Origin of the sequence: Actinoplanes flavus, from assembly GCF_017592555.1 — a bacterium.
GTDB classification, from domain to species: Bacteria; Actinomycetota; Actinomycetes; order Mycobacteriales; family Micromonosporaceae; genus Actinoplanes; species Actinoplanes flavus.
Window position 1 is genome coordinate 184,103 of the sequence record NZ_JAGFNS010000006.1, and the last position, 115,343, is coordinate 299,445.

Consider the following 115,343-nt stretch of genomic DNA (forward strand, 5'->3'; position numbering starts at 1 on the left):
TGGCCGCCCCGAAGTTCGCGTAGTCGCCGTAGTTCCAGTCGTGGATCAGCACCTTCGTGGTGATGCCGGCCGCGCGGAACGCCGGGTAGACGTGGTTCTTCGTGAACTCGACCAGGCCGGACGGGTTCCAGCTCATGCCCGGGTAGTTCATCGCCGTCGGGTTCGCGGCCTGGCAGCAGTTCGGCTCGTTCTGCACCGAGATGTAGTTGACCGGCACTCCGGCCGCCTGGTAGCTCTGGATGTACTTGACCAGGTACTGGGCGTACGTGGGGTAGTACTCCCACTTGAGCCAGCCCATCTGGTCCATCCGGCCGTTGTCCTTCATCCAGCCGGGCGCGCTCCACGGGACGCCCTTGACGCGCAGTGCCGGGTTCAGTTGCTTCGCCTGCTGCGTGAGCAGGCGGACGTTCGTGTCGTACCCGTTGGTGTTGAAGTCGTTGAGGTCGCAGCAGGTGTCGTCGAGGGAGACGTTGCCGGGCCGGGACAGGTCGGAGGCGCCGATCGGGTTGCGGACGAAGGAGAGCCCGATGCCCTGGGTCGGGCTGAACAGCTTCGTCATCACGGCGTCCCGGGTGGCCGCGCTGACCGGGCCGCCGCGCAGCAGGTAGGCGGTGGTGTCGGTGATCGACGCGCCGCCGCCCTCGAAGGTCTGGTAGGTGGTGCCCTCGTCGATCGTGATGGTCTGGTTCGCGCTGCCGCCGGCCGGGCCGAACGCGATGGCGGCCTGCTGCTGGAGGCCGCGGGTGACGACGCGGCCGGCGCTGTCCGAGGTGGTGGTGAGGTAGACGTTCACCGTCTCGCCGGCGGCGTAGGCGGGGGTCGCGATCACCGTGGCGCCGAGAGCCGCGATGAGCAGCGCACTTCGCACGCGCATGAGGACTCCTGTTCCGTGGGGGAAGGTAACAGGAAGGAAACCTCTATTAATTCGGAAGGGTCAATGAGATGGGGTTCCGGATCGGGGTACGCCGGTTCCGGAACCATGAAACACGTCAGGAACCGGCCCGGTGGAGTCGCGGATCACGAGTTCGGTGGCCAGCTCCACGTGCAGCGCGTCCAGGCGGTGCCCACCCAACATCCGCAACAGCAGATGTACGGCCATCCGCCCCATCTCCTCGAGCGGCTGCCGGACCGTGGTCAGCATCGGCCGGCACGCCCGCCCCAGCTCGATGTCGTCGAACCCGGCCACCGACAGATCCGCCGGCACCCGCAACCCACGCTCGGCGGCCGCCCGCAGCGCCCCGATCGCGATCTTGTCGTTGAAGGCGAGCAGCGCCGTCGGCCGTTCCGGCAGGTCCAGCAGCTCGGCGGCGGCCCGGTGGCCCAGCTCGCTGGTGGGCTCGGCGACGAACCGGGTCAGCTCCGGCGCGGGCAGCACACCGGCGTCGGCCAGCGGGGACAGATAGCCGGCGAACCGGTTCTCGCCGGCCAGCCAGTCGCGGGGCCCGCCGATGATCCCGATCCGGCGGTGCCCGAGCCCGATCAGGTGGGCGGCGAGCTGCCGGGCGCCGGAGAAGTGCGCGGCCGAGACCGCGGCGAGATTCCGGGGCGGCGGGGTACGCGGATCCAGCACCACGAAGGGGAAGCCGCGATCCCGGAGCCGGGCCAGTTCGGCGCCCGGCTCGGGCGGCAGGATGAGCACGGCGCCGGCCACGTCACGCCGGCCGGTCAGAGCGGTGAGCACGTGGTCGCGCTGGGCCGCCACCCCCGCGTTCAGGATCACCTGGAGACCGTGCGGCTCCAGGGCCTCGGCCACCGCGGAGACGATCAGCCCGAAGTAGTCGGTGAGCACGTACGGGCAGCGGACGTAGATCCCGGTGGCACGTTCCCCACGCCGCCGGGGTGCGCCACGGCCCAGTTCGGCGATGGTCGCGAGCACCCTCTCCCGGGTGGCCGGGGCGACGTTGGCCCGCCCGTTCAGCACCCGCGAGACGGTGGCGATGGACAGGCCGGTGCGAGCGGCCACATCGCGTACGGTCGCTCTTGTTTCATCGCCCTGTTTCATGGCGGCGAGGATACGACCGGGCCACCGTTCCGTAGAGATACATCCCGGCCAGCACGCCGGCGCCGATGCGCAGGGCGAGCACGCCGACGAGGCTCGGGCCGCCCCAGTGACCGCTGTAGGTGGCCGGATCGGTCAGGTCGAGGACGAACGGCGTGGCCACCGCCTGCGCGACGAGCAACGTCGCGGCGATCACGCCGAGCATCTTGAACAGCAACTTCATGCCCTCGACGGTAGGAACGCCGAACTCCGGGCCGCATCGGGATGATCCCCGATACGGCCCGTAAGCCCTACGATCATCAGCCATGTCGATCATGCGCTTCCGGTTGGCGGCGCTCGGCGCCACCCTCGGCTTCCTGGCCGTCGCGCTGGCGATCCGGGCGGTGGCGCCCCTGGGCAGCTGGGTCGAGCAGTCGTCCGGCACCGCCCTCTACGCCTCGATGACGTACGCCGGTGTGCTCTTCCTCGCGCCCCGCCTGTCCCCGTTCACGGCCGGCGGGATCGCCCTCGGGTGGTGCTGGGGCGCCGAACTCTTCCAGCTCACCGGCGTCCCGGCGGCCCTCTCCGAGGAGAGCCTCGTGGCGCGGCTGGTGCTCGGCGCGGCCTTCGACCCGATCGACCTGATCTGGTACCCGATCGGCATCGTCCCGCTGGTGGCCGTACATCTGATGGTCCGCGGACGCGCGATCAGCGGATGACGGCGAGCTCTCGGCGCGGGGCCCGGGCCGACGCGATGACCTGGTCGGCGATCTCGCCGCCGCGGACCGCGATGTTCGAGAGCAGGCCCGAGCCCAGCCCGTGCCCGGACTCGGTGGCGCCCAGCACGAAGACCGGCAGCGCCGACCCGTCGGCCCGGTGCAGGCGGTAGTCGCGGGCCAGCCAGACGCCGGAGGTGTCGCCGAAGGAGCCGCCGAGCAGCTTCCGGGGCAGCGGCGAGGTGAACCCGGTGGCGCAGACGACCGCGTCGTACGTCTCCTCCGCGGTCGTCCCGGTCATCCGGCGCCGGACGCCCAGCGTGACCCGGCCGCCGGACGCGCGGGCGCCGGTGACGCGGGCCGCCCGGTGGAAGCGCAGCCGGTTCCCGCCGGCCACCTTCTCCTGGTACTCGAAGTCGTACAGCCAGGTGAGCAGGTCCGGGTCGACGCAGCTGTAGTTGGTGGCGCGGTGCCGGTCGAGCAGCTCGGCGCGGACGTTGGCGTCGGCGAAGTAGAAGTCGTCCACGGCGGAGGGATCGAAGACCCGGTTGGCGAACGGGCTGGAGTCGGCGGGCGTCATCCCGTACCCGGACAGGATGCAGTCGACCGACACACCCGGGTAGGTGTCGAGGACGTGCCGTACCGCCTCGGCGGCGCTCTGCCCCTGCCCGACGACGGCCACCCGGGCACCGTTGCCGAGGCCCGCGGACCGCAGGCCGCCGATGAGCCCGGTGTTGTGGAGGACGCCCGGCAGCGCGGTGGCCCAGTCCGGCATCCGGGGCGTCGAGCCGGCCCCGATCGCGACGTGCCGGGTCGTCGTGGTGTGCCGGCAGCCGTCCAGGTCCCAGGACACGACGCAGCCACCGGTGCGCTCGTCCAGGTCGACGGCGACCACCTCGGTGCCCCAGCACACCGGGACCTGGAGCCGTTCCACCGCCCACCGCAGGTAGTCGGTGAACTCCAGCCGGCTGGGGAAGAACGACTTGCGGTTGATGAAGTCGCTCATCCGGCCGCGCTCGTGCAGGTAGTTCACGAAGGTGTAGGCGCTGCGCGGGTCCCGCTGGGTGGCGAGGTCCTTGAGGTAGCTGATCTGCATGACGGAGGAGGGCAGCAGCATCTCCGGATGCCAGTCGAACCCGGGACGGCGGTCGAGGAACTGCGCCCGGACCGGGATCCCGGCCTCCTCCAGGGCGACCGCCAGACCCAGGTTCGCCGGGCCGAGCCCGACACCGACGAGATCACGATCGAACATGGTCCCCACCCTCGACGTCATTGCTGTACAGGGTCTGCGCGACGTCGTTGTCGCTCGCCGTCATCCGGTCGGCGATCCGTTCGCCCAGCGCGGGCGCGATCTTGAAACCGCCGCCGGAGAGGCCGGTCACGTACCAGAGGCCGTCGGTGGCCGTCGGCGCCGGCACGTCGCCGTGGTGTCCCGGTGTCGCGTACATGTCGGACGCGACGACGCTGCTCAGGTACTCGGCCCGGGACAGGGCCGGTATCCGCCGGGCCAGGGCCTCCGCCGCTCGCAGCCCGGCCCGCCGGTCGGTGACGTCCCGGCGGCCGGGCCGGTTCCACGGCATCGGGTCGGCCCGGCCGACCAGCAGGACACCCGGGCCCTGCTCGGGCGCGGGGCGCATCCAGGTGTCGGGTACGGCGTCCACGAGCGTGTGCGGCGCCGCACCGGTCTCGCCGAGGCGGACGAAGGAGTAGACGATCCGCCGTCGCTCCACCTCGGGGGCCGATCCGGGCGGCAGCAGCGCGGCGGTGCCCGGTCCGGCGGTCACGATCACCCGCCGGGCCCGTACCGCCGGGCCCGCGCCGGCCAGCGAGAAGCCGTCGCCGCCGGTGATCACCTGGCGGACCGGGCCGGTCAGCGTGATCGCGGCGTCGTCCCGGCAGCGGTCCGCGAGCCAGCGCAGCGCCTCGCCCGCATGGACGAAACCGCCGTGCGGCTCGACGACGGCGCAGTCGCCCCGCTCCAGCCGGACCGGGTGCCGGGACGGTCCGCCGATCACCCGGTACGGCACCCCGGCGGCCGCCATCTCGGACAGCACCGACCGGTCCAGCCCGGCCCGGGGCAGGACGTGCACCGAACCGGTCCGGCGGTAGGCCGGGCAGTTCAGCCACACCGAGGTCAGGCTGCGTGCCGCGAGCCTGGTCAGGACCGGATCGGCGGAGTAGGCGCGGACCAGTCCCCCGCTGAGGGCCGAGGCCGACGAGCCGGCGTCCTCCGGCACGCCACCGCTGAGACTCACCAGCAGTCCCCGCGCGGCGAGCGCGAGCGCGGTGAAGCGGCCGACCACGCCGTCGCCGATGACGGCACAGTCCACGGTGGTCACCGGAGCACCTCCACCGGGCGCGGCTCTTCCCAGACCGGTACGCCGTACCGCTCCGCCCACCGGGTGACCAGCTCCGGGCCGGTGAGGGCACGCTCGACGACCTCCAGCATGTGCCGGGTGCAGCGGTCGACGAGGACGGCCGGGTCGGGCCGGGAGGTGACGACCCGCGGCCGGTCACCCGCCGGCAGTTCGTCCCAGTCCGGTGAGCCGACCCAGCTGTCGTCGGTGAGTGCCACGCGTACCTCCCGGCCGTCCGCGGCGACGGCCCGCATCGCCTCCTCGGCGTCGGTCAGGGTGCCCAGCACCACCAGCGTGCCGGCGCCGGGCTGCCGGAGGACCTCCCGCACGCTGGGCCGGACCCGGCCGCCCATCAGCTCCCACGCGCCGGCGAGCCCGTCGGCCGAGGGCCCGGCCCACGCCTCCGCGGGCCGGTACGCCCGGAACAGCACGGCGGCCTGGGCCAGGTTGTCCGGCATGGGGGCGATCACCCCCGGATCCGGGTCCAGGTGTTCGCGGGTGATCTCCGGCGCCGAGGAGAGCGGGAAGGCCACCGGGATGCCGGCGCACCGGTAGGCGGTCAGCGCGCCACCGGCCGCCTCGCTGGAGAAGTGCCCCACCACGGCCGAGTAGCCGGCCGATCCGGCGATGCGCCGGGCGATGGCGACGGAGCGCTCCGGATCCGCGGCGTCGTCGAAGACCTCCACCGCCGGATGCTCCAGCAGCGACGGCGGGAAGAGCCTTCCCCAGCGGGCCCGCGGGCCGGTGCGGGGTGCGACGACCGCGAGACGGCCTGCGGTGCTCATCCCACGCCCAGCCCGAAGTACCTGGCCGGGCGCTCGGTGCCGGAGCACGCCTGCCGGAGGTACGCGCTGCCGTCCGGCACGATCGGGGCGGCGGCCTCGGCGAACGCGGCGGTCCAGGCCCGCAGGGCGGCGGCCGCGGCGGTCCCCTCGGGTCCCATGGCGCGCACCTCGTCGAGCGCCGACCCGATCACCCGGGCGGCGGCCATCAGCTGTTCGACGGCGGCCGGCGGGTCGAAGTCGTCCGGCCGGCAGAACCGGCGGGCCAGGTCCAGTTGCGCCCGTACGGCACGTCCGGAGCGCCGCAGGTCGGCCGGGAGAGCGGCCTCGTCCACGGTGGTCGCCGTGCCGTCCAGGGCGAACACCCCGCGGAAGGTGGCGTCCCAGACGTCGAGCACCTTTTCGGTACGGCTGAGGTCGTCCAGGGTGAAGTCGGTCCGGCTGGTCGCCGGCCGCCGGAGCAGGCAGTGCAGCCGCAGCAGATCCGCCCCGACGACCGGGAGCAGCTCGGACGCCCAGATGGCGTGCCGCCGGCTGGTGGAGAACTTGGAGCCGTTGAGCTGGAAGAACTCGTTGACGACGAACTTCTCCGGCAGCAGCTCCGTGCGGCCGAGCGCCAGGTTCACGGCCGGGAAGAGGACGGCGTGGAAGTAGCCGTTGTCGATGCCGAAGAACTGCACCAGCCGGTCGTGTCCGGCGGGCGGCGCCTCGGCGGCGTACCCCTCGGCCATCTCCAGCCACACGTAGGTGCGCAGCGCCGGGTCGGCCTCGGTGGGGATCCCCCAGTCCGACGGGTGCGAGACGAGGATGTCGGGCAGCCGCTCGGCCGCCATCGCCCGGCAGACGGCGCGCAGCCGCTCGGGCATGTCGCAGGACGCCCAGAACGCCACGAGCCGGTCCCGCAGCGGCTCCAGCGGCAGCACGTGCAGCTTGGTCTGCCGCGGTTCGGGGGTCGCGCCGCAGCGGATGCAGAACGGGTCGACGACGTCGGCGCAGACGTTCGGCCGGCAGCAGTCCTCACAGGCGTTGCCGTTGGTGCCGGCGCCGCAGTGCGGGCACTTCCCGCCCAGGTAGGCCTCGTACAGCCAGAGGTCGCAGGGCTCGCAGAACGGCAGCGGCCGCTCCTGCGCCACCACGTGACCGCCTTCGATCAACAGCGAGAACAGATTTCGTACGCGGGACTCGTACTCGATCCCGTGCGGTCGCACGATCGCGTCGAACCGCACGCCGGCCGCGGCCCAGGTGTCGACGATCGAGCGGGTGTACCGCTCGGCCGTCTCCTCGGGCGTGCCACCCTCGCCCCAGGATCGGCGCGGCACGTACGTCTGGTTGTCGTCGAGGCCGGTGGAGTACCAGGCGTCCTGCCCGTCCGCGGCCAGCGCCCGGGCCATCACGTCGCCGGCCAGGTACGGCCCGGAGATGTGCCCCACGTGCAGGTGCCCGTTCGGCGTCGGGGGCGTCGCCGTGATCCAGGTGGTCATCGGGTCTCCTTCAGGGGCCAGTAGACGGAGAACCAGGTGAGCGCCTCGTCGGTGCAGTGCACGACGTGCTCGTGGTTCTTCTCGATGAAGACGACGTCGCCGGCGCGCAGCGGGGTGGACTCGGCGCCCGAGACGAGGGTCCCGCGGCCGCCGGTGACGAACACCATCTCGCGCTGGTCGTGCTGGTCCGGCTCGGTCTGCCGGCCGGGCTCCAGCCAGCAACCCATCGCGCCGAGCGTCTCGTCGTCGATGAGGTCGAGGGGGAAGACCCGCTGGCACCGGGTTCCGAACTCGCCGTCCGCCGATTCCTCGGACAGCGTGGCCATATGGCGCAGGGCGGTCATTTCCGTACCTTTCCGGTGGCCAGCACCACCACGACGAGGACACCGACGAAGAGCAGTCCCGCGACGCCTCGCGATCCGAGGATCACCAGGCTGCTGAGCAGGACGACGACGGCCTGGACGCTCCACCTCCGCTGCAACCGCGCGAGGGCGACGCTGCACAGGGCGTAGACGGACATGAACAGCGCCGACGTCCAGGCGAGAAGATCGGAGTGGGTGACGATCCCGGCGCCGAAGAGGGCCAGCGTTCCGGCGTACGCCAGGGCCAGCACCGCCTTGGCCCGCGGCACCGAGGTCCGGCCCCGGACCGCGTGCACGTAGAGCCGGGTGGCGCCGAGCACCCACGCGTTGGTCGCCGCGATGATGGCGACGGCGGACGAGGCCAGCAGGACCAGGCGCAGCGGCGCCGGCAGACCGGCGGTCAGGGCGGACACCAGGGCGGTGGGCCCGCCCGGCGGCAGGGCCGCGTAGGCGACGGTGGCGGCCAGGTAGGTGAGGGCGACCAGCGGTACGGCCCGCCGGATCGCCTGGGGAAAGGTGTGGCGCGGGTCCCGTACCGAGCCGCCCAGCAGGGAGACGTTCTCCCAGCCCAGGTAGGCGTAGAAGGCGACGCCCGCGGCGGTCAGCACACCGGCCACCGACGTGGAGCCCTGCCGGCCGAGGTTGGCCGGGTCCATGCTGGGCACCGCGAGGACGATGCTGACCCCCAGGGCGACCAGCGCGACCTTGATGCTGACGTCCTGGATCCGGGCGATGGCGCGGTCATGGAGCCCGGCCAGCGCGAGGGACAGCAGCATCAGCGCCATGGCGGTGACCGGCACCGGGGGCAGCCGGTCCGTCAGCGCCTCCAGGTAGTGCGCGGTGGCGATGGCCATGGCCGGGTTCCCGACCGCGTAGACCACCAGCAGCAGACCCTGGGCGATGGTGGCGTTCGCCGAACCCATGCCGGCGCCGATGACGTCGGTGATGCCGGAGACCCGGGGGAACTCCATCGAGATGCGGGCGAACATCTGGGCGATACAGACGCAGATCCCGGCGAGCACCACCCACACCAGCGGGGCGGCCCAGCCGGCCTCCCGTACCGAGATTCCCGGCACCACCAGGATTCCCGCGCCGAGGACGCTGGAGACGTACATCTGTGTCAGTTGACGGACCGACCACTGTCGCTCGGCCAAAGCATTCTGCGCCATTCCGGTCAGCCCCAGATCAGGCCGTTGTCGGCCGCCGAGACCACGGTGAGCTGCTCGTATCCGGCTCCGGTCACCGGCCGGACGACGGCGGTGACCGCGAGAATGGAGAGGACAAGCGCGAAGCGAGCGACCGAAAAAGACATGACGATACCCCCGGCTGAATACCTGGATTGAATGTCCGCGTCATTTCTGGCCGTTCTCGGCCTGACATGGACAACTATCCCGGGCGCCGGGGTGGGCGGGAAGGTCTCCGGGCTGTCCCGAACCGGCCTGGCCGGTTCCGGACGAAACTAGATCCAGCCCTCGCGGGTGGCCAGCAGGCCCGCCTCGAAGCGGCTGCGCGCGCCGAGCCGCTCCATCAGCTCGGCCATGGCCCGGCGGCAGGTGCGCTCGGACAGGCCGAGACGGGTGGCCGCGGAACTGTCGGTGTGCCCCTGGGCGAGCAGTTGCAGCAGCTCACGCTGGGTCGGCGTGATGCCGTCGCGGTCCCGTGCGACGGTGCCGAGCGGGACCGCGGTCCGCCACACCTGCTCGTGCAGGGTGACCAGCGAGGCCACCACACCCAGGCCGGAGAGCTGGAGGACGCCCTGTGCGGTGTGACCGGGGTCGATGGGCACGATCGCGACCGCCCGGTCGAAGATCAGCATGCGCGGCGGGAGCAGTGGCGCGGTGCGCACCTCGGCGCCGGCATCGGTCAGGGACTTCGCGTACTCGGCGGCGACCGGGTCCCGGCGGGCCGCGTCCCGCAGCGTCGTCCGGATGGTGATCCCGCGGGCCACCAGCTCGGCGTTGTGCCGGCGGGCCGTCTCGGCGGCCGCCACCGACGGCACCGACGGCACGAAGCTGAGCAGTTCCTCGCGCAGCGTCTGGGCCAGCTCCTCCAGCCGGCTCTGGATCGCGTCCGGCCCGATCACGCGCTCCGCCTCGGGCGCCTCCTCGGCGGCCGTCTGGTCGCTGTACTCGGCGAGGATCGCGGCCACCGCGACCTGCCCGGCGGCGATCCGCCGGAGGCGGTGCTCGACGTCGGCCTGCTGGCGGGCCAGCAGCGACTGGAGGCCGACGGTGGGGCTGACCGCCCGCAGTTCACCCTCGTGTTCCGCGGACGGCCGCAGCAGCGCCAGATCGAAGAGCTGGTCGAGTGCCCCGCGGACGGTGTCCTCGTCGGCGGCCAGATGCTCGGCGAGGTCACGGACCCGCCATCGCGGGTGGGCCAGCAGAAGGCGGTAGACCGACTCGGCTTCTCTTCCCAGGCCCAGCACATCAAGCATGCTTCGAACCTAGGCAATCCCTCACGTATGTCCATGACCTGGGAAAAGACCCAGGGTTCCGGCGAGGCCGGGTAGGGGTGGACCGGGGAACCGGATCAATGACGCAGACTGTCGAGCGGGACGTCGGACCCGGCCACGATCCGCCACTGCCGCAGCATCGGCGAGTTGCCGAGCACCCGGCGCATCAGCGCGTCCGCGGTGGCCCGCCCGGCCGGCCCGTCGGCCGCCTGGAGGAACACCCCCACCTCGAAGCCCTCCGGGACCGCCCGGGCCACCACGTGCTCGACCTCGTCCCCGGCCCGCGCCGCCGCCCAGGTGGCGTCGACCAGCACCACCGCGTCGACGGTGGCCGGCGCGCCGTTGCGCGGCGCGAGGGAGATCCGAGCAAGCCGCATGGCCCTACGCCCCTCTTCCATCCGAGATTCGAGACTCGCTCCAGCCATCGGTCCGGCGAGGCCGCTGATTCACCTTGCCGTCCATCATCGAACTCGGACCCCCGACCGGAAAGGCTTTCGTCCAGGCCGGTTCCGGCCTGGACGAAAGCGGCCGCACGAAGCGCCGACCGGCGACACGAGCGTGCCGTCCCCGCCTCGACGGCGATCGTCTCCCCGGGGCAGGCGATCCGTCTCGTCATCCCTGACCAGAAGGCGTTAAAAATTTAACAATCCACTTCGGACCGCTGTAACAGATAGATCAAGGACACTCCGTAACGCTCGCATACCCCCAAGACGGACAAACTCCACCTAGCGTAGTTCCTAGGGTTGTCTTGCACGGCGGGCCTGTATATAGTCATTGATGATCATCAGAGACGGGGGAATGTCTTGAACGAGAAAGATCCGCTCGATGCTGCCCAAATCGAAGCTGAGGTCAACGACCCGGCCGCAGCATCCGGCACCGATGAAAAGATCTTCGACGACGACGCCGACATCGAGGACCTGGAGTTCTTGATCGACGACATCGAGGATCAGATCGCTCCTCTCGGGTAAGAATCGGAGTTCTCCGCGCTTGGATCCGTGATGACGCTCGTACGCATTCGCGTGCGAGCGTGGATTTGCGTGCCTGATTCAATTTCGTTCTTGTCGAGGGAGAGCAGGGTCACATGTCCGACGGTCCACTGTCGCCTGCCGTGGATGCGCAGGTCACAGGAGGTTCTCAGCCAGCCCCGGCGGCAGCCGAGAAGCTCTCGATGTACAAGTTCTTTCCATCGTCGATATCGGTCATCACCTCGTGGGCCGAGGGTCAGCGCGAGAACGCGATGGCCTGTGAATGGACGATGAACATCTCCTATCAGCCATTCTTGATCCTGTCTCTTATCGAGACTGGTGACTACACTCACCAGTTGATCGGTGAAAGCGGGCAGTTCGGCGTCAACATCGCCTCCGCGGATCAGACCGAAATTGTCAATGCGGTCGGCCGGTCCAGTGGATGGAATGGCCCGAAAATGGAGAATCCCGCACTCACCGGGAAGACGTATCCGGGTCGGAAAATCAAAGCCCCGATGTTGCGTGGTTGCGTTCTCAACCTGGAATGTGTCGTCGAGAAGACGATTCCCATGGGGGACTACACCGGGTTCGTAGGCCGCGTCGTCGCTGGTCGCGCCAATTCTTCGGCGACTCCGCTGGTCTATTTCCAGGGCAAGTACTTCCGGATGGGCGATCTGATTCCGAAGCCGGGTTCCGAGGCACCCGTGACGCCGGCCGGGGGCGCCTGATGTCCGCGCACACGCAACGTTGGCCGTCCCGCATCAGCGACCTGGTCCGTACCGTTCACGAGGGTCTTCCCGGGCCTCGCAGCCTGGTGCTGACCAGCGACGCCGGCGATCTGACCGGCGCCTGCCGCGACGCCGCACAGCAGAGCGGCGGCATGTGTATCGAGATCCCCTGCGCGGACGGCGGCGGCGAGCCGTTCCGGCCACTGCGCGGAGTGATCGAGCGGATCCTGCCGATCGTGCACGCCGAGGCGATCGACCTCACCAGACAGCTGGGTGCGGAGATCGTGGCCGTACACCCGCGGCTTGCGGCTTCGTTCGAGATCACGCCCGTGCACACCCTCGACGAGATCGCCAACACGCCCAGCGAGCGGCGCTCGCATCGGGAGTCCGAGCGTTCGTTCCGGATCGTCAACGGCCTCGCCCGGCTGCTGCACGGCGCACTCGACCAGTGCCCCAGTCTCAAGTCCGGCCCGATCGTGCTCAGCTGGCCGAGTCTGCACACCGCCGACGTCGGCACATTGCTGGCCTTCCGCCGGCTGAGCCGGTGGGCCAACCAGGCCGGCAGCCGCCTCGTCCTGGTCGCGTCGGCCGACCCGCATCATGGCCCGGACGTTCCCGAGCCTGCCGTTCCGGCCGAACTCGCAGACTGTTTCAGCTGGCGCGAGCAGCACCGGCGGCTGCTCACCGGCGTGCTCCGACAGTCGCTGGCGGAGACGCTGCCGATCGAGGACGCCGCGCCATCGCCCGCGGAGCGGACGGTCCCGGCGAAAGCGGAGCCCGGTGACTTCCAGCTGGTCCGCCGATCCCTGGAAGCCTTCGCCGCCGGACGCGCTGAGGAGGGCTCGGCCCTGGCGATGCGCGCCATGGCCCCGGCCGCCTTCGCTCTCGACTACGCCACCGTGCTGCTCCTGTGTGCCCACGTCGTGGCGGTCGCCGACAACGGCGAACCGTTCGACCAGGGGGCTTTCGACGCCGCTTGGCAGGCGTCCGCGGAGGCGGCACACCACCCCGCGTTGGAGTTCGCGGTGCAGCAGCCACACACCCGCGAGGAACTCGCCGGGGCGGCATGGCGGGCCGCCGGCTTCGCGAACAGCTGCCTGGGCTCCCACGAGACCGCACTGCGCTGCTACCACCAGGCCGCCCGCCTGGCCCGCGGCCACCAGCAGCAGGCCCAGGCGCTGATGTACCTCGGCCTGATCACCGGTAAGCGCCTGCACCGTATCGACGAGGCCGAGGCCCACATCAGGGCCGGCATCGCCGAGGTGACCGGCGACGACGTGGACGTGGTGGGCGTACTCGAACGCTGTTGGCTGTTGAACGTGAACGCCTTGATGGCCTACTCCGGTGGGCGGTTCAAGGACGCCATGCGTATGGCCCGGGAGGCGTGGGCGACGGTTCGGCCGATCCAGTCCAGCGAGGCCACCCACCTCAAGGTCAATCTGGTCTCGAACATCTCGGTGCTCTACGAGAAGGCGGGCCAGCCGGCCGAGGCGGTCAAGGTGTGGGAGAAGTTCCGGGCGCTGCTCGGCCGTGCCAACGCGCTGTTCGCCAAGCACTACCACTTCCGGGAGGCCGGCCTGCGGCTCGCGGCCGGGCAGTTGGACGAGGCGCTGGAGGCCTACCAGGCCAGCTTCGACCAGTGCGAGGCGACCACGGATCCGTTCCACGCCCAGATCGTCGCCGAGGCCTGCGCCCACGTGGAGTTCAAGAAGGGCGCCGTGGCCGAGGCCATCTCCTGGTACGAGCGGGCCGTCGACGCCGCATGGACGGTCGGCGACCACGAACGGCTGCCCAGCATGCAGGCCACCTTGGCCGGACTCGTCGACGGCAGCGGGAGCCTGGACGCCGTACCCCCGACGAAGTTGAACCGGCCTTTCGATCTCGTCAACGTCGCCAACTGATGGCTGGAAGCTCATCGGAACCGAACTCGGAGACCTGGTCGGCGGTGCCGGCCGTGCTGTTGCGCAGCACCGGCCTGCCGTTCGAGATGCTGGCCGATCTGAGTACGCCCGGCCTGCACGACCGCTTCACCCGGCTGGCCGGGAAGCGAGCCCGGGTACGGCGACTGCAGGCCGAGTTCGCCACCACGGTGTTTCCCGCCGTGGTGGCGAACGAGGAGGCGTCCGGCGCCGACCGGGCCGTGTTCCGGGCCTGGTTCCGGGCCCGCCGTCAGGTCGAACGGGGCCGGCCGGCCGACGATGTCCCCTCCGGGCACCACTCACCGGAAGCAGTGCGCTGGCTGGCCGGGTGGGCGGAGCTGCTCGCCGAGGTCGCCGCCGGGCACGCCGAGCTGGTACGCGAGCACACCGCCGCGGTCGACACGGCCCTGAACGGGATCGGTCAGGTCGCGGGCGATGAGCGGTTCGCCGACGCCGTCTTCCTGTCCAGCCCCAGCATGTACCAGGCGCTGCGCCGCTATTCGAGGCGGACCGCGGTCCGCAAGGTCGATCTCCAGCTGTGGAGCTACCTCCAGCGGTTCACCACCAAGAACGACACGATGAGTCTGTACGGCCCGGTCGATCACGGCGTCGTCGATCCCGATCCGGCCGCCCCGCCACTGGTACTGACCACCGGGGAACGTCCACCGGTACGCCTGACCCGGACCGCCTACTGGGCCGCACAGGCGCTCGCCGAGACCATCGCCGCGGACCCGGAGATCCGCCCCCACCTGATTCCGCGTCTCGCCGACGGCCTGTCCTACGATCCGGTGACCGGAACACTGGACAACACCCTTTCCGGCCGCACGGTCCGGTTGAGCCCCACCGACTCTCGCATCTTCGCGGCCGTGCAGCAGAACCAGCGGCCCGGCCCGGAGACCACGGAACGTGTGGAGGCGCTGGTCGCGCGCCGCCGCCTGACGCTGGCTCCGCGGATCCCGACCGCCGAACCACATCCGATGGCGTGGCTGCACCGCTGGCTGACCGCGCTGCCGGTGCAAGCCGGCCGCTGGCGGAGGGTCATCGAGGAGCAGCTCGACATCGCGGCCCGGTTCGCGGACGTGCCCCCGGCGGAGAAGGCCGTCCTGCTCGACGCCGCGGAGAGGTCGTTCACCGCGGCGACGGGCCGGCCGGCCCGTCGTGCCGAGGGCGAGCTGTACGCCGATCGCACCCTCCTCTTCGACGAGGCCCACGGCGACATCACCTGCCGCATAGGCCCGGCCCTGATGGACGACCTGGGCCGGCGACTGGCGCCCGCACTGCGTCTGTGTGCCGCGTACAGCCTGGTCGTGCAGGACGTCTGCCGTCAGAGGGCTCGTGCGGTGCTGGCCGAACTCGGCGGGCGATCCCCCTACTTGCGCTTCGTCGACCGGCTGCGGCGTAGTACGGACATCGCGGAGTGCCTGGCCGCACCCGAGGTTCAGGGGTTCCTCTCCGCGCTCTACAAGGTGGTCGAGTCCCGTACCGAAGCTGGGGTCTCGGTCTTGAACGCCGACGACGTGGCCGCGCTGGCCGTGCCGGTTCCCGCCGGAACCGTGGTCTCCCCCGACCTGTTCCTGGCGGCGGAGAGCCTGGACGCGTTGCACGCCGGCGACTTCGACGTGATCATCGGCGAGGTCCACCAGGGCGTGCAGGTGTGGACGCATCTCACCGCGTTCTGGCCGGACCCGGACGGTCTGGCCGCGTCCCTGACGGACCTGCTGGGCGGGCCGGATCGGGTGGCGTTCGTGCACGCGCGGCGGCAGGGCAAGGCGTTTCCGCTGGAGCTGCCCGGTTACAGCGCCGAGTTCGGTGGCCGCTCCACCAAGGAGCCCTCGGAGGTTCTCGGTGTGGCCGATCTGGAGGTCACCGACGACGGCAGCGGACCGGTCCTGTGGTCGCGGAAGCTGGGCCGGATCGTCCAGCCGCACGCCGGTGATCCCCGCAGCATCGTGAACTGGATCTTCGGCCCGCCACCGGTGGGCGCGCCACCACCACCCGACGCCGCGAGCACACCCCGGCTGCGTGTCGGTCATGCGGTGCTGTGGCGGCGCGGCTGGACCGTTCCCGGCGCGGAGCTCGCCACCGCCCGGGCCGCGACCGTCCCCACCGACGCGCAGTTGCTCGTGACGGAGGTATGGCGTGATCGCGGCCTGCCGCAGCGCGGGTTCGCCCGGTTCCCCGGCGAGCGCAAGCCGGTCTACGTCGACATCGGCGATCCGCTGAGCACCGCTCAGCTGCTGGCCCGCACGACCGGGGCGTCATTCCTGCGAGTCAGCGAGATGCTGCCCGAGCCCGGACACTGGTGGCTGCCGGCGGCCGGGAGCGGGCGGCGGAGCTGCGAGTGGCGGACCACCTGGGTGGCCGGCCATGGGTGAGGACACGACCGTACGGTTGATGGACCGGTTCGTGCTGCGCGGCACCGGCTTCCCGGTCGACATGCTCGACCGGCTGCGGTCTCCCCGGACCGCCGGTGCCACCGCGGAACTGCTCGCCGCCCGGGCTGCTCTCGACGTACTGGCAGCCGATGTCGACAGGACGATGGCCGCCACCGGGCGGACCGCGAAGGACACCGGGGATCAGGCGACGGTCACGGCGGTACGCCGCATCCGTAAAGCGATCGCCGCCCGCCGCCCGGTTGACGGCGCGCCGCCGGAATGGGCCGCGGCCTGCACCCGGGTCGCCGCCGCCGAGGCGACGGTGGCGGCCGTCTATCAGGAGGAACTTCACCGGGGCCGGGCCGTGCTCCGCGAACTGTTCCGGCGCGACGACGTGCAGGAGGCGCTGTGGCTGTCGAACCCGGACATGGCCGACGCGCACTGGCCGTCCTACCTGAAGCACTGGCGGCCGGACCAGCGCGACAGCCGGATCAAACGCCTGGAACGGATCCTCTACACCTATCTCCAGCGGTTCGCCACGAAGAACGACACCACCAGCTTCTTCGGCCCACTCAACTACGGCGCGTTCCTGAAGAACACGCCGCCCGAGCTGCGGATCAGCTCGCAGCGGATTCGGGCGCGGCGTGGCTTCTTCGCGTTCTGGGCCGCCGAAGCGATCGCCGGCCACCACCTGGATCCCTCGTCCCTCACGCCGCTCGACGACATCGGCTCTCCCCGGGCCGACGGCCTGCGCCGGATGGTCGAGGAGTTCGCGACGGCTCCGCTGGCGCGGCGGCGTGAGCTGCTCGCCGCCGCGGAGACCGAATACGGCCGGATCACCGGTGATGCGGTACGGCGTGGCGGTGACGGGAAGATGTTCCGCGACCGGGCGCTGATCTACGAGGAGTGCCTCGGCGACGTCGAACGCCTGCACCTGACCGAAGTCGATCAGGACCGCATCGCCACCGCGCTGACCCCGGTGGCCCGGCTGTGTGCCGAATACTCCCGCCGCCGCACGAACGACCTACGCGCCGCCGGAAACGCCGTGCTCAGCACATTGAGCCCGAACGGCGCCCCGGTGCCGTTCCCGAGGTTCGCCGCGGCCTGGCAGCGCCGTCATCCGGACGCCCCGCCCACCCCGTCCGCCGATCGTCTGATCACCGATCTGACCGCTCTGGTCTCGATGCGCCGAACCGGTGCCGAGGCTCGCCTCACCGACGCCGACGTGGCCGCCCTGTGCGTCACGCCCGGCGATCCGGTGGTGATGTCCCCGGACCTGATGCTGGCCGCCGACGGATTCGACGCCCTGGCCAAGGGCGACTACCGCATCGTGGTCGGCGAGATCCACCACGGTGTTCAGCCGACCGGCTGGATGCTGACCTTCGCCGACGACCCGGACGGCTGGCGGCAGGCGACCGAGGCGATGCTGCCGCAGCCCGGCACGGTCCAGCCGGCCAACCTGGTCCTCGGGCGGCGGATGAAGGTGGCGCCGCCACGGTTCCCCGGCCCGAGCGTCCCGGCCCGGGACGGTCTGTCCCACCTGGTGGTGCTGCCCGGCCCGGAACTGCGTGCGCCCGGTGCCGACCGGCCGTTGCGCTTCCATCCGCCGTCGCATGGGGTGGGGCACCGCTACGGCGTGTTCGCCTGCTTCTCCTATCCGCTCGCTGATCTTCCTCGGGTCCGTACCGGCGAGAACACGCCCCGGATCGTCGCGGGTGACGTGGTCGTGCAGCGACGCCGCTGGGCGATCCCCGCCGACCGGCTGCCGTCCGGCTCGTCGCACCACCTGTTCGTCGCGTGCGCCGCGTTCCGGGCAGAGCACCGGCTCCCCGAGCGGGTGTTCGTGCGTTCCGCGAGCGAACCCAAGCCCGTCTTCGTCGATTTCAGCAGCGTCTTTTCCCTGGAAGTTCTCGCCCAGTTGGGTGCCGACGCCACCCGGCAGAACCTGGCGGAACTGCTGTTCGAGGAGGTCTTGCCGGACATGGAGGAGCTGTGGCTACGCCGCGGCGACGGACGCTACTGCACCGAGCTGCGGACCGTGTGCACCGTTCCCGGGGACGGTGTGGCGTGACGGCCGGATGGCGGATGCTGCCGCACTTCCTGCTGCGAAGCACCGGGTTCGCGTTCGAACTGCTGGACGTGCTCGGCTGCCCGGATTCGTCAGCCGGGGTGGATGAGCTGCTCGACGCCGACGCGGCCCTGGACGCCCGGATCGGGCGGGTCCAGCGGGCCCTGGCCGACGACAGCGATCCGGCGACCGGCAAGATTCGCCGCAAGGTCTTCAAGCGGGTCGAACGGCACGAGCCGTCCGGACTCGACGGCGGCCAGCGGGAACGGCTCGCCCCGGCCACCGCCGCCGAGCTGCTGGCCTGGGATGCGGCCGTCGCCGAACGTGCCGAGCTGGCCGAACGGTTGCGTGCCACCTTCGCGGCCGAACTGCGGGAACGGCGGCAAGCGCTGCGTGAGGTGGTCGCTGATCCACGGTTCGGGGAGGCGGTGTGGCTGTCCAGCCCGCAGATGTACCAGATCGGGCTGCGCGGCTATCTCGCGTCGACCGAACCGCGCAGTGACACCCGGCGAGCCGAGCGGCAGCTGGTCGCCTACCTGGAACGATTCTGTGCGAAGAACGACACGTCGTCGTTCTTCGGCCCGATCGACTACGGCCACACCGGCACCGAGCCGGGCGCGGCGCCGGTGGCCGGGCGGGTCACCGGACGGGCCGCGTTCCTGGCGCACTGGGCGGTGGCCGCGATCGCCGGTGCCGTCGCCGACGACGCGCGGATCAGGCCCTGGCTGCGGCCGGTGCTGAGTGCGACATGCACCGTGACGGACGCGGCGGAGCTGACCGTGAACGGACGGGTGGTCGCCGGTCGCGCCGCCGACGTGCTGAGGCTGGTCGACGGCAGCCGCACGGTCGGGGACATCGCGGCCCCGGCCGTCCTCGACAAGTTCGCCGCCGCCGGCGTCATCCGGTTGGTTCCCGAGGTGCCGGTGACCGTGCCACACCCCTCGCTGTGGCTGCGCGACTGGCTGACCGCGCTGCCGGCCGCGTGCCCGGGACGACAGCCCTGGCTGGATCGCCTCGAACCGCTGCTGGAGACCGAGCGGACCTTCGCGGACGCCGATTTCGCCACCAAGCGGGACCTGCTCACCGCCGCGGAACGGCACTTCGTCGAGATGACCGGAGTCGACCCGCGACGTGGGGGCGGCGAGTTGTACGCCGACCGGTCGCTCTACTACGAGGAGGCGGTGGGCGGGGCATCCCCGCTGGTCCTGGATCCGTCGGTGACCGGGCTGATCCTGGAACGGCTGAAGCCGGTGCTCGACCTCTACGCGGCCCATGCCCTCGCCGCCCAGCGTGCGGTCCGTGACGAGGGCACCGCCCGGCTCGCGAAACTGACCGCCGATCACGGCGCCCGGTCCCTGCCCCTGACGACGGTGGTGTCGGCGCTGCGCTCGGTTCCGATGCCCGAACCGCCGGACGACTGGGCCACCGCCGTCCGGTCACAGCTCGCCGGGCGGGAGGCCGAACACGCCGTCGAGCTCGACCTCGCCGCCCTGCCCCGGTCCACCGACCTGGCCGCCGAACCGCTGCTCACCTCGCTGGACCTGATGCTGGTCGCGGACAGCGCCGACGACGTCCGGGCCGGGCGGTTCGACGTCGTGGTCGGTGAATGCCACGACCAACTGCTCGTGTGGGGCTGGCCGTTGTATTTCCATCCCGATCCGGCGGCCGTCCACGAGTCGGGTGAGCAGGCGCTGCGCGACATCCAGGGCGACCGGGTCTACGGCAATGTGGTGCCGACCCGCCGGGTGAAGATCAGTCCGTTCCAGTACCCGGGCCCGGCCGTGGTCCTCGGCGGTGTCCGGCCCGCTCCCGGGAACGAGGTGCCGATCGCCGCGGTGACCGCCGAAGCCCGGGACGGACGGCCGGTGCTCAGCGCGCCCGGTGTGGACGCGTTCGGGCTGTACAACGCCGAGCAGCAGACCTTCGCGCACCGGATCTTCGCCCCGCCCCGGCTCGTTCCGCCGCCCCCGGTCGAGACCGGGGAGCACACGCCCCGGCTGTCCGTCGGCGCTGTGGTGGTGCAGCGGGAGCGGTGGCGGCTGCGCAAGACCGACCTGTTCGGCCCGGTCGCGCTCACCGGCGACGAGGTGGGGCTGCTCACCGCGTACCGTCGTTGTGCCCGTCGCTTGAACCTGCCCCGCCATGTCTTCGCCCGGGTGGCCGGCGACCGCAAGCCGATGCTGGTCGACGCCGAGAGCTGGTTCTCGCTGCAGGCGCTCTATCACCTGGTGCCGGCCGACCGCGACGTGGTGCTCACCGAGATGATGCCCGGCCCGGACGGTCTGTGGCTGCGCGGCGACGCCGGCCGGCACTGCGCCGAGCTACGGATGACGGCCTACTACCACCGCGGCGAGACGTCATGACCGGGCTCATCGATCCGGAGGCCGCCCGCCGGGCCGCGGTCCGGGCGCTGCGGCCGGGTGATCTGTTCGGTGAGTTGTTCGCCGAGGAGCGCACTCATGTCGCCCACGAGATCCGGGACGGGATGCCGATCACCAGCCGGACCCGGTACGAGCGAGGCATGGGCCTGCGGGCCGTGGACGACACCGGAACCAGGCTCGCTCATCACACCGGACTCGACGAGGACACGCTGCCCGCCCTGGTCAGCGCCCTCCGCAGCGGTGGACCGGTCACCGGAACACGCGATCGCGCGATCGGCCGGCCCTGGCCCGTGCTGGAGGGAGCCCACGCCGCGACGGTCGCGGCCGAGGCCGAGGCCGAGGCGCGCGCTGCCGGGAACGGCCACGACGTCCAGGTCACGGTCAAGGTGATCACGCTGCTGCAACAGGTCCTCGTGGCCCGCCCGGACCGGGTGGTGACCGAGCGCCGGGAGGCCGTCTCGCTGCACATCCGGGCCAAGGTACGGCTCGGCAAGCAGGTGCGCTGGGGTCGCCGGGTGACCGGTTGCGATCAACTCGCTGGGCTGGTCAAGGACGGCCGGCACCGGCTGCTGGCTCGCGCCGCGGTGGAGTCCGCGATCGAACGGCTCGACGCGGTCGACGCCCCGGCGGGCCGGATACCGGTGGTCCTCGGTCCGGGCAGTCCGGCGATGCTGCTGCACGAGGCGTGCGGGCACGCCCTCGAGGGCGACCTGGTGCGGCGGCCCGCGTCGGCCTTCCACGGCCGGTTCGGCAGCCGGGTCGCCGTCCCGCATCTGTCCCTGGTCGACGACCCGCGGCAACCCGGCGACGGACGGCAGTACGGCGTCGACGACGAGGGTGAACCGGCCGCCACCGCGGTCCTGATCGAGGGTGGTGTCCTCACCGGCCAACTGCTCGACCGCTGGCACGCCCACCAACTCGGAATACCGGGCAACGGCCACGGGCGGCGCCTGAGCTACGCCTACCCGCCGCTGCCGCGCATGGCCAGCACCGTCGTGGCGCCCGGCCCGCATGCGGCCGGGGAGATCGTGGCGGCGACACCGCGCGGGCTCTACGTGCGGTCGATCGGGGGTGGCGACACCGACATGGGTTCCGGCCGGTTCAACCTCCAGGTCGATGAGGGCTATCTGATCGAGAACGGACGGCTCGGCCCGCCGATCCGCGGTGCGGTGCTCTCCGGCACCGGCAGCGAGGTGCTGGCCGGAATCGACATGGTCGGCGACGACGTCGAGATGCTCTCCGGCGCCTACGTGTGCAACAAGCTCGACCAGTTCCCGGTCCTGGTCAACCTCGGCCAGCCCACACTTCGTGTCGCCGAACTGCACGTGTGGGGAGTGTGAGCGCCATGCGGGACACGCTGAGCTGGGCGCACGCGGCGGTCGAGGCCGCCGCCCGGGCCGGGGCCGAGCACGCCGAGGCCTATCTGGAGACCGGTCCGTCGACCCGGGTCACCGTGCACGGCGGCCGGGTCGGCGTCAGTAGGGGCGACCGGGCCGAGAGCGCGCTGCGGGTGTGGTGCGACGGGCGGTTCGGGCTGTATTCCGGCGAGGACCTGGACCCGGTGGAACTGGCCGCCCGCGCGGTCGCCGAAACCCGGCGGCAGGGTGTGCCGGGGACGGCGTTCCTGGCCGGCCCACAGGCCGAACCGACCGGCATCGCCGCTCCCAGCGTCCTCCCGGAGGACGACCGGACCTTCGTGACCCGGCTCGCCGACGCGGTCGCCGCTGATCCCGGCCTGGCCGGATGGCACCTCAGCGCCGGCCACGTGCGGACCGCTTTCCGTCGTACGCTGGTCAACTCCGCCGGACTCGCCGTCGAGCACCAGGCCACCGCCCACGACGTCTGGGCCTGGCTGGAGGGCTCGGCCGGCCACGTGAGGGTCGCCTGCTGGGCCGCGGATGCCGGCGAACTCGATGCCACCGGACTCGCCGCACAACTCGCGGACCAGGCCACCGACCTCACCGACGACGGTCCCGCCGCCGAGGTTCCGAGCGGCCCGTGCACGGCCGTGCTGTCTCCCGCCGCGGCCGTCGACGTGGTTCGCAGCGCCGGTTCGCTGCTCCGCGCCGACAACGTTCTCGGTGACCTGCGCCCGCTCGCGGATCGGATCGGCCGCCGGATCGCCGGCTCCGCCGTGTCACTCATCGACGACGGACGCCTGCCCGGCGGCAGCCGTAGCCGTCCGTTCGACGACGAGGGCACCCCGACGGGTCGCACCGTCCTGATCGAGGGCGGCGTGCTCACCGGTTTCCTGCACACCCTGGAGACCGCGCACCGGCTCGGCCTGCCCGCGAACGGCAAGGCGGCCCGCACCTCGACCGCCAGGCTGCCCCGGCCGATGCCGTCCAACCTGTACTGCGCCGCCGGCACCGAATCCGAGGCCGAGCTGCGCGAACGGGTCGGGACCGGGCTGTGGATCACCAAGTTCGCCCGGCCCGGGCGCCTGGTCAGCAACACCGGCCGGTTCACCGCACTCGCCAACGGCCACTGGGTGTCGCCGCACGCGCCGCCGCGACGGGTCCGGCGAGTCCCGGTGACGGCGAACATCTTCCAGCTGCTGCGCAACGTGGTGGCCTGCGGCACCGACGTGGTGTTCGCCCCGCTGGCCGGCGGTACCGGTGCCCCGGCCATGCTCGTCGACGATCTGGTGGTGGGTTGAGTTGTGGCAGACGATGGACCTGATCGCGGTCCGGGCGACCGGGTTCCCGATGGAACTGCTCGACGAGTTGCGTGCCCCCGAACTCGAACCGCACATGCGGGCGATCCTCGACGCCGACGCGAATCTCGACGCTCTCGCTGAGCGGCTTCGCCAGGACCTCGCGGACACGATCAACAACCTGCGCCGTACCGGTGACCGCGTTCTGCTCCGGGAAGCCTCCCGGGCCCTGCGCCGGGTCAAATCCGGGGAACCCGTTCCGGAGGCCACCGTCGCGGTCCTCCCCACGACGACCGTCTGGAACGACGCCCTGGCCGCCCGCGAGGAGCTGATCACCACTGCCCGGAAGGTGTTCGGCAGCCACCTCGAGCGGAGCCGGGGGGCCCTGCGCAAGGTGATGTCCCGGACCGACGTACAGGAGGCGTTGCTTCTCCTCAGTCCGGCCGCGTACGACGCCGCCCGGCGCTACCTCGACGCCCCGGCGACCGCGCCGCGCACCACCCGGACCCGGGAGATCGAGCGCCGGCTCGTCTCCTATCTCCAGCGACTGTGCGGCAAGAACGAGACGAACAGCTTCTTCGGCTCGATCAACTACGGCACCATCGACACCTCCGCCGAGACGAGCCTGCGCATCGAGCGGGGGCCACAGCGGATCGCGGACCGGCATGTGCTGCCGGCCCAGTGGATGGTCGAGACGCTGGCCCGGACCATGAGCGCCGACGAGTCACTGCGCCCGCATCTGCGGCCCCGGCGAACCTCCGGACGAGCGTCGGGGACCCTCGCCGTCGCTGTTCACGAACGGGCCGACGGGCGCCGTACCGTCGCGGACATCGCCGCGGAGATCGGAACCGACCCGGCGACCGTGTGGACCGCCGTCGAAGAACTGACCCGTCGCCGGGCCGTCGACGCCGGGCCGATCGTCCCGCCGGACCTCGCCGATCCCCTGGCCTGGCTGATCTCCTGGACCACCGCGCTGCCGAGCGACTGCACGGCACGGCGGGTGTGGCTGCCGATCCTGACCGGGATCGCCCAACTGCTGACCGCGTTCGCCCAGGCCGACGTGCGGGAACGGCGACGGCTGTTCGATGTCATCGAGGAACGGTTCACCGACGTGTGCGGCCGGCCCGGGCGTCGCGAGGGCGGCAAGATGTACGCCGACCGCGGTCTGTTCTTCGAGGAGTGCCGCGGTGACATGACCGATGTCGTGATCGGCGGCCGCCTGGCGCGTGACCTGACCGAACGCCTCGAACCGGTGCTCCACCTCGCGCAGACCCACGGCATGCTGCGCTGGCGGCGCGACCAGCGGCAGGCGACCGCGCTGTGGCGGCACCTGGCCGGCGACCGCGACGAGGTGCCGGTCCACACCTATCTGCAGGCTCTCGCCGACGCCCCGCGGCACGACGAGGCGGACGAGTTGTCGGCCTTCGAGGAGTCGCTGCGCGGTCTGGTCGCGGAACGCTCGGACGGCCACGTCGCCAACCTGACCGGTTCGGATCTCCCCCGCCCGGCCCTGCCGGACATCCCCGACACCATGCACCTGACCTCGCTCGACGTGATGCTCGGCGCGACCGGCGAGGACGCGGTCGCCGCCGGCGACTACCAGTTGGTGATCGGCGAGATGCACCCGCAGCCGCTGTTGTGGGCCTTCCCGACCGGCCACTTCCTCACCGGCGAGCAGCGGGCGTCGATGCGCCGCACCCTGTACGACGCGATCGCCGCCCAGCCCGGCGCGGCGACGGCCGCCACCATCGCGCACACCCGGTCCAGCAAGGTCTACCCGTACCCGCTGCCCGGCCACGAACTGGAACTGCGCCCCCGGCTGGCCACCGCCGACGCCACCCCGGTGACCTCGGTCCGGATCCGCCGCCGCGGTGACGGTGTGTCCTGGTGGGCACCCGAGCACGGCTGGCTGCGCCTCTACGCCCCGCTGCGCCGCCGCGAGGACCGGCTCGACCCGGTCGCCCCGTTCGCGTTCCCGGCGCTCACCCTCCCCACCATCGACCTGGGAGAGCACACACCTCGCATCGTGGTCGACGGCGTGATCCTGCAGCGCCGTCGGTGGAAGGTGCCTGCCGCCGAGTTCGCGCAGCACCACGGCCGCACCGCCGACGACTTCGGGCACTACCTGGCCGCCTGGCGGGCCAAGGAACGCCGTGGGCTGCCGGCCCGGATCTACGTCAAGGTGGCCCACGAGACCAAGCCGGTCCACGTGGACTTCGCCGACGTCCTGCTCGTCGAGTTGCTGGACTCGATGGCCCGCGCCAGCGAGGTGCTGGTGTGCACCGAAGCCCTGCCCGACCCCCGCGACCAGCTGTGGCTGAGCGGCCCGGAGGGCAGGCACTGCTGCGAATTCCGCACGATCGCGTGGAGGACCCCCGAATGAGCGGCCGCACCGGATACCTGGCGTTACTGCGCAACCGCGACTACACGCTGCTGTGGAGCGGACAGGTCACCTCGTCGATCGGTGATGCGATCTACGAGGTCGCGCTGATCTGGCTGGTGCTGGGCATCACTGATCAGAGCTATGCCGCGGTCGGGCTGGTGCTGGGCGTACGCCTGGGTGCCGGCCTGCTCTCCGGTCCGTTCGCCGGGGTCTACGCCGACCGCTGGCCCCGCAAGACCATCCTGGTGGCCGGTGATGTGGTCCGCGGCCTGCTGCTGCTGGTGCTACCGCTGTCGCACGTCACCGTGGGTCTGGAGGTGTGGCACGTCGCGGTGGTGGCCGGTGGGCTGACCATCGCCCGTACCTTCTTCAATCCGTCGTTGCAGGCCAGCATCCCGCAGTTGATCGCATCCGGTCAGCTCGCCTCGGCCAACGCGTTCCTGCATGCCGCCATGCAGACCATGTACGTGGTCGGCCCCGCCGCCGCCGGACTGGCCCTGGCCCACACCTCGGCGTTGTCCTTGCTGGTCGTGGACACGGTCACCTTCTTCGTGTCCGCCGCCACCATCGCCGCACTGCGGTTGCCGCACCACCGCCCGAAGGACGCGCCGCGCACCACGGTCCTGCACGACCTGGTCGACATGGTCCGCCAGGTGTACCGCATCCCGACCGTGTTCTGGTCGATCGTGCTGTTCGCGGTCGGCCTGCTCGCGGTGGCCGGCACCCAGCGGATCGGTATGCCGGCCCTGGCCGACGAGGTGCTCGGCGGCGGCGCCACCGAGTTCGGCCTGCTGATGAGCGCGGTCGGCGCCGGAACCGTGGCCGGGTCGCTGGTGATCGGCCGGATCAACTACCGCAGCGACGCCCGGATGATGTTTCTCGGCTGGGTGGCCTGGGGCCTCTGCTTCACCCTGCTCGGTCTCAGCGGCCACCTGTGGATCGCGATCGCGATCGCCGCGCTGGCCGGGGCCGCCGAAGGCGTCACCGACGTCTGCGTCACCACCCTTCTCCAGAAGTCGGTGCCGGATCACCAACTGGGCCGGGTCTTCAGCCTCTTCTCGCTCACCGCGGCCGCCGGTGACGCCGGATCCAGCATCATCATCGGCCAGTCGCTGCGCCGCTGGAACACGGTCGGCGTGTTCGTGGTCAGCGGTCTCGTCGCCGCCGGTGTGGGTCTCGCCGGTGTGATCGTCTCCCGGCGCTGGCCGAATCCCGAACCCGAACCGCCCGCTCTACGGGAACCCACCCCGCCCACCCCGGCCGTCAACAATTAGGAGCAGCCTCTCATGAATCAGGACGCCATCGTCCTCTGGATGCGCAACGGCCACGCCCGGACCGCCGCCCTGGTCGTGGCCACCCGGCTGGGCCTGCTCGAGCGCCTCTCCCGGGCCCCCGCCGACCGGGCCACCCTGGCCAGTGAACTCGGCATCACCCCGGCCGCGGCCCGCGTCCTCACCCAGTTCCTGCACGCCGGTGGCCTGCTGACCACCACAGCTCCGGGGACGTACGCCCTGACAGCCGGCGTGGATCTGGCCGCCCTGGACGAGGCCGGCCGGGACGTGGCGGAGAACTGGGCACTCGTCGGCGACGCCGCCGAACTGCTGCGCCACGGCAAGACCGACGACCTGGCCCGGCTCTGGGCGGACATCCCGCCGGCACCGGCCGACACCACCGGTCCGGTCTGGGCGCTCGACACGATTCGGTACGGCTACCTGCGCTGCCGTGCGCTGAGCGCGGCCGTCGAGCTGGGCCTGCTCACCGCCCTGCGGGACGGCCCGCGCGGCGCCTCCGCGTTCGACGTCAACACCGACGGCGCCCAACTCGCCCTGGACACCCTGCACCACCTCGGCATCTGCGAACGTGACGGCGCCGAATACCGGCTCGGCACCGCCGCCGCGACCCTGTTCGGGTCGCCCCGAGCCGCGTCCGCGTTCGAACTCGCGGCCGGCCTGGCCCACGACTTCTGGTCCGCGCTCGGCGCCATGGACGAGGTGGCCCGCACCGGCGAACTCACCTTCGACCTCCAGGACCCGGTCGCCGCGAGCCGCTACTACCTGCGCTTGGCCCGCTACAACAGCCTGGTCTTTCCCGGGTACCTGAGGCTGGCCGAGACGGTCGCGACCGCCGTCGCCGGCCAGATCGGCAAGCCGGACGCCACCATCGTGGACGTCGGCACCGGCAGCGCGGTGTGGGCGGCCGCGTTCGCACGGACCTGGCCGTCGAGCCGGGTGCACCTGCTGGACCGGGCCTCGGTGCTGGCCCAGGCAAAGGCGAACATGACCCGGCTCGGAGTCGCCGACCGGGCCACCTTCGCCGAGAGCGACCTGATCAGCGACGAATTCGGCGACGGAACCGCCGACGTGCTCATCCTCGGCCAGATCTGCCACACCCAGCCCGAGGCGACCCTGTCCGACCTGTTCCGCCGGTGCGCCGCCGCGCTCCGGCCGGGCGGGGTGTTGCTGATCGGCGACTCGGTGCTGGAGGACTCCGGAACCACCCCGGCCGGCTATCTCGACTTCGCCATCAAGGAACTCGTCGGCACCGGCGGCGGCATCCTCACCGACGCGGAGTACCGCGAGTTGCTCGCCCAGGCCGGATTCACCGACGTGACCCTGCGCCGATTCCCCGAACTCGACGTCTTCGTCGCCGTCGTCGGAGAGAAGACTCTGGAGGTGACCCGGTGACCTGGCATCCCCTGTCCCGGATCGTGCTGCGCCGAACCGGGTTCCCGTTCGAGATCCTGGAACGCCTGGCCGTGTCCGACGGTCACACCATCGATGCCGCGGGCCAGGCTGAACTGCTCGCCGAGCGGGCCACCGGCACCGCCCTGGCCGCCTTCCCGGGCGCGGTCTCCCGCGCTCGCGAGCAGGGCCGCGCGGACACCCTGCGGACGCTGTCCAAGCTGCGCCGAGTGGTGGCCACCGGCCGCCTCGACGCGCAGCGGCTGGCCTCCGCACGCCCCGCCCTTCCGGACGACCTCGCCGCCCTGCTCGACGACGTGGTCACGGCCCGGACCTCAGCCGCCGCGGCCGAAGCCCGGCTGCGCGGGACGGTCGGCGCCGCCGAGCCGGGACTTCGGGACGCGCTGCGCGCCGCCATGACCGACCGGCTGTTCGTGGAAGCGGTGTTCCTGTCCAACCCGGACATGTACGCGGCGACCATCGCTCCGCTGGTGGCCGACCCGGCCCGTACCCCGTCCACCGCTCTGCAACGCTCCGGCTGGTCGTACCTTCAGCGGTTCGCCGGCAAGAACGACACCGCGTCGTTCTTCGGCCCGCTCAATTACGCCTCGATCGTCGACGACGGCGATCCCGCCCGGGCTCCGCTGACCGTCGAGACCGAGCCCGGCCGGTGGCGGCGGCGTGAGGTGTTCGTCAGCTTCTGGGCGGTGCAGGCCCTGGCCGCGCGCATCACCCAGGACCCGCGGATCCGGCCGTGGCTCAAACCGCATCGCCACCCGATGGTCCGGTTCGAGCGCGCCGACGGCACCTTGACCGTGCACCGGGCAGGCACCGCGACCCCCCTGCCGGGCCGGCTGGCGGAGGTCGCCGCACTGATCGACGGGAGCCGCAGCGTCCAGGAGATCGCCACGAAGCTGGGGCAGCCCCTCGAACAGACGATGGTCGCGGTCGACAAGCTGGCCGCCGCCAACACGGTGATCCATGCGATCGAGATCCCATCCACCCGGTTCCATCCGCTCACCCAGCTGATCGAGCAGGTCACCCGGCTCGACCCGAACTGCTCCGGCCGCGACCCGTGGCTCGCCGACCTGCACGGACTCGACGAGGTACGGCGCAAGCTGCGGGATGCGCCGTTCGCCGAGCGTCCCGGCCACGTCGACGAGCTGGACCGGCGATTCAGTGAGCTGACCGGCCGGCCGCCCCGACGTGGGGCGGGGGCCACCTACGCCGACCGGACCCTGTTCTACGAGGAGTGCGAGGGCACCCATCCGCGGTTCGAGTTCTCCGGGCCGTTCGCCGGGGATCTGCTGCGACGACTCGCGCCGATCATCGACCTGTCGGCGGCGCACTCCGGGCTGCTCCAGAACCACTACCGCACCCTGGGCCGGGCCCGATTCGACGCGCTCTCCCCGGACGGTACGCCGGTGCCGTACACCCGTTTCGCGCAGGTGGTGATGGCCGACCAACTGGCCGGCGAGCTGCCCAGCACCGACGACGCCGTGGAACGGTTCCGCGACCGGTTCGCCGACCTGGTCCGGGAGCGGTCCGACGGGCATGTGGCCGTGCTGAGCCGAGCGGACGTGGACGCGCTCGTCGACGGCATGCCGACTCCGGCGAACTGCCACGTGTCACCGGACATCATGTTCGCGGCGCGGGATGCGGAGGCTCTCGCCGCGGGCGACTACACGCTCGTACTCGGCGAGGTGCACCAGGTCATCTACGCGTGGGGCTCGCAGCTCTACTTCGACGAGCAGCGCGCCGTCACCGAAGCCGAGGCCGCCGCCCACGTGGCCGGCATGGACGACTACCGGGGCATGGCCATCGTGCTCACCGAGCGCAAGCACAAGGGCCTGCTGCACGAGGTACTGCCCGGCACGTTCATCGAGGTCGCGGCGCCTGCCTCGGAGACTTCACCGGACCGGGTCGCGATCGCCGACCTGGACGTGATCCCGGACGACACGACCGGGATCGCGCTGCGGCACCGGGACACCGGCGAGAAGTACGTGCTCTACATGGCCGGGGACGAGCAACTCCACCTGTGGATGCTGGCCCTGCCGCGGGTGATGCCGATCGCCGTGCGCACCGACCCGGAACACACGCCGCGGATCACCCTTGGTGAGGCCGTTTACCAGCGGGAACGGTGGACCCTGCCGGTCGAGCGTCTGGGCGCTGACTTCGCCGATCTCGACGATGCGGGCCTGCTTCAGCGTGGTGCGAAGGTGCGGGCCGAACTCGGCCTTCCCCGGACGGTCTATCTGCACGTGGCCTCCGAGCCGAAGCCGTATTACGTCGATTTCCAGGCCCCGCTCGCCCTGCGCCTGCTCCAGCACCTGGTCCGGGCCAACACGTCGGTGACCTTCACCGAGATGCTCCCCGGACCGGACGGCCTGTGGCTGCAGGAGGACGGTGAACGGTTCTGCAGCGAGTTCCGGATGACGCTGTTCCGCTACCCGGACGGCTCCGAGTGACCGATCCACGCGGAATCCGGGGCTGGCTCACGGGTCACGTCGAGGCAGCCGTCTGGGCGGCCTCGACCACCGGCCACGACCCCTTCGCCACCGCGGCCGCCGAGGCGGCCGCGGTCCTCGGCCATCGTTCGGTGCCACCGGATGCCGGGTCGCCGGCTCTGGCGAGCTGGGACGAACTGCGCTCCGGCCGAGTCGACTGGGCGCGATTACTCGCCCATGACCTCGACCATCCGGCCCGGCGTCACATCGGAGCCGCGGCTCTGCTGCACGGTGCCGCCGACGGCCTGTTCGACCGATTCCTCGCGCCGGACGCCGCCGGGGTCTCCGCACTGTCCGCGGTCGGGTGGACATCCGAGGCCACCCGGGCGTTCGAGTCGTTCGGGATGGCCATGGGCTGGTTCGTACGGCGTGACGGCCGGCTGTACAGCGACGAGATCCGGGCGCTGGCCGGTCACGGCACGATCCGGGCGTCGAGGCAGTGGCTGCGGAGGCGGCTGCGGTTCGAGCTGGACTGGTTCTGGTCACCGATCGGGCGGCTGGGGTCCGCGGTCCAGACCGGTGAGGCGCCCGCCGTGTTCGCGGCGAGCTCCGGTGCCGGCCCGTTCCGTGGAGCCTCGGCGGAGATGAACCTCCCGGCCGCACCGTTGCGGGCTCCGTTGGCGGAGGCCGTGGCCGGAATGCTGGGCCTCGGCGATCGCGGGGTCCGGATCCTCGAACTGGGCACGGGTACGGCCGTGTGGAGCCGAGCGTTCGCCGGCCACCCCGATTCCGTGGTGACGACCGTCGACCACCCTGAGGTGGGTGCGGTCGTCGCCCCCGTCGTCGAGGAGCGGTTCGCCGGCCGTTACACCTGGGTGGCCGCCGACCCGTCCACGGTGCCCGGCGGCTGTTTCGACGTGGTGGTCGTCCCCGACCTGCTGCACACCCTGGCGCCTGACGCGGTGCCCGGCTTCCTCGGGTCGGCCGCCGCGGTGCTGGCCCCCGGCGGCGTCCTGGTGATCGCCGACCCACTGGTGAACCGGGCCCGGAACGCCCCGCCCGGCCACTTGCTGATGCAGGTCAAACTGGCCGTCACCGGTGGTGGACGAGTCTGGGATGTGACCGCCTTGCGGACCGCGCTCCTGGAGGCGGGACTGTCCCCGCAGCGCCCGAGGACCGTCGGCGGCACTCAGATCATGGCCGCCCCGCGCCGCTGAACCCCCACTTCGGTGGAACGCGGCACTGGTGGCCACGACCAGAAAACGGCCGGGCGTGACGCCCGGCCGTTTCGTCATTCGATTACCGGAGGGACCGTTTTCAGTCCTTCAGCAGCTGGCGGGCCATGACGATGCGCTGAACCTGGTTGGTGCCCTCGTAGATCTGGGTGATCTACGAACACACCCATCCTGAGCTGCGAAAACTCCACTTTTGAGTGCTCGGCCCAGGATTTACCCAGGACGCCAACGAGGCCACCAGAGCGTTTGGCTCGCCTCCGCGAAGATCCCCATCGACTAAGAGCGATATGAAAATATCCAGCAACGATCAACAGCAACCAGCACGATCACCGACGGCGGCACGGATGCGGGTGCGCGACCGGAAGACTGAGCGAAAGCTTGCACTCACTCTACGCAGCGGATCCGCCCGAAATGCCACTTCGCCGAACTGACCCCAGGACGCGCCAGCGGGCGAGCCGTCGCTGCCTTCACCCCTCGGCTCACCTCACGACGATCCGGCTGGAGCGGGCGTGATAAGTCCTCGTAATCCCGACGTCGACCCTTCGAACGTGATCTTGTGGTTCGGACGAGCGCCGCGGTCTGGTAGATCACGTTGGGTGCCTTCGGTGGCGTGCGCTCGCGAGGCGGCGCGTCCTCCTCTACGTCCCGCAGCCGGCTTCCCGTCGGCGACACCCGCACTCTTGAGCGGTCGCGGCGGTGATGCCGCACCGAAGGACTTGCTCATGGCGCGTGGATGGGTCATACCCTGCACCAAAGGAACCGGCTACACCTGCTATTGGATCGACCCCGACAAGAAGCAGCGGCAGAAGTCGTTCCGCCTCAAGGGTGACGCCGACAGCTTCCGGGCGAAGAAAGAACGCGCGCTCGACACCGGCACCTATCTGGAGGCCAACCGCGGCGCCGAGACGGTCGCCGCACTGTTCGAGCGGTGGGCGACCAGCCGCGGCGTGGAGAACTCCAGCGTCCGGCAGTACCTCAGCATGCTCAACCAGGCCATCCTGCCGTTCTTCAAGGCCAAGACGATCGGGGCGCTCAAGCTCGCTGACGTGCAGGCTTGGATCCTGTGGATGCGCGACGTCAAGAGGTATGCGCCGCAGACGCTGCAGACTCGGTTCGGCTATCTGTCCTCGGCGCTGCGGTGGGCGGTCGACAACGAACGAGTTCGGTCGCAACCCGGCTAAGCGCGCCAAGTTGCCCGGCAAACGCGCCAATGTGCGCCGCATGGTCAAGGGAAAGATCATCGTGCCGAGCCTCGGCGAGATCGATGCCCTGATCAGCGCGTTCGACCCGCGGTACGCCGCGATGGTCTGGGTGATGGCCGGTTGTGGGCTGCGGGTGGCCGAGGCGATGGGCCTGTGCCACGACCAGATCGATTTCCGGCGTGGACTGCTGCACATCAACCGGCAGGTCACCGAGGACCGCGAAACGGCAAGCGGCAAGAACGCCGGCCTGCAGCTGAAGATGTACACGAAGCATCGCGACGCCGAGGACCCCGGCCGCACCGTGCCGCTGCCGAAGATCATCGCCAATGTTCTGCGAGCGCACCTCGATCAGTTCGGCACCGTTACGTGGCAGTCGTCTGAGGGACCGGTACAGCTACTGTTCCCGAGCCATCGCCGCAGCGGGCTGCTCTACCAGTACTACTTCCGGAACGAGGTATGGCGGCCGGCGTTGACCGCGTCACGGGTGTCGTTCGACCGTACGCACGCCCTGCGGCACTTCTTCGCGTCGTCGCTGCTCGCCGACAGGGTCCCGATCACCGATGTCGCCGCCTGGCTTGGTCACGCCTCGCCGGAGATCACCTACGAGTATTACGGGCACCTGATGCACGACGCCCCGGACCGTGGACGCGCCGCGATCAACAACGCGATGGCGGCCCTGATCGGAGCCGAGCCAATCAGCGGGAAAGGTCGGCAACGCCGAGGCGCCCGGCGCCTGCCCGGCACCAATGCCGATAGCTCCCGTAATCGGCCTGTTGCGGCTTGAATGTGCACCATTCCGCGGCCCGAAAGAGCACTCACCTGATCAACGGAGGCGGGCCGGTGGGCGTTCAGGCCTTGACGAGGTCATGCAAGCCCGCAGGATCACCTGCCGCGACGTAGCGGAAGCTCTGCGGCGGCTGGAACGGCGCCTGCTCGCGAAGGTGACGCAGTGGCAGTGGCTCGTTGAGCCGGTTGACTGCCTTGACGTGCAGTAGGTGCGCGTTGGCTGCTCCGTCGAGGTAGGCGTCGTACTCCTCGCGGTTGATGCCGAATTCGTCGTGGAATCGGCGCCAGCCGTCGTCCGGTGGGCAGACGGTGACTTCGCCGAGTCGGGCGGTGCCGACAACGGCCATCTGGGGGGAGCTGGCGTAGAGGATGATCGGCGTGCCGGGCACCGCGTTCACTGGGCGGCGTCGGATTTCAATGGTCTTGGTGCCGGCCAGGATGGCAGCAGCGAAACGGGGGCGTAGCGAGAGCAGCAGTGTCCGCTGATGTGTCATCAGGATCGACCTTCCTGGTAAAGGGCAGCGAACAAGGCCGCGGGTATCCGGGTGGGTTGTTGTGGCGGGCTGACTGGTCCGCCGTGTTCGAGCGCGAGGCGGCGGATAGTCTGCCTCGGGATGAGTCGTGGGAAGATCTCGGTGTTGGTAAACCGCAAGGCCTGTGCGACGCCGTCGCGGCCAGCCTGATGCACGGTGCCGCGGTCCCAGACGCCGAGGTGCTGGAATCGGTCGTAAAGTTCGTCGGCCGGGGCAGTGATGACGGCATCGAGCTGCGAGCAGGCAATGATCGCCGCCGGCTGCTGCGCAGTCTGTCCGCCCTTGCTCATGTACCACAGCAACCGCGCGGGCGCCTGTGGCTTTGTGCCGCCAGGGCTGCGGTAGTAGACGTGTTCCCGGCTGATGCCCAAAACGTCCTGGCGAGGCAGGATGCTGGCGGGAACTCCGAGCAACTGCGACGAGTACGGCTGTTGGATGGGGATGAGGTACGTCGGCAGCTCGCTGTCGACGATCTTCGCCGGCCACCAGATGCGTTCGAGTTCAGCGGCAGCGACGGCGGGCATACCAGATCTTAACGGGGCGGGTCTGGGTAATCCGGCCACCCTGGCGGCTGAACTCGCTACCTGTTCAACGTCCGAGGCCGAGCCGACAGTGTCGATGACGTAGCAGTAGAGGGTGCCGTCGGCTTCCTGGAACCCGTCGTCGACGGCGGCAAGCCGTGCTTGCGGCGACAGGTGCGAGTCCGCGATCTCGATCATAGGGAGTGCGGCGTCGCGTGCCGACTGACGTAGCCGGAGCAGCAGCTGCCTGGCGAGGGTGTCCGCGAGCGGCCGGTTCGCGACTCGCAGCAGTGGAACCCGAAGGACGCCCGCGGTGCGGGTGGTGGCATAGGCGGCTACCAGTTCCCCGGTTGGCTGGAAGATGCCGAGCCGCTGGGCGCCGCTCACGGCAAGGTTGTTGAGTGTGCTTTGCAGGTCGCGCGGGCGTTCGCTGGTGGCGTGGCTGCGGAGCGGCTCTACCATCTGGTTCTCACCGCTACGGAGGCGCCGTTCGACGTAGCCGGTGTCTTGGAGGCTGGCGGGCCGATACGACTCGGCGTGCGCCAGTTCGTCAATGTGTGTGACCACGTCAGCAGGTCGCATGATACGTAAGCCGTACCGCTCGGCCGCGCCGCCGTAGATCCTGGTCAGTTCCCGGTCATTGGTGACGAGCACGTTGAGCCCGGCGGCGATTGCCTCGGCGACGTGCTGGAGGTCGAGCAGGTCCTGCTGATCTTTCGGATCCGAGGCGTCGAGGGGGCGGGTGTGCTGCCGTAGCTGGGCGATGACCTGGCTGCGGGCGTTCGGATCCGAACGTACCGTGGCGAATCCTTGCGCTCGTTCGGTGCAGCGGGTCCGTAGGTCGCTGTCCATTCGGTCGATCTCGGTGTTCAACGCCGCGGTGCGGACGATCTCCAGCAGCCCGACGAGATGGGGCGCGAGGAGCGCATACGACTCGTCGGCGTTGGTCCGTCCGGACTCGGTGAGGTCGCGCAGGATGTTCATATCGATGGCCGCGCGTACCAGGACCGTGTCGGCGTCCGCGGACAGCAGGTTGGGGTGGCCGTGATCACGCCACCAGTCGATCAGTGGCTCACCTTTGGCGCTGCGGCCCCGTCGCTCGCCTCGCTGCGCGAAGTCGAGCTTGATCCACATTTCGCCGAGGTCGTAATCGCGGCGGCACCGCGCTGAGACCCCGAGATGATCTCGGTGACGTTCACTGACGTCCTCGACGAGCAGCCGTGCGATGCCGTTGCCGCGCCACTCGGGATCGACGCAGAGATGACTGAGCCGCACGCGTCGTCGCGCCAGCGCGTATAGGGCGTATCCCACGACGAGGTCGCCGGCGTATGCGAGCAGCAGGGTGCGCTTGTCTGCCGCATCGCTGTAGGCGGAGAACGGCATGTGGCCCAGCGTGGATCGGGCAGCGTTTCCCAGCTGGATTGCGGCGTCGATGGCCTCGCTATCGCGTGGATCCGGTCTCGCCAATCTGATCGGTTCCGGCATCTCGGTGCCCCGCTTCGCCGACATGAACGCAGTGTGCACGATCGACTGTGCCGAGTGAAAGGCGTTCAGCTCCGGCCGTCTGCAGGATTTCGCCGACAAGCCGCATTGCCCAGTGCTGTGCCGAGTAGCGGTGGCTCCCTGACCGCAGCACGGCGAGGTCTGCGAACAGGACAGTTCGCCCTGCGCCGGATCTTCGACCTACTCCCGCTCGTTTTGCAGCTGCTGGGCGAGAGCTTGCCGCTGTTCCTTGGTCAGCCGCCGTCGCAGGTCTTTCGCCGCCTGTTCAACCGGATCCGGTGGTGCCGGAGTTGCTGGCTTCCGGGGACGCACTTTCCCCAGGTTGCCCAACCGTCGGACCCCATGCACCGCACGTTCGGCACAGGCGCCATCAGAACAATGAAGACCCTTCTGCCATGGGTTACGCGAGCGATAGGCACCCGGATCGTCAACATCCTCCACCGGGATACCGTGATCGGTGCCGGTATGCCCGCAGTTCAGTTCCACCGTCCAGTTCTGGACCATCAGATCAGGCAGTGGCTCGCCGAGCGCGATGATCTCGACATCGGCGTCCGGGTCGGCGCCCTCGCAGGTGCCACAGATCAGAAAGTCGCCGACGCGGGACTCCTCGCCCTCAGCACGCCATATGTCGCCCTCGTGTCCGCACGCGAGCTGAACCGACCAGCGCGTCAGACCGAAGCCGCCGAGCTTGGCTTCGGGTTCACCCGGCACGATATAGCGCGCCGCTGTTCGGTTGTCGCCGAGTTGGCACTTCCAGGAGATCGGGCAGGGTGAGCGCTCCAGTGCCGGCTTGGCATTGGTGTCATGCCTGAGAAGCCGGAGGCCCTCGTGGCCGCATTCGAGGCTCAGCGCGTAGACGACGATCTCGGTCGAAGACGGCAGCTTTGGAAGATAGAGGTCGACAAGAAGGTTGGCGACGGCCAGACCATGCTTTTCCTCGGCAGCGCGGCGGCCCCGTTCCCTGCGCTCATTGTGAGCGGCTTCCCACCGAGGCCATTCAGCTCGGGCCTGGGCGAGCGTCACCCGGAACGGCGGCGGACCAGCAAGATCCTTCTCAAGCTTACGCAGGAAGACCTGCCGCTCCTCGCGAATGCGCTGCCGCCGTTCGGCAACATTCTTAGATTTATCGATGGCGATCACATCGCTTCAACGATCGAGGCGGTAGGCCCGCTCTCCTCCGTTCGTCCAGGACTGGTATCACCAAACGGCCTGTCTGATCTCGCGGTGCTTGTTCAGCTCACCGGGTCCCGACGAATGCCAGAAGGCGACGAGCCTGAATGCTTCCGGGTACGAGACCGTCGGGCTGGTTGACGCCCACCCTCGGCTTGGATTTGATCGACCATCGTGGAGATAACTCCGGAACTGGTCGTCGAACGTGTCCGTGCCGCAGGTGGGCGTCTGGTCCTGACCAATCTCGAACCGGACGAGTTGGCGGCTTGGCGGCGCGCGTCGAAAGCTGCCTACCTACGGTTGCTACGGGCAGGGCACGAGCGTCTGGAGCGTTCCGGGCAGCCGGGCACGCTGCGTCTGGTCCTGAAGCGCCTCGATGAGAAGCCGACGCCGCCGGATCCCGCCCAACTGGCGGCGTTACGGAAGGCACCGGAGCCGGTCCTTCCGCGGACCGGGGAGTTCGTGGACCGGGTGGTGCCGGCGCCGTCGAAGGTCGCCAACCCGCATCCGATCGCCGAGGAGTTGGTCCAGTCTCTGGACCGTTTGGATCGGTTTCTCTACGGTGCGGACTTCAGCTGGCGGGCACCGCGTCCGGGGTATCCGCTAGTCAAGATGCGCCGGATCTGGCAGGCGTTGATCAAAGAAGCAGCCTTCCGTGGCTATACAGTCCGTTTCTCGTTGGACCATCGCGACCGCTACGACCGGGGTCAACTCGTCATTGAAATCGGCCGGGACGAGTTCCCGATCGTCCTCTACGGCGACCGCAAACATACGCTGACCTTGACCATCAAGCAGAGGCATCCGAACCGGCGGCGCGGCTACGACAGCTGGGCGGAGGCCCCCGATCGGCCGCTGCACACCCGACTCGGTGAGGTGTTCACCCATATCGAGCGCTGGGCTGACCTGCTGATCCAGCAACGCGAGAAGGAACGTCAACGAGAGCGGGATGCCCGGCGCCGTCGCGAGCAGATCGAGGCCGCTGCCCGCAGCCGGTATGTCGAAGAGGATCGCCGTACGGTGCTCGCAAGGCGGATCGCCGAGGCCGATTTCGCCGACGATGCCCGTGCCTACAGCGCCGCCCTCGCGGCCGCCGCCGATCGTCTCCCGCTGCCCCGCGCCGACGACGTACGCGCCTGGGCCCACTGGGTGGGCGAGCACGCCGACCGGATCGACCCACGCCGCAAGCTCAAGGGCATGCCAGCCGAGCCCAACCCTAGCCGTGATGACCTGAAGCCGTTCCTGCCCAACAACGGCCTCTGGTACTAACCGTGATACCAGCGTCGATTCGGATGCCACGATTTCTGGGGCACGAGTGCCGATGGCATCTCCGCTATGGGCTCGGCGGACGGGTCTTCTGCTGGCTCTGTCGGCGAGGGGTCCGGCGGTGCCACTGGCGGGTCACACAGCGGATCGACCTGCGCCGCGTACGTCCGCGCCCACACCAGCCAGGAATCGTCGGCCGGCATCCCGGATGCCAGCAGTTGGTCGCAATGGTCACGGATCTGGCGGGCGAGTTTCCACGCTGCGACCTGCTCCCGCAGCACCTTATCCCGGCGTTTGATGATCTTTCGCTGTCGTTTCTGCTCGAGGCGCCGTTGCTCGGCGCGCTGTCGGGCGTCCCGCTGAGCACGGAGGTCCGACGTGCGGCGTTCCATCTCCTTCAGCACCTCGGGAAGATCGGCTTCGACGTTGCGCTGGGCATAGTCCGCCCACCGCGACACACCCTCGCCGGGACCGTCAAGCTCAACGACCAGCCGCAAGTTCCACCGTTTTCCAGTCTCCTCTGCGATCCGGACTCCGTATCGCTGGTCGGCAACCTCCACGACGACGAGCGTGTCGCGCTCACCGGACGCCACCCTGTATCCCTTGCTTGATGCCGCGTCGGCAAGGGCCTGCACGATCATCAGAGTCCGCGACCGGTTCGCCGCCGATGCCGGCAGGCGGTCCGGCTGATCACACAATCGATCAACGACCGGATGGGGATCGACCACCTCTGCCGGTACCGGGACAGCCGATGCCGCTGCCGGGCGGCGGTATCGGGCAGCAGGGTGCTCTCCCGGCCGCAACTCGATGGTCAGGTCCCCCTCGTTACGCCCGCGGTGCAGCAGGTGCCAGCCCGCTGGAACCTCACCGTTCTGCTTGACCGCGTGCAACAACCGTCGCCACGCCGCCCGTACCTCCTCGGGCGGACTTTTCACTTGAACGGCGCCGCCGCCTTCCTCGAGCAGATCGAGCAGCCCGGCAGCGGTCGATGGCGGCTTACGCCCGGCAGGCAAACTCAACATGTCGACCATTTTCGATGACCGAGTTTCGGCAAGTCCACCGCGGCAGCGACATTTCCCCGAATCGGGAGTCAGCAACCAGCTGTAGGCCGGACGGTCGGGCAGCCTTACCGACCTCCCTCTGTAGGTCTCGGTCCTTGCCCGACTGCGCAGGGCGAAGGCCCTCCATGTTGCCCTCGTACAGGCTCTTGCTGGCGAACCGTTTCCAGACGTCATCCGCAGGAGCATTCCGATGACCATCCGCCTGCGAACTCCCGGCGCAGAGCCCGCTGCGTTGCCTCACGGCTCCGCAACTCGCGAACGGTGTCAACTACGCTGTACCGCCGGTCCTGCGACCTACGCTGGTCCGGTGACCTACCCAGCGCGGTCCGGCAGTTACCCGACAGATTATGGACCCCGGAATCGCATCCAGAATGAGGAGCACCTCCGACGGATCGCCGAAGCCTTGGAACGCATCGCCGACGCGGTCGCCGGCCCGGTGGCCCGCACCGAGGCTGACCCGTTGCCAAGCTACCCCGTCATCGCAGAGGACGGAACCGATCCGACGTGGGCTGGCAGGTCCGAGCCTCACATTGCCTGCTGGGACGGGTCGCTTTACCTCGCCGTGTGTACCCGCTGCCCAGCGAAACCGGGCCAGGTCGTCGATCCCAGTGATTCCTCCACCTGCTTGGAGTACGCAGATTCGTCCTATGACCTGGACGAGCAACGTGCCGCACTGACCCGCCACCTCGGCCACCATCTCAAGCTTGAGGACCCCACCGCTGCGTTACCGATCTGGACGTGGTCAGATCAGCCTTGCTCCCGCTGCCACGCGCCGATCGGACAGAAATGCCGCACCGCGGCGGGACGGCCAAGCACCGCCGTTCACGCCGCACGCTGGCAAGACCATAGTCCTCAATATTGGTGAATTTCTCAGCAACGATGCGTCAACCCGCTGATCGTGCCTTTCGTACCGCCTGTGACGTAACACCAGCCCTACGGCGATAGGCGCTTTCAGCACATGTCGGGAAGCCAGTCGTTCACGGTATCGGCGAGCACTCTCGCCGATACGGCCTCTTGGGGAATGCGAACACCGTCACGGAGCAGTCTTTCGACTGGAGCGGCAGAGTCGCCCAGCCAGGTTGCCAGCGTGAGGGCTCGGTCCGCCTCGACTGGAGTCTGCCCGGGTTGGGCAATGCCCCGCTCCAAGAGCAGGCGGTATAGGCCATCGGCAGGGCGTACCGACGGAAGCCCTTCGGCAAGGGCCGACAAGTCAGCCGACACGGGGATGCGCAGGCCATCAGCGTCAAGATCACCGAAATAGGCTATACTGCGCACCTCGGGCATTTCCGAAACGCTGAGCACGGAGGCCTCGAAAGCGCCTCCAGCACCCCAGGCCATGTGTCCGACGGCGCTGGGCACGGTGGCTAGCACCCGGCGTAGGGAGTCGAAGGTGTCCGCGTTCTCGACGACCAGCAGGATCGGGCCGTTGCCGATCCGACGGACCGGTAGCGGCGGGCGTGACCGAAATGTGCGCAGCAGCGGAAGGGTGAGTCGGGCCGGCCCGAAAAGAGATGTACCGAGCAGTGCGTCGAGGCGCTTTTCGTACCCGAAGATCTCCAGAGATCGTTCGCGTAGCGGGAGGATGTCGGGATCGCGTCCTCTGTCACGAAACCAGGCGTTGACAGCCTGCAACACACCTACTTGGCCGACGGTCAACCGCGCGGTGGCAGCCCAGGACAACTCCGGTCGCCACGGCACTGCCCGCGCCAGGACTCCGGCGGATGCGGTCGCGGTCGGTGGAGTCATGGTCAGCCGGGCCGGCAGCGCTGGCTGTGCCGTGCGGTCGACGTTCCGGGAGGTTGTCACCACGCCGGCGTCGACAAGTGCGGCGATGGTGGTGGCGAGGTCGGCGCGGCGGGTTGCCAGAGTGGCCGAGGCCGGGTCGGCGCGGGCAAACAGCGGCCACAGCTCTGCGAGTGTGATCGTGCGCCTTTCCCAAGCTTCGAGTTCGGCTACCAGGCGGGCAGCGCGCGGCGTCAGCGACGTCATTCGGGCCTGCGGTAGACACGCGTGGCGGTAACCGTTCCTGGGGCGGTTCCGGTCGAGGCTGCGTCGTCGGCCGTGAACGGTTCGGGCAGCTGTTGGCGGACTACCTCGGCGACACGGATGTGTTTCAGCCCGGCGCGCAGGTCGGCATCGTTGCGCATGCGGACCCACAAGGGAAACGCGGCCAGGGCCCGGTCGTCCGACAACCCGGTCGTGTAGACCAGCTGCACGCCAAGGGCTGCCGCGACACCCTGCTGCAATTCCAGAAGGTATTCAGCGCTGGCCTTGCCGATGGGGTTGTCCAGAAAAAGCACTCCGGAATGCCGGGCGCGCATTTTCCCTCGTTCGTTAGCTCGAAGGGCCGCCATCGTGCAATAGAGCACGATCGCGGCGGTGAGTTCCTGGCCGCCGGAGAAAACCTCGTTCATGTTCTCGATGGGTACGCGCTCGTCGCGCAGGACCGCGTCGGGCTTGAGGAGGTCCACGTGGAAGCCCTTCGGTACGGCTGTCTCGATGCTGCGGAGCAGGAGAGCGACGCCGTCGCGTTTCGGTGCGGTGCCGCCGGTCCCGGTGCGGGCGCTGATGGTGGTGGACAGCTCGTCGACTACTTCGCCGATACGGGCAGCGAGCAGGCTCGGGTCCGGTTCGGTGAAACGGATGCGCAGGAACTCCTTGCCTTCCCATTCGCCGAGCCCAGCCGGCAGCTTCGAGAGCCGAGAAGCGGTGCGCAGGGTCTTGAGCGCGCCGTCGACCAGCGCCGCCAGCCGGTCGACGATCAGTTTGCGGTGTCGGCTGGCTGAGTCCAGATCAGAGGTCAGGGTGGCGAGGCGCTGGTCGAGTTGTCCCGCGAACTCGCCCGCGCGGATCGCCAACTGATCTCGGTCGAGGCCGACGAGTGCCCGTCTAGCGACGTTGTTCATCGTTTCGAACCGGGGCTGGTTGGCCAGCCGTACGGCGATGTCGACAAGCCGGATGACTTCCCGTCCGCTGTCGCGTTCCTCGTCTCCCGTGCTGCGCAGCGTCTCCTGGATCCGGGTGGTCGCTGTGCGGGCGTCTTCAGCGGCGCCTGCGTAGAGCTCGGTGCTGTCGGTGCTGCCGGTGCTGTCGGCGTCAGGGTGTGCGAGCAGCACGGTCAGCGGGGCCAGGACTTCGCGGAAGGCTCGAGCTGCTTCACCCGCTTCGGTTGTCCGGCGGTTCAGGTCCGCCGCGTGCGTGACCGCGTCCTCATGGCGCTGCTGGGCCTCACGTTGGTCGGCGGTGGCCGCGGTCAGCAGCGTCCGGCCGTGGTCAACGCTTGTCGGGCGGCGGTCGTCGGTCAGCTGGATCCACACGTTGCGGTTATCGGAGGGGGTAGCCGCTTTCAGTTCGCTGCCGAGTCCCCCGACCCTGGTGTTCGTGGCATTGATGGCCGCGTCGTAGCGTTCACGTTCTCGTTTTGTCCGGGCGATGGCTGCTTGCCGGCTTGCCGCATCGCTGCCTTCCGGAGTCGCCAGAAGTTGCATACCATGTGCGACGTCTTCGGTGTCACGGCCGTTGACATCCGCTCGGACCCGGGCTGCCTCCTTTTCCGCTGCGGTCGCCGCGGCTCGGAGGTCTTGGCCCACTTCCACCGCAGCGTACGTGGCGGCAGCCGCCAGGTAGGTGGCACGGAGCACAGTGATGCTTTCTCCTGGCACCGTGTCGGAATGTCTCCCGGTGGAACTGACGATGTCGCCCATGTCGGTGTGGTGACGTTCTGCGCGGCCGGATGCGTTCTCCGCAGCACGGGCGGCTTCGGTCGCCAACGCCTGTTGACGGAGACGTTCCTGGGCGAACTCGTCCGCGGTTCGCCCGGCTAGCTTTATCGACTCGTCGAGCTCGGGAAGTCTCCTGCGCAAATGTTCAACGGCTTTCACCGACTCCGCCAGGCGGTCGAGTTCGCCTGCCCGGTCGGCGGCGGCGCGTTCAACATGGCGATACTCGGCGAGCTCGGCCTCAATACCCTGCTGTACGTCGTCCGCTTCTTCAGCTGCGTCGCGGGCCATACGATCGGTCTCGAGAGCAGTGGCAAGCGCCTCGTCGAGAGCGTCCATGGCTGCACGCAGTTCCGCCAGGCGACCGGGCGGACACGCGCGGGTCCAGCCCGCCAGATCCGCACGAACTGCCCGAAGATGTCGCAGCGTTTCGGTCTCCGCTGCGATTTCCGCGCCACGTGTCGCCATAGCCTCGCGGATTTGCTCACGGCGTAGCTCGGCCGCGTGGACGTCGAACAGTGCCGGGTTCGGCTCGACAACGAACTGGTCGGGCAGGTCCGGTTCGGTAGGCGACCCCGGCTCGGCGCTGTCTGCTGAATACAGCATCCGGGCGCTGGTCCCGACAGTGACCGCCGCAGCGGGGAGAAGCCGCGCGGCGGTCAGCGCCTTGCGTGCGTCGGACATCGACAGCGGGTCGACGACGACGACCCCATCCGCCAACTCGGGATGGGTTGCGATGATTGTGCTCCGTTCATCGGCGGCGACGCTCTCGGCCAGATATCGCCAGCCGGCATGTGCGACGACACCTGCGACATGCAGCACGCTCAGGCTGGCCTCGACCTCGGCCCGAGGGGGTAAGAGTCCGCCGTCACCCAATCCGTCGAGTAACCGCTGATCGTCGTTCTGTGCTGCCCGCACGGTGTCCAGGCGTCCCTCACGCAGCGTCTCCTCGGCTTCCAGAGCGGCGGTCAGGGCGCCGGTGTTGGCGTCGAGCATGTCGACGTCGAGCTCATCGCTGGACAGCGCGATCCGTACGAGATCGTCTGCAGTCAGCCGCGCGGCCTGATCAAGAACCGTCTGGAGAGCACGGTCTGCCTCCTGGTGCTGTCCACGAACCTCGCCCAGCGCGTCGCGGGTCCGTTTTTCAGCGCTCGCCGTGTCTCGGACAACACTTTGCGCATCTCTGAGCCTTTGCTCGAGCTGCTTGAGCTGCCTGCCGGTGAACTCCGCCGCCTCCCTGCCTTCATCTGCCGCCCGCGCCACATCCTGACCAGCCGTCAGCAGTCCGTCCGCTACTGCGGCATCCACCTGTGCTCGGTTTTCGGCGGTCTTGGCCAGGATCGTTTCCCGCTCGGTCTGCCATTTCCCTGCGTCGAGCAGCACTCGCGTACGTTCGTCGTTCAGCTCATTCGCGCGTTCGCCGTGCGTCCTCGCCGCCTCGTTGAGGCGGTCGCGCTCCTCACGCGCGGCGGCCGCTTCGGCATTCAGCTTGCTTAACAGAGCACCAGCGGCGTCGTCTCGCTTGTCGAGCGCCGGGCGCGCCTCTCGTTCCGCCTCCGTGATCTGCTGCGCCAGCTGCTCGGATTCTTGCTCCGCCCGGGTCTTGCGTTCCAGAAGCTCGGCAAGCGCCCAGCCGCGCAGGTCGGCATCTGCGGCATCGCGGCCATCCGTCGCTACTGCTTTTTCTTTCTGAGCCTGGGCATGCTCCAATACCAGCGTCAGGCGACGAATCTCATTGACGACGTCGCGTGCCCGGTCACGCTCGGTTTCGCGCGCGCTTGCGGTTTTTGTCGCCTCCTCCGCCAGCTCGCGCAACCGCTGCGTTGCCGCGGTCTCGGCCGCCTCGCGTGCCCGGATCCGGCGCAGCAACATGACGCCCTGGGACTCGACGGCTTCTCGAGCCACCCGGGCCGCGCTGTGCCGCCCGTGGGCAGCGGCCACCGGCCTCAGCGCCGACACAGCCCCCTCGGCGAAGTCGCGCTCCAGCAGCATCGCCTGACGATCACCGACGGTTCGGGCATAACTGTCGAAGTTTTCAGCGACGCTGACTGCATCCTCGGGATCGAGAACGATCTTGAGAAGCCATTCCACAAATTCTCTGCTGGACTTGAACTTGAACGCGCTCGCGGCATCCCCTTCATCGGCGTTCATCCGCCGCTGTATACCGAACATGTCCGGTTCGATGCCGATCGTGCGCAGATGATCCGCCCAGGCTCCGACCTCCGGGCCGGTCCAGGCCAGCTGCGTGACCGGGGCCGCGCGATCGATCTCCTGAAGTGCCTCACGGAAGCCCTCCAGTCGCAGCTTGCGGCCTTCGGCGGTAAACGGCAGATCATCCATCTCCACACCCTGGTGCGGGCGTAGCGACCACCAGTGCTCTGCCAGCCGGTCGGCCGCAACGCCGCCGCGCCGCCGCTGAAGCACCTTGCCGGTGATGACACGGTCGCCGGTGCGCACGTGCATCCACTCCAGGACGATGTGCGCTGCGTCATCGCCGATGACGAACTTCTCCATCACCGCCGCCGAACCACCGACAGCGTTGCGCTTTCCCGGCAATACGACTGAAAAGAGCAGCTTGAGCAGCACACTCTTGCCGCCGCCATTCTCCAGGAGCAGAAGACTGTACGGACTCGGGCGCCGGGTAGGGGCATCGAACAGGCTGCCCTGACTTCCCACGATCTTGCCGACACCGGACAGATCAAGGGTGACGTCGGTGTAGCGCGCGCCGCGTGGACCTACACCGAACAACCGGACGCGGTTGAGTTCGTACATCGCCCGTCCCTCTCTACAACTCGGTCAACGACTCGGCCGTCCAGCCGACCGCGATAGTGGCGCTGCCGTCGCTGATCTCGGTGATGCCGAGACGAAGCAGTTCGTCGAACATGACCACCCCTGCCTCACGGACCTGAACCCGGTAACGCGGGGTGGTCCGGAAGGTGCCACGGCGGTCGGTGCCAGTGCGCACGAGAAGCCCCTGGTCGGCGAGAAACGTCAGCGCCTTACCGACGATTCCAGTGGTACTGCTGGTCAGAGCACGCCCATCGCCGGTGCTGCCAGTCCGGGCACGGCGGGTATAGGCGTGCCATGCGCTCTCTAACCCGGGCTGATCCACGGCAGTGTCGCCCGAGTCGGATTCGGCGGCCCTTTCAGCCAGCCGGCTGGCTGCCTCGCGAACGAAAGCATCCACACCATCGACCGAAATGCGCCCCAGGTATGTCTCGTTGGCAAGGTCGGCGGGCCGGGGGAAGGCCAACGTGGCCGCTCCCAGATGCGCTAAGGCGTGCAGAACACGTTCCGCCGCCTTCCCCTCGCCACCGGTCCGCCGTGCGTAGTCGGTCATCTTGACCGCGAACACGCTGTCCTCGACCGACCCGACCACGATGCCACTGCGTTCGCTGATCTCCAACACGACGAGATCCAGCCCCGAGGCTACGGCCTGCACGGCTGCGATGAACTCGTCATCGGTGCGGGCGCGCAGCACCAGGCTGCGATACACGTCGTCGCGAGCGGGCACCAGCTTGGGACGTAATCCGTAGGCGATGAGGCGAGCGGCGTCGGCGGTGACCTGGACTGTCGTGGTCATGCGGCTTCGGCCTCCTGGTAGGAATCGACGGAAGCGGGTTCGATAGCGGCGCGGGCCACGATGAGATCCGCACCGCCGTACTCGGGATCATGCAAAGGGGTGCCGTCGTCGACGGCGATGAACACACTGGGCGCGCCGTGCCGCATCGCCGGGTTGATTTCCTGCGCAGCGAGCGCCACAACCCTGACGACCACGAGTCTGGCGAGCTCGGGATGCAGGCTCCGCGCCTCCGCCAGCAGCCCGGACAGTCGTCGTGGTGCTTCGACGTCCAGGTCGAGTAAGTCGTCGAGTAGCTCGTAGCATTCCGGAGGAAACGCCGGCTCCTCCTCCGTCTCGTCGAGGTCGGGTTCCTCGATCTCACCCCCGAGCAGCTCACGCTCGGCCGGCGGGGTCACGAGTGCCAGAAACAAGTCGGTCAGCCGCAATGCGGGCGGCACACTCACTCCGGCGCCCCGTCCGAAATACGCGGCCAGAACGTCATCGGCCTGCATCACCGTAAGGGCGAGCGCCGGTACGAGCAGCTGAGCATGTAGGTCCAGTGATGCCGCGACACTGCCCGGCGCGAACGTCTGCCGGTCCTGCTGCGCACGAAAACGCCGGCCCGCGCCCTGCAATGCCGCCTGCAACTGCTCGTGGCGGCGCAGACAGTCCCGGACGACCTCGACAAGCTGCGCGGCCTGGAGTTTGCGGGTCGGGATGTCGGCGGTGTCGCGTACCTGAGTGATATTGACGAGGATGGCATTCTCCGCCTTGTAGCGGGCCTCGATGTGTTCGATCGCCTCGGCGATGAACTGCGGCATCTCGTGCAACCAGTCCACGGTACGGACGTCGCGCTCGGTCGCTTCGAGGCGCTGGCGCAGCTTCTCGCCGTACTGGATGGTGCGGTAGCGGGCGGCCTGGGCGGCGGCTTGAGCATCCGACAGCCGGCCCCGTTTGATGAGGGTCTCCAAGCGCAGATCCGCAGCGATCTGCGCTGATTCGATGTCGATCTCCAGGGCGCCGACAAGGACGTTCACCGCCTCGTTCGTGGCACGGAGGAAGATGCCGCCGTCCGCCCCTGATACTTCCTCGATCAGCTTGAAATCGAACGCGTATCGGCTGTAGCTACCGTCACTCGTGGTCATGCCGTAGACCGCGCGAAAGCCCCGGTCGGCCGAGCCCACGTTCAGCAGGTTCTCCAGTACCCAACGTGCTACCCGGGAGTGCTCCGCGTCGTCGCGTCCAGGCATCTGCCGGGCAGCGAAGGCAGCAAGGTCAGCCAAGATCCGCTCGGGAGGAGCCCCAGCGTCGAAGTCCATCGCCAAGGTGACCAGGTCGATGGCATTAAGCGCCAGTTCGCTCATCTGATAGACAGCGAAGTCCGCCGACTGAACCTGTGCCTTCCGGCTGTCGAGGTCGTGCAACGGCGCCGTGCAGGCTAGCGCCTTGACTCGCTGAGCGAACCCGATATCACTCCCTGTTTGCGACACAGCCCGGACAGTAGTGCTTGGGTGCGACCCAGAACATAGCCCGATGGTCGTCGTCACGAAAGAATGTTCCGCCAGAGGTAGCCGGGCAGGAGGTCATATCCCATGGACGAGCCCCGCAAACGATCTCGCGGACGCTTGCGGCGGAAGGCGTCTCCTGCGCTGGTCAGCCCGGTGAAGTTTGCAGTTCGGCCCGCCAGGTCCGGAACCGTTCTCGCATCGCCGCAACCTGGTCGGGTTCGAGCCCGTAGTCGATGAAGTCCTGATCGTCGAAGCGGCTGATCGCGCCGAGCATCTGCGCGAAGAACTGCCGGTCGAATCCGGCGTCGGCCTCTGACGCCAGAATGCATAGCTGCTCTGCCGTATATCGGCCACGAGTTATAGCGGCGTCGATGTCGATGAAGTCCCGCGCGGCGGCCCGGTTGTACAAAGCGTCCATCTTGCCCGCCATCACGTCGTCAGGGTGCAGGACCAGACCGATCTGCATCTCAACGGGCGGTTGAGCGCGCCAGTTGGCGACGAGTTCGACCCGATGTTGCTGGTCCGGAGCGGAGGCCTGGCAGACGTGCAGGCGGGCGAATGTCTCCAATCTGAGATCGACCACAACATCGAATCCTTCGCTTTCGAAGGCAGCGATGACGGCATCCACAGCGGTAGGAAAGTCAGCGCGCCGTTGCCAGTCGGCGAACAGGTCGACGTCCTCGCTCGGCCTGTCGATGATGCCGTGCGCCGCGACGGCATGCCCTCCAGCCAAGGCGAAGCCGAACGGGCCGCCCGCGCGTAGACCGATCTCGGCAAGCACGAGGTGCAGTGGCTCCGCCTCGTGAGGCACTACGCGGCGGCCCTGCGGGATTCAGCAAGTACCGGGTGTTTCGACTCCCAGGCGAGTCGCACCTGCGGCGGAAGGACCAGGCCACCCCAAAGGCGTCGGAGTGTCGGCCCGTCCAGCCAGAGCTGCAGATCCTCGGTGATTGTCGCCTCGCGCAGGACGGTCTCGTACATGCTGGCGAGCCGGCGCGGGTTGTCGAGGTCGTATCGCGCACGCCCGGACCAGTCGAGCCGTCGGCTGAGCACGATTTGACCCGCGATCGGCCCGTTCAGCTCATCGAGTTGCTCGATGACGACATACGGCCGCTGATCTGCATACCGTGACCCGCGCGGCGCGCCAGGCCCCGACTCGGTCAGCTCAGCCACAGTCCTGTTCCTCTCATCGCATGTCCGGCAGGCGGGCAGGACCCGATACAGATCCTATCGCCGGTATCGGGGGCCGTGCGACCAGCACAAGGTCAGGAGTTGGTTCTTCACGCTCAAGGATGGGTCGCCGCTGGCTGGAGGTGGAACAGCGCCGGGAACTGCGCTGGATGACCTGTCTGACGGATTGCAGCCGGGGCACCGGGGCTCCCCACACGTTGCGCCATCGCCGGTCGCCACGGCCGCTGGACGTGGTCGGCAAGCAGCCCTCGTGATTACATAGAGTGACGGCCGCGACAACTCCCCCACCATCACGTACCGATTCCTCACCATCGTCATTCGCGGAGCCCTGACCGGCTCGTCAGAACGACGCGGAACGACAGCTCGCGGGGCAGTCCGACGTTGGGTCATCCATCGTTCCAGTTGAATCAAGCGATGAACTCGCCCAGGATTTAGCCATGATGCCAACCGAAAGTATCCCTAGTGGACTTCACCTCGTCCCGACGCCCACACGCAAAGTAACCAGCGCGTCAGCCGGCATAACGGCTCTGAGCTGGGAAAATGGCTCCCACAGCGCACCGGAGCGCCCTGCCGTGCAGACACGACCCATCGACAGCCATCTCGCACTCGTAAATCGCGGACATCTACGAGTTTTCGAAGAAAAATGCAGGGTCGACTATCGAAAGTCGACCCTGCATTGACCTGCAGAAACTTGCCTTTTCAGTCCTTCAGAAGCTGTCGCGCCATGACGATTCGCTGAACCTGGTTGGTGCCCTCGTAGATCTGGGTGATCTTGGCGTCGCGCATCATGCGCTCGACCGGGTAGTCGCGGGTGTAGCCGTATCCGCCGAGGATCTGGACCGCGTCGGTGGTGATCTCCATGGCGGCGTCCGAGGCGAAGCACTTCGCGGCCGCGCCGAAGTAGGTCAGGTCGGCGTCGCCGCGCTCGCTCTTGCCGGCGGCGGCGTAGGTGAGCTGGCGGGCCGCCTCCAGCTTCATGCCCATGTCGGCGAGCATGAACTGCAGGCCCTGGAAGTCGGCGATCGACCTGCCGAACTGCTTGCGCTCCTTGGCGTACGAGAGAGCGAAGTCGAGCGCGCCCTGCGCGATGCCGATGGCCTGCGCCGCGATGGTGACCCGGGTGTGGTCGAGGGTCTTCATGGCGGTGGCGAAGCCGGTGCCCTCGTCGCCGATCATCCGGTCGGCCGGGATGCGTACGTTGTCGAAGTAGACCTCGCGGGTGGGCGAGCCCTTGATGCCGAGCTTCTTCTCCGGCGCGCCGAAGCTGACGCCCTCGTCGGACTTCTCGACCACGAAGGCGGAGATGCCGCGGGAGCGGGCGGACGGGTCGGTGACCGCGAAGACGGTGTAGTACTCGGAGACGCCGGCGTTGGTGATCCACCGCTTCACGCCGTTGAGCACCCAGTGGTCGCCGTCGCGGACCGCGCGGGTGGTCATCGAGGCGGCGTCGGAGCCGGCCTCCGGCTCGGAGAGGCAGTACGAGAACATCGCCTCGCCGGACGCCACCTTCGACAGGTACTTGTGCTTGAGCTCCTCGGAGCCGGCGATCAGCAGCGGCATGGTGCCGAGCTTGTTGACCGCGGGGATCAGCGAGGAGGAGGCGCAGGCACGGGCCACCTCCTCGATCACGATGGCGGTGGCGAGGGCGTCGGCGCCGGCGCCGCCGTACTCCACCGGGATGTGTGGCGCGTGGAAGTCGGAGGAGCGGAGAGCGTCGTACGACGCCTTGGGGAACTCGCCGGTCTCGTCGGCCTCGGCGGCGTGCGGGGCGACCCGCGCGTCACAGATCTCGCGCACCGCGGCACGGATCGTCTCGTGGTCCTCCGGAAGCCGGTAGACGTCGAAGTCAGCCATGTCCTTAACCTTCCCTAAGCCGGTCCCGGGGCCATGTTACCGGCGCGTAGCGTGGCCCTGGCAACACCGCCTCCTGTGCCGAATATCGCCGCCCGTTCGGGGGCATGCTGGGAAACCGCCGGGTTCGGGGCCGTTTCCGCAGATCTCCACCCGCTTGAGACTGTTCTAATGAGGTGTCGGAACGGCATGCTCTAACTACAGAGAGCGGCCGGGTGGGTGCGAGGGGGTCCTGTGGCGCAGGCAGACGAGCCCGACTACGTAGACGAACTGGCTCGTATCGACGCGTCGATAGCGGATCTGAAGATCCGGGACATGCAGGCCGCCGCCGAACGCACCAAGATCGCCAGCAAGATCCAGGCCGCCCAGTTCCAGCGGGACATCCTGTCGCACGCCCAGAAGCAGAAGGGCGCCAAGAGCCGCCGCTCGACCCGGCGCCGCCCGCCCGAGGACTTTCCGCCGCCCCCGCCGCCCGGCGCCCCGCACGCCGCCGAGGAGCCGCCGCCCCGGCCGCGCCGTCGGCAGCCTCCGCCGCCGGACTGGGCCGAGCCGGGCACCGCGCACACCGGCCCGCCCGGTGCCGCCTCCGACGGGGTGACCGTGCTGGTCGACGATCCGCCGCCGACCGAGCGGGTGGCCCCGCCGCCGGGCTCGCGGCGGCCGCCGCTGGCCACCATGGAGCATCCGCCGGAGGCCTCCACCCAGTCGGTGCAGAACATCCTGCTCGTCCTCGGCGCCCTGCTGCTGGGGGTGGCGGCCGTGGTGTTCGCCGGGGTCGCGGTCTCCAACGCGTTCGCCCGGGCGCTGATCCTGGCCCTGGCCACCGGGATCGCCCTGTCCGCGGCGCCCGGCGTGGCCAAGCGGGGACTGACCTCGACCGGCGAGACGATCGCGGCGATCGGCCTGATCCTGCTGCCGATGACGCTGTACGCGCTGCACGACACCCCGCTGACCGGCGGCGACGTGCCGACCGCGCTGTACCTCGGGATCACCTTCGCGATCACCGCGGTGGCCGGGTTCCTCTACGCCGGGGTCACCCGGCTGACCGCTCCCCGGTACGCGACGGTCATCGCCACTCAACCGGTGGCGCCGCTTCTCGCGTACCCGTTGATCCAGAGCCCGGCCGGCTGGGGCCTCGCGCTGACCGCCGTGGCCGCGCTCGACCTGCTTCTTCTCACCCGGGTGATCCGCACCGGGCGGCTGGTGCCGCGCTGGCCGGTGGGCCGGCCGGTGCCCGCCGACCGCGTGTCGCTCGCGGAGGCGGACGCCGACGCCGGGCGGTTCACGCGGCGTGAGGACGAGCCCGATCCGGCGGACCCGTCGGCGTACTCGGCGGACGCCCCGCCGCGCCCGGAGTCCCAGCCGGAGGAACCGGATCTCATCATCAGCGGGCTGAACCGTCCCCGGCGCCGCTGGTCACCGAGCCGGATCTTCCCCGGCCCGCGACCGGCGGGCGCGCCGCCGGCCGGTTCGGTGCCGCTGGCCCCGCCGGCCGTCCCGCCGTCGGCGGACTGGCTCCGGGAACTCACCTTCGCCCTGCTCTGCCTCGCGTCCGCGGGCGCGCTGCTCTACTCCTCGGTGGCGCTGCTCCAGGCCGGTGTGGTCGGTGACGCGCTGCGGTCCGGCCTGATCCTGGTGGCCGCGGCCGGCACCGCGGTGGCCGCGGCCCGGCTGCTGCGGCACCCGCTGGCGCTGAACGTGGCGGGTGGCGTCCTGACGCTCGCGGTGATCGGCGCGATCGCCCGGATCGCCGGGGTGGCCTCCCCACCGTGGAGCGTGGTGGCCGCCGCCGGGACCGTCGCCCTCACCGGCGCCGTGATCGGGATGCTGCCCGAACCGGTGCGCCGCGGCCCGCAGTACGCGTCGACCGCCGCCCTCTCCCTGATCGGCCTGATCGTCGGGGTGGACGCGATCCGGGCGGCGATCGCCCCGGTCGCCGCGGCCCGGCCGGTCTGGGACGCCGACACCGCGGCGTACGCCCAGAGGCTGGCCGAAGCGGTCGGCCCGTCCGGCTGGCTGCTGGCGTTCAGCGCGCTGCTGATGACGATCGCCGCCGCCCTGGCCCTGCCGTCGAGCATCCGCCACGAGGGTGCGGTCGCCGGGATCGCGCTGACCGCCCTGTCCGTACCAGCCTCGCTGGGTCTGCCCTGGTCGGAGGCCCCCTGGCCGCTGGTGCTGGCGGCGATCGGCCTGGGCGCGGCCGGCCTGTGGGCGAGCACCTCCCGGATCGCGTACGCGCACGTCGCCGCGGCCGGGGTGGTCGGGCTGTTCGGGGCGTGCGCGGCGCTGAGCGCCTCCTGGCTGACCGCGGCCGTGCTGACCGCGCTGGCCGGCGCCGGGGTGATGGTCACCATCGCGGCCCGGCAGATCCCGGTCCGGCTGTTCGCCTGGGTGGTCGGCGACTGGGCGTCGGGCGCCGCGGCGCTGGCCGTTCCGGGCGCCGCGGTGACCGCCGCGCTGGCCGTCGCCGACCCGGGTGGCGGTCCGCCGCCGAACGCCGGGTCGACCGTTCCCGCGCTGGCCGCCGGGTTCCTCGCGGTGGCCGGCACGCTCAGCTACGCGGCCGTCTTCCAGGTGGCCCGCCGCGAGATCAGCCTGCCGCTGACCGTCGGCACCGGACTCGGCGCGGTGACGCTGGCGCTGGCGGCGCTGTTCGCCCCGGGCGCCACGGCACCCGACGTCTGGGTCGGCGCGCTGCTGCTCGGCGCGGCCGGGCTGCTGTTCTTCGCCAAGTCGATCGACAACCGCGGGCGTACCGACCGGCTGCTGGACGGCCCGGACATCGCCGCGGCGGCCGCCACCGTGGCGATCTGCGGCGCGCTCGCCCGGGTGGCCGCGCTCGGCTTCCCGGCCGCGCCGCTGGCCGTCGCCGGTGTGGTGGTGCTGCTCGTCGGGATGGGCGTCACCGTCCTGCCGGACGACTGGCGGCCCGGCCCGGCCCGCGGCCTGGGTATCGCCGCGCTGGTGGTCGGGGCGATCGCCGGCTGGCAGGCGCTGGTCGGCGGGCTCAAGGTGCTGTCGCTGCCGGGCGGGCTGTGGGAGGCCCAGCTGGACGCCTATCCGGCGACCGCTCCGGCGGGCGCCTGGCAGGCCCCGTTCGCCCTGGTGATGGTCGCGATCACGGCCGGCATCGCGATGCCCCGGCCGTGGTCGTCCTACGCGTCCGGGCTCGCCGCCGCGCTCGCCGCCATCGGCACCCCCTACGCGCTCGGCTTCCCCTGGTGGTCGCCGCTGATCATCGGTACCGCGGTGGCGGTCGGCTACGCGCTGGCCGCCGTCGCCGCCCTCGACCCGCACGCCGCCCGCGCCCGGGCCGGGGTCGCCGCCGTGGCGCTGCTGCACGCCGTCGCGGTGGGTCTGGCCCGCCCCTGGTCGACCGCGCTGGCGCTGCTCGCGGTGGTGCTGCTCGGCACGCTGGTGGCGGCGATGGCCCGGATCCCGGCGCGGCTGCCCGCGTCGGCGTTCGAGGACACCGCCGAGTTCGAGAGCGCCGATCCGGACCGTCCCCCGGTCCGGGTGCTGCCCCGGCACCGGGCGCAGATCGGCGGGGCGGCGACCGCCTCGGCGCTGCTGGCGCTGCCCGGCTTCCTGGCCGCCGTCGCCGCCGACCAGGGTCACGACCTCCAGGTGGTGCTGACCGCCGCGCTGGCCGGTTCCACGCTGGGTCTCGCGGTGCTGGCCGCGGCCGGCCGGTACCTGCCGCAGTACCTTCCCTGGGCGACGATCGGCGTGGTCCTGGGCGCCTCGGTCACCGCGGTCGCCTGCATCCCCACCGACTACCCGACCGCCCTGTACGCCGCGGCCGCCGCCCTGGTCGGGGTGCTGGCCGAGATGCTGCGCGGTTCGGTCCCGCCGCCGCCGGCCGACCCGGTGCCGCGGGTGGCCCCGTTCAACAACCCGGCGGTCGGCCGGTATTCACGGATCCGCCGGCCCGGCTGGGGTGAGCGCTGGCTCGCCGACCCGGCCACCGGCGCCGTCATGCTCGCCCTGCTGCCCACCGTGCTGGCACTGTTCTCGCTGGCCCCGGCCCTGCGGGCGGCCCTCGTCGACCCGTTGAAGCAGCTCGGCGCGATCTGGCAGGGCCCGGTCCCGGCGCTCGCCGACCCGGCCGTCGGCAACGTGGACGCCACCAGCGCCCTGGCCGCCGTGCTGCTCACCGGCGCGGCCGCGCTGGCCGCGATCGGGTTCGGCGGCAAGGCGTCCGAGGCGGTGCCGGTGATCCTGCCGGGGCTCGCGCTGACCCTGCTGATCACCCCGATCGCCCTGCACGCCGGCTATCCGGCGGCCACCGGGGCGGCCCTCGTGGTGTTCACCATCTCGATGCTGGGGCTGGCGCTCACCCCGCCGCCGCTCGCGACCCGGGCGCCGGTGCTGCGGACCACCCGGACAGCGGTGTTCGTGATCGGTCTGCTGGCCGGTGGCGCCGGGCTGGCCGGGAGCCTGGCCGAGGTGCCGCTGACGCTGTTCACGCTGGGCAGCGCGGTCGGTGTCGGGCTGGTCGCGGCGATCAACGGGCGTACCCAGATGGCCCGGCTGCTGGGCTGGCTGTTCGCCGCCCTGATGGGTCAGATGTTCGTGCTCGGCGTGTCGATCGCGGCCGGGCTGGAGCGGCAGTGGGCGGCGTTCGGCGTCCTGGCCGTGGGCGCGGTGCTGCTCACCCTGGAGGCGGCGCTGCCACGGCTGGGGCTGCCGCAGTACCGGGCCGAGGCGGTCACGATCGAGTGGAGCGGCTACACGTCGGCGGCGATCGCCGGGGCGCTGGCGTTCGACTCCCCCACCCACCTGGCGGCGCTGCTCGCGGCCTGGGGTGCGGTGCTGGGCCTGGCGGCGTCCCGGCCGGACCGCAGCCCGAGCCAGCGGCGCACGCTGTTCTGGGTGGCGGTCGGGTTCGAGATCGCCGGCTGGTGGCTGTTCATCTCGCTGGCGTCGGTGGGGCTGCCGGAGGCGTACACGCTGCCGTTCGCGGCGCTGGCCCTCGCCGTCGGTGTGGTCGAGGCCCATCACCGGCCGGATCTGAGCAGCTGGGCGGCGTACGGTCCGGCCCTGCTCGCGGCGTTCGTGCCGACCATCGGGATCGTGCTGACCGGTGACGGCGGCGACCTGCGGGCGGTGCTGCTGCTGCTCGGTGCGGTGCTCACGCTGATCGTCGGGTCGCGGACCCGGCAGCAGGCGCCGGTCGTGGTCGGCACCGCGGCCACGGTGATCGCCGCGCTGGCGTTCGCGTTCACCGTCGGTGGTCCGTGGCTGATGCTGGTGCCGGTCGGCGTGGTGCTGCTGTTCCTGGGCGCGTCGAGCGAGAACCGTCGCCGCACCCAGGAGTTCCGTGAGGTCCTCGCCAAAATGCGGTGAACCGGATCGTGAAACGCTGCGTCCTTACTCTGCATGGAGGACGACCTCTGCGGGGAGGACGACGCGGCGCTACGCCGGATCGCGGCCGGTGACCGGGCCGCGTTCCAGGCGTTCTACCGTGCGCACGCGCCCTGGCTGGCGGCCCGCCTGCGCCGCCGCTGCCCCGACCCGGAGTTGGCCGCCGAGCTGCTCCAGGAGACGTTCCTGGCGGTGTGGCGGGTGGCGGCCGGCTATCGGGGCGGAGCCGAGGCGGCCGGCTGGCTCTGGTCGATCGCGCTCAGCCGGCTGATCGACTCCCAGCGGCGGGCCGCGGTCCGGCCGCGTACCGTCGCCGCGCTCGCCGACGAGGAGCACGGCCGCCACCCGTCGGCCGAGGACGAGGCGCTCACCCGGGTCTGGGACGCCGCGGTGATCGACGCGCTGCGACGGCTCTCCCCCGAGTTGCGTGCGGTGTTGCGGGCGACGGTCCTGGACGGGTTGAGCGTCCGGGAGGCGGCCGTCCTGCTCGGCGTACCCGAGGGAACGGTGAAGACCCGCGCCATGCGGGCCCGGCGGCAGCTGCGGGAGGCACTCTCATGACCGATTTCCACGTCGCCGACGCCGATCTGCTGGCCTGGGCCGAGAACCGGCTGACCGAGCCGGCCGCCTGGTCGGTGGAGGCGCACCTGGACGACTGCGCGGCCTGCCGGTTCCGGGTGCCGGCCACGCCGGCGCTCCCACCCGCACCGATGGACCTGCCGCCGCGGGGACGGGTCCGCCGGCCCACCCGGGCACGCCGGATCCGGCTGCTCATCGGGGCCGGGCCGCAGGCGCGGGTCGCCTGGTTCTCGGCGGTGGCCGTGACGGTGCTGCTCACCCTCACCGTGGCGGCCCAGCCGGGCGACCGGGTGCCGCACTGGCTGCTGCTCCTGGTGGCGCCGCTGCTGCCGGTGCTGGGTACAGCGGCGTCCTACGGGCCGCGGTCGGATCCGATGGCCGAGATGGTGGCGTCGACGGCGTACGGCGGCCTGCGCATCGTGCTGTGGCGGACCCTGTCGGTGCTCGCGGTTTCGCTGCCGGTGGCGGCGGCCGGCGGGGTCGTCTCGGCCCTGGGTTCGCCGGCGGTCTGGCTGCTGCCGTGCTGTGCCCTGACCGCGCTGACCCTGGCGCTGGCCACGTTCACCGGCCCGGCGCTCGCCGCCTGGGTCGTCAGCGGTGGCTGGTTCGCGCTGGTCACCGCCGCGCACGGTCTCCCGGAGGACACCGCGCCGCTGGTGGACCCGCCGGCCACCCCGGTGTGGCTGGCCGTTCTCGCGGCGGCGGCCCTGATCATCACGCTTCGCCGGAACCACACCGGCGGGAACACGAGGAGGGCGTACCGGTGACGGTGGCTGTCGAGGAGCTGACGGTCCGGTACGGCCGCCGGGTCGTGCTGAACGGGCTGGACCTGGCCCTGGACACCGGCGTGCACGGTCTGCTCGGCCCGAACGGGGCGGGCAAGACGACGCTGATGCGGGTGCTGGCCACGGTGGCGCCGCCGAACGGCGGCGGGGTGCGGTTGCTGGGTTCGGCGATCACCGGCGAGAAGGAGTTGCGGGCGGTCCGCCGGCAGCTCGGCTACCTGCCGCAGACGTTCGGGTTCTACCCGCGGTTCACGGTGCGCGAGTTCGTCGAGTACTTCGCCTGGCTCAAGGAGATGCCGGCCGCCCGGATCCCGGTGGCGGTGGATCGGGCGCTGGAGCGGGTGGGACTGCTGGACCGGGCCGACGACCGGATGAAGACACTCTCCGGCGGCATGCAGCGCCGGGCCGGGATCGCCCAGGCGATCGTGAACGATCCGCGGCTGCTGCTGCTCGACGAGCCGACCGCGGGGCTGGACCCGGAGCAGCGGGTGGCGTTCCGGTCCCTGCTGCGGGAGCTCGGGGTGGACGCGTGTGTGCTGGTCAGCACGCATCTGGTGGAGGACGTCGCGGTGGCGTGCGAACGGGTCAGCCTGGTCGACGGGGGCAGGCTGGTCTTCTCCGGCACGCCGGCGCAGCTGGCCGCGGCCGGCGGCGACGGCGATGCCGGTGACTCCGCCATCGAGCGTGGCTACACGGCCGTGCTGCGGGCGGCCCGCGCATGATCGGGCGGATCCTGCGGATCGAACTGCGCCACGGCTCCGCGGCGCTGGCCGCGCTGGCCACGGCCGTCGGCCTGACCTGGGTGCTGGTGGCGAACCCGGCACAGTGGGTCGGCCAGTGGGGCGGCCTGGCCGTCTACCTGCGGATGTGCCTCCTGGTGCTGTGCCCGCTGTTCCTGGCGGCCGGCGCGTGGCAGGCCGGCCGGGACCGTCGCGCCCGGACGGTGGAGCTGCTCGGGACCGTTCCGCGCCCGGCGTGGCATCCGATGCTCACCGGCTGGGCGGCGGTGACGCTGGGCGGCCTGTGCGGCCTGGCGTTGCCGCTGCTGGTGGCCGCGGCCATGACCGCGCGGCTCGCCACCTATGCCGGTCCGGGCTGGTGGGGGCCGCTGCCGACGGTCCCGATCGGGCTGGCCGCGGCGTCGGCTCTCGGCGTCCTGATCGGCCGGCGGTTCCCGGGGCGGTTCACCGCGCCGGTCGCCGGGCTGGCGCTCTACGTCGGGCTCGCGCTGCCCGCCTACTTCCCGGACAGCCGGTGGGCGGTCCTGTCCCCGGCGACCGACGAGTTCCGGTCGTACGTGCTCTGGCCGGCGTCCTTCCACACCTGGCAGGCGGCCTGGCTCGGGTTGCTCGCCGCGGTGTTCCTGCTGCTGGCGACCCGCCGCTGGTGGGCGGCGGTCGTCCCGGCCGCGCTCGCCGGGACGCTGCTCGTGGCCCTTCCGCCGGACGAGCCGGCCGAGGATCCCGGCGCGCTCGCGCTGGTGTGCACCGAGCGGGCCCCGCGGGTCTGCGTCACCCGGATCAACGAGTTCCTGCTGCCCGACGTCGACGCGGTGCTGCGGCCCGGCCTGGAACGGCTGGCCGGCATTCCGGGGACACCGGTCGAGGCCGTCGAGGAGAACGCCCGCCGGCCGGGCGGGCACCGCCCCGGCACCGCCTGGTTCTCCCTCCTCGATCAGGCCACACTCACCGGTGGGGTGGCTCGCCGGGACTGGCTGGAGACGACGTTCCGGAGCAGCCTGGGCGACGACGGCTGCCCGCCGCCGCCGGATTCGACCGGTGACCCGGTCGAGGACGCCTCATGGCGGACCGAGCTGGCGGCCTTCCTCTGGATGGAGGGTGACCCGCCGCCCGAGCTGACGGCCCTGCCCGGGCAGCGGCAACGGGAGTGGATCGGGCGGGTGTTCGCCGCGAGCCGCGCCTGCGACCGCGCCGAACTGGCCCGGCTGGCGCTGTCGTGACCGCCCGCGCGTTACGGCTGCACCTGCGGGCCCGCGGTGTCCCCCGGTTCGGCGCCGGGCTGATCCTGGTCACCGTGTTCGCCGGGGTGGCCGCGCAGTGGCTGGCCACCCGGCCGTTCTTCGACGGACCGGGCGCCCGGGTGCCGGTCGTGGCGCTCGCGCCGCTGCTGGCCGCGCTGCTGCTGGCCGGCACCCTGGCCGGCGCCGACGAGTCGCTGGAGCGCGTCACCCCGGTCCGCTGGCGGCTGGTCCGGGCCGCCCATGTGGGTGCCGCGACCGTGCTGGTGGCGCTGCTGCTGGCGGCGACCGGTCTGCACGATCCGGCGGTCTACGGCTCGTACGCCCTGGTGCGCAACACCCTGGGCTGCACCGGCCTGGTCGCCGGGGCGGCGGTGCTGATCGGCGCCCGCCTGGCGTGGCTGCCCGCGTTCGCCTACGTCGTCACCGTCTACGGCGCGTCCCCGGCCCGCGACGGCGGCTGGGAGAACCTGTGGGCGTGGCCGTTGCAGCCGTCGACGGCCGGGTGGTCGTGGGCGCCGGCGCTGGCCGCCTGCGCGGCCGGCGCCGTCCTCTACGTCCGTTGGGGAGCGCGCGGCTAGCCCATCAGCTTCTCGCGCAGCGCCGCGTCCTTCTCGGCGACCATCTCCTCCAGGCCCTTCTGGAACGTCGCCATCCGCTGCCGCAGCACCGGATCGGACGCCCCGAGGATCCGGACCGCGAGCAGGCCGGCGTTGCGCGCCCCACCGATCGACACGGTCGCCACCGGCACACCGGCCGGCATCTGCACGATCGACAGCAGCGAGTCCATCCCGTCCAGGTGCTTGAGCGGCACCGGGACGCCGATCACCGGCAGCGGGGTGAGCGAGGCCACCATGCCCGGCAGGTGCGCGGCCCCGCCGGCCCCGGCGATGATCGCCTGGATGCCCCGGCTGGCCGCGGACTCGGCGTAGTCGACCATCTTGCGCACGGTCCGGTGCGCGGAGACCACGCCGACCTCGAACGGCACCTCGAACTCGGCGAGAGCGACGGCGGCCGCCTCCATGGTGGGCCAGTCCGAGTCGCTGCCCATGATGATGCCGACACGCGGGGCCATCTACACGCCTTCCTGGAGCCACTTGGCGGCGCGCGCGGCCCGCGCCCGCACCTCGGTCAGATCGTCGCCGAGCACGGTCACGTGGCCGATCTTGCGGCCGGGCCGGACCTGCTTGCCGTAGAGGTGCACCCGCGCGTCCGGAACCTCGGCGAACAGGTGGTGCAGCCGCTCGTCGATGGAGATGCCGCCGGGCTCACCACCCAGCACGTTCGCCATCACGACGACCGGGGCGGCCAGCGCCGTGGAGCCCATCGGGTAGTCCAGCACGGCCCGCAGGTGCTGCTCGAACTGTGAGGTCCGGGCGCCCTCGATGGTCCAGTGGCCGGAGTTGTGCGGGCGCATGGCCAGCTCGTTGACCACGATGCCGGCGTCGGTCTCGAACAGCTCGACGGCCAGCAGGCCCACCACACCCAGCTCGTTGGCCAGGTCGATGGCGAGCTGCTGAGCCTCCAGGGCACACTCGTCGGACAGGCCGGGCGCCGGCGCGATCACCTCGACACAGATCCCGTCCCGCTGCACGGTCTCCACCACCGGGTACGCCGCCACCTGCCCGAACGGCGACCGCGCCACGAGGGCGGCGAGCTCCCGCTTGAGGGCCACCTTCTCCTCGACGATCAGCGGGATACCGGTGGACACCAGGTCGGCGGCCGCCTCCGGGGAGCCGACCATCCAGACGCCGCGTCCGTCGTACCCCCCTCGGGTCGCCTTGGCCACCACCGGCCAGGAGCCGCCCGCGAAGGTCTCCACGTCGGAGGCGGTGGCGATCCGCGCCCAGCGCGGCACCGGCGCGCCCAGCTCGGCGAGGCGCTCCCGCATGAGCCCCTTGTCCTGGGCGAAGACCAGCGCCTTCGAGCCCGGGAAGATCTTCACGCCTTCCGACTCGAGCGCCTCGATGTGCTCGGTCGGCACATGCTCGTGGTCGAAGGTGACGGCGTCGCACCCCTTGGCGAACTCGCGCAGCGCCGCGAGATCGGTGTGCGTGCCGATCGGCACGTCGGCCGCGACGAGCGCGGCACTGTCATCGGGCTTCTCACTGAGCACGCGCAGTGACTGGCCGAGGGAAATGGCGGCCTGGTGGGTCATCCGGGCCAGCTGCCCGCCTCCCACCATGCCGACTACAGGCAGACCGGTTCGGGTATCCATCGCTCAGCCAGCCTAGCGACGCCCCAGATCAACCCCAAAATCAACCCCATTCCCCGGTACGGCGACAGCGCACCGCTTTCACTCTGCCGCGCTCCAGGAATCGCCGGGCATCGCCGTTAGCTGACCCCCGAAGGCGATTACGAGGTCAGCGCGAAGGTTCCGCTGGCATGGCTCCTCCGGACCTCACCCTCGGATCACCTTTCCGTCGAGGGCTGAAACAACCGGGTCGCCAGGTCGGCCGGTTCGGTGAGAGGCCGGTCGCAGACGAATCCCCGGCACACATAGGCGGTGGCGTGGCCGTCGAGCAACGGGCGGTCGGCCAGCAGCGGCACGCCGGGCCGGTCCGGTTCACCCACGACGACGACCGAACCGCCCGGGGCGTGCCGGAAAGCGGTCTCGGCCAGCGGGTCCGCCGGGTCGGTGGTGGCCACGGCGATCTCGTACGGCCCGGCGAGCGCCGCCTCGGCGACGGTGGCCGCATAGCCGGCGAAGCGCGGGTGCCCCTCGATCAGCGGCCCCAGGGTGGCCAGCGCCGCGTCGGCGGCCTCCCGGTAGGACGTCTCGGCGGTCAGCGCGGCGTAGGCGATCAGGGCCGCGCAGACCGACGACGCGCCGGACGGGGTGGCGTTGTCGGTCGGGTCGGCGGGGCGGGTGAGCAGCTTCTCGGCGTCGTCGGCGGTGTCGTAGAAGCCGCCCTGCCCGGTGCCGAAGTGGTTCAGGGCCACGTCGAGCAGCTGTTTCGCGAGCCCGAGCCAGCGCGGGTCGGCGGTGATCTGGTGGACGGTCAGGAACGCCTCGGCCACGCAGCCGTAGTCCTCCAGCACCCCGGCCGGTTCACCGGCCACGCCGTCCCGGGAGACCCGGCGCAGGCGGCCGTCGACCAGGTGCCGGACGGCCAGCACCCCGGCCAGGTCGATCGCCGCCGCACGGGAGGCCGCCGAGCCGGTGAGAACACCGTGCTCGGCGAGGGCGGTGACGGCCAGACCGTTCCAGGAGGCGACCACCTTGTCGTCGCGGGCCGGCTGCGGGCGGGCGGCCCGGGCGGTGAGCAGGCGCCGCCGGACGTCCTGCCAGCGGGCGATCAGTGTGGGGTCGGCCTCGTCGATGTCGCGGGCCAGGATCAGCACGCTCCTGCCGTGCTCGAACGTGCCGGCGGGGGTGACCCGGAACAGGTCGGCGGCCCAGCGGCCGTCCTCCTCGCCGAGCGCCCCGACCAACTCGGCGGGCGTCCACGCGTACGTCGAACCCTCCACCCCGGCGGCGTCGGCGTCCAGGGCGGAGGCCAGACCGCCGGGCCCGGTGCCGAGGTCACGCAGCAGGAAGGCGGCGGTCTCGTCGGCGACCCGGCGGGCGATCACGTCCCCGGTGAGCCGCCACAACTGGGTGTACACCCGGAGCAGCAGCGCGTTGTCGTACAGCATCTTCTCGAAATGCGGCACCGTCCACGTGGCGTCCACCGAGTACCGCGCGAAGCCACCGGCCAGCTGGTCGTAGAGGCCACCGCGGGCCATCTGCTCACACGTGTGGCGGACCGTCTCGAGCGCCTCCGCCGACCCGGTGCGCTCGTGGTGGCGGAGCAGGAAGAGCAGGTTCATGTGCGGCGGGAACTTGGGGGCGCCGCCGAATCCCCCGTACGTCTGATCGTGGTCCTTGAAGAGGCCGACCACCGCGGCGCCGAGCAGCTCCGCGGAGATCGGCGCCGTCGGGCCACCGACCAGCTGGGCCCCGCCGACGGCCTGGACCACCGCGGCGCCCTGGGTGAGCACCTCCTCGCGCTGCTCCCGCCAGGCGGTGGCGACCGAGCCGAGCAGGTGGGCGAAGCTCTGCTTCGGAAAGTAGGTGCCGCAGAAGAACGGATCGCCGTCGGGCGTGGCGAAGACCGTCATCGGCCAGCCGCCCTGGCCGGTCATCGCCTGCGTGGCGGTCATGTAGACGGCGTCGACGTCGGGCCGCTCCTCACGGTCCACCTTGATCGCCACGAACCCGTCGTTGAGCAGCGCGGCGATCGACTCGTCCTCGAAGGACTCGTGCGCCATCACGTGACACCAGTGGCAGGCCGCGTAGCCGACCGAGATCAGCACCGGCACGTCCCGCCGGCGCGCCTCGGCGAACGCCTCCGGGGACCAGGGCCACCAGTCGACCGGGTTGTCCCGGTGCTGGAGCAGGTAGGGGGACGTGGCGTCGGCGAGACGGTTGGCCATGCCCCCAGCCTCTCACGCGGTCGAGGCGTCGTCCGCGCGCAACGGGGTCACATTGCCACCGGAGGCCGACCGGGCCAGCTGCGACAACGCCTGAACGATCTTGTCGGCGGGCATCGGCTTGCAGAAGTGGTAGCCCTGCGCGGACGGGCAGCCGAGCGCGATGAGGGCGGCCCGCTGCTCGATCGTCTCGATGCCCTCGGCGACCACCCGCACGCCCAGCCGGGCGCCGAGCTCGACCGCGCCGCGGACCACGGCCCCGGCCGCCGCCGAGTCGATCATCTCGTCCACGAACGACCGGTCGATCTTGATCTCGTCGACCGGCATCCGGGTGACCGACGCCAGCGAGGAGAAGCCGGTGCCGAAGTCGTCGAGCGACACCTGGACGCCGGAGGACCGCAACCGGGCCAGCACCTCGTCGACGATCTCCTGCTCGCTGACCGCCACCGACTCGGTGATCTCCAGGACCAGCCGCGACGCGGGCGTACGGTGCCGGCGCAGCGCCTCGGTCACCTGGGCCGGGAAGGTCGGGTCGGTGAGGCTGCGGGCCGAGACGTTCACCGAGACCGGTACGTCGATGCCGTTCGCCGTCCAGTCTCCGGCCGCGGCCAGGGCCAGGTCGAGCACCCGCCGGGTGAACGGGATGAGCAGCTCGCTGCGTTCCACGGCGGGCAGGAACTCGGCCGGCGAGAGGTAGCCGCGCCGCGGGTGCCGCCAGCGGACCAGTGCCTCGACCCCGGTCGGCTCCGAGGTGACCAGGTCCACGGCGGGTTGCAGGTGCAGCATGATCTGGTCGTCGGCGGCGAACGCGTCCTGGAGGTCGGCGAGCAGTGCCAGCCGGTCGGTGCTGCTGGCGTCCTGCGCGCTGTCGTACGTCCCGACCGTGACGCCCAGCTCCTTGGCCCGCGCGGTCGCCAGCGACGCCCGGCGCAGCAGCTCGCCCACCTCGCACTGGCCGGCCCGTTCCACCGCCACGCCGACGGTCACCTCGATCGACAGCCGGACTCCGGCCACCTCCATCGGCACCCGGAGCTGTTCGACCAGCTCCCGGGCCCGGCGCAGGGCGGTCGGCAGCGGGCTGGGCTCGCCGTGTGCCGGGGCGGCCGAGTCGGCCAGCGTCGCGACCGGCGCCAGCAGGGCGAACTCGTCGTCCCCGGTGCGCCCGATGAGTTCGGTGTCCCGGATCAGGCCGCTGAGCCGGTCCGCGATCAGGCGCAGCACCTCGTCGCCGCCACCGTGCCCGAGCGTGCTGTTCACCTCGCCGAACCCGACCACGTCGAGCAGCAGCAGCGCGACCGGACGGTCCCGGTCGAGCGCGCGCACCAGCGGGTCGCCCTCGTCGCCGAGCGAGGCCCGGTTGATCAGGCCGGTGAGCGGGTCGTGCACCCGGTCGTGGGCGGCACGCGCCTCCACCTCGACGATCCGCTGGTGGGCGGCCGCGTCGTGCAGGGCCCCGGCCAGCGCCTCCCCGTACGCCGCGATCGCCGCCTCGTCACGGGGCACCGGCAGCCCGGGTTCGGCGAGCCAGACGGTGAGCTCGCCGACCGGACGGCCGGACAACGCCATGGTGCGGGTGATCGCCGGGCCGGAGCGGCCGCCGGTCGCGTCCAGCAGCCCGGGGAGGTCCTGGGCGTACCGCCGGCAGCCGTGCCCGGTGCGGACCTCCAGCTCGGCCCGTCGGGCGCCGAAGACGTCGAGGGCGCCGAGCAGCCCGGCCCGGGCCACCTCGGCCTCGCTGGTGCCGGGCAGCCGGGCGGTGGCCGCCGCGAAGGCCTCCCACATCCGGCGTTCCTCGGCGGCGCGCAGGTGGAACCGGTAGGTGCGGTGCAGCAGCCACAGCACCGGCCCGAAGGCGAGCAGCCAGAGCGGCTCCCGGATCAGGGCGTAGACCGCGCACAGGCCGACGATCAGGTTCCCCACGGTCATCGGCAGTTTGGCGTAGAGGACCCGGGTGGCGATCTGCCCGGGGTGCGCGTCCCGGTGCAGCATCAGGGTGAGCACCACCAGGCCGAACGTGATGAGCAGGTAGGTGCCGGCGCCGGCCATCAGGGCGAGCGGTAGCCGGGCGCTGTGCACCGGCACGTCGCCGGCCAGCATCGAGGTGACCAGGGCGGCCCCGGCCACGCCGAGGGTCATCGAGGCGATCAGGTGCACGATCTCGGTGACGTTGCGCAGGCCGGTGAACCAGGCGAGCACCAGCCACGCGGCGCCGGTGCCGGCCAGGGTGGCGGCGGGCAGCCAGCCGGCCGGGGCCAGCACGAAGCCGACCACCACGGCGGCCTCCGCCCAGCTGACCGACACGGCGTCCGGGCCGAGCCGGAACCGCAGTCCGGCGAGCTGGGCGATGGCGGCGAGCACCGCGGCCACGCAGACGCCGTAGACCGGGGCGAGCGGGCGGCCGTCGGCCGGTCGCACGGGCTGGAACGCGCCGAGGACGACGGCCGCGGCGGCGGCGATCACGACGACGGCGGTGAGGATCCGCACCGGGCGGGGGCGGCCGGTCAGGCCGACGGCGGCGAGCCGGGACCGCGGTGGGGGCTTCATGGCGACGCCCGCCGGCGCACGGCCGGATGCACGTGCAGCGCGGTTACCGAGAGTCGGCGCCGAACCGTGGTCATGTCGGCGCCCCCTTCCGCGCAGGGTCCGAGGGCCGTGCGGCCCCCGGGCGGAAGGCTAAATCAATCGCGATGAACGCAACAGGGCTTGACGTCGCCGGAAGGGCCACACTCGGCGCGGGACGGCCGGAACCACGCGGGCCGGCCGGCGGGCCGCTCGGTCAGGAGCGCTCCGGCCCGTCGCCGGGCGCGGTTCCACTTTGCTCCTCCGGCACGCCCGCCACCTCGGCTTCTGCTGGTCCGGCGGGCGTCGCCGATCGACCGGCCTCGACATCGGCGGCCGCCGCGGCGCCGGAACTCCCGGCGCCGGCGTCGTCACGGGCGATCTGCGCCACACGATCCCGCTCACCGGCGACCGGGAAACTGTCGGGAAGCCGACGAATGCGCTTGTTCATGTTGCGGATCAGCGCCACGGTGGCTATGCACATCAAAACGATGAGGAACAGCCCCATCGGGCCGGCCAGACCGCCCGATCGGGTGTCACCGAAGTTGTTGACCGCGAGAACGTCCACCCCGCCAGCCTACTGCTCAGTGGGCGCCGACCTTCTCCCGGATGCCCGCGAACAGGTCGGACTCCGGAATCGGGCTGTCGACGACCGAGCGGGCGAGCTCGAAGTCCTCGGTGGGCCACACCTTCTGCTGCATCTCGAGCGGGATGTGGAACCAGAACCCGTCCGGGTCGACCTGGGTGGCGTGGGCGCGCAGCGCGTCGTCGCGAACGCCGAAATACTCTCCGCACTCGACCCGGGTGGTGATCTTGTCGCCCCGGTCCTGCCGGTCCGACCATTTCTCCAGCCACTCCGTGTACGGCGACTCGAGCCCGGCCGCGAGCATGCCCTCGTGCAGCGCGAGCATCCGCGCGCGGGTCCAGCCGGAGTTGTAGTACAGCTTCGAGGGCTGCCACGGCTCGCCGAGTTCCGGGTACTTCTCCGGGTCGCCGGCCGCGTCGAAGGCCACCACCGAGATCTTGTGGCACATGATGTGGTCCGGGTGCGGGTAGCCGCCGTTCTCGTCGTACGTCGTCATGACGTGCGGCCGGAACTCGCGGATCAGCTTGATCAGCGGTTTCGCCGCCTCCTCCGGGTCCTGGAGGCCGAAGCAGCCCTCCGGCAGCGGCGGCAGCGGGTCGCCCTCGGGCAGGCCGGAGTCGACGAAGCCCAGCCAGGCCTGCTCGACGCCGAGGATCTCGCGCGCCTTGTCCATCTCGGCGCGGCGGATGTCGGCGATGTCGGCGAGCACCTCGGGCCGGTCCATCTTGGGGTTGAGGACGCTGCCCCGCTCCCCACCGGTACAGGTCGCGACCAGCACCTGGACACCCTCGGCGACATATTTCGCCATGGTGGCGGCACCCTTGCTCGACTCGTCGTCGGGGTGCGCGTGCACGGTCATCAGACGCAATTGCTCGGCCACGGTGTTGAAATCCTCTCGACCAGACCTGCCGCGGGCAGACCGGGATCGGCTGCGAAGATGGACTCTGCCATTCTGGCCGATCCCACCGACAACGAACGCACGAGAGGTCGACAGGTGAGCGAGACGCACGCCACAGCGCCGGTCTTCCCGCCCGGCCGGTACGGCCGTCGCCGTGAGGGCGGCCGCCGCCGGTGGCCGTTCGCGCTGGCCGTGGCGGTGTTCGCGCTGCTCCTGGGCGGCCTCACGTTCGCCTACTACGACAAGTACGGGCAGACCGACTACACCCCGGAGATCGTCGGCTGGAGCATCCCGTCGGACACCCGGATGGTGATCGAGTTCCGGGTGCGGGTGCCCGAGGGCGGCCGGGCGTACTGCATGTTGCGGGCCCGCGACTACGACGGCTTCGAGGTGGGCCGCCAGCCGGTGACCGTTCCGGCGCCGTCCGGCGGCGGCTCGGTCACGCTCCGCGAGCCGGTGCCCACCACGGCCCGGGCGGCGGTCGGTGACGTGATGGGCTGCCGCGCGGCCGGCTAGACGCCGAAACTTTCGACTTCCGGCCGGAGTGAGCACCGCTGGTAAGCTTGGTGATTCGCTGCGTTCCGGATCCGAGCAGTGACCCCTAGCAGTGACCCCCGAGCCGTGACATTGCCCAGTTCCAGCAAGGAGATCGACCGTGTCCAGTTCCGAGACGCCGAAGACCTGGCTCTCCCAGGACGCTCACGACCGGCTGCAGGCCGAGCTCGACGAGTTGATCGCCAACCGGCCGGCGATAGCTGCGGAGATCAACGCCCGGCGCGAGGAAGGCGACCTGCGGGAGAACGGCGGCTACCACGCCGCGCGCGAGGAGCAGAGCCGTCAGGAGGGCCGGATCCTGTACTTGAAGGAGTTCCTGCGCAACTCCGAGATCGGTGAGGTCCAGAAGAGCGACACGGTCACCCCCGGCTCGGTCGTGACGATCTACTTCGACGACGACCAGACCGACACCGAGACGTTCCTGCTCGGTTCGCGGGAGATCTCGTCCACCACCGCGCACACCGTCTACAGCCCCGAGTCGGCGCTGGGCCAGGCGATCCTCGGCGCCCGCCCCGGCCAGACGGTGACCTACACGGCCCCCAGCGGCGCCGACATCAAGGTCACCGTGGTCGAGTTCGGCCCGTTCGAGGGCTGATCCTCTCGAAACGGCCCGTGGCGCGTTCGCCGCGGGCCGTTTCGCGTTCTCAGGGCGTGGTGTCGGCCAGCAGCGCCACCCGGTAACCGGCGTCGCGCAGCGCCTTGATCAGCGCCGACGAGTGCGCCGGCCCCCGCGTCTCCACCGACAGCGCCACCTCGACCTCGCCGAAGCTGAGCCGCGGGCTCTGCCGCGAATGGTTCACGTCGACCACGTTGGCCCGCTGCTCGGCGATCTCGCGCAGCAGCCGGGCCAGCTGCCCGGGCCGGTCGGTGCAGCGCACCGCGAGCCGCAGGAACCGGCCCGCCGAGGCCAGCCCGTGCTCGATCACCCGCATCAGCAGCATCGGGTCGATGTTGCCGCCGGACAGGATCGCCACGACCGGGCCGTCGAGGGGGACGTACGCCCCGGTCAGCAGCGCCGCGACGGCCGCCGCCCCGGCCGGCTCGACCACCGTCTTGTGCCGTTCCAGCAGCACCAGCAGGGCCGCCGACAGGTCCTCGTCCTGCACCGTGACGATCTCGTCGACCAGCTTCGCGACATGCGCGAAGGGCAGATCACCGGGCCGCCGGACGGCGATGCCGTCGGCGATGGTGGCGCACGCGTCCAGCTTCCGGGGCGCTCCGGCTTCGAGCGAGACGGGGTACGCCGCCGCGCCGGCCGCCTGCACCCCGACCACCCTGATGTCCGGCCGCAGCGCCTTGGCCGCGACCGCCACTCCGGAGATCAGCCCGCCGCCGCCGACCGCCGTCACGATCGTGGTCGCCTCCGGCTGCTGCTCCAGAATCTCCAGCGCCACGGTGCCCTGACCGGCGATGACGTCCGCGTGGTCGAACGGGTGGATCAGGACCGCCCCGGTGGTGGCCGCGAAGTCGTGTGCCGCCTCCAGCGCGTCGTCGACACTGGTCCCGGCGTACTCGACGGCGGCGCCGTACCCCTTGGTGGCGCTGACCTTGGGCAGCGGCGCGCCCTCCGGCATGAAGACGGTGGCCCGGGTGCCGAGCAGGCCCGCCGCGAGCGCCACCCCCTGGGCGTGGTTGCCGGCACTGGCGGCGACCACGCCGCGGGCCCGGTCGGCCGGCGACAGGCGGGAGATCCGGGTGTACGCCCCCCGCACCTTGTACGACCCGGCCCGCTGCTGGTTCTCGCACTTGAGCCAGACCGGCACCCCGGTGATCTCGCCGAGCGGCCGGGACGGGATCAGCGGCGTCTTCTTGACGACCGGGGCGAGCAGGTCACGTGCGGCCTCGACGTCGGCGAGGGTGAGCAGGTCCATGGGCACCCATCGTGCCATCAGCTCACACCAGGGCGTGACGCTGCCAGGGGTTGAGCACCTCGAACTGGCCGGCCACCGCGAGCATCAGCAGCTCCGAGTCGGGCGGGCCGACCAGCTGCACGGCCAGCGGCAGACCGTCCGGCCGGAACCCGACCGGGACCACGATCGCGGGCAGGCCGGCGAAGTTCCACGGGGCGGCGTACGGCGCGTACGACGCGTTGGCCCACATGTTCTTGCGCCAGGCCGAGGCGGAGTACCGCACGGCGGGCGGTGGCGCGGTCGCCAGCGCCGGGGTGAGCAGCAGGTCGATCGAGCGGTCGGCGAAGAACTGGATGGACCGCTCCCGCCAGGCGTCGCGCTGCCGTTGCCGGACCAGCCCGGCCCTGGTGACCGCCTTACCGAGCTGGATGTGCCGCCGGGTGCGCGGCTGGAGCCGCTCCAGCGGGAGGCCTTCGGAGTTCTTGTACGCCCCGGCGAACCAGGTGGCGAGCACCCCGAGCGCCACCCCGGTCGGGTAGGTGGGGTCCGCGGTCACCGTGTCGTGCCCGGCGTCGACGAGCAGCTTCGACGCCTTCGTGACGGCCGAGACGTTCGGCTCGTCGGGTTTCACGCCGGCCGCCGGCGAGCGCAGTGAGACCCCGATCCGCAGCTTCGACGGCTCCACCAGCTTGCCCGGCACCTGCCCGGCGAGGACCGCGAAGCCGAGCGCGGCGTCGGCCACCGTGGTGGCCAGCATCCCGTTCTCCACCAGGCCGAACCAGTCCTTGTCACCGAAGTCGACCGGGACCGCGCCGCGGCCCGGCTTCAGCCCGACCAGGCCGCAGCAGGCCGCCGGGATCCGGATCGAGCCGAGACCGTCGTTGCCCTGCGCGAGCGGCACCAGCCCGGCCGCCACCGCCGCCGCCGACCCGCCGGACGAGCCGCCCGGGGTCCGCTCCAGGTCCCAGGGGTTGCGGGTGGGCCCGTCCTCGTCGTCGGTGACCGCCCAGAGGCCCATCTCCGGCATCCGGGTCACCCCGACCACGACGGCGCCGGCCCCGCGCAACCGGCGGACCACCTCGTGGTCCTCCTCGGCGACCTCGGGGGTACGCGCGGCGGCCGAGCCGTGCCAGGTGGGCAGCCCGGCGACCGGGGTGTTCTCCTTGACCGCGACCGGCACCCCGGCGAGCGGCAGGTTGGCCAGGTCCTCCTGGTCGTCGACCTTCTCCGCCTCGGTGATCGCCTCACCGCCGCGGACCACCCGGAACGCGCCGAGCGCCGGATCGGAGATGGCGATCTGTTCCAGATGGTCCGCCACGACCTGGGTGGCGCTCGCGTCGCCGCGGCGCACCGCGCGAGCGATCTGTTTAGCGGTTGCTCCCACCCAGGTCGTCGAGTCCATCGCGCAGAATCTCCAGCGTCGGTCAGTTATCCGAGAGCCTGCTCCAGGTCGGCGAGCAGATCGTCAACGGTTTCGATGCCGACAGACAGTCTCACGAGATCGGCGGGAACCTCAAGCGCTGAGCCCGCAGCCGACAGATGTGTCATCTGGCCCGGGTGCTCGATCAGCGACTCCACACCGCCCAGCGACTCGGCGAGCACGAAGAGCTTCGCCCGGTTGCAGACGGCCACCGCCTGCTCCGGGCCCCCGGCGGTACGGAACGAGACCATGCCGCCGAACCGGCTCATCTGCTTGGCCGCGACCTCGTGACCCCGGTGCGTCTCCAGGCCCGGGTAGAGGACCTCGGCCACGGCCCGGTGCTCGCTCAGGTAGGCGGCGATCCGCTCGGCGTTGTCACAGTGCCGGTCCATCCGTACGCCGAGGGTCTTGATCCCGCGCAGGGTGAGCCACGCGTCGAAGGGCCCGTTCACCGCGCCCATCGCGTTCTGGTGGAAGGCCAGCTCCTCGCCGAGCCCGGCGTCCGCGGTGACCAGGGCCCCGCCGACCACGTCCGAGTGGCCGCCCAGGTACTTGGTGGTCGAGTGGATCACCACGTCGGCGCCGAACGCGAGCGGCTGCTGGAGGTACGGCGACGCGAACGTGTTGTCCACCGCGAGCAGCGCGTCGTACTCGTGGGCGAGACCGGCCAGCAGCGCGATGTCGTTCACGTTGAGCAACGGGTTGGTCGGCGTCTCGGACCAGATCAGCCGGGTGTGCCCGGGGCGGAAGGCGGCCCGCACCGCGTCGATGTCGTCCAGCGGCACCGCCGTCCAGTCCAGGCCCCACCGCTCGGCCACCTTGCTGAACAGCCGGAACGTGCCGCCGTACGCGTCGTTCGGGATGACCACGTGGTCCCCGGGGCGGCACACCGTACGCAGCAGGGTGTCCTCGGCCGCGAGGCCGCTGGCGAAGGCCAGCCCGCGCCGCCCGTTCTCGATCGCCGCGAGGCACTCCTGCAGCGAGTCCCGGGTCGGGTTGCCGGACCGGCTGTACTCGTAACCCAGACGGGGAGCACCGACCGCGTCCTGGGCATAGGTGCTCGTCTGATAGATGGGTGGCACCACCGCGCCGGTCCGCGGGTCCGGCTCCTGGCCGGCGTGGATGGCGAGGGTGTCGAACCCATAGCTCTCAACGGTCATGTTGCGCAAGGCTAGTCTCACCTGATGGCAGACTGTGTGTTCTGCGGCATCGTGGCGGGGTCGGTCCCCGCGTTCCTGGTGGCCTCCGACCCGGCCGGGCTGGCGTTCCTCGACGTCCGCCCGGTGTTCAAGGGCCACGTCCTGGTGATCCCCCGCCCCCACGTCGTCACCCTTCCCGATCTGCCACCCGAGGATCTGCCGGACTATTTCGGGTTCGTACGCCGGATCGCCGCGGCCGTCCCCGCCGCGCTCGGCGCGCAGGGCACCTTCGTGGCGATGAACAACGTCGTCTCCCAGTCGGTGCCGCACCTGCACACGCACGTCGTACCCCGTACCAGAGGCGATGGTTTGAAGGGCTTCTTCTGGCCGCGCCGGAAATACGCCGACGACGACGAGGCGACCGGGATCGCCGCCGCCGTCGGTAAGGAATACACCCGCCTCAGCGTTGCAGAGACCGGACGAAGGGAGTGACCGTGTTCCTGCGGTACAAGAAGCTCGACCTGCCCACCGCCGAGACCGTCCTGCCCGGCCGCGACACCGAGATGCCGGTCGCGGAGAGGCACACCGTGCTGGGCACCCCGTTGAAGGGCCCGTGGCCCGAGGGGCTGGAGGTCGCGGTCTTCGGGATGGGCTGTTTCTGGGGCGCGGAGCGGATCTTCTGGCGGCTGCCCGGCGTGTACTCCACGTCGGTCGGCTACGCGGGTGGCTTCACCGCCAACCCGACGTACGAGGAGACCTGCTTCGGGACGACCGGGCACACCGAGGTGGTCCAGGTGGTCCACGACCCCGCCAAGATCAGCTATGCCGACCTGCTGAAGGCCTTCTGGGAGAACCACGACCCGACCCAGGGCATGCGCCAGGGCAACGACGTGGGCACCCAGTACCGGTCCGCGATCTACACGACCACGGACGCCCAGGCCGAGACGGCGGCGGCCGCGCGGGACGCCTTCCAGCCGGTGGTCACGGCCGCCGGCCACGGGACGATCACCACCGAGATCAAGCCGCTGACCGCGTACTACTACGCCGAGGACTACCACCAGCAGTACCTCGACAAGAACCCGGGCGGCTACTGCAACCACGGCCCGAACGGCATGACCTGCCCGATCGGCGTCGCCCGTACCGCCTGACGGCGACGGCCGGGCCGGTTCGCGCCGGTCCGGCCGCCGATGGTCAAGACGGGAACGTGGAATTCACGCGCGCGATCGAAAAAAATCGACATGTCCGGACATCCCGCTCACACTCGAAATCGAGTAACACGGGAGGTAAGGCCATGACGACGAGGTACCACAACGACGACGAACGGGCCAGCTGGGATCTCGCCGAGTTCCTCCTGCACCAGGCGCGGGAAATGATGCGCGAGGCCGAGGACGCCCTGGAGACCTGGAAGACCGGCAAGGAGATGAACCGCCTGCGCTGCGCGCGCCGCGGTATCAGCACCACCGACGCCGAGATCCGCTGGTCCGCCACGGCCAACGCGAAGAACGCGCTGACGGCGAACGGCTTCTACACCGGCCTGGCCACGATGTACTACAACGCGGCGACAGCGAACTACGCCCGTGCCATCTACCTGCACGCGCGCGACGACGCCCGGCTGCTCTAACTCTCCGGGGTCTCGTCGGCGGCCGCGTCCTGGGTGGCGGCCGGCGGGCGGGGCGGGTCGGCCTGGGCCGCTGACGCGGGCACCGCGAGAGCCAGGCCGAGAACCGCGCCGGCGCCGATGAGGCGCAGACCGGCGAGTGAGACGGTGAGTGGGACCGGACGGTGTTCGGGCTTCTCCATACAGCACTCCTTACGAGCCGGGTCACCACGGTGCCAGGCGAACCTGAGACACCGCTGTGCACGAGCCGCCGCGGCAGGCACCATGGACGAGTGGAGATCGCCACCGAGACCGAGCGCAAGTACGACGTCCCCGAGACCTTCGAACTTCCTGATCTGGTCGGCGCCGGAGATATCGCCGGAGTCGACGGCGCCGAGATCCACGATCTCGATGCCACCTACTTCGACACCGAAGATCTGATCTTGATGAGAAATCGCCGGACTCTCCGGCGGCGCTCCGGTGGCAACGACGCCGGGTGGCATCTCAAGACCCCCGGGGACGGCGCCGGCCGGACCGAGCACCGGCTGCCCGGCGACTCCGACGAGGTGCCGGCCGAGCTGGTCGGCGTGGTCCGGTCGATCGTCCGGCGGCGGCCGCTCGGCCCGGTGGCCCGGCTGCGCACCCACCGGGTGGAGACGCCGTTGCGGGATTCCGGCGGCCGCACTCTCGCGCTGATCGCACAGGATCAGGTGCGCGCCGAGTCGGACGGGACCGAACAGGCCTGGCAGGAGATCGAGGTCGAGCTGGTCGCCGGCGACCCGGCGGTGCTCGACGCGGTCGAGGGGGTGCTGTTCGCCGCCGGCGCGCGCCCGGCCGAGGGGCCCTCCAAGGTGGCACGCGCGCTGGCCGGCCGGCTCGCCGCGCACCAGCCGGCCACGACGACCAAGGCCGAGGTCGGCCCCGTTTCGGCGTACGCCCGTGAGCAGCGCGACGCCATCATCGGTTACGACCCGGCGGCCCGTCGTGGCGAGCCCCGGGCCGTGCACCAGATGCGGGTGGCCACCCGGCGGCTGCGCAGCACGCTGAAGACGTACAAGAGGTCGATCCCGGACACCGGCATCCGCGACGAGTTGCGCTGGCTGGCCGGGGTGCTGGGCGCGGTCCGCGACCCCCAGGTGCTGGAGGAGAAGCTGCTCGCCCTGGTCCAGGAGGCGGGGCCGGAGTTCGCCCCGGCCGCCGACCGGGTGCGCACCCATCTGGAGGACCAGATCGAGACCGGCCGCGCCGAGCTGGCCGGGGCTCTGGAGTCGGACCGCTACCTGGACCTGCTCGACCGGATCGACGAACTGGTCGACGGCGACCCGTTCCGCACCCCCGACCCGGTGAACCGCGCCCGGAAGGTGCTGGCCAAGGCGGACAAGCGACTGGACGCGGCGCTGGCCAGCGGGGTGGAGGAGGAGATCCACGAGTCCCGCAAGGGCTTCAAACAGGCCCGGTACGCCGTGGAGCTGCTCGTCCCGGAGCACGGTAAGGACGCGAAACGCCTGGTGAAGCGGCTCACCGCGCTCCAGGACGGCCTAGGGTCGTACCAGGATTCCAACGTCGCCCGGTCGGTGCTGCGCGAGCTGGGCGGGGACAGTTTCCACTTCGGCGTGCTGTACGGGCGTCAGGAGCAGGTCGGCCGGGAGGCGCTGGCCGAGGTGCCCGGTCTGGCGAAGGCGGCGCGCCGGCGCAGAGTTCGGCGACTGTTCTGATCTAGGACGTTGCGCTCGTGGCGGGTGGGGGTATCAAGTCGGGTCATGCGATCGGAGTACGAACTGGCGAGCACCCATCCCTACGACGGGCCGATCGCCGAACTGGCCGGCTACCGCGTGGTCGACGACGCGGACGACGACCCCCGCCTGCTCGACGCCGACGGGCAGCCGGTGGACACGTGGCGGGAGGACTACCCGTACGAGGAGCGCCTGTCCCGCACCGACTACGACCACGACAAGCGGCTGCTCCAGATCGAGCTGCTGAAGCTCCAGAACTGGTGCAAGGAGACCGGCGACCGTCTCCTGATCCTGTTCGAGGGCCGGGACGCGGCCGGCAAGGGCGGCACGATCAAGCGGTTCATGGAGCACCTGAACCCGCGCGGCGCCCGGGTGGTGGCCCTGGAGAAGCCGAACCAGCGGGAGAGCACCCAGTGGTATTACCAGCGCTACATCAAGCATCTGCCGGCGGCCGGTGAGATCGTGCTGTTCGACCGGTCCTGGTACAACAGGGCCGGCGTCGAGCGGGTGATGGGCTTCTGCGACCGCAAGGAGTATCTGGAGTTCCTCCGCCAGACCCCGGAACTGGAGCGGATGCTGGTCCGCTCCGGGATCCACCTGGTGAAGTTCTGGTTCTCGGTGACCAGCGGCGAGCAGCGGACCCGGTTCGCGATCCGGCAGGTGGACCCGGTCCGGCAGTGGAAACTCTCCCCCATGGACCTGGCCTCGCTGGACAAGTGGGACGACTACACCGAGGCCAAGGAGGCGATGTTCTTCTACACCGACACGGCGGACGCCCCGTGGACGGTGGTGAAGAGCAACGACAAGAAACGGGCCCGGCTGGAGGCGATGCGGCACGTGCTGCACCGCTTCGACTTCGAGGGCAAGGACGAGAAGGTCGTCGGCATCCCGGATCCGCTGATCGTGGGCTCCGCCAATCTCGTGGTGGAAAATCCCAATACGTCCCCCCAGGTATTCCCGCGGCTCTGAGTGATTCAAAACCGTTGGCGCTCCCGGCCCCTCGTGGATAACGTGGCCGTACACGTGAAGGGAGGTGGTCCAAAGTTGAGTAGCAACGGGACTCGTGAGGTGGCTGTCCGCTAGCCGCTGTCCTCGAAATTGGTTGTCGAGCGCTCTTCTCGATAACCAATTGAATTTGATCTTAAAAAGGATCAAAGAGTCGAGACCGTGTGGCAGCGGTCACGGCGAGTACCAGACAGCCACCCGACCCCTGGGGATCCGGCCTTGTCCGACCGGACCACCTCGTTCGCGAGTGTGGAAGTCCCCAGGGGTCGCTTCATATCCAGCGGAGGAGGGGCGATGCGCGAGCTTGTCGTGCTCGGCACGTCGAGCCAGGTGCCCACCCGGCACCGCAACCACAACGGCTACCTGCTGCGCTGGGACGACGAGGTGATCCTCTTCGACCCGGGTGAGGGCACCCAGCGCCAGCTGCTGCTGGCCGGCCTCCCGGTCACCCCGCTGCGGCGCGTCTGCATCACCCACTTCCACGGCGACCACAGTCTCGGCCTGCCCGGCATCCTCCAGCGGATCTCGCTGGACCGGGTGCCGCACCCGGTGCACGTCCACTACCCGGCCGGCGGCCAGGAGTTCTACGACCGCCTGCGGCACGCCACCAGTTACTGGGACAACGCCGACATCGTGCCCGCTCCGGTGGGCGCCGGCTTCGCGGTGGAGACCTCGGCGGGGCGCCTCACCGCGCTGCCGCTCCGGCATTCCATCGAGACGTACGGGTACCGCCTGGCCGAACCCGACTCCCGCCGGATGGTGCCCACGCTGCTGGCCGAGCGCGGCATCAGCGGCCCGGCGGTCGGTGAGCTGTTGCGGACCGGCCGGCTGGGTGACGTCGCGCTGGAGGAGGTGAGCGTGGTCCGCCCCGGCCAGAGTTTCGCCTTCGTGATGGACACCGGCCTGTGCGACAACGTGTTCGCGCTGGCCGACAGCGTGGACCTGCTGGTGATCGAATCCACCTTCCTGGCCGAGGACGCGGCACTGGCCGCCCAGGTGGGGCACCTGACGGCGGGGCAGGCCGCCGCGGTCGCGCGCGAGTCCGGCGTACAGAAACTGGTCTTGACGCATTTCTCCCAGCGCTACCCGGAGCCGAACCGCTTCCTGGAGGAGGCGCGCAAGGAGTTCGACGGCCCGATCGTGATCGCCGAGGATCTGATGCGGGTGCCCGTGCCGCCGCGGCGGCAGCCGCCGGCGCCGGGCTAACGTCGGCCCATGACCGTTTCGCTGCGTCCCGCGGAGGACGATGATCTGGCCGCGATCGGCGCGCTGCATCACCGTTCCCGGGCGACCGCCTACGCCCATCTGATCCCGGCCGAGACGTTCGCGGCCCGCGGGCCGGAGGCGATGAGCGCCTGGTGGATCGAGCGCTGGAGGTGGGAGCGGGAGACGCACCGGATGACCGTCGCCGAGGTGGACGGCGAGCTGGCCGGTTTCACCTACCTGGGCCCGAGCGAGACCGAGGGCGCCGCCGAGCTGTACGCGATCCATCTGGCCCCGGAGCGGGTCGGCACCGGCGTCGGACGGCGCCTGATGATCGACGCGCTGGAGCGGCTGGGTGGGTTCGGGGCCGCGCGTGCGGTGCTGTGGGTGCTGGAGGACAACGCGGTGGCCCGGCGCTTCTACGAGAAGGGCGGCTGGCTGCCGGACGGGGCGGTCCGGGTCGCCCCGGTCAACGACCGGGACCTGCCGCAGCTGCGGTACTCACATCCGTTGTAGACGTGGGGCGCTGGTCGGGCGGGAGCACGGGACCGAGTGAATGCGGGGGAACCTGTTGGTCTCGTGCTCCCGCCCACCGCCCCGCCCGAACCGGATGCGCCTGGCCGGAGGCGCTCGATCAGCGGAGGCGTGCCGATCTGGGATCCAGTTCAAGAGCGGGTCTGGGCGCGGGACACCGGAGCGCTGGCGGGGCGCACCGGTGTCACCGCCGGGCGACGTCGGCCGGGCCGGGAAGCCGCACTTGCCGGGGGACGGTCAAGCATGTCGGCGACGTCATGGTCCAAGGATCAGGCCAGGTACCTCCGGTTGTCGTCGTTGCGGTGGTACGGGCCGGCGCCGTAGCGGCCGATCTCGTCCACACCGGCTCGCTTGCCGGGCAGGGAACGCATGCTGTTCAGGTCGTGGCGCAGGGTCCAGGCCTCGCGCCACGGCCGTCGGGCGACCGCGGCGGCACGCTCGGCCAGACGGCGGGCCGAGCACGGCCACCGCCATCCGCACCAGTCGCAGGTGCCTTCCAGGCCATCCACGCCGGCCGCCACGTGGCGGCCGAGCATCCGTTGCGCGTCCCGCCACAGCAGGCGGTCCACGATGTCGGCGGGCGCCGCCTCGTCGACGTCGACCATCCCCTACCCCTCCGTCCGGGAGTGGCTCATAGCTCCGTCACGACACATACAACCGCAGCGGGCCATCGGCCGGTCGGACTGTCTGTGCGACTGCGGCGACTATCCGTAACAATCCATGAATCAGGCGGTTTCCCCGCGTACGAGCATCGATAGCCCCTACGCTCGCGAAAATGTCGGTCCCCGGCAGTACGGTGCGCCTGTGATCTTCAAAAGACGACGTCAGACGGAGCCGGACCCGGCAGCGGCCATCGAGCGGTTCTGGGCCTGGTGGGCGACCGCCCGGCCCCGGGTGGAGCGGCAGATCGCCGGGGAGCCCGACGACGCTCTCACCGCCGAGATGGGCGCCGCCGTCTCGGCGATCCATCCCGAGCTGGACTGGGAGTTCACCGCCGGCACGTCGTCGCGGCACCTGCTGGTGATCAGCGCGGTCGGCGACCCGCGGCTCCGGTCGCTGGCCGAGCGGTGGCGGCGGGCCGGCCCGCCCCCGGACGAGACGTTCGGCTACGCCACGGCCCGGCAGGGCAATCCCACAGCGCTGGCGGACGCCCACCTGGAGATCGCCGGGCACCGGCTCGACCTGGCCGAGCTGCGGTTCAGCGTGGAGGTCGACGAGGACCGCCCCCTGGCGCACGTCGAGGTGTGGCATCCGCGGTTCCCGGAGCTGCCCGAGGGTGCCCGCACCCAGATCACGTTCCTCTCGCTGGACTGGATCCTCGGGGAGGACGCCGTGGCGACCTGGGTGGGCGCGGTCGCGGCGGCATCCGGGCCCGGCCCCTCGCTGACCGGCCCGGAGCTCGCCGCGGTGGTGAGCGGGCTGACGCCGGCCGAGGGCCAGGAGCAGTGGCTGTCCATGTCCGGCACCCGGGACGGCAGGCCGGTGGTGGCCATCGCGCAGACGCCGCTGCGGCCGGCCCGCTGGCCGGGGCACGACCTGCACATCCGGGTCGACGTGCCGTACTCGCGGCGTGACGAGAACGGCTTCCCGGCCAAGGAGGCCTTTCCGGACCTCTACGCGCTGGAGGACCACATCGCCCGGCACGTGGACGGTGCGGTCCTCGTCGCGCACGAGACGTCGGACGGTGTCCGCACCACGCACCTCTACGCCGACCGCCCGGCAGCCGGCGAGGCCCTGAAACCGCTGACCGCCGCCTGGCCGGACGGGCGTGTCCGGATCACCGTCACGCCCGACCCGGCCTGGGAGCGGGTCGCCCACCTCGCCTAGCTGAGGTGGGCCAGCAGGTCCTGACGGGTGAGGACACCGGCCGGCTTGCCGTCGACCAGGACCATCGCGGCGTCGCCCTTCTCCAGGAGGGCGACCGCCTCGGCCACCGGCTCGCCGCCACCGATCATCGGCAGCGGGTGGCTCATGTGCCGCTCGATCGTGTCGTGCAGGTGGGCCTGGCCGGTGAAGAGGGCGTCCAGCAGCACCTTCTCCGAGACGGAGCCGGCCACCTCCCCGGTGACCACCGGCGGCTCGGCCTTGAGCACCGGGAGCTGGCTGACGCCGTACTCCCGCATGTAGTCGATGGCGTCGCGGACCGTCTCGGTGGGGTGCACGTGGATCAGCGGCGGGATCTCGGAACCCTTGCCGGCCAGGGCGTCGGCCACCGTGGGGGTGCCCTCCTGGGTACGCAGGAAGCCGTACCGGGCCATCCACCGGTCGTTGAAGATCTTGGACAGGTAACCGCGGCCACCGTCCGGCAGCAGGACCACGACCACGTCGTCCGGACCGGCCTTGCGGGCGACCTCGAGCGCGGCCACCACGGCCATCCCGCACGAGCCGCCGACCAGCAGGCCCTCCTCGCGGGCTAGGCGGCGGGTCATCTCGAAGGAGTCCGAGTCGCTCACCTCGATCACCTCGTCGGTGACCTGGCGGTCGTACGCGGTCGGCCAGAAGTCCTCACCGACACCCTCGACCAGGTACGGCCGCCCGGTCCCGCCCGAGTAGACGGAGCCCTCCGGGTCGGCGCCGACCACCCGGACCGGCCCCTGCTCCTTGAGGTAGCGCCCGACGCCGCTGATCGTGCCGCCGGTGCCGACGCCCGCCACGAAGTGGGTGATCTTCCCGCCGGTCTGTTCCCAGAGCTCGGGCCCGGTCTGCTCGTAGTGCGAGCGCGGGTTGGCCGGGTTGCTGTACTGGTCCGGCTTCCAGGCGCCCGGGATGTCCCGGGTCAGCTGGTCGGACACGTTGTAGTAGGAACGGGGGTCCTCCGGCGCGACGGCGGTCGGGCAGACCACCACCTCGGCGCCGTACGCCCGCAGAACGTTCTGCTTGTCCTCGCTGACCTTGTCGGGGCAGACGAAGACGCATTTGTAGCCCCGCTGCTGTGCCACCAGGGCCAGCCCGACCCCGGTGTTGCCGCTGGTCGGCTCGACGATCGTGCCGCCGGGTTTGAGGAGGCCCGCCTTCTCGGCGTCCTCCACCATCCGCAGCGCGATCCGGTCCTTGACCGAACCTCCGGGGTTCATGTACTCGACCTTGGCCAGCACGGTGGCACTGATGCCCTTGGTCACGCTGTTCAGGCGGACCAGCGGGGTGTTACCGATGATCTCGACCACGTTGTCGTAATAGCGCACGCTTCACTCTACGACCAGGGCGGACCGGGTCTGCTCCCACTCCAGGAACCGTTCCGTCTCACTGAGGATCGTGCCGGCCAGCCAGGTGACCGCGACCGCGTCGTCGACCAACCCGAAGAGGAAGACGAACATCTCCGGGACAGCGTCGACGGGCGACACCACATACGCTGTGGCGGCCGCCATCAACGCCAGCCGGAGGCCGCCGTCATACCGCCCCCGAACAGTCGCCGCGATCATGCGGGGCAGTGCGCCGAGCCTCTGGGCGAGTGTGGGACCGCCCCGGGTGCCCGCGGTGAGCGCCCGGGCGAGTGCGGTGAACGCCGCCGCACGTTTCAGCGTTTTGGCCATCTGTGTTCCCCTTTCGGCAACTCAAGCATGACGTGGGCGCGCCATGATTGCCTCTCGCCATCGCGAGTTAGCCTCGAATTCCGACAAGCAACGCCGATCATGGGCGAGCCGGATGGTTCCCTTCGAGCGACAGCGGGGGAGACTATGAGCACCATCGAAGCGACCAGCAGTGCCCACTGGCGATGGATCCGGGTGGCCGCCCGGGCCGTCGGCGCGGTCGCCGGACTGACGGCCCTCTCCGCCGGCCTGCTGATGCGCCAGGCCGCCGACGCCCGCCGGATCATCCCGATGGCCGAGGCGCCGCCGCCCCGCGGTGACGGCGTCTACGGCGCGAAATTCGGCGGCCGGCCGATCAACCTGGTGATTCTCGGCGACTCCTCGGCCGCGGGGTACGGCGTCCACCGTCCCCGTGAGACACCCGGCGCGCTCTTCGCCACCGGGGTGTCCCGCCGCCTGCGCCGCCCGGTCCGGCTGCACCGGCTGGCCGTGGTCGGCTCGGTCTCGGCCGGCCTGCCGTACCAGGTGGACGCCGCGTCCGAGTACGAACCGGATCTCGCGATCATCCTGATCGGGGGGAACGACGTCACCCACTTCTCGGCGCGTGACGCGGCCGTCCGCCACCTGGGTGACGCGGTGCGCCGGCTGCGGGCCTCCGGGTGCCGCGTGGTGGTCGGCACCTGCCCCGACCTCGGCGCGATCCAGCCGATCAAGCCGCCGTTGCGCTGGCTGGCCCGGCGCTGGAGCCGGCAGCTGGCGGCCGCGCAGACGATCGCCGTGGTCGAGGCCGGCGGCCGGACCGTGTCGCTGGGCAACCTGCTGGGCCCGATGTTCGAGGCGGACCCGGCGCGGATGTACAGCTCGGATCGTTTCCACCCGTCCGCCGAGGGGTACGCCAGGGCGGTCTCGGTGATGATGCCGACCGTGATGGCCGTGCTCGGCACGGAGGACCGGGTGGCCATCCCGGTCGCCGAGGACGTCCGGGCTCTTCCCGAGGCGGCCGACCAGGCGGTCCGGGCGCCCGGCACCGAGGTCGCGCCGGCCGGGCCGTGGGCGCGGATGCGCCGCTACCGCTGGTTCAGCGCGCGCCCGGCGGCCGCCGGCCCCGTTCCCAGCGGTGACTCCTCGACCGGGGCCGTAGGGTATACCCCAGAGGATCATCAGGTCGGCTGACGCAGGGAGGCGGGACATGGCGGGGCTGCCGGAACGACTCACCAGGGCCGCTGCCGCGAGTGTGCTGGCCGGGGCGGTGGGCGGTGTCGCACTGATCGCCGGGGAGATTCTGGCCGCCAAGGCCCGGCGCTACGCGAAACCCACCATGGGCCTGGCCCTGCGCACGTCGATGGGCCCGCAGAGCGCGCCGCCGCTGCGCCTGGTGCTGCTCGGTGACTCGGCCGCGGTGGGTGTCGGCGTGGAGTGGCTGTCCGACACGGTCGGCGGCCAGCTCGCCCGCCTGCTAGCCGACGGCTCGGCCGAGACGGGCCAGCGGCACGTGCTGCTGTCCAGCGTCGGCGTGGCCGGGTCCCGGTCCAGCGACCTGGCCACCCAGGTGGCCCGCTCGCTGCTCGGCGACCGGCCGGATGTGGCGGTGGTGCTGATCGGGGCCTTCGACGCGGCGTCCGGGCGCGGCCCTGAGGACGCGGCCGATCATCTGGGCCAGGCGGTGCGGCGGTTGCGCTCGGCCGGCGTCCAGGTGGTGGTCGGCACCTGCCCGGATCTGGGCGCCTCCCGGTCGATGGCCCCGCCGTTGCGGCAGATCGCCGGGCTGATCGGCCGCCGGATGGCCCGGGCTCAGGCCCGCGCGGTGACCGAGGCCGGCGGCGTGGTCGTCGACCTGGCCGCCGAGACGGGTGCGGTGTTCCGCGCCGACGCCGGGACACTCTGCTACGACGGCTTCCACCCGTCCGCCGACGGCTACCGGGTCTGGGCGCACGCGCTCTACCCGGCGGTGTCGAAAGCGGCGATGAGCAGCGTCTGAATTTTTTGCACGTCGTGTGACAAATTCGCGCTTCCGACCATGTTACCGATGAGTAAACTGAGCCCATGCCGGAAGCTGTCATCGTCGCCACTGCCCGCTCTCCCATCGGCCGCGCCCACAAGGGCTCGCTGAAGGATCTGCGCCCGGACGATCTCGCCACCACGATCGTCGACGCCGCCCTGAACAAGGTGCCGCAGCTGGACCGCACCCTCATCGAGGACCTCTACCTCGGTTGCGGTCTGCCCGGCGGCGAACAGGGCTTCAACATGGCCCGTGTGGTCGCCACCAAGCTGGGCCTGGACGGCCTGCCCGGTGCCACGGTCACCCGGTACTGCTCCTCGTCCCTCCAGACCACCCGGATGGCCTTCCACGCCATCAAGGCCGGCGAGGGCGACATCTTCATCTCGGCCGGTGTGGAGACCGTGTCCCGCTTCGCGCGCGGCTCCTCCGACGGCCTGCCCTCGGCCGCCCAGGAACTCGTCGGCCCGTGGACCAACCCCGCCTTCGCGGACGCCCAGGCCCGCACCTTCAACTCCGCCAAGACCGGCACCACCTGGCACGACCCGCGCGAGGACGGCCTGCTCCCGGACATCTACATCGGGATGGGCTACACCGCCGAAAACCTCGCCCAGGTCAAGAACGTCTCCCGCGAGGAGATGGACGAGTTCGGCGTCCGCAGCCAGAACCTCGCCGAGAAGGCCATCGCCAACGGCTTCTGGGACCGCGAGATCACCCCGGTGACCCTGCCCGACGGCACCGTCGTGTCGAAGGACGACGGCCCCCGCCCCGGCGTCACCCTCGACGCGGTGTCGCAGCTCAAGCCGGTCTTCCGCGAGGACGGCCGGGTCACCGCCGGCAACTGCTGCCCGCTCAACGACGGCGCCGCCGCGGTCGTGATCATGAGCGACACGAAGGCCCGCGAACTCGGCATCACCCCGCTCGCCCGGATCGTCTCCACCGGCGTCACCGCGCTCTCCCCGGAGATCATGGGCCTCGGCCCGGTCGAGGCGTCGAAGCAGGCCCTCAAGCGCGCCGGCATGACCATCGGCGACGTCGACCTCGTCGAGATCAACGAGGCGTTCGCGGCCCAGGTGATCCCGTCGTACAAGGACCTCGGCATCCCGCTGGAGAAGCTGAACGTCAACGGCGGCGCCATCGCCGTCGGCCACCCGTTCGGCATGACCGGCGCCCGCATCACCGGCACCCTGCTGAACTCCCTCGACTGGCACGACAAGTCCATCGGCCTCGAGACCATGTGCGTCGGCGGCGGCCAGGGCATGGCCCTCATCGTCGAACGCCTCAGCTGACCTCCCCCACCCCCGGCCCGGCACGCCCACCCCGCGTGCCGGGCCTTCTGCTGGTGCGGGGTACAGACCGCCGCTTCCGCCGAGTGCGTCGCCAAGGTCAAGATCAAAGACTTGATGTCGTAGCGGGGTGGCGGATACAGACCGTCGCTCCCGCCGAGGGCGCCGCCAAGATCAAGGTCAAAATCTTGATGTCGTAGCGGGGTGGCGGATACAGACCGTCGCTCCCGCCGAGGGCCGGGCGCGGGCGGCCAGTCGCCTGGCGGCTCCTGAACGGCCACCCCCACCCGGCGACGTCCGTGCGTGGTCACCCGCACACCCCGGTACGGTGCCCCCATGCCGCCCAACCTGGTCCGAGTCACCCCGGAGCACACCGGCTTCCCCGCCGCGGCCGCCCTCTTCGACGACTACCGGGTCCACTACGGCCACCCCTCCGACCCGTCGGCCACCGCCGCCTGGCTCGCCCGTCAGATCACCACCTACGGCCTGACCCTGACCGTGGCCCTCCGCAACGCCCGCCCCGCCGGCCTGATCACCACGCTGGTCCTCCCCGCCTCGCTGCGACTGGGGCAGGCCTGCTCCGTACGCGACCTCTTCGTCGACCCCACCCAGCGCCGCACCGGGGTCGCCCGCACCCTCATGGCACACGCCATCGCCGAAGCCCGCACCGCCGGCGCCCTGCGCGTCTCCCTGCAGACCGAGCCCGGCAACACCGCGGCCCAGGCCCTCTACACCGAACTCGGCTTCCACCCGGTCCCCGACCTCACCTCCCTGACCCTCACCCTCCCCTCCGTTCCCGACATCCCCGCCGCGTCCGCGGACAACAACCGATAGCCCCACCTCACCAACCCCAGCTGGCCGTGAGACCCCCTCGAAAGGGGTGACGAGCCGCTGAGCTGGGTGGGATGCCGTTCGCGTAGGGCGTCAGAGAGCGCGGCGGGTCTCGTCGACCGCGGTGGTGGCCTGTGTCAGCAGGGCGGCGGAGGGAGCGGCGGCCAGGAGATCGTCGGCCAGCACCCGGAGCTGATCGCGCAGGACCAGGTCGTGGATGTGCGGGACCTGGCGGGTGGGACGGGACTCGGCCTCGGCGCTCAGGTCGGCCAGGCGCTGCACCAGATCCCGCACCAGCTGGGAACGCGTGCCGGTGGTGGCGGTGGCTCGCCAGCGTGGCTCGTCCCAGTGGTGAACCTGCGTGAGTAGCCGCTCGATGGAGGTGGCGAAGTCGGGCACCCGGCGACCATACCCGGAAGGCCGGGGCGGCTCCGGCGGCTCGGGCGGCTCGGGGGCTTCGGAGGGAGGGACAGCGAAGCCCGCCCGGCACAGGGTGCGGGCGGGCTCGCGTCAAGCGGGGGACAACGCCCGGTTCGCGGGGAGACGAGCCGGGCGTTGCTCGGGACGACGGACGAACCGTCAGTCGTCGCCTTGGAGGAAGCTCAGCAACCGGAGAATCTCGATGTAGAGCCAGACGAGGCCCACCAGGATGCCGAACGCCGCGGTCCAGGAGTAGCGCTGCGGCAGACCCATCCGCACGCCCTCCTCGATCTCGTTGAAATTCAGGATGAAGCTCAACGCGGCGACCACGATGCAGACCAGGCTGAAGATGTAGCCGAGCGGACCGTTGTCGCGCAGGCCGGTGTTGACGTCGAACAGCGCCAGCACGAAGTTGATCAGCATGACCGCGAAGAGGCCGGCCATGACCGCGATCATCCCGCGGATGAACTTCGGCGTCGCCCGGATGACTCGGGCCTTGTAGAGCCCGGCCATCAGGAAGAACACACCGAAGGTGGCGACCACCGCCTGGAGGACGATGCCGTGGTAGCCGAGGATGTTCTCGAAGGCCTTGCTGACCATGCCGACGAAGACACCCTCGATGACCGCGTAGGTCAGCACGAGAGCGGGGTTGGCCATCCGCGAGAACGAGATGACCAGGCCGAGGACGAGGCCGACCAGCGCCGCGCCGATCCACGCGGGACCGATCAGGGCGTTGGGGATCAGGTTCCACGCGGCGACCGCGGAGATACCGGTGAGGCCGAGAAGCAGCACGGTCTTGACGACGACGTCGTCGAGGGTCATCGGCTGAACGGCCGGAGGAGCGGAAGGGTAGCCCGCCGCGGTGGGGTAGGGATCGCCGTACGCCGGCTGACCGTAACCCGGCTGCGGGGCCGGCCCATATGGCCCGTACCCGGCCGCTCGCTCCCGCTCGGCCGCCTGGCCGAGGCGCGAGAGCACCGGGTTCGATGTCTTCACTGTTTCCAGCCTCCCTTGAGGTTACGGCGCTGTGCCTGTCGTTCAAGGGTAAGCCGTGTGTCCACATCCCGCTGCGTCCACTGGCTGTGAGCCAGCTGAAAATGACCGACGTCAGTGCTGGTCAGCGGCCATGCAGTCAAGATCGCGGCCGCGGCGTCATGCCGCGGCCGCTTAGATGGTGCCCGGGGCGGGTCTCGAACCCGCACGCCTTTTCGGGCAGCCGCTTTTAAGGCGGCCGTGTCTGCCATTCCACCACCCGGGCGGCTTGCGAACACCGTAGCTGGTGCCGCCCAGGCGGCGGAAACGGCATTGGCCGGATCAGCGGGATCCGGCGCCCACCTTCTTCTCCTGCGGCAGCTCGACCGGCGGGGTCACCTCGGTGAACTCCTCACGCGGGCGGTGCAGCTGGCCCAGCGCCACGGTCTCCCGCTTGAGGAACAGCGCCAGCGTCCAGTCGGCGAGCACCCGGATCTTGCGGTTGAAGGACGGGATCCGGCTCACGTGGTAGGTCCGGTGCATGATCCACGCCGGGTAGCCCTTGACCTTGACGCCGTAGACGTGCGCGACACCCTTGTTCAGGCCGAGGCCGGCGACACCGCCGACGTGCTTGTGGCGGTACTCCTTCGGCGCGCCGCCGAGGATCACCTGAACGATGTTGTCGGCGAGCACCCGGGCCTGGCGGACCGCGTGCTGGGCGCTCGGCGAGCACCAGCCACCGGGGTTCGTCAGGTCGGGGACCTGCGCGCAGTCACCGGCGGACCAGGCGCCCTCGAGGACCTCGCCGGTCTCGGTGTCGGCGACCTGGAGGGTGGGCAAGCAGTTGACGTGCCCCTTCGGCCCCAGCGGCAGGTCGGTGTTGGCCAGCATCGGCGACGGCTTGACACCGGCCGTCCACACGAGGGTCTCGGCGCGGAACGAGTCGCCGTCGGAGAGCTCGATCCGGCCGCCGGCGCACGACTTCAGGAAGGTGCCCAGGCGCAGGTCCACGCCACGGGCGGCGAGCTGGCGAGCGGTGTACGCACCCATCTCGGGACCGACCTCGGGCAGGATCCGGTTGGTGGCCTCCACCAGGATGAAGTGGACCTCCTTGGGGTCCAGCTCCGGGTAGTATTTCAGCGCGTCGGAGACCACGTCCTGCATCTCGGCGAGCGCCTCGATGCCGGCGAAGCCGCCACCGACGAACACGAAGTTCAGCGAAGCCTTGCGCACCTCTTCGTCGGGCGTCACAGCCGCGACGTCCAGCCGGTCGAGGATGTGGTTGCGCAGGTAGATGGCCTCGCCGATGGTCTTGAGGCCGATGCCCATGTCACTGAGGCCGGGGATCGGCAGGGTCCGCGAGACCGAGCCCGGCGCCACGATGATGTGGTCGTACTCCATCTCGTAGGCGGGACCGTCGATCGGCTGGACGCTCACGGTCTTGCGCGCGTGCTCGACCCGGGTCACTTCACCGGAGACGATGCGGCACTTCTTCAACTCCCGGCGCAGCGGCACCACAGCGTGTCGCGGCGAAATGTTACCGGCCGCCGCCTCAGGCAGGAACGGCTGGTAAGTCATGTGCGGAACAGGGTCGATGACGACAACCTCGGCCCGATTGCGGTTCAGCTTCTTGGACAGGCGGAGGGCGGCGTAAAGCCCGACGTGACCTGCTCCTACGACGACGATGCGCGGCGGATTCACGCCTCCATTGTCGCGCGGGGGAAGCATTTGATGCGTGGTTCTGTGACGATCACAACGGCGTAAGTCAAGTGACCTGACACTCAGATTTCACTGGCGGCGGACCATACGTGCTAGGACCATCGTCACGGCGACAGCGGCGGCCAGACCGATGAGCGTGGCCAACTGGAAGGCGTCGCCGCCCAGGTCGGCGGTCAGGCCGAGAGCCAGGACGATGACCACCGCGGAGATCAACACGACGATCAGGGCACGGCCCAGCCAGAGCGCCGGCACGTCGAAGTTCACCATGGCGTCGTAGGGCAGGACGGCCGCCAGCGCGGTCAGCGTGTGTCCCAGGTAGAGCAGGGTGGCCAGGGTCAGCACCCGCCACAGGCTGATCGGGGCGCCGAAGCCGGCGGTGTTGACCAGCCATCCGCCGATCACGGTGAGCGCCGCGGCGGTGCCACCACGGCCCCGGGGAGCCAGCGCCGCCCAGATCACGGCCGCCACCGGGAAGACCATGAACCGGGGGTTGGACAGCAGCTCCAGCGGCCAGGCGACAGCGGTCGCCAGCAGGCCGGTGAGCAGGACGCCGCACCGGACCAGGAACGGCACCGTGGTGGCCCGTCCCGCGGCGGTACGCCACCGGTCCATCCGCCGGGTCAGGTCGTTGCGCACGTCAGCGCCCCCTCGGAACCGAGGCCAACCGGGCCACGTCACGCAGCACCAGATCCAGACTGCCGGCGCCGGCCCAGGCCACCACCGGTACGCCGTGCTCGCGCAGCCGCCCCAGCACGTTCTCCCGTTCCAGCCGCCACAGCCGGGTGGCCAGGGCGGTCCACTGGTTCTTCACCGGCGGGGCGGCCTGGGCGGGCAGGGTGTCCACCGCCACCACGTACCGGCCGGACTGGGTGAGCTGGGCCAGCATGTCGGCGGCCCGCGGGTCGACCAGCGGGGTCAGCACCACGACCAGCGCGGACGAGGAGACGTGGTGGGCGCCGAAGACGTTCTCGTTCTGCTCGGCGTCGACCGGGTCGGCCCGTACGTCGAGCAGCCACTCCAGCACCGTCAGGTACTGCCGGCGGCCGGAGGCGGGGCGCAGCCGGCGGGCGGTCGCGCCGTACTCCAGCAGCGAGACCCGGTCGCCCCGGTGCAGGTAGTGCTCGGCGATCGCGGCCGCCGCCCGGACCGTGGTGTCCAGCACCGACGAGCCGCCCCGGACCCCGCCGGAGAGGCCGATCTCGCCGAGCACGTCGAGCAGCAGCAGCACTTCGGCGTCCCGGTCCGACAGGGTGGAGGCGACGTGCAGGTCACGGGTCCGCAGGGAGACCCGCCAGTCGATGCGGCGCAACCGGTCGCCGGGGGCGAACTGCCGGACCCCGGCCAGCTCACCGCCCTCACCGGGCCGCCGGGAGCGGTGCGCGCCGACCAGACCGGCCGCGGCCGGCATCGCCTCGGTGGCGTTGAACGGCTCGGTCACCGGGTAGACCCGCACCCCGGCGGCCGGGGTCACCACCGGACGGCAGGCCAGCAGGCCACCACAGGCGGCGGCCCGCGCGGCGGCCGGGCCGACGTCCTGCCGGCCCCAGCGGGTCGCCTCGCCGGGCAGGTCGATCGCGGCCCAGCCGTCGGCGGCCACGGTGATCGCGAACGGGCGGTCGGCATGCTCCAGCTTCAGCCAGCGGGAGGTACGCGTACGCACGACCACCAGGTCGTAGTCGATCGTGTCCGGGTTCGAGACGGTCAGCCCGGCGTCCACCGCGCCGCCCTCGACCAGGTACGACTCGTCGGTCCGGATGGTGATCTCCGGGGCCGCGGACGGGATCCGGCGCAGGTTGAGCGCCGCGCCGATCGCGAACGGGGCGGCCAGCAGCGCCAGGTCGACGCGGCCCAGCGCCACACCGAGGAGCAGCAGCAGGCCGGTGAGCAGGACCGTACGGCCGAGCGCCCGGGTCGGCGCCCAGACTGGTCCGGACGACGGCTCGCCGGCCCCGGCCGCGGGCACGGCCGGGCGCAGGCGCAACAGGTCAGTCATGCCGCGCGTACGTCGGGAGCGCCCCGCTCGCCGGGGCCGGCACGGCGGTGAGCACCTCCTGCACCACGAACGACGGGTTCACCTGGCGCAGCCACATCTCCGGGCGCAGCGTTATCCGGTGGGCCAGCGCCGGGATCGCCACGTCCTTCACGTCCTCCGGCACCACGTAGTCACGGCCGGCCATCGCCGCCCGGGCGCGGGCCAGCAGCAGCAGCGCGAGCGAGCCACGCGGCGAGGAGCCGACCAGTACGGCGCCGTGCTCCCGGGTGGCCGAGGTGAGCGCCACGATGTAGCGGCCGATCGAGTCCTCCACCGCGACCGACTCCAGCGCGCCCTGCATCATCTGGAGCGTACGAGCGTCGACCACCGGAGCCAGGGTGGCCTCCTCCTGGCGGCGGGCCATCCGGCGCTGGAGGATCGCCCACTCCTCCTCGGCCGTCGGGTAGCCGAACGACACCCGCAGCAGGAACCGGTCCAGCTGCGCCTCGGGGAGTGGGTAGGTCCCCTCGTACTCGATCGGGTTGGCCGTCGCGATCACGTGGAACGGCGGGTCCAGGCGGTAGGTGACGCCCTCGACCGACACCTGCTTCTCCTGCATCGCCTCGAGCAGGGCGGACTGGGTCTTCGGCGGCGTCCGGTTGATCTCGTCGGCCAGCAGCATGTTGGTGAACACCGGGCCGGCCCGGAAGGCGAAGTCGCCCTTGCGCTGGTCGTACAGGAAGGAGCCGGTGACGTCGGCCGGCAGCAGGTCGGGGGTGAACTGCAGACGGCGGAAGTCGAGCCCGAGGGCCTGCGCGAAGGACCGGGCGGTCAGCGTCTTGGCGAGCCCCGGCATGTCCTCCAGCAGCACGTGGCCGCCGGCCAGGATCCCGGCCAGCACCAGCTCCAGCGAGTCCCGCTTGCCCACCACGACGGTGCCGACCGAGTCGAGGACCGCCCCGGCCAGCCGCCCGACCTCGTACGGGGGAAGAGCCTGCGTCACCGGCGCACCTTTCTCACAGTCGTTCCATGGCGTCGAGGTAGGTCTCGACATCCCGGGCCTTGAGCGCGCGGCGCCCCGGACCGGACAGCGTCGCCCAGAGATCATCCCCGAGCAGCTCACGGGCCCGGCGGGGGTCGCTGGCCCGGGTGATGCCGTGCCGCAGGCGCAGCCGTTCGTCGGCGAGTTCCGCGAGCACCGGCAGAACGTTACGCGCATGCCGATCGGGATCCGAGTGCGCCTGGTCCAGGTTCCGCTCCCAGCGGCGGACCGTCGCCCGCAACGCGTCCACCGCCGGCGGGGTCTCCGCGCCGATCCCCGACCGCAGGCGTGGCCCGGGCGGCGGCGCCACCACCGCGACCGCGTGGATCAGCAGGCGCAGACCGGTCAGCAGGGCGATCAGCAGCAGCAGCGAGATGGTCAGGCCGAGGGCCCGCAGACCGGCGGTCACCACCACTGTGGCCAGCCCGATCACCGCCGCGTTGCCGATCAGCGTGACGATCGGCGAACGTCGTTTGACGACGGTCTCCCGCTCCTCGGCGACCCGCCCGTCGGCGGCGCCGAACAGTTCGTCCAGCCCCCCGTCGCTCACGGCGTCACCTCCGCCCGTGGATGCCTGAACCCGCTCACGAGACCGCCCCGGCCCGGGTCGCGCCCAGATCGGCGCGCAGCCGCTCCAGCGCGGACCGGGCCTGCTGCCGCATCTGGTCGTCGACGGTGTGCGTCGCGTACCTCGCCTCGCGATAGACCTCGAGCAGCGCGGCCAGCACGCGGGCGTCGACCCGCTGCTCGGCCAGCAGCCGTCCGACATAGTCGGTGGGGCTGTCCCCCGGGTGCCGTGGCGTGCCGGCCGCGGCCGCCGCGTCCTCCAGCCGCACCCAGCAGGCGATCACCGCCCGGCGTGGGTCACGGTCGGTGTCGGAGAGCTCCTCCAGGCCGGCGTCGAGCGCCGCCACCAGGTCGTCGGCCGTCCGGGTCGGCCGGCGTGGTTCGTGTTTCCCGCTGCGGGCCGGGCGCCGGCGCAGATAGTCACGGACCAGCGCCCAGGTCAGGCCGACCACCATGAGCAGCGCGATCACGCTCAGCACCACCAGCGTGACGGTTCCCACCCAGCCGGGCAGCTGCCGCGCCGGCTCCGGAATGGAGTCCGACAGGCTGGGCGTCACCGACGGGCGCGGCGGCAGCAGCGGCGGGCGGGTCGTGGCGGTCGACTCCGGCTTGATCTGGTCGAGCTGCGGCGCGGACCGGGTCGCGGCCAGCGCGACCACGAAGAGCAACCCGAGGACGGCGGCCAGTGGCCACCATCGGCGCAGTGCGGCTAAATCCATGGGTAGCTCAGATCCGTGACTCGGGGTTTGTCGACAGGCCTCGCATCATGCCAGGCCCGCCAGAACCTTTGCACGGGCGAACACCTCGTCGAGCATGTCCGGTGTCAGACGGCCGGTGAAGGTGTTCTGCTGGCTGACGTGGAAACAGCCCAGCAGGGTGGGCGCTCCCGGCACGCTGACCTGGGCGCCGTGGCCGAATTTCGGGCGCGGCACCGGCGGGCGCACCCGGTAGGCGGCGGTCATCGCGGGCCACCACGCCGCCCAGGCGAAGGCGCCGAGCGCCACCACGACGCGTACGGTCGGCTGGATCAACTGGAGTTCCCGCTGGAACCACGGCGCGCACGTGTCGCGCTCCTCCGGCAGCGGCTTGTTGTCCGGCGGCGCGCAGCGGACCGCCGCGAAGATCCGGGTGTGCCGCAACTCCAGGCCGTCGTCGGCGGCGACGCTGGTCGGCTGATTCGCCAGGCCGGCCCGGTGCAGCGCGGCGAAGAGCACGTCACCGGAGCGGTCGCCGGTGAAGATCCGCCCGGTGCGGTTCCCGCCGTGCGCGGCCGGGGCCAGCCCCAGGACGGCGATCTCGGCGTCGGCCGGGCCGAACCCGGGCACGGGCCGGCCCCAGTACTCCTGGTCCCGGAACGCCGCCCGCCGGGTCACGGCGACGTCGGTGCGCCAGGCGACCAGGCGCGGGCAGGCGAAACAATCCGCGATCCCGGCGTCGAGCACGCTCAGCGAGGCGGCCCCGGCCGCCTGGGCGACGACTTCCTCAGGGGTACGCGCGGACGCGCCGGACGGCAACACCCCTCCAGCACAACATCCCGCCCGCATCTCCGCACATCCGGGTCCACCGGATCCAGCCGGCTCCCGGAGCCGTCTCACGGCGGAGGCAGCGCTGGGAGCCGGGAGGATCGCGTGGTGGGTGAGCGGTCAGGACTTCGTGACCACGCAGAGCAGGTAGCTGTCGCCGGCCAGGATGATCGCTTCGTCGCCCTCTTTGAAGAACTGGTCGCAGGCGGTGCCCGCGACGTCGGTGGTGCCCTCGACCCGGCCCACGACGGTGTAGCCGGCGTCGCTCGAGGAACAGTCGACGACCTCGGCCGTCGTCTCGGACACCTCCGTGCCCAGTTCCTTGCCGATCGAGATGCAGTCACCGGCCTTCGCGTCCCCCGTCGGGTCCCCGAGCAGCCCGCCGAGCAGAACCTTGACCACCGCGACGACGGCGATCACCACGACCGCGCCGAGGACGGCGAGGACCTTGCCCAGCACCTTGTTCTTCGGCGGGGCGGCGTCCGGCGGAGTGAAGCCGGGCGGAGTGAACCCGGGCGGCGGAAAACCCGGCACGGCACCTTCGGCCGGCGGAAAACCGGGTTCCGGGGCGCCCGGCGCCGCAGCGTGATCCGCGGGGTGGTTCGGCGCCGCGGCGGAGGCGGGCGAGAACGCGGAGCAGCCCGGAGCCACGGCGGGCTGGGGGGCCGGGAACGCCGAGGGCTCCGGAGCCATGGTGGGCGGGGAACTCGGGGAGACGTCGGACCCGGAGGCGCCGCTCGACGGCATGACGGTCCCGCTCCCGTCCGGCGGGACGGCGCCGCCGGGCTGAGTGGGCACAACCGGGTCAGTCATCAGGTGTTCCTTTCCAGGGGCACGACCGGAGATCGATCGTCGGCACGCGAGGATAGCGATCACCGCCGCTCGTGCGCGATCCCCCTGCCCGCTAGCCGACCCGGGCCGGTTCCTTGGCCGCCGGAGGCCGGGCGCTGCTGGAGGGCGCGGGCGGCTTCGAGGACGAGTCGGCCGCCGGAGCCGCACCGCTCGGGGAGGCCTCCGGGGCGGACGGGGCCGGGGAGCCCGGGGTGGAGGCGTCCGGCGGCGGGGTGACGGCGGACGGGTCGCCGGGGTGGTAGGGAGCGGCCTCCGGGCAGTGCGGGTAGCCCAGTGTGCGGCTGGGGACGCTCATGCCGCTGGTCGGGTCCTCGCAGTAGGGCTCGCCCAGGCGGATCGGGTTGCCGTCCTGGTCGTAGAGCTGCACGCCGGAGACGAGGCGGCCGTCGCCGTCGTAGGCGTAGACGTCCCGGACGTCGGTGAACTCGTTCCAGCCGGTGTAGCCGACCTCGCTGTAGCCGTCGCGCTGGGCCGCGGAGTCGACCTCGAAGAAGCCGATCAGGGCGAAGAGCACCAGGTAGACCGTGGCGAGGCGGAAGGCGCGCCGGGGCCACTTGCGGGTCGGTGTGCCGCGGCGGCCGAGCCAGATGGAGCCGAGGATGCCGAGGGCCAGCAGGAGGACGGCCGCGAAGTCGTCGCCGCCGAGCCGGGGCATCAGGCCCAGCCGGGAGTTGCCGTCGAACATGAACGCGACCGCCATGGCCGCCAGGTAGCCGCGCAGCACCCACCAGGCAGGACGGAGCAGCACCAGGAATTCGCTGGCCTTCGCGTACCCCAGCAGGGGCCCGACCCGGACGTCGGCTCCCCGCACCGCCTGGTTGATCCGCGCACGATGCCGGGCGGCCCGGTCGGTGACCGCCGCGTAGCGGGAGGTGGGTTGCCCGCCGGCAGCGAAGCCGGCGCTGGCGCTGAGCTCGGCGGCGTAGGCCTCCGGTGGCCCGAGCCGGTCGGTGAGTGATCCGCCGCCCTCGGCGAGCACCTCGGCCAGATGTTCGGGCAGGTCTTCGAGCAACTCGTCCCGGGTGGCGGGCGGCAGACCGGCCAGTGCCAGCCGAACGCCCTCCACGTAGACGGCGATCTCGTCCTGTGCCGTGAGGTTCACGCCTTCCCCCGCTCGCGAAGAAGATCATCCATGATCGATGCGAAGCCGCTCCAGACCTTGCCCGAGCGCTGCAGCTCGGTGCGGCCGGCCGCGTTGAGTGCGTAGTACTTCCGGTGCGGGCCCTCGTCACTGGGCACCACATAGCTGTTGAGCAGGCCGTTGTTGAACAGCCGGCGCAGGGTGCCGTAGACCGAGGCGTCACCGACGTCTTCCAGCCCGGCCGCGCGCAGGCGGCGCAGGATGTCATAGCCGTAACCGTCCTCGTCGCGCAGGACGGCGAGGACGGCGAGGTCTAGCACGCCCTTGAGCAGCTGGGTCGGATCCACGCGGAGCACACTACTGCGCATTCCGAAGTACCGTCAACAGCGCACTACCCTCCAGGGGCGGTGCGGGAGATCAGACGGCCAGGCCGAAGGCGATGCCGTCGAGGATGTCGTGCTCCGAGGCGATCACGAAGTCGTGGCCGGACCGCTCGATGATCAGCTTCATGATCAGGGCCCCGGCACCGATCACGTCGGCCCGGCCGGGGTGCATCACGGGCAGCGCGCGACGCTCGGCGACGGTCATGGCCAGCAGCTCGGCGGTCACCCGGGCCACGGCCGGAGCCTCGACCCGGCTGTGGTGGATGCGCGCGGAGTCGTACCCCTCCAGGTCGTGAGCGAGAGCCGCGACGGTGGTGACCGTCCCGGCGAGACCGACCAGCGTCCTGGCCTCCCGGCCGGACACGGCGGCCAGCGCCGTGTCGACGGCCTCGATGATGTCCGCCTCGGCGGCGGCCAGCTCGGCCGCGGTGGGCGGATCGGAGTGCAGGTGCCGCTCGGTCATCCGGACGCAGCCGATGTCCATCGAGATGGCGCGCTCGACACCGGTCGTGCCGGTGACGAACTCGGTGGAGCCGCCGCCCAGGTCGAAGACCAGGTAGGGGCCGTCCGCGCCGAGGCCGCGGACGGCGCCGTCGAAGGAGAGCTGCGCCTCCTGCTCGCCGGTGATCACCTCCGGGTCGACGCCGAGCACGCCGCGCACCATGTCCCGGAAGTCCTGCGCGTTGGACGCGTCCCGGCTGGCCGAGGTGGCGCACATCCGCACCCGGGTGACGCCCAGTTCGGCGATCTCGGCCGCGTAGCCGAGCAGCGCCTGCCGGGTGCGTTCGATCGCGGCCGGAGCGAGCATCCCAGTACGGTCGACGCCCTCCCCCAGCCGCACGATCTCCATCCGCCGGGAGACGTCGGTCAGCTTGTCCCCGTCGACGTCGGCGATCAGCAGACGGATCGCGTTGGTGCCGCAGTCGATCGCGGCCACCCGAACGCTCGCGCCGCCACCTCCGCTTCGCTCCGGCGTCGCCACGAGTTCACCCGACCTCGATGATTCGCTCGCCGGCTCGCTCATAGGTGCAGCAGCATTCTCGTGTTCCCCAGGGTGTTGGGTTTGACCCGTTCCAGGTCGAGGAATTCCGCCACGCCCTCGTCGTAGGAGCGCAGCAACTGCTCGTAGACCCCGTGCGGCACGGCGGCCCCGTCGATCTCGGTGAACCCGAACGACCCGAAGAACCGGGTCTCGAACGTGAGGCAGAAGACCCGGCGTACGCCGAGCTCGCGCGCCTGGTCGAGCAGAGCCGACACGATCCGGTGGCCGATCTTGCGGCCGCGGCGGGCCGGGTCGACCGCGACCGTACGGATCTCCGCGAGGTCCTCCCACATCACGTGCAGGGCGCCGCAGCCGATGACCCGGTCCTGCTCGTCGGCCGCCACCCAGAACTCCTGCACCTGCTCGTACAGGGTGACGGTGGCCTTGCTGAGCAGGCGCCGATCGGTCGTATAGGTGTCGACGAGCGCCCGGATCGCCTTGATGTCCCCGGTCCGGGCGCGCCGGACGATCACTCGTCGACCGCCGGGCGCACGCAGGGGCCGCCGGCCCAGTACGGCTCGATCGCGTCCCGCACCTCGTCGCCGAACGGGTTGACGCCGCGGCCCGCGGCCAGCGCGTGCCCGAGATGGACGTGCAGGCACTTGACCCGGTCCGGCATGCCGCCCGCCGAGACGTGGCTGATCTCCGGGACGTCCTCGATGGCGGTCCGCCGGTCCAGATAGTCCTGGTGCGCGGCCGCGTACCGTTTGGCCAGTTCCGGATCGGTGCTGAGACGCTCCTGCATGTCGCGCATCACACCGGCCGACTCCAGGCGGCTGCATGCGGCCGTGGCGTGCGGGCAGGTCAGGTAGAAGAGGGTGGGGAACGGTGTGCCGTCGTCGAGGCGCGGCGAGGTCTCCACCACGTCGGGGTTGCCGCACGGGCAACGGTGCGCGACCGCCCGCGTGCCACGGGGACGACGGCCTAGCTGGGCCGCCACGATGTCGAGGTCGGCGGTTGTGGGTTCTTCCATCAGTCCGAAATCAGTCCTGGGGCTCTGCGTTGGCGGCTTGGACACTGCTCCACAGCGTGTCGTACCAGCGGTCGGGGGCGGCCGCCGGGGTCTGCTCGGCGGCGGTGCGGGCGGCGCGGTCCTTGTCGTCGACGACGAGCAGGGGCGTCTCACCCGGGCGCACGTAGAAGATCCGTTCCCGGGCCTGAATGCGCAGGTACTCCGGGTCGTTCCACTTCTCCAGGGTCTTCGCCGTCTCGGCGATCTCGGCCCGCTGCACGGCCTGCGCCCGCTCCATCTCGGCGATCTCGGCCTCTTGCTTCAAATACACCCGGACGGGGTACGTGTAGGCCAGCGCCAGCGCCACGACCAGCGCGATCAGGACGGTGGCCCGGCCGGTCAGCGCGCGCGGACGTGGTGCCTCGGTGCGCTTCGCGGCTGCGCCGCCGGACCCCGAGGGGGTACGCCGAGCGGCCGGCACCCGGATCGGGCCGGTGTTCCTGGTGCGGGGCGGGGTGGGGCGGCCACCGGCTCGCCGGGCCGGGCCCTGGCCGCTCGGTGTGCGGCGTTCCGCCATCTCGCCCTCCCCCGCTGACCGTCACGTGTTCGTGGCACCCACCCCGGAAATCTATGTCTCCGAGGGCGGGTGCCACAAACCCGATGATCCGACGCCGGAGGGTCAGCCGACGCGGTAACGCGGGAACGCGCCCGCACCGGCGTACCGGGCGGCGCTCTCCAGCTGCTCCTCGATGCGCAGGAGCTGGTTGTACTTCGCGACCCGGTCGGACCGGGCCGGGGCGCCGGTCTTGATCTGGCCGGAGCCGACCGCGACGGCCAGATCGGCGATGGTGACGTCCTCGGTCTCGCCGGACCGGTGCGACATCATCGTCTTGAAGCCGGCCCGGTGGGCCAGGTCGACGGCGTCCAGCGTCTCGGTGAGCGAGCCGATCTGGTTCACCTTGACCAGCAGGGCGTTGGCGGCGTTCTCGGCGATGCCGCGGGCCAGGCGCTGCGGGTTGGTGACGAACAGGTCGTCGCCGACGATCTGGATCTTGCTACCGAGCTCGGCGGTCATCGCGCTCCAGCCGGCCCAGTCGTCCTCGCCCAGCGGGTCCTCGATGGAGACGATCGGGAAGTCGGCGACGAGCTTCGCGTAGTACGCGATCATCTCCTCGGTCGACTTCGGGGCGCCCTCGAAGACGTACGCACCGTCCTTGTGGAACTCGGTCGCCGCGACGTCCATGGCCAGGACGATGTCGCTGCCCAGCGTGTAACCGGCGGCCTGCACGGCCTCGGCGATCAGCTCCAGGGCCGCGACGTTCGCCGACAGGCTCGGCGCGAAGCCGCCCTCGTCGCCGAGGCCGGTGGAGAGGCCCTTCTTCTTCAGCACCGACTTGAGCGCGTGGTAGACCTCGGCGCCGCTGCGGACGGCCTCGCGGAAGGTCGGCGCGCCGATCGGGGCGATCATGAACTCCTGCACGTCGACGTTGGAGTCGGCGTGCGCGCCACCGTTCAGGATGTTCATCATCGGAACCGGCAGCAGCGACGCGTTCGGCCCACCGAGGTAGCGGAACAGCGGCAGCTCGGCCGAGGCGGCGGCGGCCTTCGCCACGGCGAGGGAGACGCCGAGGATCGCGTTGGCACCGAGCGAGGACTTGGTGTCCGTGCCGTCGATGTCGATCATCTTCTGGTCGATCAGGCGCTGGTCGGAGGCCTCGTAACCGACGAGCTCCTCGACGATCTGCTCCTCGATGTTGTTGACCGCCTTCTCGACACCCTTGCCGAGGTAGCGACCCTTGTCGCCGTCACGCAGCTCGAGCGCCTCGAAGGCGCCGGTGGACGCACCGGACGGTACCGCGGCGCGGCCGACCGAGCCGTCGTCCAGGCCGACCTCGACCTCGACGGTCGGGTTGCCCCGGGAATCGAGGATCTCGCGGGCGACGATTGCTTCAATGGTGGCCATTGGTCGTGTCGCTCCCTAACGTTTGTACGAATACACAGTTTCGGTCCGCGACCCTGCGGGCCGACCACACCGGAGAGCGTATCGAGTCGGGCAATGTCTTGTTCGCGGGGCCGGTCAACTCGTCGCCCGCTATGCCTCAAACCCGGGGCCGAGCTGCCGAATCCTTGGGCACTATGACCAGTAGCCTGTTTCCCGCCGACGGGTCACACGTCGAGATGGACCTCGGGGGCCGGACCCTCCCGGAAGTCCGGGTGGTCCGGGTCACCGACGCCACCGTGACCCTGTCCCTCGCCCGCGCCGACGTCCCGCTGACGACCGGCTCCCCGGTGACCGTCCGCTGGCCGGCGGGTCCCCGTGGCCGGTTCGTCCAGCACGGGACCGTGGTGCGGCTCGACGAGAACCGGATCGACGTCACCCTGCCCGGCGAACCGGAGATCGAACAGCTGCGGCACTACGTACGCGGCGGCGGAGGCGAGAGCATCGTGCTGGCACGCGCCGACGAACCGCAGGTCACCGGCCGGGTGCACGACATCAGCGAGCGGTCGGTGCGGGCCCACTTCAGCGACGTGGACCTGCGGCCGGGCGACCATATGGTGCTCCGTGTGCAGCTGGGCCACGAGGTGGTCCAGTTCCCGGCCACCGCGCTGCGGGTGAGCTCGCTGCGGCAGCAGGTCCCGGTGCGCGGCCCGGTCATGGTCGAGATGGTGGCGATCTTCGACCGGAACGAGCAGCAGGCCAAGATCATTCGCCGGTACGTCTTCCGGCTCCAGGCCATGGCCCGCCGCGAGGCCGCGGCCGCCGAGGCGATGGCGGACGACGTGATGGCCGAGGCCGTCAGCCTCCGATGATTACCGGATATCGGACGGGAAATACCGATTCTCAATAGGGGTCTTCCGGCCCGTGAATTGTCCGTCCATTGGCCCTCTATTCATCGACGGTCGCCACGGGATACTCGATTGCGCGGGGTGGCACGGGTACGTAAGGGTGGTCACGTGCCCGCCACCCCGCGCCGCATCCGCGCCGGCTCCGCGCTCGCCGGTCCCCTGCTCCTCCTCGGCCTTCTCGGCGCCTCCGGCTGCACCGGGATCGAACCGTCCGGCGCCGCCGGTGCCGCCGGAACCGACCTGGTCAGCGAGGTCGCCGACCGGCTGGCCGACGCGGGCGGCCAGAGCTGGACGGCCACCTACCGGCTGGCCGGCGGCGCGACCGGCCGGATCACCCGATCGCAGCGGCCGGCCCGGGTCGCCTACGCGTTTCCGTCCGGCAATCTGATCCGGACTCCGGACGCCCTCACCCATTGCGTCACCACCGGCGCGGAGACCGTGTGCACCGCCACCGACCCGCACGGCGCCCCCGACGAACTGCCGGCCACCGCCGGTCTGGTCACCCCGGACACGGTTCTCGCGCTGTTGAACGCGGCGGCGATCGACCCGGACCTGGCGGTCCAGACGCGGGAGACCACGATCGCCGAGCGGACCGCCTCCTGTCTGCGCCTGGGTGGCGTCGATCATGTGCCGGCTCCCGACTTCGACGTCTGTGTGACGGTCGAGGGCGCCATCGCCGGTTTCACCGGGACGGTCGCCGGCACCCCGGTCGAGATGGTGCTGACCGACTACCAGGCCCGGGCCGCCGACCACGACTTCGCCATGCCGCCGGGCGCCCGGTTCGTCGACCGCCGGACCGACTGACCACCGGAAAGCTCAGACACCGAGCAGCGCGCGCAGGTGGCGGGGCGGTGGGGAGCCGTGCGCCAGCATGGCGTCGTGCCACGCCTTCGGGGTGGCGCCGAACGGCCGGGCCGCCGCGATCGCCGCGACCTCGGTGTAGCCGACGAAGTAGGTGGACAGCTGCGTCGAGGTGAGCAGCGCCCGCCGCCACTTGCCGGCCGCCTCGCCCTCCTCCTGGAAGCCGCGCCCGGTCATCAGCTCCATGGCCTCGGACTCGGGCAGCCCCTCGCAGTGCGTGAGCTGGTCGACGATCGCGTTGAGGCTCATCCGCAACTGCATCTTGAGCTGCTGCAACCGGACCGGCAGGCCACCGAAGCCGAGGCCGGTCATCAACTCCTCCGCATAGACCGCCCAGCCCTCGACGAACGGGCCGGACCAGCCGAGCGAGCGCACCCGGGTGGCCGCCCGGAACCGCCGTGAGTGGGCGATCTGCAGGAAGTGGCCGGGCATCGCCTCATGGACGGTGAGGTTGCGCAGCATCTCGTCGTTGTACTCCCGGTAGAAGCTGGCGATCCGCTCAGCGGGCCAGTCGGCCGGGGCCGGGGCGATGCAGTAGAAGGTGGGGACGTCGGCCGTCTCCAGTGGACCGGGCGGGTCGCAATAGGCCACCGCGACACCCCGGGCGAACTCCGGCATCTCCTCGATGACGCACGGATCGTCCACCAGCGACACGATGTCGTGCGCCCGGACGAACTCGGTCGCCTCCCCCATCGTCACCTTGGCCAGCCCGACGATGGTGGTGTTGTCCGGGTGCCGCTCGGCGATCGAGCCGAGCGCCCGCCGGACCGTCTCGTCGGTGGCCGGGCCACCGGCCAGCTCGGCGGAGGCCTCCCGCAGCGCCTCGCCGACCCGGTCCAGATTCTCCCGGGCGCGGGCGAGCACCTCGGCGGCCGACAGCTCGGTGTCGAGAGTGTGCCAGAGCCGGGCCTCCCACAGGCGCCGGCCGAGCCGTGGGTCGCGGCCGGGATCGCCGCCCTCCAGCCGGGCACGCAGCCAGCCGTCGAACTCGCCGAGAGCGGCCAGCGCGGCCTCGGCCACCGGCTCCACGGTCGAGCGCAGGCCCGGCTCCCGGGCCAGCAGGGCGGGGATCTCGGCACGGATCAGCCCGGCCGTGCCGGCGAACTGGCCGACCGCGGTCTCGGCGTGGACGCGGGGCACGTCACGCAGCACGGCACGAGCCGTGGCCAGGGCGTCGGGAATCGCGCCGAGCCGGCCGGCCAGGCTGGTCAGACGCTCGCCGAGCGGCGCGAACGGGCGGGCGATCAGCCCGTGCAGCAGCGGCCCGGGATTGTGCTCCAACGGATTCCACTCGTGCTCGCGGATCTCGGTGAGCTCGAACAGCGCCCGCTCCACCTGGGCGGTCAGGATCGCGTGGTCGACCTGGTCCTCCGGATCGAGACCGTCGGGATCGACGCCGCTGAGCGCGTCACCGGCGTCACGCAGCATGGCGACCCGGCCGGACACGGCGGCGTCGGAGTGGTCGGGCAGGCGGTCGTCGAAACGGTGGTCGCCCGCGTAGGACGCGGTGGCGGGATCGCTCTCCAGCAGGGCGTCGACGATCCGCTCGGCGAGCGGTACGAACTCCGGCATGCCGTGAAACCTACTCGGAGGGACCGACATTTTCCGCCGCACGCACCGCCTCTGCGAAAGTCAGCGTGGCGGCCCGCAGTTCGGCCTCGGCGTCCAGGCCCGCGGCCCGGGCCTCGGCGACCACCCGCAGCAGCAGACCACCGAGGTCCTCGCCGGCCGGCAGCGGCACCTCGAGACCGGCCCGTTCGGCCCGGTGCAGGATCTTCGCGGCCAGGGCGAGCGCCGGCTGGCTCATGGCGATCCCGTCCAGCACCGAGTCCCGCGTCTTCTCCTCGCGCTTGATCCGCTCCCAGTTGGCGGTGATCTCCTCGATGTCCTCGATCCGCTCACCGGCGAAGACGTGCGGATTGCGCCGGATCATCTTCTCCACCAGGCCGCCGGCCACGTCGTCGATGCTCCACCGGTCGCTCTCGTCGCGCTCCTCGGCGAGCCGGGCGTGCAGCACCACCTGGAGAAGCACGTCGCCGAGCTCCTCACGGGCCGCGTCCGGGTCGTCGCCGACGATCGCGTCGTACGCCTCGTACGCCTCCTCCAGCAGGTAGGGGGCGAGCGTCTGGTGGGTCTGCGCCCGTTTCCACGGGTCGCCGCCGGGTGACACCAGCCGGTCCATCACGGCGACGGCGTCCAGCAGCCGGGCGCCGGGCGGGTCCCACGAGCCGTACATCAGCTCCAGCTCGGCGAGGCCCGGCTCGCGGGCCAGGCGCAGCCCGAGCTGCCGGGCGAAGTCCTGGTCGCCGTGCGGCCCGGCGAGCCAGACGGCGGCCGGCTGCCCGGCGATCGCGTCGAGCAGCCCCTGCGCGTCGGTCGGAAGGACTGTGACCGGCACACCGGTCACCCGCAGGGCCGCGGCCTGGTCACTGTCCGCGGCGGCGAAGACGGGGTACGCCCGGACGGCGTCCCACGCCTCCGCGGTCAGCAGCCCGGCCGGCAGCCGGGGTGAGGTGACCAGCAGGATGATCCGGGTGCTCAAGGGAGGTCGGCCACCGGTACGGACTGCTGCTCGACGCCCAGGTCGGTGCCGAGAAGCTGGAGCGGATAGTTCTCACCCTGGATCTCCAGCACGCTCACGTCGAGCGGCTGGTAGCGCGGGTTGACCTTGACGTTCAGCTCGTCGGCGACGGCATCGACCTGCTCACGGACCTTCGCGGCGGCGGCCACCACCTTCCGGTTCTGCTCGGACTGGAGGGACAGCCAGGTGGTGAAGTCCTGACCGGGCTCGACGCCGCCACTGGCGGCCAGGCTGTTGTAGACCTGGCGCATGTCCGCGTCAGTCGGCGGGGTCTCCGACAGGAACGACTGGATGAGGAGGCTCTGCATGTACAGGTTGTCGATGTAGAGCTTGGTGTACGCCGCGTCGGCGGGCAGCTTGCGCTGGGCGGCCTCCTCCGCGTACGGCACCTGGGCGGGCAGCGTGACCGAGCGCTCGGCGGCGACCTGTTCGTACAGCTCCCGGGCGACCAGCTGGTCCACGACGTCGCCCCGGTCGATCGGCACCTGCGCCGGCGACGGGGTGACCGCCGGCGCGGGGTCCACGTCCTGCCCGGCGCTACGGCGCGCCTCCTCGTTCATGCGCTGCGCCTGGTTGGCCTCCTCGGCCTCGGCCTGGGCCTCGGCTTCGGCCTGGGCGACGAAGTCGGGGTACGACTCGTCCCAGATCCGCTGGACCTCCCGCTCGGACACCTGGCCGGCGTCGCCGAGATAGGCGGCCACGCTCGATTCCGAGTCGCAGGCGGAGAGGCCGCCCACGGCCAGGGACGCGGCGACAACGGTGGAGGCGAGTCGGCGAGCACGCAGCATGGTCAACACTCTCTCACGCCGATTGTGATCTTCATCGCCCCGCCCCGCATCGATTTCATCGATTCCCCGCCACCGGCGCGGCAGCCGGGACATCGCCGAGCACGTCCTTGAGCAACTGGGCACACCACTCCAGCAGAGCCTGGTCGCGCAGCGGCTCGCCACCGACCCGGCGGGTGCTGGGCCGCGGGACGCTGACCTGGTCGGCGCCGGTCTTGTAGACGGCGTCCGGGTGGTAGCGCTTGAGCCGCAACTGCTTCGAGTCCGGCAGGGCCAGCGGCGAGAAGCGGATGTGCCTGCCCTGCATGGACACGTCGGTGAGCCCGTACGCCCGGGCCAGCAACCGGAACCGGGCGACCGCGATGAGGTTCGCGACCTGGGCCGGCGGTTCGCCGTACCGGTCGGTCATCTCGGCGACGACCTCGGAGAGCCGCGCCTCGTCGCGGGACTCGGCCAGCTTGCGGTACATCTCCAGGCGCAGGCGCTCGACCGAGATGTACTCGGTGGGCAGGTGCGCGTCCACCGGCAGGTCGATCTTGACCTCCGGTTCCTCCTCCGGCCGCTCGCCCTTGAACTGGGCGACCGCCTCACCGACCATCCGCACGTACAGGTCGAAGCCGACGCCCTCGATGTGGCCGGACTGCTCGCCGCCGAGCAGGTTGCCGGCGCCGCGGATCTCCAGGTCCTTCATCGCCACGTACATGCCGGCGCCGAGTTCGGTGTGCTGGGCGATGGTGGCCAGCCGCTCGTGGGCGTGCTCGGTGAGCGGCTTCTCCCGGGGGTAGAGGAAGTAGGCGTACGCCCGTTCCCGGCCCCGGCCGACCCGGCCGCGGATCTGGTGCAGCTGGGCGAGACCGAGCAGGTCGGCGCGCTCCAGGATGAGGGTGTTGGCGTTCGGGATGTCGATGCCGGACTCGACGATGGTGGTGCAGACCAGGACGTCGAACTCCTTCTCCCAGAACCCGACCATGACCTTCTCGAGCTGCTCCTCGCTCATCTGGCCGTGCGCCACCGCGACCCGGGCCTCGGGCACCAGCTCGCGCAGCTTGCGCGCCGCCCGGTCGATCGACTCGACCCGGTTGTGCAGGTAGAAGACCTGGCCGTCGCGGAGCAGCTCACGGTGGATGGCGGCGGCGACCTGCTTCTCGTCGTAGGCGCCGACGTAGGTGAGGACCGGGTGGCGTTCCTCCGGCGGGGTGGCGATGGTGGACATCTCCCGGATGCCGGTGATCGCCATCTCCAGGGTCCGCGGGATCGGGGTGGCCGACATGGTGAGTACGTCCACCGACGCGCGCAGGGCCTTGAGCTGCTCCTTGTGCTCGACGCCGAAGCGCTGCTCCTCGTCCACGATGATCAGGCCGAGGTTCTTGAACCGGGTCGACTTGGAGAGCAGCCGGTGCGTGCCGATGACGATGTCGGCGGTGCCGGCGGCGGCCTGCTCCAGGGTGAGGGTGGCCTCCTTCGGCGTCTGGAACCGGGACAGCTGCTTGATCGCCACCGGGAACTGGCTCATCCGCTCGGTGAACGTGTTGTAGTGCTGCTGGGCGAGCAGGGTCGTCGGCACCAGCACGGCCACCTGCTTGCCGTCCTGCACCGCCTTGAACGCCGCCCGTACCGCGATCTCGGTCTTGCCGTAACCGACGTCGCCGCAGATCAGCCGGTCCATCGGGACCTGCAACTCCATGTCGTGCTTGACCTCGACGATGGCGGCCATCTGGTCGGGCGTCTCGGTGTACGGGAACGCGTCCTCCAGCTCGCGCTGCCACGGGGTGTCCGGCCCGAAGGCGTGGCCCTGCGAGGCCTGGCGTGCCGCGTACAGCTGGATGAGCTGCGCGGCGATCTCCTTGACCGCCTTCTTGGCCCGCGCCTTGCTCTTCTGCCAGTCGGCGCCGCCCATCTTGTGCAGGCTGGGCTGCTCCCCGCCGACGTAGCGGGAGAGCTGGTCGAGCTGGTCGGTGGGCACGTAGAGACGGTCGCCGGGCTGGCCGCGCTTGGACGCCGCGTACTCGATGACCAGGTACTCCCGGTCGGCGCCGTTGACGGTCCGCTGGACCAGCTCGATGTAGCGGCCGATGCCGTGCTGCTCGTGCACCACGAAGTCGCCGGTCTTGAGCTCCAGCGGGTCGATGGTGTTGCGCCGCCGGGCCGGCATCTTGCGCATGTCCTTCGTGGACGCGCCGCGGCCGCCGGAGATGTCGTTGCCGGTGATCACCGCGAGCCGGGACGCCTCGTCGACGAAACCGTGGTTCAGGCCGCCGCAGGTGATCAGCAGCTGCCCGTCGGCGATGGGCGCGGCGATCGAGTCGACCGGAGTGACGCCGAGACCGGCGTCGCGCAGCAGCTCGGCGGCCCGCTGAGCGGTGCCCTTGCCCTCGAAGACCAGCGCGACGGCCCAGCCCTGAGCGACCCAGCCGGACAGGTCGGAGGCGAGCCGCGCGGTGTCGCCGTGGTAGAGCGGGACCGGCTGGGCGGCCAGCGCGACGGCGTCCCCGAGGTCCGGGCTCACCTCGACCGGGGCGGCGTCCTCCCAGGGCAGGGCCTCCGCCGTCGACTCGGCCGTGGCGAGGCCGAACGGCGAGACGGTCCACCACGGCTGCTTGAGAACGGCCGCGTGTGCCCGTACATCCGCAAGGCTCTTGAAAGCGACGGCGCCGACGTCGATCGGTGCCTGGCCGCCGACGGCGGCCGCCGCCCAGGACGCTTCGAGAAATTCGTCGGAGGTACGGGTGAGGTCGTGCGCCCGGGTACGGATTCGCTCCGGGTCGCACAGCAGCACGTGCGTGCCGGCCGGCATGCAGTCGACCAGCAGCTCCATGCTGTCGGTGCCGCGCAGCAGGGCCGGCGCCAGCGACTCCATGCCCTCGACCGGGATGCCCTCGGCCAGCTTGTCGAGGATCTCGGCCAGCTCCGGATGCTGGGCGGACAGCTCCCGGGCGCGCTCGCGCACCGCCGGGGTCAGCAGCAGCTCCCGGCAGGGCGGCGCCCACAGTCGCGGCACCTGGTCGATGGTGCGCTGGTCGGCGACCGCGAAGGTGCGGATCTCCTCCACCTCGTCGCCCCAGAACTCGACCCGGGACGGGTGCTCGTCGGTGGGCGGGAAGACGTCCAGGATGCCGCCACGGACCGCGAACTCGCCGCGCTTGGTGACCAGGTCGACCCGGGCGTACGCCATGCCGGACAGCCGCCGCGCGACCTCCTCCAGCTCCGCCGCGCCGCCGCCGGCCAGCTCCACCGGCTCCAGGTCGCCGAGGCCCTTGAGCTGTGGCTGGAGCACCGACCGGACCGGGGCCACGACGACCCGCAGCGGCGTGTCTCCGGGGTGGGCGAGCCGCCGCAGCACGGCGAGCCGGCGGCCGACCGTGTCGGAGCGCGGCGACAGGCGCTCGTGCGGCAGCGTCTCCCAGGACGGGTAGACGGCGATCAGGGCCGGGTCGATCAGGCAGCCCAGGGCGTCGGCCAGGTCGTCGGCCTCGCGCGAGGTGGCGGTCACCGCGAGGACCGGCCGCTGCGCGCCGCCGACGTCGGCGGCGCCCGCCACCGCCGCCACCACGAACGGCCGGAGCGAGACCGGCGCGGTCAGGTCCAGTGAGTCGGAGTCGACGAAGCCCTTGGCCGCCAGGTCACGCGCGCGGGCCAGACCGCGGTCGCGCATGGCGGCGGGAATCAGACCGGAGAGTTGCATGAAAGAAGACCCCCTGAGGGCACGACGAACGACCCCGGTCCGGAAAGCGCGGGCGGGGGTGCGTCCCTCAGCTTAGTCCGACCGGCGTCACCGGGGCCTCGCCCGCAGCTCAGTGGTACCCACCTGCGCACGGTCCGGCGCCGGGCCATGAGACTCTTGACTCAATTCACCCCCGGACCGGGGTACGCCGATAACATCGGCGAAGTCGGGACAGCGCCGTCCTGGAGCCATCCGAGCGAAGGAGCGCCCCGATGACAGAGCAGCCTGCCCAACTCGACGAACGAGAGGGATCCGACGCCGCGCTACGTGCCGACATCCGCCGGATCGGCACGCTGCTCGGCCAGACGCTGGCCCGCCAGGAAGGGCGGCCACTGCTGGATCTGGTCGAGGAGATCCGCGCCCTGGTGCGGCAGGACGCCCCGGCCGCCGCCGAACGCCTCGCGGCGATGGACATCACCACCGGCACGAAGCTGGCCCGGGCCTTCTCCACCTACTTCCACCTGGCCAACATCACCGAGCAGGTGCACCGGTCCCGGGACCTGCGCCGCCGCCGCGCGCAGAACGGCGGCTGGCTGGACCAGGCGGCCAAGCGGATCGCCGAGAAGGGCGTCCCGGCCGACGAGATCGCCGCCGCGGCCCGCCGCCTCGCGATCCGCCCGGTCTTCACCGCCCACCCCACCGAGGCCTCCCGCCGGTCGATCCTGTCGAAGCTGCGCCAGGTCGCCGACTCCCTGGACGCCGAGTCGGCCGCCGCCGCGCTGTTCGGCGACACCGACACCAGCACCTCCACCAAGCGTTTCGCCGAGCTGATCGACCTGCTCTGGCAGACCGACGAGCTGCGCCTGGACCGGCCGGACCCGACCGACGAGGCCCGCAACGCCGTCTACTACCTCAAGGACCTGTACGCGGACGCCGCCCCGCAGGTGCTCGACGACCTGGCCGACACGCTGCGCCGCCTCGGCGTGGAGACCGCGCCCACCTCGCGGCCGCTCACCTTCGGCTCGTGGATCGGCGGCGACCGGGACGGCAACCCGTTCGTCACCCCGGCGGTCACCCGCGACGTGCTGCTCATCCAGCACGAGCACGGCATCCAGGCCACCGAGAAGGCGATGGACAAGCTGATCGACGAGCTGTCCGTGTCCCGGCGGCTGCGCGGCGTCTCCCTCGACCTGTCCGCCAGCCTGGCCCAGGACCTGGACAACCTGCCCGAGGTGGCGCCGCGGTTCCGCCGGGTCAACGCCGAGGAGCCGTACCGTCTGAAGGTCCGGGCGATCAAGGCGAAGCTGGCCAACACCCGGGCCCGGCTGATCAACGGCACCCCGCACGTGCCCGGCCGCGACTACCTGGGCAGCGGCGAGCTCATCTCCGACCTGGAGCTGATGCGTGCCTCGCTGGCCCGCAACTCCGGGCAGCTGCCGGCCGTCGGCGTGGTCGCCACCGCGATCCGCAAGGCGTCCGCGTTCGGCATGCAGCTGGCCGTCCTCGACGTCCGCGAACACGCCGAGAAGCACCACGAGGTGCTCCAGCAGATGTACGCGCAGGTCGGCGAGGTCGACGACTACGCCGCTCTGGACCGGGCCCAGCGCACCAAGCTGCTCGCCACCGAGCTGACCGGACGGCGGCCGCTCTCCAGCGCCGACACGCCGCTCACCGAGTCGGCCCGCAAGACCTTCGACGTGTTCCACACGATCCGGGAGTCGCAGGCGCGCTTCGGTGACGAGGTCGTCGAGTCGTACATCATCTCGATGACCCTCGGCGTCGACGACGTGCTGGCCGCCGCCCTGCTGGCCCGCGAGGCCGGCCTCGTCGACATCCACACCGGGCGGGCCCAGATCGGCATCGTGCCGCTGCTGGAGACCCCGGCCGAACTGGACGCCGGCGGCGACCTGCTGGACGAGATGCTCTCCGCCCCGGCGTACCGGGAGATCGTCCGCGCCCGCGGCGACATCCAGGAGGTCATGCTCGGGTACTCGGACTCCAACAAGGAGGCCGGCATCACCACCAGCCAGTGGCGCATCCACAAGGCGCAGCGGGCGCTGCGTGACGTGGCGGCCCGGCACGGTGTGCGGCTGCGCCTCTTCCACGGCCGCGGTGGCACCGTCGGCCGGGGTGGCGGCCCCACCCACGAGGCGATCCTGGCCCAGCCGTACGGCACCCTGGACGGCGCGATCAAGGTGACCGAGCAGGGCGAGGTCATCTCCGACAAGTACACGCTCCCGTCACTCGCCCGGGAGAACCTGGAACTGACCGTCGCGGCCGTGCTCCAGGCCACCCTGCTGCACACCACGCTGTCGGTCGACCCGGAACGCCTCATCGTGTGGGACTCGGTCATGGACACCGCGTCGGACGCGGCGTTCACCCGGTACCGCTCGCTCGTCGAGGACCCGGACCTGGCCGCCTACTTCTGGGCCGCCACCCCGACCGAGCTGCTCGGCGCGCTGAACATCGGCTCCCGCCCGGCCAAGCGTCCCAACGCGGACGCCGGCCTGAGCGGCCTGCGGGCCATCCCGTGGGTGTTCGGCTGGACCCAGACCCGGCAGATCGTTCCCGGCTGGTTCGGTGTCGGCACCGGCCTGGCCGCGGTCCGCGCCGCCGGCCTCGGCGCCGAACTCGACGCCATGCACGAGCACTGGCAGTTCTTCCGTACGTTCCTGTCGAACGTCGAGATGATGCTGGCCAAGACCGACCTGTCGATCGCCCGCCGCTACGTGGAGACCCTGGTCCCCGAGGAGCTGCACCCGATCTTCACGAAGATCGAGCAGGAGTACGCCCTGACCGTCCAGGAGGTCCTGGCGATCACCGGCGGCACCGAGATCCTCTCCTCCCAGCCGGAACTCTCCCGCACCCTGGGCGTCCGCGACACCTACCTGGAGCCGCTGCACCACCTCCAGGTCGCCCTGCTCCGCCAGTACCGCGACCTGGGCGACGCGGGCCGCCAGATGCCGACCGCCCCGGGCGCCCGCCGCGGCCCGTCCGACTCGACGGCCCTGGAACGCGCCCTGCTCACCACGGTCAACGGCATCGCCGCCGGCATGCGCAACACCGGCTGACCCTTCCGTATGACGCGAAGCGGGCGGGGGCCAGGGGGGGGCCCCCCCCCCCCGGGCGGTCGGAGCGCCGCCCCCCCCCACCGGGGCTCCCCCGCCCTTCGCCGCCCACGGGGCGGCGACTTTCCGGCCCCCGCCCGCCAGCGGTCATATCGCCGTCCCACTCCCACAGGACTTGTGGCACCGGATCACCCGTACTCATCACGATCGATCGCGAGTTGGAACGCTGACGGGTTCATCAGATGTAGACGGGTTCCCCGTCGCACCAGGTCTCCGCGGACAGCAACCGACCGCATCTCCTGATGTGCCAGCGTGGCTTGGGCATAGTCCCCTTCGCCGAGCGTCATCCACACACGGCGCAGCCGGTCTTCACCCTCTACCGCCCCGGCGATGCTGATCTCGCCTGGCCCCGCTCCCTCTCGGTGCAACCGGACGACATTGCCGACGACCAGGACTCCCTCATCCGCGATCCTCTCGCGCAACTCCTGAGCCGCTGATGCCAACACCGGCAGGTGGTCACGCCGGAAACGGATCGGTTCGAATGCACGGGCGCGCAACGGGCGCGCAACCGCGAGCCGCATGCTCAACTCGAAGGGAAAGCCGGTCTCCCCACCCAAACCCACCAGAGCCTCGCAGAGATTGGCGCTCACGCCACGGGAAACCGCATCGGTGAAGACATCGAGACCATCGGGCGAGACCAGAGCATCATTCGCCGCGTCGTTCGCGGCCCGCACGGCGTCGTAGAGCTGCAATGAGACCCGACGTTCGAACGGCTCCGCAGGTTCGAGCGCATCTGCGACATCGTCGTCGAACAGCGACGGTTGTCCGGAAAGCCGCGGCGGAATCGGCGTGTGCACCGACAGCACGAAACTGCCCTCAGCCGGCGCGCCGATCGCGACCTCCCGTAGGAACCTCAACACTTCCGTCGGCTTCCGGGCCGGTTGCACCGCACGCGGCTGCTCCGCGCCAACCGAATACGCGGCGGCCACGACCAGATTCCGCAGGCTTTCATAAGCCTGCACCCCGTCATCGAGGCCGATGAGCCCCGGGCCGTGATCCGCGGGAAACATCCGAATTGAATGCACATCCCTCGACACATCAGTGATGTCCGCCAGTACCTCCAATTCCGAGCGCTCCTCGGCCACCGCAAGCACGGACAACAGGTCCCGGACTCGGGACGGATAATCCCGCAGAGCCAGGTCGTGCGGTTGCAGCACCTCGAACTCGTCAGCACCGATCGTTTTGATCCAGACGATCCCGCCCCTGCCTCGATCACGAATCGCCCAGGCATTGGCCCGGAGATACATCGCCAACTCGGAGGGCGACCTGGCG

99 protein-coding genes and 1 tRNA gene (2 of these 100 running past the window's edge) are annotated in these 115,343 nt (G+C 71.0%); 41 read left to right on the forward strand and 59 right to left on the reverse strand.

The genetic code is table 11. The features are described from left to right. The 3 genes in view from J5X75_RS11230 to J5X75_RS11240 are tightly spaced (at most 60 nt apart) and all read right to left on the reverse strand, a layout consistent with a single transcriptional unit that may run on beyond the window. Nucleotides 1–874, reverse strand: partial view of an RICIN domain-containing protein gene (locus J5X75_RS11230; protein ID WP_208467282.1) — the 5' portion only. The gene continues 968 nt to the left of window position 1, outside the view; only the first 874 of its 1,842 coding nucleotides appear in the window; the start codon lies at nt 872–874; its stop codon lies off the left edge, out of view. Between the two features lie 60 nt (nt 875–934). Next, entirely contained in the window at nt 935–1,963 is a 1,029-nt protein-coding gene (locus J5X75_RS11235) for a LacI family DNA-binding transcriptional regulator (protein ID WP_307798024.1), read from the reverse strand. A 22-nt stretch (nt 1,964–1,985) separates the two neighbouring features. Further along, nucleotides 1,986–2,222, reverse strand: coding sequence for a hypothetical protein (locus J5X75_RS11240; protein ID WP_208467284.1), 237 nt, complete (start codon nt 2,220–2,222; stop codon nt 1,986–1,988). Nucleotides 2,223–2,304: 82 nt separating this feature from the next. Between J5X75_RS11240 and J5X75_RS11245 the strand changes: the two genes are divergently transcribed. After that, a complete protein-coding gene (locus J5X75_RS11245) occupies nt 2,305–2,697 on the forward strand; it encodes a ribosomal maturation YjgA family protein (RefSeq protein ID WP_208467285.1) in 393 nt (130 codons plus the stop codon). Here J5X75_RS11245 and J5X75_RS11250 read toward each other — a convergent pair. The 9 genes from J5X75_RS11250 to J5X75_RS11290 form a co-directional block, all read right to left on the reverse strand. Further along, entirely contained in the window at nt 2,687–3,946 is a 1,260-nt protein-coding gene (locus J5X75_RS11250) for a lysine N(6)-hydroxylase/L-ornithine N(5)-oxygenase family protein (RefSeq protein WP_208467286.1), read from the reverse strand. The genes J5X75_RS11245 and J5X75_RS11250 overlap by 11 nt on opposite strands. Beyond that, nucleotides 3,933–5,033 (reverse strand): NAD(P)/FAD-dependent oxidoreductase, encoded by a 1,101-nt coding sequence (locus tag J5X75_RS11255; RefSeq protein ID WP_208467287.1) that lies wholly within the window; start codon nt 5,031–5,033, stop codon nt 3,933–3,935. The genes J5X75_RS11250 and J5X75_RS11255 overlap by 14 nt, the downstream gene beginning before the upstream one ends. Then, nucleotides 5,030–5,836, reverse strand: coding sequence for a type 1 periplasmic-binding domain-containing protein (locus J5X75_RS11260; protein ID WP_208467288.1), 807 nt, complete (start codon nt 5,834–5,836; stop codon nt 5,030–5,032). The genes J5X75_RS11255 and J5X75_RS11260 overlap by 4 nt, the downstream gene beginning before the upstream one ends. After that, nucleotides 5,833–7,314, reverse strand: a complete 1,482-nt coding sequence (locus tag J5X75_RS11265) for a class I tRNA ligase family protein (RefSeq protein ID WP_208467289.1) — start codon at nt 7,312–7,314, stop codon at nt 5,833–5,835. The genes J5X75_RS11260 and J5X75_RS11265 overlap by 4 nt, the downstream gene beginning before the upstream one ends. Continuing rightward, on the reverse strand, nt 7,311–7,658 hold the full coding sequence (locus J5X75_RS11270) for a cupin domain-containing protein (protein WP_208467290.1): 348 nt from the start codon (nt 7,656–7,658) through the stop codon (nt 7,311–7,313). Before J5X75_RS11270 ends, J5X75_RS11265 begins: the two co-directional genes overlap by 4 nt. After that, nucleotides 7,655–8,791, reverse strand: a complete 1,137-nt coding sequence (locus tag J5X75_RS11275) for an APC family permease (protein ID WP_208467291.1) — start codon at nt 8,789–8,791, stop codon at nt 7,655–7,657. Before J5X75_RS11275 ends, J5X75_RS11270 begins: the two co-directional genes overlap by 4 nt. 59 nt (nt 8,792–8,850) lie before the next feature. Beyond that, nucleotides 8,851–8,988 (reverse strand): hypothetical protein, encoded by a 138-nt coding sequence (locus J5X75_RS11280; RefSeq protein WP_208467292.1) that lies wholly within the window; start codon nt 8,986–8,988, stop codon nt 8,851–8,853. A 147-nt stretch (nt 8,989–9,135) separates the two neighbouring features. Then, nucleotides 9,136–10,113, reverse strand: a complete 978-nt coding sequence (locus tag J5X75_RS11285; protein ID WP_208467293.1) for a helix-turn-helix domain-containing protein — start codon at nt 10,111–10,113, stop codon at nt 9,136–9,138. A 95-nt stretch (nt 10,114–10,208) separates the two neighbouring features. Further along, nucleotides 10,209–10,508, reverse strand: a complete 300-nt coding sequence (locus J5X75_RS11290) for a hypothetical protein (RefSeq protein ID WP_208467294.1) — start codon at nt 10,506–10,508, stop codon at nt 10,209–10,211. 426 nt (nt 10,509–10,934) lie between these two features. Here J5X75_RS11290 and J5X75_RS11295 point away from each other — a divergent pair, with 426 nt between their 5' ends. The 15 genes from J5X75_RS11295 (at nt 10,935) to J5X75_RS11365 (ending at nt 33,955) form a co-directional block, all read left to right on the forward strand. Next, nucleotides 10,935–11,099, forward strand: a complete 165-nt coding sequence (locus J5X75_RS11295) for a hypothetical protein (protein ID WP_208467295.1) — start codon at nt 10,935–10,937, stop codon at nt 11,097–11,099. A 113-nt stretch (nt 11,100–11,212) separates the two neighbouring features. Next, nucleotides 11,213–11,824: a flavin reductase family protein gene (locus J5X75_RS11300; RefSeq protein ID WP_208467296.1), complete on the forward strand. Its 612-nt coding sequence runs from the start codon at nt 11,213–11,215 to the stop codon at nt 11,822–11,824. Continuing rightward, nucleotides 11,824–13,725, forward strand: coding sequence for a tetratricopeptide repeat protein (locus J5X75_RS11305; protein WP_208467297.1), 1,902 nt, complete (start codon nt 11,824–11,826; stop codon nt 13,723–13,725). The genes J5X75_RS11300 and J5X75_RS11305 overlap by 1 nt, the downstream gene beginning before the upstream one ends. After that, nucleotides 13,725–16,118: a lantibiotic dehydratase gene (locus tag J5X75_RS11310; RefSeq protein ID WP_208467298.1), complete on the forward strand. Its 2,394-nt coding sequence runs from the start codon at nt 13,725–13,727 to the stop codon at nt 16,116–16,118. The genes J5X75_RS11305 and J5X75_RS11310 overlap by 1 nt, the downstream gene beginning before the upstream one ends. Beyond that, nucleotides 16,111–18,189 carry a lantibiotic dehydratase gene (locus tag J5X75_RS11315; protein WP_208467299.1) on the forward strand — a complete coding sequence of 693 codons (2,079 nt, stop codon included), beginning with the start codon at nt 16,111–16,113 and terminating at the stop codon, nt 18,187–18,189. The genes J5X75_RS11310 and J5X75_RS11315 overlap by 8 nt, the downstream gene beginning before the upstream one ends. Then, nucleotides 18,186–20,549: a lantibiotic dehydratase gene (locus J5X75_RS11320; protein WP_208467300.1), complete on the forward strand. Its 2,364-nt coding sequence runs from the start codon at nt 18,186–18,188 to the stop codon at nt 20,547–20,549. The genes J5X75_RS11315 and J5X75_RS11320 overlap by 4 nt, the downstream gene beginning before the upstream one ends. Then, nucleotides 20,546–21,907: a TldD/PmbA family protein gene (locus J5X75_RS11325; RefSeq protein ID WP_208467301.1), complete on the forward strand. Its 1,362-nt coding sequence runs from the start codon at nt 20,546–20,548 to the stop codon at nt 21,905–21,907. The genes J5X75_RS11320 and J5X75_RS11325 overlap by 4 nt, the downstream gene beginning before the upstream one ends. A gap of 5 nt (nt 21,908–21,912) precedes the next feature. Continuing rightward, nucleotides 21,913–23,226 carry a TldD/PmbA family protein gene (locus J5X75_RS11330; protein WP_208467302.1) on the forward strand — a complete coding sequence of 438 codons (1,314 nt, stop codon included), beginning with the start codon at nt 21,913–21,915 and terminating at the stop codon, nt 23,224–23,226. A 1-nt stretch (nt 23,227) separates the two neighbouring features. Further along, nucleotides 23,228–25,606 (forward strand): lantibiotic dehydratase, encoded by a 2,379-nt coding sequence (locus J5X75_RS11335; RefSeq protein WP_208467303.1) that lies wholly within the window; start codon nt 23,228–23,230, stop codon nt 25,604–25,606. Further along, on the forward strand, nt 25,603–26,880 hold the full coding sequence (locus J5X75_RS11340) for an MFS transporter (RefSeq protein WP_208467304.1): 1,278 nt from the start codon (nt 25,603–25,605) through the stop codon (nt 26,878–26,880). Before J5X75_RS11335 ends, J5X75_RS11340 begins: the two co-directional genes overlap by 4 nt. A 12-nt stretch (nt 26,881–26,892) precedes the next feature. Further along, entirely contained in the window at nt 26,893–28,290 is a 1,398-nt protein-coding gene (locus tag J5X75_RS11345; protein WP_208467305.1) for a methyltransferase, read from the forward strand. Further along, nucleotides 28,287–30,755: a lantibiotic dehydratase family protein gene (locus J5X75_RS11350; RefSeq protein ID WP_208467306.1), complete on the forward strand. Its 2,469-nt coding sequence runs from the start codon at nt 28,287–28,289 to the stop codon at nt 30,753–30,755. The genes J5X75_RS11345 and J5X75_RS11350 overlap by 4 nt, the downstream gene beginning before the upstream one ends. Further along, nucleotides 30,752–31,951 carry an SAM-dependent methyltransferase gene (locus J5X75_RS45920; protein WP_208467307.1) on the forward strand — a complete coding sequence of 400 codons (1,200 nt, stop codon included), beginning with the start codon at nt 30,752–30,754 and terminating at the stop codon, nt 31,949–31,951. Before J5X75_RS11350 ends, J5X75_RS45920 begins: the two co-directional genes overlap by 4 nt. Before the next feature lie 740 nt (nt 31,952–32,691). Continuing rightward, entirely contained in the window at nt 32,692–33,150 is a 459-nt protein-coding gene (locus tag J5X75_RS11360; protein ID WP_208467308.1) for a site-specific integrase, read from the forward strand. 40 nt (nt 33,151–33,190) lie between these two features. Continuing rightward, entirely contained in the window at nt 33,191–33,955 is a 765-nt protein-coding gene (locus J5X75_RS11365; protein WP_208467309.1) for a tyrosine-type recombinase/integrase, read from the forward strand. A gap of 64 nt (nt 33,956–34,019) precedes the next feature. Here the strand turns inward: J5X75_RS11365 and J5X75_RS11370 are convergent, their stop codons facing one another. From J5X75_RS11370 to J5X75_RS11380, 3 genes are all read right to left on the reverse strand, one after another. Continuing rightward, entirely contained in the window at nt 34,020–34,451 is a 432-nt protein-coding gene (locus J5X75_RS11370; RefSeq protein ID WP_208467310.1) for an ASCH domain-containing protein, read from the reverse strand. After that, on the reverse strand, nt 34,451–36,520 hold the full coding sequence (locus J5X75_RS11375; RefSeq protein WP_208467311.1) for a GNAT family N-acetyltransferase: 2,070 nt from the start codon (nt 36,518–36,520) through the stop codon (nt 34,451–34,453). The genes J5X75_RS11370 and J5X75_RS11375 overlap by 1 nt, the downstream gene beginning before the upstream one ends. Nucleotides 36,521–36,694: 174 nt before the next feature. Continuing rightward, nucleotides 36,695–37,654, reverse strand: a complete 960-nt coding sequence (locus J5X75_RS11380; protein WP_208467312.1) for a hypothetical protein — start codon at nt 37,652–37,654, stop codon at nt 36,695–36,697. A 204-nt stretch (nt 37,655–37,858) separates the two neighbouring features. On the opposite strand from J5X75_RS11380, the gene J5X75_RS11385 reads away from it, so the two are divergent. Continuing rightward, nucleotides 37,859–38,950, forward strand: coding sequence for a hypothetical protein (locus J5X75_RS11385; RefSeq protein ID WP_208467313.1), 1,092 nt, complete (start codon nt 37,859–37,861; stop codon nt 38,948–38,950). Here J5X75_RS11385 and J5X75_RS11390 read toward each other — a convergent pair. Continuing rightward, the gene (locus J5X75_RS11390; RefSeq protein WP_208467314.1) at nt 38,947–39,969 is read right to left on the reverse strand and encodes a hypothetical protein; all 1,023 of its coding nucleotides are present in this window, start codon (nt 39,967–39,969) and stop codon (nt 38,947–38,949) included. The two genes, J5X75_RS11385 and J5X75_RS11390, sit on opposite strands and share 4 nt — an antisense overlap. Before the next feature lie 229 nt (nt 39,970–40,198). On the opposite strand from J5X75_RS11390, the gene J5X75_RS46545 reads away from it, so the two are divergent. After that, nucleotides 40,199–40,873 carry a zinc finger domain-containing protein gene (locus J5X75_RS46545; protein WP_443607140.1) on the forward strand — a complete coding sequence of 225 codons (675 nt, stop codon included), beginning with the start codon at nt 40,199–40,201 and terminating at the stop codon, nt 40,871–40,873. Between the two features lie 86 nt (nt 40,874–40,959). Here J5X75_RS46545 and J5X75_RS11395 read toward each other — a convergent pair whose 3' ends face one another. The 7 genes from J5X75_RS11395 to J5X75_RS11425 all read right to left on the reverse strand — a co-directional run bounded on the left by J5X75_RS11395 (nt 40,960) and on the right by J5X75_RS11425 (nt 51,842). Next, complete coding sequence (locus J5X75_RS11395; protein ID WP_208467315.1) at nt 40,960–41,997, reverse strand: Wadjet anti-phage system protein JetD domain-containing protein; 1,038 nt, start codon at nt 41,995–41,997, stop codon at nt 40,960–40,962. Next, entirely contained in the window at nt 41,994–46,499 is a 4,506-nt protein-coding gene (locus J5X75_RS11400) for a coiled-coil domain-containing protein (RefSeq protein WP_208467316.1), read from the reverse strand. The genes J5X75_RS11395 and J5X75_RS11400 overlap by 4 nt, the downstream gene beginning before the upstream one ends. 13 nt (nt 46,500–46,512) lie before the next feature. Then, a complete protein-coding gene (locus J5X75_RS11405; RefSeq protein WP_208467317.1) occupies nt 46,513–47,310 on the reverse strand; it encodes a hypothetical protein in 798 nt (265 codons plus the stop codon). Next, on the reverse strand, nt 47,307–48,713 hold the full coding sequence (locus J5X75_RS11410; RefSeq protein WP_208467318.1) for a hypothetical protein: 1,407 nt from the start codon (nt 48,711–48,713) through the stop codon (nt 47,307–47,309). Before J5X75_RS11410 ends, J5X75_RS11405 begins: the two co-directional genes overlap by 4 nt. Nucleotides 48,714–48,942: 229 nt before the next feature. Next, entirely contained in the window at nt 48,943–49,578 is a 636-nt protein-coding gene (locus J5X75_RS11415; protein ID WP_307798025.1) for a nucleotidyl transferase AbiEii/AbiGii toxin family protein, read from the reverse strand. 29 nt (nt 49,579–49,607) lie between these two features. After that, nucleotides 49,608–49,970: a hypothetical protein gene (locus tag J5X75_RS11420; RefSeq protein ID WP_208467320.1), complete on the reverse strand. Its 363-nt coding sequence runs from the start codon at nt 49,968–49,970 to the stop codon at nt 49,608–49,610. Between the two features lie 717 nt (nt 49,971–50,687). After that, the gene (locus J5X75_RS11425; RefSeq protein ID WP_208467321.1) at nt 50,688–51,842 is read right to left on the reverse strand and encodes an acyl-CoA dehydrogenase family protein; all 1,155 of its coding nucleotides are present in this window, start codon (nt 51,840–51,842) and stop codon (nt 50,688–50,690) included. A 231-nt stretch (nt 51,843–52,073) separates the two neighbouring features. Here J5X75_RS11425 and J5X75_RS11430 point away from each other — a divergent pair, with 231 nt between their 5' ends. From J5X75_RS11430 to J5X75_RS11455, 6 genes are read left to right on the forward strand one after another with little or no spacing between them, the layout of a single operon-like run. After that, nucleotides 52,074–57,188, forward strand: coding sequence for an SCO7613 C-terminal domain-containing membrane protein (locus J5X75_RS11430; RefSeq protein ID WP_208467322.1), 5,115 nt, complete (start codon nt 52,074–52,076; stop codon nt 57,186–57,188). Nucleotides 57,189–57,221: 33 nt separating this feature from the next. After that, the gene (locus tag J5X75_RS11435; protein WP_208467323.1) at nt 57,222–57,767 is read left to right on the forward strand and encodes an RNA polymerase sigma factor; all 546 of its coding nucleotides are present in this window, start codon (nt 57,222–57,224) and stop codon (nt 57,765–57,767) included. Then, nucleotides 57,764–58,552, forward strand: coding sequence for a zf-HC2 domain-containing protein (locus J5X75_RS11440; protein ID WP_208467324.1), 789 nt, complete (start codon nt 57,764–57,766; stop codon nt 58,550–58,552). Before J5X75_RS11435 ends, J5X75_RS11440 begins: the two co-directional genes overlap by 4 nt. Next, complete coding sequence (locus J5X75_RS11445; protein ID WP_208467325.1) at nt 58,549–59,292, forward strand: ABC transporter ATP-binding protein; 744 nt, start codon at nt 58,549–58,551, stop codon at nt 59,290–59,292. The genes J5X75_RS11440 and J5X75_RS11445 overlap by 4 nt, the downstream gene beginning before the upstream one ends. Beyond that, nucleotides 59,289–60,530, forward strand: coding sequence for a hypothetical protein (locus J5X75_RS11450; protein ID WP_208467326.1), 1,242 nt, complete (start codon nt 59,289–59,291; stop codon nt 60,528–60,530). The genes J5X75_RS11445 and J5X75_RS11450 overlap by 4 nt, the downstream gene beginning before the upstream one ends. After that, nucleotides 60,527–61,129 (forward strand): hypothetical protein, encoded by a 603-nt coding sequence (locus tag J5X75_RS11455; protein WP_208467327.1) that lies wholly within the window; start codon nt 60,527–60,529, stop codon nt 61,127–61,129. The genes J5X75_RS11450 and J5X75_RS11455 overlap by 4 nt, the downstream gene beginning before the upstream one ends. Here J5X75_RS11455 and purE read toward each other — a convergent pair. The 6 genes from purE to mca all read right to left on the reverse strand — a co-directional run bounded on the left by purE (nt 61,126) and on the right by mca (nt 68,989). Beyond that, nucleotides 61,126–61,623, reverse strand: coding sequence for a 5-(carboxyamino)imidazole ribonucleotide mutase (gene purE / locus J5X75_RS11460; RefSeq protein ID WP_208467328.1), 498 nt, complete (start codon nt 61,621–61,623; stop codon nt 61,126–61,128). The two genes, J5X75_RS11455 and purE, sit on opposite strands and share 4 nt — an antisense overlap. Further along, on the reverse strand, nt 61,624–62,766 hold the full coding sequence (locus tag J5X75_RS11465; RefSeq protein WP_208467329.1) for a 5-(carboxyamino)imidazole ribonucleotide synthase: 1,143 nt from the start codon (nt 62,764–62,766) through the stop codon (nt 61,624–61,626). It lies immediately after the preceding gene. Between the two features lie 194 nt (nt 62,767–62,960). Further along, the gene (locus J5X75_RS11470) at nt 62,961–64,967 is read right to left on the reverse strand and encodes a thioredoxin domain-containing protein (RefSeq protein ID WP_208467330.1); all 2,007 of its coding nucleotides are present in this window, start codon (nt 64,965–64,967) and stop codon (nt 62,961–62,963) included. 12 nt (nt 64,968–64,979) lie between these two features. After that, nucleotides 64,980–67,508 carry a putative bifunctional diguanylate cyclase/phosphodiesterase gene (locus J5X75_RS11475; RefSeq protein ID WP_208467331.1) on the reverse strand — a complete coding sequence of 843 codons (2,529 nt, stop codon included), beginning with the start codon at nt 67,506–67,508 and terminating at the stop codon, nt 64,980–64,982. Nucleotides 67,509–67,740: 232 nt separating this feature from the next. Then, nucleotides 67,741–68,031, reverse strand: coding sequence for a hypothetical protein (locus J5X75_RS11480; RefSeq protein ID WP_238487732.1), 291 nt, complete (start codon nt 68,029–68,031; stop codon nt 67,741–67,743). 76 nt (nt 68,032–68,107) lie between these two features. Further along, nucleotides 68,108–68,989, reverse strand: coding sequence for a mycothiol conjugate amidase Mca (mca, locus tag J5X75_RS11485; RefSeq protein WP_208467333.1), 882 nt, complete (start codon nt 68,987–68,989; stop codon nt 68,108–68,110). Between the two features lie 114 nt (nt 68,990–69,103). On the opposite strand from mca, the gene J5X75_RS11490 reads away from it, so the two are divergent. Continuing rightward, on the forward strand, nt 69,104–69,523 hold the full coding sequence (locus tag J5X75_RS11490) for a DUF4307 domain-containing protein (RefSeq protein ID WP_208467334.1): 420 nt from the start codon (nt 69,104–69,106) through the stop codon (nt 69,521–69,523). A gap of 139 nt (nt 69,524–69,662) precedes the next feature. Next, a complete protein-coding gene (greA, locus tag J5X75_RS11495) occupies nt 69,663–70,157 on the forward strand; it encodes a transcription elongation factor GreA (RefSeq protein ID WP_183222988.1) in 495 nt (164 codons plus the stop codon). A 49-nt stretch (nt 70,158–70,206) separates the two neighbouring features. Here greA and ilvA read toward each other — a convergent pair whose 3' ends face one another. From ilvA to J5X75_RS11510, 3 genes are read right to left on the reverse strand one after another with little or no spacing between them, the layout of a single operon-like run. Next, entirely contained in the window at nt 70,207–71,451 is a 1,245-nt protein-coding gene (gene ilvA, locus J5X75_RS11500; RefSeq protein WP_208467335.1) for a threonine ammonia-lyase, read from the reverse strand. A 4-nt stretch (nt 71,452–71,455) separates the two neighbouring features. Continuing rightward, on the reverse strand, nt 71,456–72,814 hold the full coding sequence (locus J5X75_RS11505; protein ID WP_208467336.1) for an amidase: 1,359 nt from the start codon (nt 72,812–72,814) through the stop codon (nt 71,456–71,458). Between the two features lie 26 nt (nt 72,815–72,840). Next, complete coding sequence (locus tag J5X75_RS11510; protein WP_208467337.1) at nt 72,841–73,992, reverse strand: cystathionine gamma-synthase; 1,152 nt, start codon at nt 73,990–73,992, stop codon at nt 72,841–72,843. Between the two features lie 24 nt (nt 73,993–74,016). Between J5X75_RS11510 and J5X75_RS11515 the strand changes: the two genes are divergently transcribed. From J5X75_RS11515 to J5X75_RS11525, 3 genes are all read left to right on the forward strand, one after another. Then, the gene (locus J5X75_RS11515; RefSeq protein ID WP_208467338.1) at nt 74,017–74,463 is read left to right on the forward strand and encodes an HIT family protein; all 447 of its coding nucleotides are present in this window, start codon (nt 74,017–74,019) and stop codon (nt 74,461–74,463) included. A 2-nt stretch (nt 74,464–74,465) separates the two neighbouring features. Then, on the forward strand, nt 74,466–75,119 hold the full coding sequence (gene msrA / locus J5X75_RS11520; RefSeq protein ID WP_208467339.1) for a peptide-methionine (S)-S-oxide reductase MsrA: 654 nt from the start codon (nt 74,466–74,468) through the stop codon (nt 75,117–75,119). 143 nt (nt 75,120–75,262) lie between these two features. After that, complete coding sequence (locus J5X75_RS11525; RefSeq protein ID WP_208467340.1) at nt 75,263–75,592, forward strand: hypothetical protein; 330 nt, start codon at nt 75,263–75,265, stop codon at nt 75,590–75,592. Here the strand turns inward: J5X75_RS11525 and J5X75_RS11530 are convergent. Further along, nucleotides 75,589–75,771: a hypothetical protein gene (locus J5X75_RS11530; protein ID WP_208467341.1), complete on the reverse strand. Its 183-nt coding sequence runs from the start codon at nt 75,769–75,771 to the stop codon at nt 75,589–75,591. The two genes, J5X75_RS11525 and J5X75_RS11530, sit on opposite strands and share 4 nt — an antisense overlap. A 90-nt stretch (nt 75,772–75,861) precedes the next feature. Here J5X75_RS11530 and J5X75_RS11535 point away from each other — a divergent pair, with 90 nt between their 5' ends. The 4 genes from J5X75_RS11535 (at nt 75,862) to J5X75_RS11550 (ending at nt 80,025) form a co-directional block, all read left to right on the forward strand. After that, on the forward strand, nt 75,862–77,283 hold the full coding sequence (locus J5X75_RS11535; RefSeq protein WP_208467342.1) for a CYTH and CHAD domain-containing protein: 1,422 nt from the start codon (nt 75,862–75,864) through the stop codon (nt 77,281–77,283). 45 nt (nt 77,284–77,328) lie between these two features. Then, entirely contained in the window at nt 77,329–78,270 is a 942-nt protein-coding gene (ppk2, locus tag J5X75_RS11540; protein WP_208467343.1) for a polyphosphate kinase 2, read from the forward strand. A 330-nt stretch (nt 78,271–78,600) separates the two neighbouring features. After that, complete coding sequence (locus tag J5X75_RS11545) at nt 78,601–79,512, forward strand: ribonuclease Z (RefSeq protein WP_208467344.1); 912 nt, start codon at nt 78,601–78,603, stop codon at nt 79,510–79,512. A 9-nt stretch (nt 79,513–79,521) separates the two neighbouring features. Further along, complete coding sequence (locus J5X75_RS11550) at nt 79,522–80,025, forward strand: GNAT family N-acetyltransferase (protein ID WP_208467345.1); 504 nt, start codon at nt 79,522–79,524, stop codon at nt 80,023–80,025. 287 nt (nt 80,026–80,312) lie between these two features. Here the strand turns inward: J5X75_RS11550 and J5X75_RS11555 are convergent, their stop codons facing one another. Beyond that, a complete protein-coding gene (locus J5X75_RS11555) occupies nt 80,313–80,648 on the reverse strand; it encodes a hypothetical protein (RefSeq protein WP_229794897.1) in 336 nt (111 codons plus the stop codon). 199 nt (nt 80,649–80,847) lie between these two features. Here J5X75_RS11555 and J5X75_RS45925 point away from each other — a divergent pair, with 199 nt between their 5' ends. Further along, nucleotides 80,848–81,870, forward strand: a complete 1,023-nt coding sequence (locus J5X75_RS45925) for a DUF695 domain-containing protein (protein ID WP_208467346.1) — start codon at nt 80,848–80,850, stop codon at nt 81,868–81,870. Here the strand turns inward: J5X75_RS45925 and J5X75_RS11565 are convergent. After that, nucleotides 81,867–83,225 (reverse strand): cystathionine beta-synthase, encoded by a 1,359-nt coding sequence (locus J5X75_RS11565; protein ID WP_208467347.1) that lies wholly within the window; start codon nt 83,223–83,225, stop codon nt 81,867–81,869. The genes J5X75_RS45925 and J5X75_RS11565 overlap by 4 nt on opposite strands. A 3-nt stretch (nt 83,226–83,228) precedes the next feature. Next, the gene (locus J5X75_RS11570) at nt 83,229–83,573 is read right to left on the reverse strand and encodes a YkvA family protein (RefSeq protein ID WP_208467348.1); all 345 of its coding nucleotides are present in this window, start codon (nt 83,571–83,573) and stop codon (nt 83,229–83,231) included. Between the two features lie 144 nt (nt 83,574–83,717). On the opposite strand from J5X75_RS11570, the gene J5X75_RS11575 reads away from it, so the two are divergent. The 4 genes from J5X75_RS11575 to J5X75_RS11590 all read left to right on the forward strand — a co-directional run bounded on the left by J5X75_RS11575 (nt 83,718) and on the right by J5X75_RS11590 (nt 87,686). Continuing rightward, nucleotides 83,718–84,743 carry an SGNH/GDSL hydrolase family protein gene (locus J5X75_RS11575; RefSeq protein WP_208467349.1) on the forward strand — a complete coding sequence of 342 codons (1,026 nt, stop codon included), beginning with the start codon at nt 83,718–83,720 and terminating at the stop codon, nt 84,741–84,743. 16 nt (nt 84,744–84,759) lie between these two features. Further along, entirely contained in the window at nt 84,760–85,548 is a 789-nt protein-coding gene (locus J5X75_RS11580; protein ID WP_208467350.1) for an SGNH/GDSL hydrolase family protein, read from the forward strand. Between the two features lie 65 nt (nt 85,549–85,613). After that, a complete protein-coding gene (locus J5X75_RS11585; RefSeq protein ID WP_208467351.1) occupies nt 85,614–86,855 on the forward strand; it encodes an acetyl-CoA C-acetyltransferase in 1,242 nt (413 codons plus the stop codon). A 333-nt stretch (nt 86,856–87,188) separates the two neighbouring features. After that, nucleotides 87,189–87,686 carry a GNAT family N-acetyltransferase gene (locus J5X75_RS11590; protein WP_208467352.1) on the forward strand — a complete coding sequence of 166 codons (498 nt, stop codon included), beginning with the start codon at nt 87,189–87,191 and terminating at the stop codon, nt 87,684–87,686. A 90-nt stretch (nt 87,687–87,776) separates the two neighbouring features. On the opposite strand, the gene J5X75_RS11595 is transcribed toward J5X75_RS11590, so the two are convergent. The 18 genes from J5X75_RS11595 to eno form a co-directional block, all read right to left on the reverse strand. Further along, nucleotides 87,777–88,082 carry a hypothetical protein gene (locus tag J5X75_RS11595; protein ID WP_307798026.1) on the reverse strand — a complete coding sequence of 102 codons (306 nt, stop codon included), beginning with the start codon at nt 88,080–88,082 and terminating at the stop codon, nt 87,777–87,779. 180 nt (nt 88,083–88,262) lie between these two features. Further along, nucleotides 88,263–89,099, reverse strand: coding sequence for a Bax inhibitor-1/YccA family protein (locus J5X75_RS11600; protein ID WP_208467353.1), 837 nt, complete (start codon nt 89,097–89,099; stop codon nt 88,263–88,265). Between the two features lie 176 nt (nt 89,100–89,275). Then, nucleotides 89,276–89,361 (reverse strand) — tRNA-Leu (locus J5X75_RS11605). Nucleotides 89,362–89,417: 56 nt separating this feature from the next. Further along, nucleotides 89,418–90,776 (reverse strand): NAD(P)/FAD-dependent oxidoreductase, encoded by a 1,359-nt coding sequence (locus J5X75_RS11610; RefSeq protein WP_208467354.1) that lies wholly within the window; start codon nt 90,774–90,776, stop codon nt 89,418–89,420. An 87-nt stretch (nt 90,777–90,863) separates the two neighbouring features. Continuing rightward, entirely contained in the window at nt 90,864–91,430 is a 567-nt protein-coding gene (locus J5X75_RS11615) for a hypothetical protein (protein ID WP_307798027.1), read from the reverse strand. 1 nt (nt 91,431) lies between these two features. After that, nucleotides 91,432–92,787 carry a DUF58 domain-containing protein gene (locus J5X75_RS11620; protein WP_208467355.1) on the reverse strand — a complete coding sequence of 452 codons (1,356 nt, stop codon included), beginning with the start codon at nt 92,785–92,787 and terminating at the stop codon, nt 91,432–91,434. Then, nucleotides 92,780–93,820, reverse strand: a complete 1,041-nt coding sequence (locus J5X75_RS11625; protein WP_229806637.1) for an AAA family ATPase — start codon at nt 93,818–93,820, stop codon at nt 92,780–92,782. The genes J5X75_RS11620 and J5X75_RS11625 overlap by 8 nt, the downstream gene beginning before the upstream one ends. After that, nucleotides 93,783–94,358, reverse strand: coding sequence for a hypothetical protein (locus J5X75_RS11630; RefSeq protein WP_208467356.1), 576 nt, complete (start codon nt 94,356–94,358; stop codon nt 93,783–93,785). The genes J5X75_RS11625 and J5X75_RS11630 overlap by 38 nt, the downstream gene beginning before the upstream one ends. A gap of 34 nt (nt 94,359–94,392) precedes the next feature. Then, a complete protein-coding gene (locus tag J5X75_RS11635) occupies nt 94,393–95,094 on the reverse strand; it encodes a DUF4129 domain-containing protein (RefSeq protein WP_208467357.1) in 702 nt (233 codons plus the stop codon). Between the two features lie 45 nt (nt 95,095–95,139). After that, nucleotides 95,140–95,919: a uracil-DNA glycosylase gene (locus J5X75_RS11640; RefSeq protein WP_208467358.1), complete on the reverse strand. Its 780-nt coding sequence runs from the start codon at nt 95,917–95,919 to the stop codon at nt 95,140–95,142. Between the two features lie 99 nt (nt 95,920–96,018). Continuing rightward, nucleotides 96,019–96,711 carry an LppU/SCO3897 family protein gene (locus J5X75_RS11645; RefSeq protein ID WP_208467359.1) on the reverse strand — a complete coding sequence of 231 codons (693 nt, stop codon included), beginning with the start codon at nt 96,709–96,711 and terminating at the stop codon, nt 96,019–96,021. Nucleotides 96,712–96,802: 91 nt separating this feature from the next. After that, on the reverse strand, nt 96,803–97,852 hold the full coding sequence (locus tag J5X75_RS11650; RefSeq protein ID WP_208467360.1) for an HAAS signaling domain-containing protein: 1,050 nt from the start codon (nt 97,850–97,852) through the stop codon (nt 96,803–96,805). Then, nucleotides 97,849–98,178: a PadR family transcriptional regulator gene (locus J5X75_RS11655; RefSeq protein WP_183222961.1), complete on the reverse strand. Its 330-nt coding sequence runs from the start codon at nt 98,176–98,178 to the stop codon at nt 97,849–97,851. Before J5X75_RS11655 ends, J5X75_RS11650 begins: the two co-directional genes overlap by 4 nt. Before the next feature lie 70 nt (nt 98,179–98,248). Beyond that, nucleotides 98,249–99,151, reverse strand: coding sequence for a Ppx/GppA phosphatase family protein (locus tag J5X75_RS11660; RefSeq protein WP_307798036.1), 903 nt, complete (start codon nt 99,149–99,151; stop codon nt 98,249–98,251). 83 nt (nt 99,152–99,234) lie between these two features. Next, nucleotides 99,235–99,729 (reverse strand): amino-acid N-acetyltransferase, encoded by a 495-nt coding sequence (locus J5X75_RS11665; RefSeq protein ID WP_208467362.1) that lies wholly within the window; start codon nt 99,727–99,729, stop codon nt 99,235–99,237. Continuing rightward, nucleotides 99,726–100,229 carry a DUF501 domain-containing protein gene (locus J5X75_RS11670; RefSeq protein ID WP_208467363.1) on the reverse strand — a complete coding sequence of 168 codons (504 nt, stop codon included), beginning with the start codon at nt 100,227–100,229 and terminating at the stop codon, nt 99,726–99,728. The genes J5X75_RS11665 and J5X75_RS11670 overlap by 4 nt, the downstream gene beginning before the upstream one ends. A gap of 10 nt (nt 100,230–100,239) precedes the next feature. Next, complete coding sequence (locus tag J5X75_RS11675; protein WP_208467364.1) at nt 100,240–100,785, reverse strand: FtsB family cell division protein; 546 nt, start codon at nt 100,783–100,785, stop codon at nt 100,240–100,242. Nucleotides 100,786–100,887: 102 nt separating this feature from the next. Continuing rightward, nucleotides 100,888–102,171 (reverse strand): phosphopyruvate hydratase, encoded by a 1,284-nt coding sequence (gene eno / locus J5X75_RS11680; protein WP_208467365.1) that lies wholly within the window; start codon nt 102,169–102,171, stop codon nt 100,888–100,890. Between the two features lie 173 nt (nt 102,172–102,344). On the opposite strand from eno, the gene J5X75_RS11685 reads away from it, so the two are divergent. Both J5X75_RS11685 and J5X75_RS11690 read left to right on the forward strand, forming a co-directional pair. After that, nucleotides 102,345–103,019, forward strand: a complete 675-nt coding sequence (locus J5X75_RS11685; protein ID WP_208467366.1) for a PilZ domain-containing protein — start codon at nt 102,345–102,347, stop codon at nt 103,017–103,019. 144 nt (nt 103,020–103,163) lie between these two features. Continuing rightward, a complete protein-coding gene (locus J5X75_RS11690; RefSeq protein ID WP_208467367.1) occupies nt 103,164–103,859 on the forward strand; it encodes a hypothetical protein in 696 nt (231 codons plus the stop codon). A 12-nt stretch (nt 103,860–103,871) separates the two neighbouring features. Here J5X75_RS11690 and J5X75_RS11695 read toward each other — a convergent pair whose 3' ends face one another. From J5X75_RS11695 to mfd, 4 genes are read right to left on the reverse strand one after another with little or no spacing between them, the layout of a single operon-like run. Then, on the reverse strand, nt 103,872–105,488 hold the full coding sequence (locus tag J5X75_RS11695; RefSeq protein WP_208467368.1) for a DUF885 domain-containing protein: 1,617 nt from the start codon (nt 105,486–105,488) through the stop codon (nt 103,872–103,874). A gap of 10 nt (nt 105,489–105,498) precedes the next feature. Continuing rightward, nucleotides 105,499–106,458 (reverse strand): nucleoside triphosphate pyrophosphohydrolase, encoded by a 960-nt coding sequence (locus J5X75_RS11700; RefSeq protein ID WP_208467369.1) that lies wholly within the window; start codon nt 106,456–106,458, stop codon nt 105,499–105,501. Beyond that, complete coding sequence (locus tag J5X75_RS11705) at nt 106,455–107,285, reverse strand: hypothetical protein (protein ID WP_208467370.1); 831 nt, start codon at nt 107,283–107,285, stop codon at nt 106,455–106,457. The genes J5X75_RS11700 and J5X75_RS11705 overlap by 4 nt, the downstream gene beginning before the upstream one ends. A gap of 55 nt (nt 107,286–107,340) precedes the next feature. Next, entirely contained in the window at nt 107,341–110,964 is a 3,624-nt protein-coding gene (mfd, locus tag J5X75_RS11710) for a transcription-repair coupling factor (protein WP_208467371.1), read from the reverse strand. Nucleotides 110,965–111,215: 251 nt separating this feature from the next. On the opposite strand from mfd, the gene ppc reads away from it, so the two are divergent. Further along, nucleotides 111,216–114,014 (forward strand): phosphoenolpyruvate carboxylase, encoded by a 2,799-nt coding sequence (ppc, locus tag J5X75_RS11715; protein WP_208467372.1) that lies wholly within the window; start codon nt 111,216–111,218, stop codon nt 114,012–114,014. Between the two features lie 185 nt (nt 114,015–114,199). Here the strand turns inward: ppc and J5X75_RS11720 are convergent, their stop codons facing one another. Continuing rightward, nucleotides 114,200–115,343 carry the 3' portion of a hypothetical protein gene (locus J5X75_RS11720; protein WP_208467373.1) on the reverse strand. Its footprint extends 38 nt past the window's final position, so only the last 1,144 of its 1,182 coding nucleotides appear in the window; its start codon lies beyond the right edge, outside the window; it ends in the stop codon at nt 114,200–114,202.

Coding starts and splice junctions, on each gene's coding strand:
- J5X75_RS11590 (WP_208467352.1), top strand. CDS start 87,189: ATGCCGCCCAACCTGGTCCGAGTCACCCCGGAGCACACCGGCTTCCCC.
- J5X75_RS11475 (WP_208467331.1), bottom strand. CDS start 67,508: ATGAAGCCCCCACCGCGGTCCCGGCTCGCCGCCGTCGGCCTGACCGGC.
- J5X75_RS11290 (WP_208467294.1), bottom strand. CDS start 10,508: ATGCGGCTTGCTCGGATCTCCCTCGCGCCGCGCAACGGCGCGCCGGCC.
- J5X75_RS11575 (WP_208467349.1), top strand. CDS start 83,718: ATGAGCACCATCGAAGCGACCAGCAGTGCCCACTGGCGATGGATCCGG.
- J5X75_RS11300 (WP_208467296.1), top strand. CDS start 11,213: ATGTCCGACGGTCCACTGTCGCCTGCCGTGGATGCGCAGGTCACAGGA.
- J5X75_RS11635 (WP_208467357.1), bottom strand. CDS start 95,094: ATGGATTTAGCCGCACTGCGCCGATGGTGGCCACTGGCCGCCGTCCTC.
- J5X75_RS11400 (WP_208467316.1), bottom strand. CDS start 46,499: ATGTACGAACTCAACCGCGTCCGGTTGTTCGGTGTAGGTCCACGCGGC.
- J5X75_RS11580 (WP_208467350.1), top strand. CDS start 84,760: ATGGCGGGGCTGCCGGAACGACTCACCAGGGCCGCTGCCGCGAGTGTG.
- purE (WP_208467328.1), bottom strand. CDS start 61,623: ATGGCCCCGCGTGTCGGCATCATCATGGGCAGCGACTCGGACTGGCCC.
- J5X75_RS11390 (WP_208467314.1), bottom strand. CDS start 39,969: ATGTTGAGTTTGCCTGCCGGGCGTAAGCCGCCATCGACCGCTGCCGGG.
- J5X75_RS11675 (WP_208467364.1), bottom strand. CDS start 100,785: ATGGCGGAACGCCGCACACCGAGCGGCCAGGGCCCGGCCCGGCGAGCC.
- J5X75_RS11510 (WP_208467337.1), bottom strand. CDS start 73,992: ATGACCGTTGAGAGCTATGGGTTCGACACCCTCGCCATCCACGCCGGC.
- J5X75_RS11505 (WP_208467336.1), bottom strand. CDS start 72,814: ATGGACTCGACGACCTGGGTGGGAGCAACCGCTAAACAGATCGCTCGC.
- J5X75_RS11555 (WP_229794897.1), bottom strand. CDS start 80,648: ATGGTCGACGTCGACGAGGCGGCGCCCGCCGACATCGTGGACCGCCTG.
- J5X75_RS11585 (WP_208467351.1), top strand. CDS start 85,614: ATGCCGGAAGCTGTCATCGTCGCCACTGCCCGCTCTCCCATCGGCCGC.
- J5X75_RS11305 (WP_208467297.1), top strand. CDS start 11,824: ATGTCCGCGCACACGCAACGTTGGCCGTCCCGCATCAGCGACCTGGTC.
- J5X75_RS11375 (WP_208467311.1), bottom strand. CDS start 36,520: ATGTCGGCGAAGCGGGGCACCGAGATGCCGGAACCGATCAGATTGGCG.
- ppc (WP_208467372.1), top strand. CDS start 111,216: ATGACAGAGCAGCCTGCCCAACTCGACGAACGAGAGGGATCCGACGCC.
- J5X75_RS11640 (WP_208467358.1), bottom strand. CDS start 95,919: ATGCGGGCGGGATGTTGTGCTGGAGGGGTGTTGCCGTCCGGCGCGTCC.
- J5X75_RS11330 (WP_208467302.1), top strand. CDS start 21,913: ATGCGGGACACGCTGAGCTGGGCGCACGCGGCGGTCGAGGCCGCCGCC.
- J5X75_RS11260 (WP_208467288.1), bottom strand. CDS start 5,836: ATGAGCACCGCAGGCCGTCTCGCGGTCGTCGCACCCCGCACCGGCCCG.
- J5X75_RS11310 (WP_208467298.1), top strand. CDS start 13,725: ATGGCTGGAAGCTCATCGGAACCGAACTCGGAGACCTGGTCGGCGGTG.
- J5X75_RS11250 (WP_208467286.1), bottom strand. CDS start 3,946: ATGTTCGATCGTGATCTCGTCGGTGTCGGGCTCGGCCCGGCGAACCTG.
- J5X75_RS11550 (WP_208467345.1), top strand. CDS start 79,522: ATGACCGTTTCGCTGCGTCCCGCGGAGGACGATGATCTGGCCGCGATC.
- J5X75_RS11525 (WP_208467340.1), top strand. CDS start 75,263: ATGACGACGAGGTACCACAACGACGACGAACGGGCCAGCTGGGATCTC.
- J5X75_RS11285 (WP_208467293.1), bottom strand. CDS start 10,113: ATGCTTGATGTGCTGGGCCTGGGAAGAGAAGCCGAGTCGGTCTACCGC.
- J5X75_RS11275 (WP_208467291.1), bottom strand. CDS start 8,791: ATGTACGTCTCCAGCGTCCTCGGCGCGGGAATCCTGGTGGTGCCGGGA.
- eno (WP_208467365.1), bottom strand. CDS start 102,171: ATGGCCACCATTGAAGCAATCGTCGCCCGCGAGATCCTCGATTCCCGG.
- ppk2 (WP_208467343.1), top strand. CDS start 77,329: ATGCGATCGGAGTACGAACTGGCGAGCACCCATCCCTACGACGGGCCG.
- J5X75_RS11670 (WP_208467363.1), bottom strand. CDS start 100,229: ATGGAAGAACCCACAACCGCCGACCTCGACATCGTGGCGGCCCAGCTA.
- J5X75_RS11695 (WP_208467368.1), bottom strand. CDS start 105,488: ATGCCGGAGTTCGTACCGCTCGCCGAGCGGATCGTCGACGCCCTGCTG.
- J5X75_RS11325 (WP_208467301.1), top strand. CDS start 20,546: ATGACCGGGCTCATCGATCCGGAGGCCGCCCGCCGGGCCGCGGTCCGG.
- J5X75_RS11370 (WP_208467310.1), bottom strand. CDS start 34,451: ATGACACATCAGCGGACACTGCTGCTCTCGCTACGCCCCCGTTTCGCT.
- J5X75_RS11265 (WP_208467289.1), bottom strand. CDS start 7,314: ATGACCACCTGGATCACGGCGACGCCCCCGACGCCGAACGGGCACCTG.
- J5X75_RS11440 (WP_208467324.1), top strand. CDS start 57,764: ATGACCGATTTCCACGTCGCCGACGCCGATCTGCTGGCCTGGGCCGAG.
- J5X75_RS11450 (WP_208467326.1), top strand. CDS start 59,289: ATGATCGGGCGGATCCTGCGGATCGAACTGCGCCACGGCTCCGCGGCG.
- J5X75_RS11465 (WP_208467329.1), bottom strand. CDS start 62,766: ATGGATACCCGAACCGGTCTGCCTGTAGTCGGCATGGTGGGAGGCGGG.
- J5X75_RS11620 (WP_208467355.1), bottom strand. CDS start 92,787: ATGACTGACCTGTTGCGCCTGCGCCCGGCCGTGCCCGCGGCCGGGGCC.
- J5X75_RS11545 (WP_208467344.1), top strand. CDS start 78,601: ATGCGCGAGCTTGTCGTGCTCGGCACGTCGAGCCAGGTGCCCACCCGG.
- J5X75_RS11345 (WP_208467305.1), top strand. CDS start 26,893: ATGAATCAGGACGCCATCGTCCTCTGGATGCGCAACGGCCACGCCCGG.
- J5X75_RS11685 (WP_208467366.1), top strand. CDS start 102,345: ATGACCAGTAGCCTGTTTCCCGCCGACGGGTCACACGTCGAGATGGAC.
- J5X75_RS11340 (WP_208467304.1), top strand. CDS start 25,603: ATGAGCGGCCGCACCGGATACCTGGCGTTACTGCGCAACCGCGACTAC.
- J5X75_RS11240 (WP_208467284.1), bottom strand. CDS start 2,222: ATGAAGTTGCTGTTCAAGATGCTCGGCGTGATCGCCGCGACGTTGCTC.
- J5X75_RS11405 (WP_208467317.1), bottom strand. CDS start 47,310: ATGACCACGACAGTCCAGGTCACCGCCGACGCCGCTCGCCTCATCGCC.
- J5X75_RS11245 (WP_208467285.1), top strand. CDS start 2,305: ATGTCGATCATGCGCTTCCGGTTGGCGGCGCTCGGCGCCACCCTCGGC.
- J5X75_RS11480 (WP_238487732.1), bottom strand. CDS start 68,031: ATGGGGCTGTTCCTCATCGTTTTGATGTGCATAGCCACCGTGGCGCTG.
- J5X75_RS46545 (WP_443607140.1), top strand. CDS start 40,199: ATGACCATCCGCCTGCGAACTCCCGGCGCAGAGCCCGCTGCGTTGCCT.
- J5X75_RS11470 (WP_208467330.1), bottom strand. CDS start 64,967: ATGGCCAACCGTCTCGCCGACGCCACGTCCCCCTACCTGCTCCAGCAC.
- mfd (WP_208467371.1), bottom strand. CDS start 110,964: ATGCAACTCTCCGGTCTGATTCCCGCCGCCATGCGCGACCGCGGTCTG.
- J5X75_RS11270 (WP_208467290.1), bottom strand. CDS start 7,658: ATGACCGCCCTGCGCCATATGGCCACGCTGTCCGAGGAATCGGCGGAC.
- J5X75_RS11645 (WP_208467359.1), bottom strand. CDS start 96,711: ATGACTGACCCGGTTGTGCCCACTCAGCCCGGCGGCGCCGTCCCGCCG.
- J5X75_RS11705 (WP_208467370.1), bottom strand. CDS start 107,285: ATGCTGCGTGCTCGCCGACTCGCCTCCACCGTTGTCGCCGCGTCCCTG.
- J5X75_RS11315 (WP_208467299.1), top strand. CDS start 16,111: ATGGGTGAGGACACGACCGTACGGTTGATGGACCGGTTCGTGCTGCGC.
- J5X75_RS11515 (WP_208467338.1), top strand. CDS start 74,017: ATGGCAGACTGTGTGTTCTGCGGCATCGTGGCGGGGTCGGTCCCCGCG.
- J5X75_RS11530 (WP_208467341.1), bottom strand. CDS start 75,771: ATGGAGAAGCCCGAACACCGTCCGGTCCCACTCACCGTCTCACTCGCC.
- J5X75_RS11280 (WP_208467292.1), bottom strand. CDS start 8,988: ATGTCTTTTTCGGTCGCTCGCTTCGCGCTTGTCCTCTCCATTCTCGCG.
- J5X75_RS11395 (WP_208467315.1), bottom strand. CDS start 41,997: ATGACGTCGCTGACGCCGCGCGCTGCCCGCCTGGTAGCCGAACTCGAA.
- ilvA (WP_208467335.1), bottom strand. CDS start 71,451: ATGGCACGATGGGTGCCCATGGACCTGCTCACCCTCGCCGACGTCGAG.
- J5X75_RS11425 (WP_208467321.1), bottom strand. CDS start 51,842: ATGGCTGACTTCGACGTCTACCGGCTTCCGGAGGACCACGAGACGATC.
- J5X75_RS11625 (WP_229806637.1), bottom strand. CDS start 93,820: ATGTCGAGACCTACCTCGACGCCATGGAACGACTGTGAGAAAGGTGCG.
- J5X75_RS11570 (WP_208467348.1), bottom strand. CDS start 83,573: ATGGCCAAAACGCTGAAACGTGCGGCGGCGTTCACCGCACTCGCCCGG.
- J5X75_RS11365 (WP_208467309.1), top strand. CDS start 33,191: ATGGTCAAGGGAAAGATCATCGTGCCGAGCCTCGGCGAGATCGATGCC.
- J5X75_RS11360 (WP_208467308.1), top strand. CDS start 32,692: ATGGCGCGTGGATGGGTCATACCCTGCACCAAAGGAACCGGCTACACC.
- J5X75_RS11435 (WP_208467323.1), top strand. CDS start 57,222: ATGGAGGACGACCTCTGCGGGGAGGACGACGCGGCGCTACGCCGGATC.